The organism is Enterovibrio litoreus (assembly GCF_045679545.1).
GTDB lineage: Bacteria > Pseudomonadota > Gammaproteobacteria > Enterobacterales > Vibrionaceae > Enterovibrio.
The window spans coordinates 461,371-576,713 of record NZ_CP166194.1; the positions used below are offsets into that span (position 1 = coordinate 461,371).

General features: G+C 47.8%; 82 protein-coding genes, 3 rRNA genes, 1 pseudogene and 1 other annotated feature (2 of these 87 only partly in view). Of the genes and pseudogenes, 45 read left to right on the top strand and 41 right to left on the bottom strand.

Annotated features, from left to right (window positions below):
• The 4 genes from AB8599_RS02100 to AB8599_RS02115 form a co-directional block, all read left to right on the top strand.
• A 16S ribosomal RNA gene (locus tag AB8599_RS02100) occupies positions 1-745 on the top strand (it extends 800 nt beyond the left edge of the window).
• A 418-nt stretch (positions 746-1,163) separates the two neighbouring features.
• Positions 1,164-4,056 (top strand): 23S ribosomal RNA (locus AB8599_RS02105).
• Positions 4,057-4,178: 122 nt separating this feature from the next.
• Positions 4,179-4,294: ribosomal RNA gene (gene rrf, locus AB8599_RS02110) — 5S ribosomal RNA — on the top strand.
• Together the 16S, 23S and 5S rRNA genes form the textbook arrangement of a ribosomal RNA operon.
• A 327-nt stretch (positions 4,295-4,621) precedes the next feature.
• On the top strand, positions 4,622-4,912 hold the full coding sequence (locus AB8599_RS02115; RefSeq protein WP_407332168.1) for an MliC family protein: 291 nt from the start codon (positions 4,622-4,624) through the stop codon (positions 4,910-4,912).
• Between the two features lie 91 nt (positions 4,913-5,003).
• Here AB8599_RS02115 and AB8599_RS02120 read toward each other — a convergent pair whose 3' ends face one another.
• The 14 genes from AB8599_RS02120 to hemL form a co-directional block, all read right to left on the bottom strand.
• Entirely contained in the window at positions 5,004-6,416 is a 1,413-nt protein-coding gene (locus AB8599_RS02120; RefSeq protein WP_407332169.1) for a phosphoglucomutase/phosphomannomutase family protein, read from the bottom strand.
• 59 nt (positions 6,417-6,475) lie between these two features.
• Positions 6,476-8,881, bottom strand: coding sequence for a GH36-type glycosyl hydrolase domain-containing protein (locus AB8599_RS02125; RefSeq protein WP_407332170.1), 2,406 nt, complete (start codon positions 8,879-8,881; stop codon positions 6,476-6,478).
• 39 nt (positions 8,882-8,920) lie between these two features.
• Positions 8,921-10,837: a beta-N-acetylhexosaminidase gene (locus tag AB8599_RS02130; protein WP_407332171.1), complete on the bottom strand. Its 1,917-nt coding sequence runs from the start codon at positions 10,835-10,837 to the stop codon at positions 8,921-8,923.
• Positions 10,838-10,840: 3 nt separating this feature from the next.
• Entirely contained in the window at positions 10,841-11,719 is an 879-nt protein-coding gene (locus tag AB8599_RS02135) for a BadF/BadG/BcrA/BcrD ATPase family protein (protein WP_407332172.1), read from the bottom strand.
• A complete protein-coding gene (locus AB8599_RS02140; RefSeq protein WP_407332173.1) occupies positions 11,712-13,415 on the bottom strand; it encodes a glycoside hydrolase family 9 protein in 1,704 nt (567 codons plus the stop codon). The genes AB8599_RS02135 and AB8599_RS02140 overlap by 8 nt, the downstream gene beginning before the upstream one ends.
• Positions 13,416-13,443: 28 nt before the next feature.
• Entirely contained in the window at positions 13,444-14,433 is a 990-nt protein-coding gene (locus AB8599_RS02145) for an ABC transporter ATP-binding protein (RefSeq protein ID WP_407332174.1), read from the bottom strand.
• A gap of 30 nt (positions 14,434-14,463) precedes the next feature.
• Positions 14,464-15,429, bottom strand: coding sequence for an ABC transporter ATP-binding protein (locus AB8599_RS02150; RefSeq protein WP_407332175.1), 966 nt, complete (start codon positions 15,427-15,429; stop codon positions 14,464-14,466).
• Positions 15,429-16,457: an ABC transporter permease gene (locus AB8599_RS02155; RefSeq protein ID WP_407332176.1), complete on the bottom strand. Its 1,029-nt coding sequence runs from the start codon at positions 16,455-16,457 to the stop codon at positions 15,429-15,431. The genes AB8599_RS02150 and AB8599_RS02155 overlap by 1 nt, the downstream gene beginning before the upstream one ends.
• Before the next feature lie 2 nt (positions 16,458-16,459).
• The gene (locus AB8599_RS02160; protein ID WP_407332177.1) at positions 16,460-17,446 is read right to left on the bottom strand and encodes an ABC transporter permease; all 987 of its coding nucleotides are present in this window, start codon (positions 17,444-17,446) and stop codon (positions 16,460-16,462) included.
• 120 nt (positions 17,447-17,566) lie between these two features.
• Positions 17,567-19,249 carry an ABC transporter substrate-binding protein gene (locus AB8599_RS02165; RefSeq protein WP_407332178.1) on the bottom strand — a complete coding sequence of 561 codons (1,683 nt, stop codon included), beginning with the start codon at positions 19,247-19,249 and terminating at the stop codon, positions 17,567-17,569.
• 842 nt (positions 19,250-20,091) lie between these two features.
• Positions 20,092-23,469, bottom strand: a complete 3,378-nt coding sequence (locus tag AB8599_RS02170) for a response regulator (RefSeq protein WP_407332179.1) — start codon at positions 23,467-23,469, stop codon at positions 20,092-20,094.
• A gap of 213 nt (positions 23,470-23,682) precedes the next feature.
• Positions 23,683-24,708, bottom strand: coding sequence for a 16S rRNA (guanine(1207)-N(2))-methyltransferase RsmC (rsmC, locus tag AB8599_RS02175; protein WP_407332180.1), 1,026 nt, complete (start codon positions 24,706-24,708; stop codon positions 23,683-23,685).
• 85 nt (positions 24,709-24,793) lie between these two features.
• On the bottom strand, positions 24,794-25,879 hold the full coding sequence (locus tag AB8599_RS02180; protein ID WP_407332181.1) for an AI-2E family transporter: 1,086 nt from the start codon (positions 25,877-25,879) through the stop codon (positions 24,794-24,796).
• A gap of 352 nt (positions 25,880-26,231) precedes the next feature.
• Positions 26,232-27,521, bottom strand: coding sequence for a glutamate-1-semialdehyde 2,1-aminomutase (hemL, locus tag AB8599_RS02185; protein ID WP_407332182.1), 1,290 nt, complete (start codon positions 27,519-27,521; stop codon positions 26,232-26,234).
• Between the two features lie 217 nt (positions 27,522-27,738).
• On the opposite strand from hemL, the gene erpA reads away from it, so the two are divergent.
• From erpA to AB8599_RS02200, 3 genes are all read left to right on the top strand, one after another.
• Positions 27,739-28,080, top strand: coding sequence for an iron-sulfur cluster insertion protein ErpA (erpA, locus tag AB8599_RS02190; protein ID WP_407332183.1), 342 nt, complete (start codon positions 27,739-27,741; stop codon positions 28,078-28,080).
• A gap of 124 nt (positions 28,081-28,204) precedes the next feature.
• A complete protein-coding gene (locus AB8599_RS02195; RefSeq protein ID WP_407332184.1) occupies positions 28,205-29,296 on the top strand; it encodes an efflux RND transporter periplasmic adaptor subunit in 1,092 nt (363 codons plus the stop codon).
• Positions 29,297-29,308: 12 nt separating this feature from the next.
• Positions 29,309-32,494, top strand: coding sequence for an efflux RND transporter permease subunit (locus AB8599_RS02200; RefSeq protein WP_407332185.1), 3,186 nt, complete (start codon positions 29,309-29,311; stop codon positions 32,492-32,494).
• 72 nt (positions 32,495-32,566) lie between these two features.
• On the opposite strand, the gene AB8599_RS02205 is transcribed toward AB8599_RS02200, so the two are convergent.
• Positions 32,567-33,886: a peptidoglycan DD-metalloendopeptidase family protein gene (locus AB8599_RS02205; protein ID WP_407333159.1), complete on the bottom strand. Its 1,320-nt coding sequence runs from the start codon at positions 33,884-33,886 to the stop codon at positions 32,567-32,569.
• A 189-nt stretch (positions 33,887-34,075) separates the two neighbouring features.
• Here AB8599_RS02205 and tyrS point away from each other — a divergent pair, with 189 nt between their 5' ends.
• Positions 34,076-35,263 (top strand): tyrosine--tRNA ligase, encoded by a 1,188-nt coding sequence (gene tyrS, locus AB8599_RS02210; RefSeq protein ID WP_407332186.1) that lies wholly within the window; start codon positions 34,076-34,078, stop codon positions 35,261-35,263.
• Between the two features lie 42 nt (positions 35,264-35,305).
• On the opposite strand, the pseudogene AB8599_RS02215 reads toward tyrS, so the two are convergent.
• From AB8599_RS02215 to gltB (AB8599_RS02265), 11 genes and pseudogenes are all read right to left on the bottom strand, one after another.
• A pseudogene (locus AB8599_RS02215) lies at positions 35,306-35,863 on the bottom strand (flavodoxin family protein).
• Positions 35,863-36,846 carry a questin oxidase family protein gene (locus tag AB8599_RS02220; protein WP_407332187.1) on the bottom strand — a complete coding sequence of 328 codons (984 nt, stop codon included), beginning with the start codon at positions 36,844-36,846 and terminating at the stop codon, positions 35,863-35,865. The pseudogene AB8599_RS02215 and the gene AB8599_RS02220 overlap by 1 nt, the downstream one beginning before the upstream one ends.
• 54 nt (positions 36,847-36,900) lie before the next feature.
• Positions 36,901-37,317, bottom strand: a complete 417-nt coding sequence (locus tag AB8599_RS02225; RefSeq protein ID WP_407332188.1) for a VOC family protein — start codon at positions 37,315-37,317, stop codon at positions 36,901-36,903.
• A gap of 156 nt (positions 37,318-37,473) precedes the next feature.
• On the bottom strand, positions 37,474-38,085 hold the full coding sequence (locus AB8599_RS02230) for a TRIC cation channel family protein (protein WP_407332189.1): 612 nt from the start codon (positions 38,083-38,085) through the stop codon (positions 37,474-37,476).
• Positions 38,086-38,236: 151 nt separating this feature from the next.
• Positions 38,237-39,061, bottom strand: a complete 825-nt coding sequence (btuF, locus tag AB8599_RS02235) for a vitamin B12 ABC transporter substrate-binding protein BtuF (RefSeq protein WP_407332190.1) — start codon at positions 39,059-39,061, stop codon at positions 38,237-38,239.
• Entirely contained in the window at positions 39,058-40,023 is a 966-nt protein-coding gene (locus AB8599_RS02240; protein WP_407332191.1) for a cobalamin biosynthesis family protein, read from the bottom strand. The genes btuF and AB8599_RS02240 overlap by 4 nt, the downstream gene beginning before the upstream one ends.
• Positions 40,023-40,724 carry a 5'-methylthioadenosine/S-adenosylhomocysteine nucleosidase gene (mtnN, locus tag AB8599_RS02245; RefSeq protein WP_407332192.1) on the bottom strand — a complete coding sequence of 234 codons (702 nt, stop codon included), beginning with the start codon at positions 40,722-40,724 and terminating at the stop codon, positions 40,023-40,025. The genes AB8599_RS02240 and mtnN overlap by 1 nt, the downstream gene beginning before the upstream one ends.
• A gap of 119 nt (positions 40,725-40,843) precedes the next feature.
• Entirely contained in the window at positions 40,844-42,259 is a 1,416-nt protein-coding gene (locus AB8599_RS02250; RefSeq protein ID WP_407332193.1) for an FAD-dependent oxidoreductase, read from the bottom strand.
• A 10-nt stretch (positions 42,260-42,269) separates the two neighbouring features.
• On the bottom strand, positions 42,270-46,736 hold the full coding sequence (gene gltB, locus AB8599_RS02255; protein ID WP_407332194.1) for a glutamate synthase large subunit: 4,467 nt from the start codon (positions 46,734-46,736) through the stop codon (positions 42,270-42,272).
• 366 nt (positions 46,737-47,102) lie between these two features.
• Entirely contained in the window at positions 47,103-48,572 is a 1,470-nt protein-coding gene (locus tag AB8599_RS02260) for a glutamate synthase subunit beta (protein WP_407332195.1), read from the bottom strand.
• Complete coding sequence (gltB, locus tag AB8599_RS02265; RefSeq protein WP_407332196.1) at positions 48,565-53,112, bottom strand: glutamate synthase large subunit; 4,548 nt, start codon at positions 53,110-53,112, stop codon at positions 48,565-48,567. Before gltB (AB8599_RS02265) ends, AB8599_RS02260 begins: the two co-directional genes overlap by 8 nt.
• A 586-nt stretch (positions 53,113-53,698) precedes the next feature.
• Here gltB (AB8599_RS02265) and AB8599_RS02270 point away from each other — a divergent pair.
• The 3 genes from AB8599_RS02270 to arcB all read left to right on the top strand — a co-directional run bounded on the left by AB8599_RS02270 (position 53,699) and on the right by arcB (position 59,008).
• Entirely contained in the window at positions 53,699-54,622 is a 924-nt protein-coding gene (locus tag AB8599_RS02270; RefSeq protein ID WP_407332197.1) for a TIGR01212 family radical SAM protein, read from the top strand.
• 153 nt (positions 54,623-54,775) lie between these two features.
• On the top strand, positions 54,776-56,527 hold the full coding sequence (locus AB8599_RS02275) for a diguanylate cyclase domain-containing protein (protein ID WP_407332198.1): 1,752 nt from the start codon (positions 54,776-54,778) through the stop codon (positions 56,525-56,527).
• 120 nt (positions 56,528-56,647) lie between these two features.
• Complete coding sequence (gene arcB, locus AB8599_RS02280; RefSeq protein WP_407332199.1) at positions 56,648-59,008, top strand: aerobic respiration two-component sensor histidine kinase ArcB; 2,361 nt, start codon at positions 56,648-56,650, stop codon at positions 59,006-59,008.
• 89 nt (positions 59,009-59,097) lie between these two features.
• Here arcB and arcA read toward each other — a convergent pair whose 3' ends face one another.
• Positions 59,098-59,817, bottom strand: a complete 720-nt coding sequence (gene arcA, locus AB8599_RS02285; RefSeq protein WP_407332200.1) for a two-component system response regulator ArcA — start codon at positions 59,815-59,817, stop codon at positions 59,098-59,100.
• 738 nt (positions 59,818-60,555) lie between these two features.
• Here arcA and AB8599_RS02290 point away from each other — a divergent pair.
• Complete coding sequence (locus tag AB8599_RS02290) at positions 60,556-61,053, top strand: putative 4-hydroxy-4-methyl-2-oxoglutarate aldolase (RefSeq protein WP_407332201.1); 498 nt, start codon at positions 60,556-60,558, stop codon at positions 61,051-61,053.
• 2 nt (positions 61,054-61,055) lie between these two features.
• Here AB8599_RS02290 and AB8599_RS02295 read toward each other — a convergent pair whose 3' ends face one another.
• Complete coding sequence (locus AB8599_RS02295) at positions 61,056-61,532, bottom strand: hypothetical protein (protein WP_407332202.1); 477 nt, start codon at positions 61,530-61,532, stop codon at positions 61,056-61,058.
• 222 nt (positions 61,533-61,754) lie between these two features.
• Entirely contained in the window at positions 61,755-63,470 is a 1,716-nt protein-coding gene (aceK, locus tag AB8599_RS02300; RefSeq protein ID WP_407332203.1) for a bifunctional isocitrate dehydrogenase kinase/phosphatase, read from the bottom strand.
• Positions 63,471-63,712: 242 nt separating this feature from the next.
• Positions 63,713-63,829, top strand: a sequence feature (Thr leader region).
• A gap of 49 nt (positions 63,830-63,878) precedes the next feature.
• On the opposite strand from aceK, the gene thrA reads away from it, so the two are divergent.
• From thrA to thrC, 3 genes are read left to right on the top strand one after another with little or no spacing between them, the layout of a single operon-like run.
• Entirely contained in the window at positions 63,879-66,338 is a 2,460-nt protein-coding gene (gene thrA, locus AB8599_RS02305) for a bifunctional aspartate kinase/homoserine dehydrogenase I (protein WP_407332204.1), read from the top strand.
• A gap of 2 nt (positions 66,339-66,340) precedes the next feature.
• Positions 66,341-67,300, top strand: coding sequence for a homoserine kinase (gene thrB / locus AB8599_RS02310; RefSeq protein ID WP_407332205.1), 960 nt, complete (start codon positions 66,341-66,343; stop codon positions 67,298-67,300).
• Entirely contained in the window at positions 67,297-68,580 is a 1,284-nt protein-coding gene (thrC, locus tag AB8599_RS02315; protein WP_407332206.1) for a threonine synthase, read from the top strand. The genes thrB and thrC overlap by 4 nt, the downstream gene beginning before the upstream one ends.
• A 79-nt stretch (positions 68,581-68,659) precedes the next feature.
• Here the strand turns inward: thrC and grcA are convergent, their stop codons facing one another.
• Positions 68,660-69,037, bottom strand: a complete 378-nt coding sequence (gene grcA / locus AB8599_RS02320; protein WP_407332207.1) for an autonomous glycyl radical cofactor GrcA — start codon at positions 69,035-69,037, stop codon at positions 68,660-68,662.
• A 366-nt stretch (positions 69,038-69,403) separates the two neighbouring features.
• Here grcA and nfo point away from each other — a divergent pair, with 366 nt between their 5' ends.
• From nfo to AB8599_RS02335, 3 genes are all read left to right on the top strand, one after another.
• Entirely contained in the window at positions 69,404-70,267 is an 864-nt protein-coding gene (nfo, locus tag AB8599_RS02325) for a deoxyribonuclease IV (protein ID WP_407332208.1), read from the top strand.
• Between the two features lie 84 nt (positions 70,268-70,351).
• Entirely contained in the window at positions 70,352-71,032 is a 681-nt protein-coding gene (gene ung, locus AB8599_RS02330; RefSeq protein ID WP_407332209.1) for a uracil-DNA glycosylase, read from the top strand.
• A 220-nt stretch (positions 71,033-71,252) separates the two neighbouring features.
• A complete protein-coding gene (locus tag AB8599_RS02335; RefSeq protein WP_407332210.1) occupies positions 71,253-71,780 on the top strand; it encodes a hemerythrin domain-containing protein in 528 nt (175 codons plus the stop codon).
• 122 nt (positions 71,781-71,902) lie between these two features.
• Here the strand turns inward: AB8599_RS02335 and AB8599_RS02340 are convergent, their stop codons facing one another.
• Complete coding sequence (locus tag AB8599_RS02340) at positions 71,903-72,085, bottom strand: DUF3545 family protein (protein WP_407332211.1); 183 nt, start codon at positions 72,083-72,085, stop codon at positions 71,903-71,905.
• A gap of 628 nt (positions 72,086-72,713) precedes the next feature.
• Between AB8599_RS02340 and AB8599_RS02345 the strand changes: the two genes are divergently transcribed.
• From AB8599_RS02345 to AB8599_RS02355, 3 genes are all read left to right on the top strand, one after another.
• Positions 72,714-74,183, top strand: coding sequence for an alanine/glycine:cation symporter family protein (locus tag AB8599_RS02345; protein ID WP_407332212.1), 1,470 nt, complete (start codon positions 72,714-72,716; stop codon positions 74,181-74,183).
• 112 nt (positions 74,184-74,295) lie between these two features.
• Entirely contained in the window at positions 74,296-75,069 is a 774-nt protein-coding gene (gene yaaA, locus AB8599_RS02350; protein WP_407332213.1) for a peroxide stress protein YaaA, read from the top strand.
• Between the two features lie 448 nt (positions 75,070-75,517).
• Positions 75,518-76,570: an acyltransferase family protein gene (locus AB8599_RS02355; RefSeq protein ID WP_407332214.1), complete on the top strand. Its 1,053-nt coding sequence runs from the start codon at positions 75,518-75,520 to the stop codon at positions 76,568-76,570.
• Positions 76,571-76,694: 124 nt separating this feature from the next.
• Here the strand turns inward: AB8599_RS02355 and AB8599_RS02360 are convergent, their stop codons facing one another.
• From AB8599_RS02360 to AB8599_RS02375, 4 genes are all read right to left on the bottom strand, one after another.
• Positions 76,695-76,835 (bottom strand): hypothetical protein, encoded by a 141-nt coding sequence (locus AB8599_RS02360; RefSeq protein WP_407333246.1) that lies wholly within the window; start codon positions 76,833-76,835, stop codon positions 76,695-76,697.
• A gap of 137 nt (positions 76,836-76,972) precedes the next feature.
• On the bottom strand, positions 76,973-78,511 hold the full coding sequence (locus AB8599_RS02365) for an alanine/glycine:cation symporter family protein (protein WP_407332215.1): 1,539 nt from the start codon (positions 78,509-78,511) through the stop codon (positions 76,973-76,975).
• 239 nt (positions 78,512-78,750) lie between these two features.
• Positions 78,751-80,019 (bottom strand): ATP-dependent RNA helicase SrmB, encoded by a 1,269-nt coding sequence (gene srmB / locus AB8599_RS02370; protein ID WP_407332216.1) that lies wholly within the window; start codon positions 80,017-80,019, stop codon positions 78,751-78,753.
• Between the two features lie 114 nt (positions 80,020-80,133).
• Positions 80,134-80,838 carry a tRNA1(Val) (adenine(37)-N6)-methyltransferase gene (locus AB8599_RS02375; RefSeq protein WP_407332217.1) on the bottom strand — a complete coding sequence of 235 codons (705 nt, stop codon included), beginning with the start codon at positions 80,836-80,838 and terminating at the stop codon, positions 80,134-80,136.
• A gap of 310 nt (positions 80,839-81,148) precedes the next feature.
• On the opposite strand from AB8599_RS02375, the gene brnQ reads away from it, so the two are divergent.
• The gene (brnQ, locus tag AB8599_RS02380; RefSeq protein WP_407332218.1) at positions 81,149-82,453 is read left to right on the top strand and encodes a branched-chain amino acid transport system II carrier protein; all 1,305 of its coding nucleotides are present in this window, start codon (positions 81,149-81,151) and stop codon (positions 82,451-82,453) included.
• A gap of 104 nt (positions 82,454-82,557) precedes the next feature.
• Here the strand turns inward: brnQ and fldB are convergent, their stop codons facing one another.
• A complete protein-coding gene (gene fldB, locus AB8599_RS02385) occupies positions 82,558-83,076 on the bottom strand; it encodes a flavodoxin FldB (RefSeq protein WP_407332219.1) in 519 nt (172 codons plus the stop codon).
• A 236-nt stretch (positions 83,077-83,312) separates the two neighbouring features.
• On the opposite strand from fldB, the gene xerD reads away from it, so the two are divergent.
• The 7 genes from xerD to AB8599_RS02420 all read left to right on the top strand — a co-directional run bounded on the left by xerD (position 83,313) and on the right by AB8599_RS02420 (position 93,210).
• Positions 83,313-84,167 (top strand): site-specific tyrosine recombinase XerD, encoded by an 855-nt coding sequence (gene xerD, locus AB8599_RS02390; protein WP_407333160.1) that lies wholly within the window; start codon positions 83,313-83,315, stop codon positions 84,165-84,167.
• A 167-nt stretch (positions 84,168-84,334) separates the two neighbouring features.
• A complete protein-coding gene (gene dsbC / locus AB8599_RS02395; RefSeq protein WP_407332220.1) occupies positions 84,335-85,069 on the top strand; it encodes a bifunctional protein-disulfide isomerase/oxidoreductase DsbC in 735 nt (244 codons plus the stop codon).
• A gap of 190 nt (positions 85,070-85,259) precedes the next feature.
• Positions 85,260-86,987: a single-stranded-DNA-specific exonuclease RecJ gene (recJ, locus tag AB8599_RS02400; RefSeq protein ID WP_407332221.1), complete on the top strand. Its 1,728-nt coding sequence runs from the start codon at positions 85,260-85,262 to the stop codon at positions 86,985-86,987.
• Between the two features lie 212 nt (positions 86,988-87,199).
• Positions 87,200-88,298 (top strand): peptide chain release factor 2 gene (gene prfB, locus AB8599_RS02405; RefSeq protein WP_407332222.1). Its coding sequence is split into 2 segments (ribosomal slippage): positions 87,200-87,274 and positions 87,276-88,298, totalling 1,098 coding nucleotides; the frame shifts between segments, so codons are not numbered across the junction.
• Positions 88,299-88,329: 31 nt separating this feature from the next.
• Positions 88,330-89,844, top strand: a complete 1,515-nt coding sequence (gene lysS, locus AB8599_RS02410; protein ID WP_407332223.1) for a lysine--tRNA ligase — start codon at positions 88,330-88,332, stop codon at positions 89,842-89,844.
• A 205-nt stretch (positions 89,845-90,049) separates the two neighbouring features.
• Entirely contained in the window at positions 90,050-91,459 is a 1,410-nt protein-coding gene (locus AB8599_RS02415; protein ID WP_407332224.1) for an amidohydrolase, read from the top strand.
• Between the two features lie 416 nt (positions 91,460-91,875).
• On the top strand, positions 91,876-93,210 hold the full coding sequence (locus AB8599_RS02420; protein ID WP_407332225.1) for a VpsR-related response regulator: 1,335 nt from the start codon (positions 91,876-91,878) through the stop codon (positions 93,208-93,210).
• Positions 93,211-93,297: 87 nt separating this feature from the next.
• Here AB8599_RS02420 and AB8599_RS02425 read toward each other — a convergent pair whose 3' ends face one another.
• Positions 93,298-93,726 carry a PACE efflux transporter gene (locus tag AB8599_RS02425; protein ID WP_407332226.1) on the bottom strand — a complete coding sequence of 143 codons (429 nt, stop codon included), beginning with the start codon at positions 93,724-93,726 and terminating at the stop codon, positions 93,298-93,300.
• Between the two features lie 602 nt (positions 93,727-94,328).
• On the opposite strand from AB8599_RS02425, the gene AB8599_RS02430 reads away from it, so the two are divergent.
• Positions 94,329-94,580 (top strand): hypothetical protein, encoded by a 252-nt coding sequence (locus AB8599_RS02430; RefSeq protein WP_407332227.1) that lies wholly within the window; start codon positions 94,329-94,331, stop codon positions 94,578-94,580.
• Between the two features lie 89 nt (positions 94,581-94,669).
• Here AB8599_RS02430 and AB8599_RS02435 read toward each other — a convergent pair whose 3' ends face one another.
• Complete coding sequence (locus AB8599_RS02435) at positions 94,670-95,704, bottom strand: NADP(H)-dependent aldo-keto reductase (protein WP_407332228.1); 1,035 nt, start codon at positions 95,702-95,704, stop codon at positions 94,670-94,672.
• A gap of 279 nt (positions 95,705-95,983) precedes the next feature.
• Here AB8599_RS02435 and AB8599_RS02440 point away from each other — a divergent pair, with 279 nt between their 5' ends.
• Positions 95,984-96,283, top strand: coding sequence for a DUF6482 family protein (locus tag AB8599_RS02440; RefSeq protein ID WP_394211088.1), 300 nt, complete (start codon positions 95,984-95,986; stop codon positions 96,281-96,283).
• A 45-nt stretch (positions 96,284-96,328) separates the two neighbouring features.
• On the opposite strand, the gene mutH is transcribed toward AB8599_RS02440, so the two are convergent.
• Positions 96,329-97,009, bottom strand: coding sequence for a DNA mismatch repair endonuclease MutH (gene mutH / locus AB8599_RS02445; protein WP_407332229.1), 681 nt, complete (start codon positions 97,007-97,009; stop codon positions 96,329-96,331).
• 629 nt (positions 97,010-97,638) lie between these two features.
• On the opposite strand from mutH, the gene rppH reads away from it, so the two are divergent.
• The 5 genes from rppH to AB8599_RS02470 all read left to right on the top strand — a co-directional run bounded on the left by rppH (position 97,639) and on the right by AB8599_RS02470 (position 103,009).
• Positions 97,639-98,166 carry an RNA pyrophosphohydrolase gene (gene rppH / locus AB8599_RS02450; protein WP_407332230.1) on the top strand — a complete coding sequence of 176 codons (528 nt, stop codon included), beginning with the start codon at positions 97,639-97,641 and terminating at the stop codon, positions 98,164-98,166.
• A 21-nt stretch (positions 98,167-98,187) separates the two neighbouring features.
• Positions 98,188-100,446, top strand: coding sequence for a phosphoenolpyruvate--protein phosphotransferase (gene ptsP / locus AB8599_RS02455; RefSeq protein ID WP_407332231.1), 2,259 nt, complete (start codon positions 98,188-98,190; stop codon positions 100,444-100,446).
• Positions 100,447-100,455: 9 nt separating this feature from the next.
• On the top strand, positions 100,456-101,262 hold the full coding sequence (locus tag AB8599_RS02460; RefSeq protein ID WP_407332232.1) for a sulfite exporter TauE/SafE family protein: 807 nt from the start codon (positions 100,456-100,458) through the stop codon (positions 101,260-101,262).
• Positions 101,263-101,275: 13 nt separating this feature from the next.
• On the top strand, positions 101,276-102,076 hold the full coding sequence (gene lgt / locus AB8599_RS02465) for a prolipoprotein diacylglyceryl transferase (protein ID WP_407332233.1): 801 nt from the start codon (positions 101,276-101,278) through the stop codon (positions 102,074-102,076).
• Positions 102,077-102,169: 93 nt separating this feature from the next.
• Positions 102,170-103,009, top strand: coding sequence for a thymidylate synthase (locus AB8599_RS02470; protein ID WP_407332234.1), 840 nt, complete (start codon positions 102,170-102,172; stop codon positions 103,007-103,009).
• Between the two features lie 193 nt (positions 103,010-103,202).
• On the opposite strand, the gene AB8599_RS02475 is transcribed toward AB8599_RS02470, so the two are convergent.
• Entirely contained in the window at positions 103,203-104,348 is a 1,146-nt protein-coding gene (locus tag AB8599_RS02475; protein ID WP_407332235.1) for a Na/Pi symporter, read from the bottom strand.
• Positions 104,349-104,771: 423 nt separating this feature from the next.
• On the opposite strand from AB8599_RS02475, the gene nhaA reads away from it, so the two are divergent.
• The 3 genes from nhaA (at position 104,772) to AB8599_RS02490 (ending at position 107,470) form a co-directional block, all read left to right on the top strand.
• Positions 104,772-105,959: a Na+/H+ antiporter NhaA gene (gene nhaA, locus AB8599_RS02480; RefSeq protein WP_407332236.1), complete on the top strand. Its 1,188-nt coding sequence runs from the start codon at positions 104,772-104,774 to the stop codon at positions 105,957-105,959.
• A 210-nt stretch (positions 105,960-106,169) separates the two neighbouring features.
• Positions 106,170-107,057 (top strand): transcriptional activator NhaR, encoded by an 888-nt coding sequence (nhaR, locus tag AB8599_RS02485; RefSeq protein ID WP_407332237.1) that lies wholly within the window; start codon positions 106,170-106,172, stop codon positions 107,055-107,057.
• A 113-nt stretch (positions 107,058-107,170) separates the two neighbouring features.
• Entirely contained in the window at positions 107,171-107,470 is a 300-nt protein-coding gene (locus AB8599_RS02490) for an ArsR/SmtB family transcription factor (RefSeq protein ID WP_407332238.1), read from the top strand.
• Between the two features lie 74 nt (positions 107,471-107,544).
• On the opposite strand, the gene rpsT is transcribed toward AB8599_RS02490, so the two are convergent.
• Complete coding sequence (gene rpsT / locus AB8599_RS02495; RefSeq protein WP_016961683.1) at positions 107,545-107,805, bottom strand: 30S ribosomal protein S20; 261 nt, start codon at positions 107,803-107,805, stop codon at positions 107,545-107,547.
• A 294-nt stretch (positions 107,806-108,099) separates the two neighbouring features.
• Between rpsT and murJ the strand changes: the two genes are divergently transcribed.
• The 6 genes from murJ to ispH form a co-directional block, all read left to right on the top strand.
• Entirely contained in the window at positions 108,100-109,659 is a 1,560-nt protein-coding gene (murJ, locus tag AB8599_RS02500) for a murein biosynthesis integral membrane protein MurJ (protein WP_407332239.1), read from the top strand.
• Positions 109,660-109,721: 62 nt separating this feature from the next.
• Positions 109,722-110,663: a bifunctional riboflavin kinase/FAD synthetase gene (ribF, locus tag AB8599_RS02505; protein WP_407332240.1), complete on the top strand. Its 942-nt coding sequence runs from the start codon at positions 109,722-109,724 to the stop codon at positions 110,661-110,663.
• 25 nt (positions 110,664-110,688) lie between these two features.
• Entirely contained in the window at positions 110,689-113,517 is a 2,829-nt protein-coding gene (ileS, locus tag AB8599_RS02510) for an isoleucine--tRNA ligase (protein ID WP_407332241.1), read from the top strand.
• A gap of 93 nt (positions 113,518-113,610) precedes the next feature.
• Positions 113,611-114,123, top strand: a complete 513-nt coding sequence (gene lspA / locus AB8599_RS02515; RefSeq protein ID WP_407332242.1) for a signal peptidase II — start codon at positions 113,611-113,613, stop codon at positions 114,121-114,123.
• Positions 114,124-114,278: 155 nt separating this feature from the next.
• Positions 114,279-114,710, top strand: a complete 432-nt coding sequence (gene fkpB / locus AB8599_RS02520; protein ID WP_407332243.1) for an FKBP-type peptidyl-prolyl cis-trans isomerase — start codon at positions 114,279-114,281, stop codon at positions 114,708-114,710.
• Between the two features lie 27 nt (positions 114,711-114,737).
• Positions 114,738-115,343, top strand: the 5' portion of a protein-coding gene (gene ispH / locus AB8599_RS02525; RefSeq protein ID WP_407332244.1) for a 4-hydroxy-3-methylbut-2-enyl diphosphate reductase. It continues 339 nt past the right edge of the window; only the first 606 of its 945 coding nucleotides appear in the window; it begins with the start codon at positions 114,738-114,740; the stop codon falls past the right edge of the window.

Here is a 115,343-nt window from a genome sequence, read left to right on the forward strand (position 1 = left end):
GGTAGTCCACGCTGTAAACGATGTCTACTTGGAGGTTGTGACCTAGAGTCGTGGCTTTCGGAGCTAACGCGTTAAGTAGACCGCCTGGGGAGTACGGTCGCAAGATTAAAACTCAAATGAATTGACGGGGGCCCGCACAAGCGGTGGAGCATGTGGTTTAATTCGATGCAACGCGAAGAACCTTACCTACTCTTGACATCCACAGAAGAGACCAGAGATGGACTTGTGCCTTCGGGAACTGTGAGACAGGTGCTGCATGGCTGTCGTCAGCTCGTGTTGTGAAATGTTGGGTTAAGTCCCGCAACGAGCGCAACCCTTATCCTTGTTTGCCAGCACGTCATGGTGGGAACTCCAGGGAGACTGCCGGTGATAAACCGGAGGAAGGTGGGGACGACGTCAAGTCATCATGGCCCTTACGAGTAGGGCTACACACGTGCTACAATGGCGTATACAGAGGGCAGCGAGGCCGCGAGGTGGAGCGAATCCCAGAAAGTACGTCGTAGTCCGGATCGGAGTCTGCAACTCGACTCCGTGAAGTCGGAATCGCTAGTAATCGTGGATCAGAATGCCACGGTGAATACGTTCCCGGGCCTTGTACACACCGCCCGTCACACCATGGGAGTGGGCTGCACCAGAAGTAGATAGCTTAACCTTCGGGAGGGCGTTTACCACGGTGTGGTTCATGACTGGGGTGAAGTCGTAACAAGGTAGCCCTAGGGGAACCTGGGGCTGGATCACCTCCTTAACGATACTATTGATGCAAGTGTCCACACAAATTGTATAGGTTGAAGAATAAAGACGGAAAAAGCCCTAATGAATGACAGTGTCATTGATTAGCGCTTTTTGCGCTGTTCTCGAAAGAGAAATGCTCTTTAAAAATCTGGAAAGCTGACTAGTAGATTTACTTCTTCTTTGAAAAAAGAAGGATTAAATTGAAATCTGTTTCTTATCTCTCTACCCGAGAGGTAACGAAACAAAAGTTCTCAAAACGTTAATTCTTCGGAATTAACACCAAACACATTCAAGTGTTCTTGGTTTCATTCTTCTCTTAGAGAGGAATGAACATATTTGAGTCCGGCGAAAAACCGTTCAACGTAAGTTGAGCATGTTCTTAGGAACAACCTTGGTTGTTTGCCATACATAAAGACCTCTTGGGGTTGTATGGTTAAGTGACTAAGCGTACACGGTGGATGCCTTGGCAGTCAGAGGCGATGAAGGACGTAGTAACTTGCGATAAGCGTAGATAAGGTAGTAACAGCCACTTGAGTCTACGATTTCCGAATGGGGAAACCCACGTGCATAAGCACGTATCATGCAGTGAATACATAGCTGTATGAGGCGAACTCGGGGAACTGAAACATCTAAGTACCCGAAGGAAAAGAAATCAATTGAGATTCCGGCAGTAGCGGCGAGCGACCCCGGATTAGCCCTTAAGCGGTTTAAGTGTTAGTGGAATACCCTGGAAAGGGTAGCGATACAGGGTGATAGCCCCGTACACGACAATGCTTTTATCGTGAAAACGAGTAGGACGGGACACGTGGTATCCTGTCTGAACATGGGGGGACCATCCTCCAAGGCTAAATACTCCTGACTGACCGATAGTGAACCAGTACCGTGAGGGAAAGGCGAAAAGAACCCCTGTGAGGGGAGTGAAATAGAACCTGAAACCGTGTACGTACAAGCAGTGGGAGCCTCTTCGTGGGGTGACTGCGTACCTTTTGTATAATGGGTCAGCGACTTACTTTTAGTAGCAAGGTTAACCGAATAGGGGAGCCGTAGGGAAACCGAGTCTTAACTGGGCGAATGAGTTGCTAGGAGTAGACCCGAAACCGAGTGATCTAGCCATGGGCAGGTTGAAGATTGAGTAACATCAATTGGAGGACCGAACCGACTAATGTTGAAAAATTAGCGGATGACTTGTGGCTAGGGGTGAAAGGCCAATCAAACTCGGAGATAGCTGGTTCTCCCCGAAAGCTATTTAGGTAGCGCCTCGGACGAATACTACTGGGGGTAGAGCACTGTTAAGGCTAGGGGGTCATCCCGACTTACCAACCCTTTGCAAACTCCGAATACCAGTAAGTACTATCCGGGAGACACACGGCGGGTGCTAACGTCCGTCGTGGAGAGGGAAACAACCCAGACCGCCAGCTAAGGTCCCAAAGTTATCGCTAAGTGGGAAACGATGTGGGAAGGCTCAGACAGCCAGGATGTTGGCTTAGAAGCAGCCATCATTTAAAGAAAGCGTAATAGCTCACTGGTCGAGTCGGCCTGCGCGGAAGATGTAACGGGGCTAAGCGATACACCGAAGCTGCGGCATCAACTCTTCGGAGTTGTTGGGTAGGGGAGCGTTCTGTAAGCCGTTGAAGGTGAACTGTAAGGTTTGCTGGAGGTATCAGAAGTGCGAATGCTGACATGAGTAACGATAAAGGGGGTGAAAAACCTCCTCGCCGGAAGACCAAGGGTTCCTGTCCAACGTTAATCGGGGCAGGGTAAGTCGACCCCTAAGGCGAGGCCGAAAGGCGTAGTCGATGGGAAACGGGTTAATATTCCCGTACTGCTTATAACTGCGATGGGGGGACGGAGAAGGCTAGGTGAGCTTGGCGACGGTTGTCCAAGTTCAAGTGCGTAGGTGGGTGTCTTAGGTAAATCCGGGACGCTGTTAACACTGAGACACGATGTCGAGTCACTACGGTGATGAAGTCATTGATGCCATGCTTCCGGGAAAAGCCTCTAAGCTTCAGGTTATAAGCAATCGTACCCCAAACCGACACAGGTGGTCGGGTAGAGAATACCAAGGCGCTTGAGAGAACTCGGGTGAAGGAACTAGGCAAAATGGTACCGTAACTTCGGGAGAAGGTACGCTGCCTCCGGTGAAGTCCCTTGCGGATGGAGCTAGAGGCAGTCGCAGATACCAGGTGGCTGCAACTGTTTATTAAAAACATAGCACTGTGCAAAATCGAAAGATGACGTATACGGTGTGACGCCTGCCCGGTGCCGGAAGGTTAATTGATGGGGTTATCTTCGGAGAAGCTCTTGATCGAAGCCCCGGTAAACGGCGGCCGTAACTATAACGGTCCTAAGGTAGCGAAATTCCTTGTCGGGTAAGTTCCGACCTGCACGAATGGCGTAATGATGGCCACGCTGTCTCCACCCGAGACTCAGTGAAATTGAAATCGCAGTGAAGATGCTGTGTACCCGCGGCTAGACGGAAAGACCCCGTGAACCTTTACTACAGCTTGGCACTGAACATTGACCCTACATGTGTAGGATAGGTGGGAGCCTTAGAAGCACGTACGCCAGTATGTGTGGAGGCAATCTTGAAATACCACCCTTGTATGCTTGATGTTCTAACGTTGGCCCCTAATCGGGGTTGCGGACAGTGCCTGGTGGGTAGTTTGACTGGGGCGGTCTCCTCCCAAAGAGTAACGGAGGAGCACGAAGGTGGGCTAATCACGGTCGGACATCGTGAGGTTAGTGCAATGGCATAAGCCCGCTTGACTGCGAGAATGACAATTCGAGCAGGTACGAAAGTAGGTCATAGTGATCCGGTGGTTCTGAATGGAAGGGCCATCGCTCAACGGATAAAAGGTACTCCGGGGATAACAGGCTGATACCGCCCAAGAGTTCATATCGACGGCGGTGTTTGGCACCTCGATGTCGGCTCATCACATCCTGGGGCTGAAGTCGGTCCCAAGGGTATGGCTGTTCGCCATTTAAAGTGGTACGCGAGCTGGGTTTAGAACGTCGTGAGACAGTTCGGTCCCTATCTGCCGTGGGCGTTGGATGATTGAGAGGGGCTGCTCCTAGTACGAGAGGACCGGAGTGGACGAACCTCTGGTGTTCGGGTTGTCACGCCAGTGGCATTGCCCGGTAGCTAAGTTCGGAATTGATAAGCGCTGAAAGCATCTAAGCGCGAAGCAAGCCTCGAGATGAGTCATCCCTGACACTATAAGTGTCCTAAAGGGTTGTTGGAGACTACGACGTAGATAGGTCAGGTGTGTAAGCGCTGCGAGGCGTTGAGCTAACTGATACTAATTGCCCGTGAGGCTTAACCATACAACACCCAAGGGGTTTTAGCGGACTCAGATAAGAACATTGAATGTGTATTGAGAGATAGGCTAGTCAGATTTTCTTCAGATTTTTGTTTTTCGCGCAAGCGGGGAATACAACAAAATTTGCTTGGCGACCATAGCATTATGGACCCACCTGATCCCATGCCGAACTCAGTAGTGAAACGTAATAGCGCCGATGGTAGTGTGGGGTCTCCCCATGTGAGAGTAGGACATCGCCAGGCTTCAAATTCGTTTTCATCTTTTTAAGATAAAGCTGAAGACAAAAAGTAAACGAAAAGGCCATCCGAAAGGATGGCCTTTTTGCGTTTAAGCAAAAAAATATGCCGATAGTTGTGTGTTCAACAGTGTAGATAGCTTGTATTTGTTTCTAGAGCGTAAAGATATAGCTGGTGTCTGAATGTAATCGGTCGGCTGTCAGCCTCTCGGTAAATGGCTTACTAATATTTCGAATTTATCACCGAATAAGATATTTACTCTGTGACATCGCAAACAGTCAGCACTTAAGTGAAATGAAATGATGTCTCTGAGTTCGCCAGTGAGGGGATTAAATGAATAAATTTTTTGGCGCTATAGGGTTTTCACTGCTTTTATCAGCATGCAGTTCTTCCTTACCGCATCAGTATACGTGTGAGAATAATCAAACGTTTGATGCGATGGTAATGTCTGATACGGCGATTGTGCAATTTAACGATGAAGAGCGATCATTACCTCGTATTCGCTCTGCATCAGGTGCTCAATGGGAGTCCGAAGATAAGAAGTTTGGGTTATATACCAAAGGTAAAGAAGCTATGTTGGTGTGGGGTGATAATACATTGCGAGATTGTGTGTTGGTGAGATAGCAAAAGGGGTAGCGACAGCTACCCCCTAATAGTGCCAGTATTAATGGCTTAAAAAGTCAGTCTTATTAAAGCTGAGACTGACTTTTTGGTTTTATACGTACAGGAACTCTTTGATTTGCTTAACCAGAGCTTCCGCAGACTCTTTATCTTCCCACTCGACGAAGATGCGAAGTAAAGGCTCAGTACCAGAGAATCGGGCTAGCGCCCAGCCACCGTTTTTGAAGTAAACTTTCAGGCCGTCGGCGTAGCTAACTTTTTCGATTTCATAAGCAAATTCGGGCAATGCTTTTTCAACATATATTTTGTTATAAAGCTCTTGGCGTTGAGATGCTTTAAAGGTGCAATCACCCTCTGCCGTATAGGCATAGCCATACTTATCGTAGATTTCATCAAGCATTTCAGACAGTTTTTTCCCTGTCACGCTTATCATTTCTACCAATAGGCTTGATGCGAATACGCCATCTTTACCCTTAATGTGCCCACGAATTGTGAGGCCACCAGAGCTTTCACCTCCAATCAAAGAGTCATCAGCTTCCATTTTTGAGCTGATGTGTTTGAAGCCAACAGGTACTTCAAAGCTCTTCTCATCATGGTCAGCTGCGACTCTGTCCAGCAGGTGTGTGGTTGCGATATTTCGTACTACAGAGCCTTTTAAACCTTTGTATTCAAGCATGTAGTAATAGAGAAGTAGCAATACTTCGTTCGGGTGAATGAAGTTACCTTTCTCATCAATAATGCCAAGACGGTCTGCGTCGCCATCTGTACCGATGCCTATGTCATAACCTTCATGAGCGACCATGTGCTTCAAGCGATAAAGTGTTGCCGCATTTGGTGATGGCATCACACCGCCAAATCCAGGGTTTTCGCCATCGTTGATCACATCAACGTCACAGCGACCTGAGATAAGCACAGTCTGAAGCGCGTTTTTGGCGACACCAAACATAGGATCGATCAACACGCGTAGGTTCGCTGCTTTAATCGCTTCGATATCAATGAAGTTAATGATCGAATCAACAAATTCGTTCATTGGATTGATGATCTTAACCAGCCCTTGCGCTTGCGCGTCTTCGAAATCCATCGATTTCACGTCACTCGCTTGTAGCGTGTTAACCTGCTCTTCGATCTTTGCAGTAATAATTTCATCAGCATCGCGACCGCCTTGAATGAAGACTTTGATACCGTTGTAATCAGCAGGGTTATGTGAGGCAGTGATACATGCAGAGTAATGTGTTTCCATTTCCTTCGCTTTAAACATCACGATAGGCGTTGGAACGTATTTGTTGATGAAACTAACGGTAATGCCATTGGCTGCAAGCACTTCTGCAAACCAGGCTGCTGCTTTATCTGATAGAAAGCGGCGATCGTAACCGATAACGAAGCCTGGCTCGCATGCGTTTTCAGTGATCATGATGTTTGCTAGAGACTGCGCAACCAAACGTACGTTGCCTTTGGTGAATTCTTCACCAATGAAGGCTCGCCATCCGCCGGTACCAAATTGAATCATGGTAGAACTCCTTTCTAAAACGGAATAAAAAGGAGGGCAAAATGCCCTCCTTTTTTTATTTAGCCCATGACAACGTTAACAACGTTCACAGAGCCTTCAGCTTGCGCTGGAATAGCACCTGTTACGAGTTCGCCATTCAGGGTGATAGTTTTTACCCCTTTGCTCACGCCGTTCGGGTTTTCTACCTTGATTTGGTAAGTTGCACCACGCCACTCACGGCTTACATCGAAGCCTGGCCATTCAGTTGGAATACAAGGGTTAACGGTCAATCCGTCGAAGCCCACTTGTACACCAAGAATGAAATTAGTGACGGCAAAATATGCCCAGCCCGAGGTGCCTGTCAGCCAAGGGTGGTTTGCTCGGCCATGATTTTCGTGGTCACGACCCATGATGAACTGAACGTATGAGTAAGGTTCAGCCACACGTTTTTCAATCATGTCATTTTGGTTGTATGGGTTAAGTGCATCGTAGAACTTCATTGCACGGTCTCCACGTCCCAACTTCGCTTCGGCAACCCAAGCCCATGGGTTAGGGTGTGAGAAGATCGCGCCATTCTCTTTTACACCTTGATAAACACGGGTGACAAAACCAATGTCATCGTTTGGCGTAGAGAAAGATGGAGAGTTTAGGTGCAGGCCATACTCACAGAATAGATTCTCATCGACGGCATCCATCGCTTGCTCGCCGCGATCTTGTGATGCCATGCCAGACAATACTGCAAGCGTGTTTGACTCTAGGTGGACTCGACCTTCGGTTTGCTGCGCAGTACCAATTTTGTCGCCATCTTTGGTTAGACCACGGATGTACCAGCCACCCTCTTCATCCCAAAGGTGTTTTTCACAGGCTTCGCGCACATTTGCTGCCATTTCAGTGTATTTCTGAACGTCAGCGTCTTGCGATTTGTATTTCGCCAGAGTGATGAACTCTTGCAGCGCCCAGAAGTGCAGGAATGACACCATAGATGACTCGCCACCGCCTAGGTTCAAGCAGTCATTCCAGTCAGCGCGTAGACCTTTACATATACCAGTTTGACCGACGTATTCTGCAGAGAAATCCAAGGCTGCTTTCATATGTTCGTAAACTGTCGCGTTGCCGCCATCTGCGTATGGAATAACTTCATCGAGGAAGCTTTCTTCGCCAGTTTCGGTTACATACTTGATGATCGTTGGTACGAGCCAAAGATGATCATCAGAGCAGGTATCTTCGATGCCATGGATCTTGTCTTCATCGCTTGGCGTGGGAACAACCGTTGGTGATTTAGAAGGTTTAACGTCTGCTTTTGCAGGATCGAACCAATCTGGATCGAATAAGTGCAGACCGTAACCTGCTTTCACTTGGCCGCGCAGAAGATCTACAAGTCGCTTACGAGTCATTGCTGGGTTTGAGTGCGGCACAGAGATCGCATCTTGTGCGGTATCTCGGTAACCAAGGCCGGTTCGGCCGCCAACTTCAATGAATGACGCAAAACGAGACCAAACCACACAAGTTTCTGCTTGGTAAAGTGTCCATGCGTTGATCATGGTATCCAGACCTTCGTTTGGTGAAGATACTTGGAATTTATTGCAGCGTGTTTCCCAGTGATCTTTGATGCCAGCAAATGCGGCATCTACATTGGCAAGGTCTTGGTATTTGGTACGTAGACGTTGGCCTTCACCTTTACCCACACCCAAGATGTAAACGAAGCGAACTTCTTCACCGGGTTGGATAACGAATTGCTTGTGTAGTGAACCACAATGGTTGTAACAAGTTTGAACGTGGTTAGAGCAACGACCTTTTTCAACTGCAATAGGGTTTGCTTCGTCACGGTACATGCCAAGGAAACTGTCACGCTGACCATCATAGCTGTCAGGGTCGAAGCTTGCTGCCATGTAGTAGAAACCATCGTAATCGTTGGTGTTGTAATACAGATCATATTCAATCACGCCATCTTCATAAGAGGTGCCTGCAGAGTACAAGCTCATCTGATGGTTTTGGTTGTCCGATTGGATATGACTAAATGAGAACTCAACGAAAGAGAAAGTACTGATCGTACGTGGCTTGTCGCCATCGTTCTTGATCGTGATATCCCAAAGTTGCGCGTCTTCACCTTTTGGTACAAACAGTGTTTTAGTCGCTGTAATGCCGTTGTATTCACATTTGAATTTTGAGTAAGACAAGCCGTGGCGAACTTCATACGAAGCTTCTTCAAGGCTTTTGGCTACAGGCTGCCAAGAGATTGACCAGTAATCTGCTGTTTCGTCATCGCGTAGGTAAACAAAATGTCCTGGGCGGTCAAACGTGCCGTTCGGACGGAACTTAGTGACACGGTTATGCTCAGGGCTTTGATAAAACGAATAACCACCTGCATTGTGTGAAATCACGGTACAGAATTTTTCAGTACCCAAATAGTTAGTCCACGGCGCCGGTACGTCAGGACGGGTAATGACATATTCTCGGTTATCGTTATCAAAGTAGCCGTATTTCATGGCGTGTATCCTTCTACAAATCTCAAAAAGTTGAAGTAATTACCGACGATAGTTAATACCTAGACGATCTAGGTACTGCAGTTGTCCGTTTAAGCGGGCTTGAAAGTCAGCCCAATCTCGTTGTTCCTTTGCGCTCCAGCACACCTCTGCGATTGCCAAAAGGCGAGGGTAGATCATGTACTCGAAGCGACTTTGGGTGTGGGTCATTTCGCACCAAAGTGCGCATTGAATGCCTTTGACTTGCTCAAACTCTTTTGACGTGACGTTTGAATTGGCAAAGGGTTCATAGTGATAGGCTTTTTCAAGCGGGATCTTGCAGGCCCAATCAGTTCCCGGCTCATCAGCAGAGAAGTCCTGAGCCATATCTAGATAGGTTTCTTGACCTGGTTGCAAAACAACGTGGTAGCCGTTGCGGATGCATTCGAGGCCCGATTCTTCGTTTAACCAAGAGAAGATAACGGTGTCTTTGCTGACTTTGTCGCCGAACACCGCCTCTTCCCAGCCAAACATTTGTTTGCCTTTGGTGCTTAGGAAGTTTTCTGCGTGGCGCAAAAGGTGGCCTTGCAGTTCTTTGCTGCTGCTATAACCATGGGTTTTCATCATCGCCTGGCAAGATGGGCTTTCTGTCCAGACATTATTGGGGACCTCATCAGCACCAATGTGAACGAATGCGCCAGGGAAAAGCTCACAGACTTCACTTAGTACGGTCTCGATAAAGGTGTAAGTACCTTTAAGGCCTGGGTTTAGCACATTGTCTGAATAGTTTTGGATGCTGCGATACGCTGAAGCATCGGCGTCTTCTACCAATAGATGTGGCAAAGATTTAATCGCGGCGCGAGAGTGGCCAGGGATATCTATTTCAGGGACAACCGTGATACCTCGTTGTGCGGCAAACGCAACCACATCACGGATTTCATCTTTGGTGTAGTAACCGCCATGGATTTTCGACAAAGAGGTGTATTGCGGCTCGAGTGTTTCGAAAGGTCCACGCCATGCACCAATTTCAGTGAGTTCAGGGAAGGCATCAATTTGAATACGCCAACCTTCGTCATCCGTCAGGTGCCAATGGAAATGGTTAAACTTGTAACGTGCCATTTGGTTAATGAGATCTTTGACGCGGTGCAATGGGTGGAAATGGCGCGCGCAGTCCAACATCATGCCGCGATAGGCAAAACGAGGATGATCTTCAATTTCAACGCAAGGTAGGTTGTAAGCTGAATAGTGACGATGCGATGCTTGACTTGGTACAAGTTGAAGCACGGTTGAAACGCCATGGGCGAACCCCGTTTCTTCTGATGCGGTAATCGTTACGCTCTGCGGTTTTACACTCACGCGGTAGTGCGAAACAGGCAAGCTCTTATCAAGTACTAGACGGATCTGGCCATCTTTTTTCACTGCAATATCAGAGCGAAGGTGTGTCGACAACTCTTGAGCGAGCCATAATGCAGCAGGTTTATTGGTGTCGCTGTCACTTGCGATGGCACAATCATCCGCAATAGCAAATTGGCCTGCCGTCAACACCAGCGCTTTAGGCTGAGGGATAAGATTGATGGCTTTTGGTTCTGGTAATGAAAGCGGTATGCGCTCGGCTGTTTGTGCACCCAAGTTGATCTTGGTGGTCTCAACAGGGCAAGCGGTAATGCCTTTGTCTGTCGTGATCATCAAGCATGCATCGCCAATACCCTCGTCGTGCATAGAGAATGGCTTTGTTGTGTGGCTAAACTCCAAATACAAATGTGCGTTTGCGTTGAGGGGTTCGCCTGTTTCAAATATACACAAACTGCCAATCTGCTTGAGTGTGCCATGCGACACACTGGCAGGTTGGACATAGCGACTGACGCTAAAAGTCAGTTGCCAATTTTCAATGTTTGTTTCAGATAAATTATGCAGCACCAACGCGAAGCGGCTTTCATTTGGCTGAACATCGATAACATTGAGGTCTAGGCGAAAATTCATGGCTTACCTCGGAAACGGATAAAGGTTGTGATCGCCGTGTGCCATTAAGATGGCGCCGGCCATGGCATCCGCCTTGGGTTGAACTAGCAAAGCTTGTGCAGCAGGCGATAACCAAGAAACAATGCGTTCACCAATGCTGCCCATTAGCGCGATCTGTGTGGCACCTTTTCGGTTTAAACCGAGTATTAAGCGCTCGACATCGTCGGCAGAGCCTTGCAGTAACTCCATGGCAAGTTCATCTCGTTGCACTGCTAACTCAAAGACTTTTGGGCTGAACTGCCCATAATCACGAGGCTTGGCAGTTTTTGACCAGCTAACGATGGCATCGAGATTGTGATCAAAGTGCGCAAGTACATATTCCGATAGGGCAGTGGTGGTACGTAAATCATCATGCGCTAACAAGGTTTGTTGAATCAGACGTAAGCCCATGACTGCACCGCCGCCTTGATCTGAGATAGGAAACTCTCGGCCACCGACAACGTGTTGGTTACCATTTTCTAGGTAAATGCCAACAGATCCTGTTCCCGCAATGACAATGGCACCATTTTCGCCGTTGAAGGCGCCCATACAAGCACCATAACCATCGGTATTTAGGGTCACGTGCTGATAAGGATGCGGCAGCGCCATAAAGGCTAGCCATGCATCCTTTTGTTCGGCGGCAGCAAGCGCCATGCCGACCGAAAGGTTAGAAAGATCGCTGATTCCGGCCTGTTCTGCAGCTTTAGAAATGGCTTGCTGAATGTTCTCCATGGCAAGCTCAACACCCAAGAGTATGTTGGCTGAACCTGTTGTCGCTTCACCAAGGATCTGGCCGCTTTTATCAACAATACGGGCGCGACAAGATGTCCCGCCACCATCGACACCACAGAAATATTTACGCATGGGCTACATCCTTCTTCTGCATGGCAATCGCAAGAAGATACCAAGCAGCATGAGGGATCCATTGCTCACCCCAGCGCCAGTTTTGCAGCATGTCATCTTTCTGGCCTTGAGGGTTGAAGGCAATATCTCGCTCATTATCAAAGCCCGCAGTGATGCCATTGCAAATTCCACCTTTGGCATTGATGAAGCCAAATTGAGGCAAGTAGTCAGGGTTATTGCGGCCATGACCGTCCAGCATGCACATGTCGTAAGGGTTGAGACCCACAATCCAGTTCAAAGCATGTTGACCGTATTGGCGTAGCTGCTTTTTCAGTTCAGAGTCAGATACGTAATTCGTCGCCATGTATGCCATGGCAGCTAATGAACCCAGTCGTGCATTCTCCCCTTGCCACCAATAGCCGGTTTCATTGCGTTGCGCGATGAAAAAGCTGGTGCGCTTCTCTGCATCAAGATTCCTGATGTATTGACGTGGGTAGCCAAACGGATTGTTGACCTCATTGGTAATATTCAATTCAAAATTGAGGGTGTTTACCAAGGTCATTTCAAATTTTTCTTTTCGCGCAGAGTCTGTTTCGATGGCGAGATATTGCATCAGTGCAATCGCAGGCAGCCCGGCTTCGGCAGCGTGGAAATAAGGACGAGATCCATCGCCGTTAGCTGACCAAAAATGTGAAACAAGGTCGTCACTTTGCTGTTGCTCTGCCAATCGAGAGGCCCAGTAGTATGCTTCTTCCAGATATGACGGACTGGCAGTCAATTTAAACAGTTCAGTTGTCGCCAACAATGCGCAGTAGAAATCGATGGTATTTTCACAGCCATCATCTAGGTAAGCCGCATTGTTTTCTTTTAGGTGCCAGTAACCGGTTTCAGCAACGTTCTGATATGTCGCGATGTCGTAGTCACCGTTTACACCTAAACGCGCCGCGGTCGCCAGTGCAGCAATCGCTACACCTGCGCCTTGACGAAAACCTGCTTGATAATCTTGTGTTTTTTTACCCAGCTGTGTTTCGTATGCACAAACTTCACGCTGTGCTGGGTCTTTGCTCCATTTGTCGAACACTGTCAGATAAAAATATCCGTCGGCGTCGTGCATGCGAACGAGAAAATCTGCGCCGAATAAGGCTTCGTCATGCAATCGTGTTTGAGAAAATGGGGCTAATTCAGAATTCAGTGTTTCAAGTGCATGCAACATATTCCAAACAACCATTGGAATTTGCTGTGGGTTTAAATAATTAGCATAAGATAGGTGGCTGAAGTATTTACTCACGTCACCTGACGCATCATACCAACCGCCACGAACATCAAGACGACGGTCTGAACCTAACAAAGGTGCAGTGCGATCGTGTTGATCAAAAGTGCCTGTACAACGCTGGGATTTGAAGTAGTGGATCACATCAGAAAAAGTGCGATCAAATAGAATGCCGTCAGCGATCGAAAAAGCAGGAGACATGATGTCTCCCACTTTTATGCAAAACTCACCGCTTTGATCCAGAGCGGTGAAGTCCAGCCGATAAACGTCGCCGGTATGCCATTGGTCTACAGAACCACAAGCACCAACAGGCAGCTGCATCACGGATTGACCAGTCTGACAATCCACAATATCGGCATGCGATGCAGACATAGTGTGCTTCGCAAGAATAAGCGCCGTTTTATTGCCTAAGCGCTCGTATCCGATATGGTTGGTCAACAGCTGCATTTTACCTCCTAAAACTCGTGCTCGAAGATTATTCGAACAGGTAGCAGCGAACGAAGTGGTTATCAGCCAGCTTGGTTACGCTTGGCAGTTTCTCACGACACTTGTCTGTCGCGTGTAGGCATCGACCTGCAAATGGGCAGCCCACTGAATCTGGCGTCCAAAGTGGGATTTCGCCTTTGTTTCCTTCCAGTTGCTGGTGGATAGACTTAGACGGATCCGGAACGGCTGACACAAGAAGCTTGGTGTACGGGTGTTGTGGCTGGTGAATGATTTCTTCACAGTCACCCCATTCCACCATGTGCCCCACATACATAACCGCGAGATCTTCTGCGATGTAGCGTGCAGTTGCGATATCGTGAGTGATGTAAAGCAGCGCCATCTCTTTCTCAAACTTCATTTCTTCCATCAGGTTCAAAACACCTGCGCGGATAGAAACGTCGAGCATTGAGGTAGGTTCGTCTGCTAAGACCACTTCAGCACCTACAGCGAGATTACGTGCCAGGTTGACACGTTGACGCTGACCACCAGAAAGCTGGTGAGGGTACTTCTGTGCTGTTTCTTTTGGTGGCGTTAATCCAACCTGATTCAGCAGGTCATACACTTGTTCTTCCAGCTCTTTCGGGTTGCTGCTTGCCTTTTTGTGGATTCGCAGTGGGCGTTCGATATGGTGAAAAATGTTATGCGTTGGGTTCAAAGAACCAAACGGGTCTTGCCATACCATCTGAATGCCTTCGCGATAGGTCATCAAATCGCGGCTTTTGGTTATGGTGCTAATGTCGCGGCCTTTGTATTCGATACTTCCAGACGTCGGCGCATACATCTTTGCAATCATTTTGGCGGTGGTCGATTTACCTGAACCGGATTCACCAACCACAGATAGACCGCGGCTTTTATATAGTTTGAATGACACATCATTCAGTGCGCGCATCAAAGGCTTATTCAGCGCGTTGCTGCTAATAGGGAAGTCCTTTACCAGGTTTTTCCCTTCAACAATTGGTTGGCCTAATTCTTTAGTCATGCTCACTCCTACAAGTCGCAAATAGCCGAATTACTTACCTGTAAACAGGTGGCAGTTGGTGGAACGGGTCGCCTCGATCTGAGTCAAGGTGTTTGCCACGTTGAAACACTTGTCCGTCGCTTTGTTACAGCGCGCTTGGAAGCGACAACCTTGTGGTATTTCGAGCAAGTTCAGTGGGTTGCCCGGAATACCTTTCAAGTGTGTTTTTGGACCGGTAAGTGCAGGGAAAGAGCTAGCCAAACCTTCGGTGTATGGATGGTATGGCGTTTTCAGGATTTCTTTTGACGGAGCAACTTCAATTAACTGACCCGCATACATAATGCCGATGCGGTCTGTGAACTCGACCATCAGGGATAGGTCATGAGTAATGAACAGAATTGAGAAACCAAACTCTTCTTTGAGCGCGTGGATCTTTTGAAGGATCTCTCGTTGTACCACCACGTCGAGTGCGGTTGTTGGCTCATCCATGATGATCATTTTTGGATTCAGAGCCAACGCAATCGCGATAACTAAACGCTGACGCATACCGCCAGAGAATTGGTGCGGGTAATCGCTTAAACGGCTTGGGTGGATATCAACGATTTCCAACAGACCTTCAGCACGATTTTTTGCCTGAGCGCGAGTCATGTTTGTGTGGCGCATGATGACGTCACAGAACTGCTCTTCCATTGTTAATACGGGGTTCAAGGCATTCATTGCTGACTGGAATACCATTGACACCTCTTTCCAGCGGAAGCTGCTCATGCGCTCGTCGCTGTACTTCATGATGTCGTTACCGTTAAACAACACTTGGCCGCCGCTGATATAGGCTGGTGGCTTATGGAGACGCATTAGCGAGAATGCGACGGTTGATTTACCGCAACCAGACTCTCCAGCCAGACCAAATACTTCGCCCTTACCAATATCGAAACTTACATCGTTTACCGCGCGGACATCGCCCGCATCGGTAATATAGTCAACACAAAGGTTGCGGATTGATAGTTGTGCTTCAGTCATTATTTTTCTCCGCTCAATACTGCAGTTTGTGGAACAACGTCAGCCTGTTCGCGGGCTTTCTTTTCTTCTTCTTGCACTTTCTTCCAGCGTTTCATGCCTTTTTGTGCACGTAGCTGAGGGTTGGCAATTTCATCAACGGCGAAGTTAACAAGAGCCAATGCCAATGAAAGTAGTGTCAGGGCTAAACAAGGCGCGAGAACTTCCCACCAGATGCCAAGTTGCATTGCTGATGAGGTACGAACGTTATAAAGCATGCTGCCCCAGCTGACAGTGCCCGCACTGCCCATACCGATGAACGAGAGTACAGATTCAGCTAGGATGGCGTACATCACCGAGCCGATGAAGCTAGCGCCTACCAGAGGGATCAGGTTTGGCAGAATCTCGACAAACAGGATGCGGAATTTTGATTCGCCGAGTACTTCTGCGGCTTTCACAAATTCTTTTTCACGAATAGCGAGTGTTTGGGAGCGGATTACCCTGGCGCCCCAAGCCCAGGAGGTAAATGCTATTACCAAGGCGATGGTTAGTGGGCCTGCTTGCCCCACAAATGCGGCAATAACCATGATAACGGGGAGCTGCGGAACAACCAGCATGACGTTCATGGCGCCGGACAAAACGTTATCGATTCGACCGCCAAAGTAACCAGCAGAAATACCCATAATAGTTGCGACGACACAGACGAAGATACCTGCGGTGAAACCAACCAATAGTGAAGTACGGGCACCATGTACAACTTGAGACCATATGTCGCGACCCAAACGTGTTGTACCTAGTACGTGATCGGCGTCTTTAGACATACGAAGACGTCGTGTGTTGTCAGTAAGGTTCTCTGCCACCCAGCCGTCCGGGCTTGCTTGTGCCACTTTCACAAGCACAGATGGATATTCGTGCGGGTTACCCGTACGTTTTTGCGGGTCGTACTGTGACAAGAAAGGTGCAAAAAGTGCCATCAATACGAATGTCATAATCAAGATGACACCAACGAGGGCTTTTGTGTTGCCGCGAAGAATCTTGAATAAGTCTTTCATGATTATTTGCCTCCCTTACGCAGACGTGGGTCAAGCAAAACAATAAGGATGTCAGCCAAGAAGTTAAAGAACAGCATGACAAGCGTCAGGATGATCAATAGCCCTTGAAGAACCTGGTAGTCACGTCCGTTAACGGCATTAAGCATGGTGGTGCCAAGGCCTGGATATTGGAAAATCATTTCTACAACTAACTGACCACCCACCGCCATACCGAGGGCCATGGAAAGGGCGGTAACGGTTGGAAGTAATGCGTTACGAGCTGCATAGTTGAAGACAACACGGTTTTCTGAGAGGCCTTTGCCTTTCGCCATGGTGATGTAATCTTCGCTGAGCAGGTTAATCATGTTGTTACGCATGTTGATCAGGAAGCCACCAATTTGAGCGACGGTGGCACAGATAAGAGGAAGAACAGCGTGGTAAAGAATACCTTTGTAAGTTTCCCAGCTTGTCCAGTCGAGTATTGCGCCTTCAGGCATACCGTATGACGTCGGGAACCACTTAAGACTGATACCGAATATGAACAACACCATCATGCCGATAACTACAGGGGGAACTGCTTGGAGTGCCATGAAACCCGGAGATACGAATGAATCGAATCGGCTGCCACGTCGCCATGCTGCAAAGATGCCCAGTACTGAGCCTATACAGAAAGCTAGAACGACAGAGCTACCCGCCAAAAAGAGTGTCCAACCAAGTGATTTGGCAATTAGCTCATTAACTGTCATGGGATAGAACAAGGTTGAAATACCCAGTTCCCATGTAAAGATGCTTTTTAAGTAAGTCAGGAACTGTACGTAAATTGGCCCGTCAACAAAGCCTAGTAGCTCGCGCATAGCGGCAATACGTTCTGGTGTTACTTGGACACTCGCATTAGCGAACATCATGGTAACCGGGTCGCCGGGCATGGCTCGCGGCAAAATAAAGTTTAGCGTGATTGCAATAAGCAACGCGCCAAAATAAAACATTAATCGATTAAGAAAAAATCCCATAACTCACACCTTAAGTGGCACGACGAAGCCGTGACCAGAGAATGAATGCTCTCAGGTCAAAAATACCAATTGTCTAACTTTGGAAAGAGGCGGCGCGGATGCGCCGCCAGATTTTAGAGATTAAGCTTTTGGTTTCAGGTCAAGAATGTGCAGAAGACGTTCTGGAGTGCCCTGCCAAATCATTGGACGGCCTTTCGCGTTTTCAGCATTCCACCAGCCAGTAAAGCGGCTTTCGTTGAACTGATACATTGACGCAGCAGAAAGAACAGGGATTACCACTTGATTGTCAGAAAGGATCTTTTCAATCTTGTGAGCAACTTCCATTTGCTCTGACTTGTCAGCAGTTGAGTAGAAGCTTTCAAGCAACTTATCAAGCTCTGCGCTTTGGAAACGGTGCATCGCGAAACGTGGGTTACCTTCTTTACCCATGAAACGTGAGTGGAAACCAGTATCCCAAGTCTGGTGTGGATCTGGACCAGTGAAGTAGTTCGTCAGAGCTACGTCAAAAGAACCACCAGCCATTTTCTCGTTGTACACAGAGAAGTCTGGAGTTACTGCTTTCACTTTGATGCCAGCGTCAGCCAAGTTCTCTGCTGCTAGTTGTGCGGTGTTGTTCCAGTCAGTCCAGCCAGATGGAGTTTGAACTTCAAGCTCAAAGCTCTTACCTGTTGGCGTTTCAACAAAACCATCGCCGTTGATGTCTTTAAAGCCAGCTTTTTTCAGCAGCGCTTTAGATTTTTCAACGTTGTAGGTGTTGTAAGCTTTTGCGCTGTTGAAGGTATCAGCGTCTGACCAGCTTTGATAAAGCGCTGCAATACCTGCCGCAGAATGGTTAGGCGTACCTGCACCATAAAACGCGATATCGATGATTGATTGACGGTCGATGGCAGTAGACATCGCGCGACGGAAATCAATGTTGGTCAATGCTTCGTTCTTCGCTGCTTCTGGGTGTTCAAAGTTAACTAGTAGGTTAACTGAACTACCTACTGGCGCAGGCCAGTATTTGTGGTTCTTGTTTACAGAAGCGTAAACCGCATCGATATCAGGAATGAACGAAGACGTCCAATCTAGCTCTGAAGCAACAATTTTAGACAGAAGACCGTCATTGTTGGTGATCAAAGGCATACGCAGACAGTCGATTTCTAGGTTCGCTGCATCCCAGTAGTTCGGGTTTTGACACTGAACGTAAAGGTTGCTGGTGAACGTATCAACTTCAGTGAAAGGACCAGTACCTACTGGATTTTCATTAGCAAATGCTTCTGGCTTGTCAATCTTGCTCCAGATGTGCTTAGCAACGATTGGTGTTTGAACCAGTTTGAACGGTGCTGATGAGTTAGCTTCTTTCAACGTAATTGCTACGCTGTTGCCTTTCACTGCAACGCCAGAGATTAGAGCTGCGTTACCTGCAAGGTCAATCGCTGCATTTTCGCGGATGAGGTTGTAAGTAAATGCAACATCTTCAGCTGTGAAAGGCGTGCCGTCAGACCATTTAACACCGTCACGGATTTCAAAGGTAACCGTTTTAAGGTCATCCGAAATGGTGTAGTCCTTCGCCAAACGCATAACGGGTGAGTTACCGTCCAATTGGTTAAAGATAACCAATGGCTCGTACACGAAATCCAAAGTTGTCTTCAAGTTGTTCTGTAGGAACGGGTTGAAGTTACGAGTAAGTTGTGGGTAGAAGTCAGGTACTACAGTCAGTTCCGTTCTGTCAGCAGCGCTAACAGTTGGTACTGTTAGTACAGATGCTGCGGCCGCGACGATGGCAACTGCTAGATGTTTTTTCTTTAGATTGGCAAGCATAGCTGTTCCTTACTAGTTGCTTTTTGTTTCACTTCAATCTGACCTTTTTTGCTCTGGTCAGGCCGTTACCTACTATGAATAACCGAACAAGTGAACTTGGTTACTCACATGGCCATGCAGGCTCAGTGCAACGTTAGGAAACTCCGGTTCCGGTTTTGGGTCAATTGACCTGCCCGTTAAAAACGTTAAAAGGGAGGAGGGTCGCGTCAAAAACGTTAAAATTGACGATTTTAACGAGGCGGTCATCTTATTGACGCAGGTCAATTATTGCACATTGGAGATGTCGAAATGGCCATTTTGATAGTGGTCACTAACCTTCTAGGCCTTTTTATTACTGGGATTTTTGTTGTTGATATATTGTCGTGATCTTGATCTCCATTTGTTCATGCAGTTAATTTTTTGCTGAAATTTTCGCTATTCACTTTGTTGTGATTATCTTCTCAGAAACGAAAATTGCACTGTTGAGTTTTTTGTCGTGAGTGAATATTAGCCAAGTTATTGTGCGTTCTAGATTAGCTGAAAGCGATTTGCCATCCCGTGTTTATATGTGTTTCGCAGCGTGAATTAAGTTTCAGGGGAGGCTCACCGCATCAGTTCATTGCGAACTACCTTTCATTCCGCAGGTGCCGATGTAGGAATACTAGGCTAGCTCTGATGCTCCCTTGTTTGGTTGTCTTGACGACTAAAACGCGTGGCTAGATGCTAGGTATCTGTCTCTATGTATGCGATTGAGAGCGTGGCAGGAGTACTGAGTGGATAGCTTTACTATGATGTAGGATCGTGGCTCTAGAATTAGCGTTGGGCAAAAAAAAAGCCCCTTTTCAGGGGCATTAGAGAAGAATCTAGCGAGTAATAAGGGACTGCAGTTTATCTCGTAACTGCACGACTTCTTGCCTTTCTTTGCTGTCGTCACTGCAGCGTTCGAGCACAAAGTCTATGGTATTGATGACAGTCCGCCAACGGGGTGATTTAGGTACGGTTTCCACATGTAGATATTTGTCGAGTGTCCGCGTTTGAAGGGTGCTTCTGTCAAGGTAGACTCGCCATAGGCCGCTCTCTTCTGCCAAGTCGAATTTAGACTTGCTAGTTGCGTGGTTCCAGTAATTCAATGTGGAGAGCATGACTTTCACCAAGGTTTCTCGCAACACATCTTCTTTGTCTGGCTTATCGCTGGAGAACTTGTCTGCCATGCGGGTGAACTCACCACCCAGCTCACGAAGTTGTTGTAATTGGTTCTGGTCGCCGTCAAATGCATACTCGGACAACGCTTCCACCGCGCTTTCAAGCAATTGAACACGATGTGATGAGGTTTTCTCACCGGTGTTCAATAGCAGCATCATTTGTAGGCCTGATGTTTCCGGTAGAGTAATCACATCTGTATCGATATTGACAATATCACCATCGATCTTGAAGCGAAGTTGGCCGCTATAATGCCCACGACTTGATTCAGTATCAGGTAGCGCCATGGCAAGGAAGTCATCAATATTGTGTCGCTCTAGTTGCTCGGCACTCAGTTTGAAAACCGAATTGCAAGCATCATTGGCGTAGCTGATCCTTCCGTTTTCCTGTACACATAAAATGGCCTCTGACGCAGAGTCTAACAGACCCAACAGGCGGTTTTGTACTTCACGAAGCCCTGCTTCAACTTGCTCTCTGAAGTGGATTTCCTTGATCAATTGACGGTTGTTTTCTCGCTCTTGTTCGGTCAGTGAAGCATTGATGTAAGCGCGGATACGTGCGCTTAACTCGTCCTTATTGAACGGTTTGGTCAGGTAGTCATTAGCACCAGCATCAAAGCCTTTCACTTTGTCTTGTACCTGCCCTAGGGCGGACAACATGATAATAGGGAGATCGGCACGGCTATAGCGTTCACGCAGGTGAGTACACACTTCGTAGCCGCTAAGCTCAGGCATCATGACATCGAGTAGCATGAGCATGGGTTTTTCTTGGGTCACAAACTCTATCGCCTGACGACCATTTTCGACGGCTTTGACACGATAACCCTCTAGGCGGAGAAAGTTATTCAGTATCTGCAAATTAACGGGTTCGTCATCAACAATAAGGATTAATGGTCCATTAGGATTTTCTGGGAGTTGGGCGAGTTCGTTATGTTCTAACTCTATTCTTGGTACGGCAAAGTGCACGTTGTTTGCAAGGCGTGTTTTTGCTTTGTCTTCTTCGGTGGCGATAGGCAGGGTAAAGCTAAACGTGGCACCAACCATTGGCTGGCTACTGACATAAAGTTGCCCACCCATGATTTCGATAAGCTGGCGACTAATGGATAGCCCTAACCCTGCGCCTTGGCGGTATACACTAGTACCAGATTTCGCCTGAGTGAGAGGCTCAAAGATATACTCCAATTGATCCGACGGAATCCCTTGTCCTGTGTCGACAACCTGAATACGCAATTGCCCTTCGAGTACGGTGGCGGAAATGATAATTTTGCCTTCGTCGGTGTATTTAATGGCATTGCCAATCAAGTTGTACAGCACTTGTTCTAAGCGCTGTTCATCAGCGCGAACCAGTGGTAAATCGATAGGTACCTGATTAATGATCCGCACAGGCTTGCCACCCAGTAAATGGCTTGAAAGCTCAATGACTAAGCGTACTGCGTTTGCGGTATCGACTGCTTGAGGAGAAATTTCAAGGCTACCGTAGCGCATCTTGTGATAATCCAGCAGATCATCGACCAAGTTTGATAAACGCTCACCACTGTTAATGATCATTTGTAACTGATGTTTTTGACGATCAGGCAGCGGCCCTTCGGCGCCCGCCAGCATGGATTCAGCAATACCAACCATGCCGTGAAGCGGTGTACGAAGTTCATGAGATGTCGTGGCCAGAAAATCATCTTTCATACGATCTGCTTGTTGAAGCTCTTCGTTCTTTTGTTTGATGATCTGAATGTTCTGTTCAAGCTCTTTATTTTGCTCTCTGATCAGCGCCAGTTTGTCACGCACAGAGCGTTGCATACGAGCAAAACTGACGGCCAGCCGGCCAATTTCATCTTCACGATCAGTACTGCTGATTTTCTGGTCAAGATCGCCTGCAGATACTTGCTCTGCCGCCCATGTCAGTCTAAGCAAAGGAGCCGTGATGGAATTTGAGAGTAAATGAGAGGCAAGCACCACTAAGAATATGGCAATGACCATGACGACGATGAATATCTTCTCCAGTTGATAGATGCGCGCGAAAGCCTCTTCTTCTGGTAACTCAAGAATGATAGCCCATACCTTGTCATTAATGAGTACAGGGGCATATGCACCCAACACACTCTGGCTTTCTGAACCTAAAAAGCTTCCGACACCCCGATCACCAGCGAGTGCGGCTTCGATGGCAATGCCATTGACGGCACTGAGTGGCTCTCTGGTTTCTATATTTCGGGGAATTTGGTCTGAGCCCACAACAAGAGTGCTGATGTATCCCTTTTCACTTGGCGCTTTATTTAGCAAGTCAACCAGCGCAGTGTTTGGTAGTTTCATCAGAACATAGCTGTGCAAATATCCTTGCTGAGTGATAGGTGCAGCAAACCATGCCACGATTTCACCGCTTGCTTCTTGGCTAAAATCGGTAAATACAATGGGATTACTTTCTGTATCGACAATGGGTGTACTGATTTTGTTTTTGATATTGGTAAATGTCTTGCCAACAGGTGTCGTTTGCCATTTTTCTTCAAGCAAATTGGCACCAAACTTTTCATCTTTTAGCGCTGAGTAGACGACATTTCCGTCAATATCGACGAGAAGAAGATCGGAAAAGTTAGACCCTTTGAGGTGCTCTTTGTAGGCCCAATCGTAGCGTTTATGTAGCAAGCGATAGCGCTCACTACCAATAAAATTACTGTCGTTGGAACCGGTAACTAACGGGTTGTCTGGGTCATCCACGTAGCGCAGTCGAGCTACTTTGCGAGCCTCTTCTTTGGTTTTCCCTAACTGGTGGAAGGCAGCAACGAGACCATAGAATCGGCCACCGCTCGCAGTTGCAAGTTCCGAGCGAGAGAAGGTATTGACCTCGGAGTAGCGTGCATCAAAGTAGCTGATGATTTGCTCTTTTTTGTTATCTCTGAGGAACGAAAGGTGAGTTGTGCTTTGCTGTTCTAAATCGCTGCTGTGTGACTCAAGAAAGAAAATCGCCAGCAGGGTGAGGGGAGTAATACTTAGCACAAGAAAAGCCAGCATCAGCTTATGCTGAAGTCGCTTGAACTTCTGTTTTTTTTGCATGTCTCTGCCTGACAAATAGAAAATCAAAAAGACGATATGACAGCTGATTTTGTCGAAATTGACGTTTAATCAGAAAGGTTCATATCAATAAGATCTATATGCAGCCCTTATACGGACTTAATATTTGTTGGCAAGTAAGTAATCAGTGAAGTTCGTGCGAAGACGCAAAATTAACGTTTTTGACGAGGGGCGATGAGGCAGCCCCTGACAGGATTAAGCGTTTTTGACGGCGTGATAAATGGCAAATTTGTTGTTTTTTGCGGGGGTATCACAGTGCCCGAAAGCCGCTTCAATGAAAGGCGGATAGCGTAGGAAGCTATTGGCCACAATCGTGAGTTGACCTTGGCGATTGAGAAACTCTGGTGCATGCTGCAAGAAGGTTTCCGTCGCTGCATAGTGGGTTTTAAGGCCCGCGTGGAACGGAGGGTTACTGACGATGTGGTCAAACTTAGTCGAGATTTCGCTGTAAACGTCCGACGCCAGCACTGTTGCTTCTAAATGATTAAAACGTAAAGTCTCTCTCGCTGAGGCGACGGCTAATGCACTGATATCCGCCATGGTGACGTTGGCATTAGGGTAACGCAGCTTGATTGCGGCACCAATGACACCCGCACCACAACCAAAATCAAACACATCGCCTTTCAATGTAGGTAGTGTATCGAGTAAAAGCTGACTTCCTGCATCCAATTCACCGTGGCTAAATACGCCGGGTAAAGAGCGGATAGTCAGTGTTTGCTCCCCAAGCATCAGTGGGTAACTCTCAAACCAATCCTCTAAGACAAACGGCGTAGGTTCGTTAATGCACTGACCCCAGTAGAAGCCGCAACGTCTTGCTGAATCAAACTTGGTGACCTTTCCGTAAGGGGTAAACATCTTTTCGATGCTTCGAACGCCACTGCGGTTTTCACCGACGACAACGATTTCAGTGTGTTGACCGAGTGCAGCCATCAACATCGACAACAAAAACTCTGCTTCTGCTTTGGCTTTTGGCCAATATAGGAGCACCATGTCAACGTTGGGTATTGCCTGATAGGTTTCACCAAATTGAACATTGAGTGAATCGTAACGGCGCATTTGATTGGCATAAGCGAGGTTTGTCGTGAAGATGCTGACGCTTTCTGCGTGACCGATCAGCTCTGTAGCAAAGGTGTCTTCCAGTTCACCGGCAAGCAGGACATGTTTGCCTTCAAAGTATTCAAGTTGACGAGCCACTACTTGGCTTGGGGTGCTGTATGACATGGACGCCTCAGGCGGTTACAAATGAGAGCGCGGATTCTCCCACAAACCTTGGCTTGTGAAAATAACCCGCGCTATGGTCTGGCGACTAACAGTTGTCTTGTTTTTCTAGGAAATTATGAAATTCAGTTTCATACATACGAAACAGCACTAACGTGACTGCAAAAATAATTGGGCCGTAAATGAGCCCCATCAGTCCATAAACCTGCAATCCACCGATGAGCGAAAAGAAGATCAGTAGTGTATTCATGCCGGAGTTACCCTGCATCAGCAATGGCCTTAGGATATTATCGACAGAGCCAACAACAATGACGCCCCAGCCAACCAAAAATGCAGCCCATTCCCATTGGCCGACAATGAGCAGGTAACCTGCAGCCGGCAACCAGATAAGTGCCGTGCCAACCACAGGAATGAATGAGGCAAAGCCCATCATGGTTCCCCAGAATAGACCAGGAAAGCCAGATAGCCACATGGCGAAGCCTCCAACAAAACCCTGGGCGAGCGCCGTAAGAAACGACCCTAATACCGCTGACTTAGCAACCGCTTCCACTTCATCTAGCAGTGTGTCTTCTTGGCTGCGAGATAGCGGGCTAACATGGCGCAACAATTGAATGATATTTTCATGGTCACGTAGCAAGAAAAACAGCACAAACAACATCAGCAAGAAGTTGACGAACATGCCGGTAACATCCCCCAAAATTTGGGAGCTCATGCCGATCATTTCAGAGCTTAAGGCTGAAACCGTTGATGCTACGCGAGAGATGAGCTCTTGAGGATCAATGGAATCGAAGGGCAAATATTTATTCAATGCCGTCAGCCCCGATTGCACCCAAGGCATAGACAGGATCTCTTTTGCCCCGCCTGTGCTAAGCCATTCATACGAACCCGTAAAAAAGGTGATGCCTTGTCGCAGTATCGCTATCGCCACAAAGATCATCGGGATGATAATCATCACGGTTAGCAGCGTGCAAGACAACGCCGCAGAGAGGTTGGGATGGGATTTAAGGCGACGGTCAATACGACTGTGCAGGGGGAGAAAGAGTAATGACACGATGAACGCGAGCACGATTGACCCCATATACGGAGCGATAAGGGCGTAACACGCGTAAGCAGACAGTGCTAGTGCACCGATAAGCGTCCAGTGTCTTGGTTCGATCTTGAAAGATGATGCCACTAGTAGGTTCCTTATTTCGCGCCAGTCTGTCTGGTGAACAGTGTAGTGTGAAGCGTATGATACGTTGTGACAAATTAAGGAAAAAGTGCAAATTCTCAATTTGTATTTATCGAGGTACTTTTGCGAGTCAGCGACGCTTGTGAGGTGACTGTATCTGCAAAGGTGTGGGTATCCAGTGAGTGAGGAGAGGTCAGTATGGGGTGTTGTGATGGGCAATGTGAAGCCAAAAAAAGACGAAAGCTTAATCTGCCGTTTGTCTGTTTAATGGTGTTTGCCGTTTTGGTACTGATTTACTGGCAATAAAAAGCGGAGCGCTTTTGGCTCCGCTTTTTGTTCAATTAACGTATTTCTATTACTCGCTAGCGAGCTTCGCAAATGCGCGGTCGGCTGCAGCTAAGGTCGCTGCAAGCTCTTTCTCACCGTGCGCCAATGAGGTAAAGCCCGCTTCAAACGCTGATGGTGCCAGATAAACACCCTCGTCCAACATTAGGTGGAAGAAGCGTTTGAACTTTTCAATATCGCACTGCTGCACGTCGGCGAAGCAGGTGATGCTATCTTGATCGGTAAAAAAGAAGCCGAACATACCACCTACTTGGTTGGTTGCCAGCGCAATACCGTGTTTCTGTGCTGCTGTTTTGAGGCCTTCTGCCAGTCGTTTAGTCATATCAGCAAGTTGTGCTTCATTGCCTTCTTCGCGCAATGCCGACAGTGCTGCTTCACCTGCGGCCATCGCCACTGGGTTACCGGACAAGGTACCAGCTTGATAGACTGGGCCTGTTGGCGCGATGTATTCCATCACGTCACGACGACCACCGAATGCACCAACTGGCATACCGCCACCGATCACTTTGCCAAGCGTGGTCAGGTCCGGCTTAATATTGTAGTGCGCTTGTGCACCACCCAACGCGACACGGAACCCGGTCATCACTTCATCAAAAATCAACAATGCGCCAAATTCGTCACACAGTGCACGAAGACCTTCGAGAAAACCTGGTTGCGGCGGTATGCAGTTCATGTTGCCCGCTACGGGCTCAACAATAATGCTCGATATTTCATCAGGATATTGCTCGAAGGCAGCACGAACAGAGTCAAGATCGTTAAAGGTGCAAGTTAGGGTATGTTTGGCAAAATCAGCCGGAACGCCTGGTGAAGTCGGCTCGCCTAGGGTCAGGGCGCCAGATCCTGCTTTAACGAGCAAACAATCTGCATGGCCGTGATAGCAGCCTTCAAACTTGATAAATTTGTCACGACGAGTAAAGCCACGCGCCAGACGAATGGCACTCATGGTCGCTTCCGTGCCTGAGCTGACCATGCGAACCATTTCCATTGAAGGGACTAGCTGGCTTACGAGTTCAGCGAGGGTAATTTCACGGGCAGTTGGTGCACCAAAGCTCAGACCGTTTTGTGCAGCTTCAATCACAGCATCACGAATGGCTGGATGATTGTGGCCAAGGATCATCGGTCCCCAAGAGCCCACGTAATCGATGTAAGCTTTGCCATCGGCATCGTAAATGTATGCGCCATCAGCACGTTCAATGAAGATCGGGTCACCGCCAACGCCAGCGAAAGCGCGAACAGGTGAATTAACGCCACCAGGAATGGTTTTGCGTGCTTGTTGGAATAACTCGGCTGATTTGGTCATGGTTCTTTCCTAGGCCATATGATCGTTGAATTTCTATCGCTACGTATTGTACGAGATACGGTGTAGTGTGGCGAGATGGTTGATGCGTTAGCCGTCACATACATCCTAAACGTGGTGTATATTACGCGACATGTTTTCTAATCGTGACCAATACTTGAACGAATTAGTCAGGTATTAGATAATGCGTTCAATATAAAAGAAGTTATGTGAGGTCGAAATGAGCGATACCAATTTGCCGCTGCAATTTACTGACACTGCGGCGAACAAGGTAAAAACGCTGATCCAGGAAGAGGAAAACCCAAACCTGAAGCTGCGTGTCTATATTACGGGTGGCGGCTGTAGTGGTTTCCAATACGGTTTTACATTTGATGAAAACGTCAATGACGGCGACATGACCATTGAGAAGTGCGGCGTCACTTTGGTGGTTGATCCAATGAGTCTTCAGTACTTAATTGGCGGAGAAGTCGATTACACAGAAGGGTTAGAAGGTTCACGTTTCTTCATTAACAATCCAAATGCTACCACCACTTGTGGTTGTGGTGCGTCATTCAGTGTATAAACTATAAGACACTCATGGGGCTATTGATCGTGTCTAATTAAGTTGATCAGTAGTTCTAATAACGGGCCAGATGGATCAGCGCCCGTTCTCTTTTTCTGCAGTAACCACGTCAGGATGAATTGCTATGGCGAATGCAGGCGTAAAAGCGTCTTATTTATCTCAAAGACCTTGGATTATTTCCTTGGTTCTACTTCTTGCGTTGGTGTTTTGGGTGAGCAGTGGCACCAGCAATGCTACCCCCCCTTCTGAAAAAAATGCATCGCAGAGCGCACCACTCACCAAAGTCACTGTCGATACGTTTTTTGCCGAGCCTGTCACTCGCTCAATTTCACTTTATGGCCGCACAGCACCTGATAGAGATGCGACCATTTCAGCCGAAGCGGACGGGCGTGTTATCAAAGTCAGCGTGAAGAAAGGGGCGACCGTCAAGAAAGGCGACTTGCTCATATTTATCGACAAAGGTGATCGCGCTGCGCAGCTTGCGCGGTCAAAGGCATTATTGTCAGTTCGTCAAAAAGAATTCAACGCCGCAAAATCATTAAAGAAGAAAGGTTTGCAGGGCGAAGTCGCATACTCACTGGCTGAAGCCAACCTCGTTGAGGCAAACGCCAACGTAGAAAACATCGAATTGGCACTGTCGCACACAGAGGTTCGCGCGCCGTTTGATGGCATTGTCGATGATGTCATGGTTGAAGTCGGAGATTATCTCGGTGTGGGTGATCCAATGGCGACCTTGCTAGATCTTGACCCTCTGATTGTGACTGCAGACGTGTCTGAGCAACATATCAGCCAAATTGATGCCTCATTGCCTGCCCGTATATTGCTGGTCAATGGTGAGGTCAAAGAAGGGCGTTTGCGGTATCAATCTAGCATTGCCTCTCCAGCCACCAACACGTTTTCCATTGAGCTTGAAATTTCTAACCCTCAGCAGTTACTGCCTGCCGGTATCAGTGCCGAGGTGGATTTAGCGTTGGACATGCAGCGTGCCGTAAAACTGAGTCCGTCCGTGTTGGCATTGGATGAGCAGGGTAATCTTGGTGTTAAAACACTCAAGGAGAATAAAGTCGCGTTTGTCTCTGCCCGTGTAGTCAAAGCAGAGCAAAATGGCGTGTGGCTAACGGGTCTGGGTGAACAAGTGGACGTGATCACCAAAGGGCAAGGCTTCGTACGTGATGGTGATAGGGTTGATGCTATGCGTCAGTCGCAAGCACAATAAGGATATCTCCGCATGAGAACGTTGATTGACGCCTCGTTGGCACGCACCCGTACTATGGTGACCTTGCTACTTTTTTTGCTCGTAGCAGGGGTTTATACCTACCAAACTATTCCCAAAGAATCTGATCCCGATATCACTATCCCTGTCATCTATGTGTCTGTTAGTCACGAAGGCATTTCACCAGAGGATGCTGAACGACTGCTGGTTCGTCCGATAGAGCAAGAACTCCGTTCGATTGAAGGCATCAAAGAGATGACCGCCATCGCGTCAGAAGGTCATGCCTCTGTCACGCTGGAATTCAATGTGGGGGTTGATCTCGATCTGGCTATGACAGATGTGCGTGAAGCCGTTGACTTGGTTAAACCGCGCCTGCCGGATGACAGTGACGAGCCAACCGTCAATGAAGTCACGTTTGCCAATCAGCAACCTGTGTTGTCTGTTGCGCTATATGGTGACGTTTCTGAACGTGCAATTGTAAAAATTGCTCGTGAGTTGCAAGAAAAACTCGAAGGCTTTAAGCAAGTGCTCGAGGTAGATATTGCCGGTGATCGCGACGACGTGGTCGAGATAATCGTCGAGCCTCTGTTGCTCGAAAGCTATGACCTCGATCAGGCAGATATTTTCAATTTGGTGGCGCGCAGTAACCGAGTGGTTGCCGCAGGTTATGTTGATACGGGGTATGGGCGCTTCTCGGTCAAAGTGCCTTCCGTGTTTGAAACGGTACAAGATGTACTTCAGTTGCCAATTAAGATTGACGGTTCTCAAGTTGTCACAGTGGCTGATGTGGCGACAGTACGTCGTAGTTTTAAAGATCCAGAAAGCTTCGCGCGTCTGGATGGTAAGCCTGCTGTTGTACTAGATGTAAAAAAGCGCGCTGGCGAGAACATTATCGAAACGGTTGAACTTGTCAAAGCCGTTCTAGAGCAAGCTCAGTCCTCACCGCAATGGCCAGGGGCTTTGCAGGTCAAATATACCTGGGATGGATCTGAAGACGTTCGATCTATGCTGACGGATCTACAAAATAACATCCTGTCAGCGGTGCTACTGGTTGTGGTTGTGATCATCGCGATTCTCGGCGCACGCACCGCCTTCTTGGTGGGTATATCAATCCCCGGTTCGTTTCTTACAGGATTGGTCGTTCTTGCATTGAGTGGGCTCACGATCAACATCGTGGTGCTTTTTGCACTGATTATGGCAGTAGGTTTGCTAGTCGATGGTGCAATTGTTGTCACTGAATATGCCGATAGGCGTATGCGAGAGGGAATTGCTCGAAAACAAGCATATCGTGAAGCAGCACACCGCATGGCGTGGCCAATCATTGCATCAACGGCGACGACCTTGGCCGCGTTTGCGCCATTGCTATTTTGGCCAGGGATCACTGGCGAATTCATGAAATTCATGCCATTGACCTTGATTGCCACCTTGTCGGCGTCTCTCGTGATGGCCTTACTGTTTGTTCCCGTGCTCGGCAGCTTGGTTGGAAAACCTTTGCCTCTTAGCACCTCTCAGCAAGCTAGAATGCAAGCGCTTGAGAATGGCGATTTCACGCAAGCACGCGGGATCACGCGCGCCTATATCTCCACCCTGTCAGTCGCGATTAAACATCCGATCAAGATTCTGTGTGCGGCGTTTGTTGTCGCCTTTTTGGTTGGCTTTGCCTATAACAAGTCAGGATTAGGCACCGAATTCTTCCCGGATGTTGATCCTGCATTCTTTAATATTAAAGTGCGTTCATACGGCGATTTATCTATCCACGAACAAGATGCATTGATGAGAGAAGTCGAGCAACGCGTATTGGGTATGGATGAAATTGCCAGTGTATACACCCGCACTGGTGGCGGGGATGAGATTGGCATCATTCAGATGAAGCCAATTGAATGGCAAAACCGCCGTAAGGTAAAAGAAATCATTGAAGAGCTTCGGACTAAAACCGCAGATCTTTCCGGGCTAGAACTCGAGTTCAAAAAGCCTGACGCAGGGCCACCGAGCGAGCATGACCTCTCGATTGAAGTGACAGGCGGCAATAGTGCTGATATTGAAACCACGGCTAAGCAACTTCGAGATCTGTTGGCGCAAAACGTCGCCTTCACCAATTTTAGTGACACGTTAACAAAGCCTGGTATTGAATGGTCGATTGACATTAATCGTACCGACGCGGCACGTTTTGGTGCGGATGCGACTGTGGTTGGTAACACGGTTCAGTTTGTGACGAATGGCCTCAAAATTGGTGATTATCTGCCTGATGACACTAATGAAGAAGTCGATATTCTTGTGCGTTATCCAGAAGATAAACGTGATATTGGACGCTTTGACGAGTTACGGGTAAAAACGGCCTATGGGCTGGTGCCAATCACTAACTTCGCCAAAATCACACCGGAGCAAAAACAGGGCAACATTGACCGCGTTGATGGTAAACAGGTTATCAAGGTCATGGCCGATATGGCGGAAGGTTACAACCTCAGCTTGGAGCTTCCTGGTCTCAATGAACAAATTGAAGCTATGGTGCTACCTGATGGGGTGAATATTTCGCTGCGTGGTCAAAATGAAGAGCAAAACGAAAGTCAGGCCTTCTTGATGATGGCATTTCTCGCTGCGCTTGGCGCGATGGCAATCATCCTTATCACGCAGTTCAATAGTTTCTATCAGGCATTTTTGATTTTAAGTGCCGTGCTGTTCTCAACCGTGGGTGTTTTCCTTGGGTTGCTCATTTTTCAGCGACCTTTCGGCATTATCATGTCAGGGGTTGGTGTGATCACCTTGGCGGGAATTGTGGTGAACAACAATATCGTGTTGATTGACACATATAACGTCCTTCGTCGCAAAGGGTTGGCCAAAATCGATGCTATTTTACAAACTGGGGCTCAACGCCTGCGCCCTGTGTTGCTGACCACGGTAACTACCATTTTAGGCCTTATGCCGATGGTTTTAGAAATGAACGTTGATCTGGTTAACCGCGGTGTTGAATTTGGTGCGCCGAGCACGCAGTGGTGGTCTCAATTGGCAACCGCGGTGGCTGGTGGTCTTGCTTTCTCAACCGTACTGACATTGGTCCTGACGCCTTGTTTGCTTATGCTGGCGAGAGAGCCTAAAGTCTCACCAGATGCGTTTAGCTTTTCCCCTCAAGCCGTTGATGTGCAGCAAGAGGAGGGAAAATCCCCCCTCCCAAAGCCGCAACGTGATGTCGAGCCTCAACATTGAGGTTCTAAAATGAAACAGTAGAACGAAAAAAAGCAGCGCTAAGGCGCTGCTTTTTTGTTTATCATGAGGCACTTAGGAGTCGTTTCGCTCTAGCGTGCCAATGGAGGCAAGCAATTGACTGAATTTATTTAACTGAGCCAATCGGTCTTGAGCCAGAGAAATAAACGCGGTTTTTTCTTTTCCAGATAACGATTGTGCCTGCGGCAGTTTGACGGTACGCGGGTTTTTATGTACCCCATTCACCAAAAACTCATAATGTAAATGTGGGCCGGTCACGCGTCCAGTTCCACCCAAGGTACCAATAGTTTGGCCTTGTTTCACGCGCTGCCCCGTTTTTACCGAACGTTTGGTGAGGTGGAGATACTTGGTGATGTAGGTAGACGTGTGTCGGATGAATACATAATGACCGTTAAACTTATTATATGCTGATTTCATCACTACGCCGTCGCCCGCTGCCCAGATTGGTGTGCCTACCGGCGCAACATAATCTGTGCCTCGGTGGGATTTCACTTTTCCTGTTACAGGGTGCAATCGACGAGGGTTGAAGTTAGAGCTGACATAACGAAAGTTCACGGGGGAGCGCAAGAAAGCCTTGCGCATGGCTCGGCCTTGTTCGTCATAGTATTTGCCTGACTTAGCGCGAACCGCAGTAAATGTCTCACCTTGGTTGGTAAAGGTCGCGGCCAAAATATTACCCCGCCCGATCATTTCACCTTCCACCAACTGCTCTTCGTATAGCACGGAAAAATGATCGCCTTGGCGAATATCTAACGCAAAGTCGATATCCCAGCCGAAAAGCCCTGCAAGTTCCATGATCTGATTGGCGCTTAAACCGCCACTGATCCCCGCATTCCAAAAACTGGACGTGATGGTGGCAGACGCGTAATTAATCTGGGTATCAATTTCTTTCTCTTCAACCTTTGAAGCGAAGTCATTACCGATACGATTCACGATCAATGTTTCATTGGCATTCTTGGGCTGTACGAGTTGAGTAAACAGGCCGTTTTCATCAAAGCCTAAATGGATTTCATCGCCAACCTTAAGGGAGGCGAGGGATTTCGTGCCCTTGTCACTGTTAATAAGTCGATAAAGGGTGGTAGGGCTAATACCGACGCGATCAAAAATCACCGCTAGGCTGTCACCCGCCTGAACTTTGAACTTATGCCACTCTAAAGGCGCAAATGACAGGTTGGGTTGCGTTTCACCTTCCGGCGGCAATAAAGACGTTGTTTCAAGGGGAACCGGATACAGTTTTCCGACTTCAAACTTAGCATCAGGGTGTTGAGCCGGCGATTCAGTAGGAATTGCAACTAGCAGCACAACACATGCACTGAGAGCCATGATCAACACTTGGTGAAGCCGAGGTAGCGCAGCAATTTTATTAACAGGCATTAAGAAACAGTCATTAAGGAAGAAGAATTCATTCAAACGCGCAATGACCGTGACAGCGTCTTTTAAAAAACAAAGTGGCCAGTGCATCCATTTTAGCTTGCTTTAAGTCTAACTGGTTTCAAAAACCTTCGCTATTCAAGTAGTATGTCGGCTAACGAAAAAATGCCGATTCTGTGGGAGCGATAAAATATGGCGAGCATTGAAGCCGCGCTAGCCGAAATTAAGCGTGGTGTTGAGGAATTAATTCCTGAAGGGGAATTGATTGCAAAATTGAAAGAGAACCGTCCTCTTCGTATTAAGTTGGGTGCGGATCCGACGGCACCTGATATTCACTTGGGTCACACTGTGATCATGAATAAACTGCGTGCCTTTCAAGAGCTGGGCCATGAAGTTATCTTCCTGATCGGTGATTATACCGCGATGGTTGGTGATCCTAGTGGCAAGAACGCAACGCGTCCGCCGCTGACTCGTGAGCAAGTGCTGAGCAACGCAGAAACGTATAAAGAGCAGATTTTCAAAATTTTGGATCCTGCTAAGACGCGCATTGAATTTAACTCAAGCTGGCTGAGCCAGCTGGGCACTGACGGTATGATTCGCCTGGCTGCAAGTTCAACCGTTGCACGTATGCTAGAGCGTGATGATTTTAAAAAGCGTTACACCAACAACCAACCGATCGCGATCCATGAGTTCATTTACCCGCTTCTACAAGGTTATGACTCTGTTGCGCTAGAGGCGGATGTGGAGTTGGGTGGTACCGATCAGAAATTCAACCTGTTGATGGGTCGTGAGCTACAAAAGCAAAACGGTCAATCTCAGCAAGTTGTGATCACCATGCCTTTGCTGGTGGGTCTGGACGGCGTGAAGAAGATGTCCAAATCTGCGCACAACTACATCGGTATCAGTGATGTGCCTAACGAGATGTTCGGTAAAATCATGTCGATCTCTGACGATCTGATGTGGAGCTACTTCGAATTGCTGTCTTTCCGTCCATTGGAAGAAATTGCACAATTCAAAGCAGACATCGAAGGCGGCAAGAACCCACGTGATGTGAAGATCTTGCTGGCAAAAGAAATCATCGCGCGTTTCCACTCTGAAGCGGATGCAGAAGCCGCTGAAGCTGAATTCATCAATCGTTTCCAAAAAGGTGCGATGCCAGAAGAAATGGCTGAATTCTCTTTCGAGCAAGGCGTCGCGATTGCGAACCTTTTAAAAGACGCTGATTTGGTAGGTTCTACCTCAGATGCTATGCGTATGATCCGTCAAGGTGCGGTGAAAATTGACGGTGAAAAAGTTGAGGATACCAAACTGGTTCCTGCTGCTGGCACCTCAGTCTACCAAGTAGGTAAACGTAAGTTTGCACGTATTACCTTGGCTTAATTTAACGTTGAGCTATCGAAAAGGCGCTGAAAAGCGCCTTTTTTACGCTTTTTGAATCAGCTCTGTCACGCGCGCACCAAGGCGCATAGCCGTTGTTATATCGATACAATCTAACTGCCCTTTGTCATCCGCCATGCCAATGGCACCGAGCGATGCATTTAGGCGATTAAACGTTTTGGATGAGGTGCCTTCTGGTGCATCAATGCCTACCCAAAGCATACTGTGTTGCGTGGCGAGTATGTGAAAGCTCTCAATCGTACTTTGCACTTCTCCACACGGGCTGCCCCCGCTCGTAAATTAAGCAGCGAGTTTGTTATGCCACTGTTGCTTCGACCACGCCTCACTGCTTGCATCCGCAAAGGCTTTAAATTGTGCTGCTGGACCGCCCATGTATGTCGGCGAACCAAAGATAATGGCATCCATATTTGCGAGTTCTTCAAACAAAGCATCATTTTTAAAGCGCCCCTCAATGATTTCGTGGCCAGAAATTGCGTGAGTCACCACCTTGGCACCGAGCTGTTTAGCGCTTTCGGCGATGGCGAGTGCCATGCTCTCAGTGCTTCCTGTATGTGAAAAATAGACGATAGCGATCTTCTTCATTATTTCGTCTCCAATCGATACTTAATAGCGAATAAAGCCTCATCGAGGTGCAGGTGATCATAAAGGCGAGCGCAGCTGTAAGTCAGTTTGATGGTGTGGTCATCGTCTGTTTCGAGCGCGAGTTGAAACCAATGCGACACGTCAACGATGCCTTCTAAACACGGCTGGTGATCTTGATAGTGATAGGGCTCACGATAGACAGCGGTGCAAGATGCTGCCACGTAGGCTTGCCAGTAGTAATGAAGCGCAAGATTTTGATTTTCAATGAAAGGAAAAAGAGAGATAAGCGCTTGGAAACCCGTGACACCGTGTAGCAAGGTAAAATCGTTGCTTGCGGAATAATGGGATAGCACGATACGCGCGACCTCCTCTAGTGACAGCGAGTTAGGTTGGCTAGCAATGACCTGATAGGTTGGCAAGGTGATCAGTTCTTCGACATGATCGATGATAATCCCTTCTTGATAGGTTTGATCATGAAACAGCGAAAGTGCATGGTTTAAGTCATCTTCCGCGTTGAGGTTTTGTTGAAAAGAAAGAGCACCGAGCGGTGTGTAACCCGATGACCAGTAGGCAAGGGCATGGCTTAGCTCGTCAATATTGTCCAACTCAACGGCATAGGCTAGGCGGATAACGCCATGAAAAGCGCCTGCAGAAATTCCTGCCAGCAAAGTGGGGAGTATTGTCTTTAGGGTTTGCTCTGTGCCTATCTCGCCGAGCATGGCGCGGTAATATTTTACGAAATCAGCATTGTGCGCTTTTTTTCCTAACATTGGAGAACTTATTCCCAATGCATCTCCGAGTGGATCCAAATGACCGGATGCTCGCTGATACTCGGCGTTCAACTGTTCAGTGGACGCGCCCAGTCTTTGCATTGCTGAGAGAGCCATCGGTAGATGGTTAGACAAGCGCGCTCCAAAGGTCGGCCCGAAGCGATGACCTCTTTTTATCAGTTCAAGGCCTGTTAATGTGAGTGGTTGGTACATGGTGGCATTCCTTTGCATTTGATTTTATACACCGAGTTAATACAAATCGAGTGGTTACAACACGTAGTCGTTTCGGCTATCCATTGCATCAGTTAGATATTCAATGAATTCCCATTCAATGCCATCAGTATCGAAGAAATACGCGCGCTTTCGACTGGGATGACTTTCTTCAAATGATATCTCTTCAAAACCTGCCGCCTTTAACTTTTCCGCCACGAGAGTGACATCGTCGACGACGAATCCGATGTGATTAACCCCTAACTGACGGTAAGGCACGCGGTCTACGGGCTTATCAATGACGACCTCTTGCAACGCAATATATGAGGTGTCAGTGCCCAGATGGCACCAACCATAATGTTCATTTCTTCCTTCTCCACGCACCTTGAAATCAGGCATGGCGGTTTGTAAGAAAGCGATGGTGTTGGTGAGGTTATTGACGGTGATGTTGGCGTGTTCAACATAACTGTTCATGGCGGGCTCCTATGTCTTACTAAGTAAATCTATTTGTTTATATAATAGGTGGTGGATTTATTAAGTAAAGCTTTTTGCTTACTTAGTTTAAGGCGGCATAAAAAAACGCACGTTGAGTAACGTGCGTTTCTTTGTGATTGAGTGGACGCTAGAAGCTTACTTTCCGGTGGCAAAAGTGGGCAGTGATAGATGCCAGCGAATCGCAGCAAGACGGATCAACAGTGTGGTGATCATGCCCGAGACGGACGCGACTTCAAAGTCAGCGTTGGCAGCCAGCGCAAGAGTATGTATCACTCCTCCCGCAATACATGCGGTTGCGTACACTTCTGTTCGTAACACCATGGGCACTTCTCTTGCTAATACATCGCGGATAATGCCGCCGCCGCAGCCAGTGATCACGCCCATAATGACTGCAACCAAAGGTGAAGCACCGTAGCTCAGTGCTTTATCCACGCCAATGGCCACAAACACGGCGAGGCCGATGGCATCAGCAACGGGCAAGAAATACCAAGGGAGGCGCCTAGGATGGCGGATTAACAGCAAAGAGAGTATGCAGGTGATCAGAATAATCCATAGGTATTCTGGTTCATTGACCCAAAATACAGGCGTTGCACCTAGCGCCATATCTCGAATGGTACCACCGCCAATCGCGGTAACCATCGCGAGTACGACCACACCGAATGGGTCCATTCTCAGCTTACTGGCCAGTAAAACACCTGAAATCGCAAACACTGCAGTTCCAAACATGTCCAAGATATATAAAAGCATGGTGCGCAGTTCCATTCCCAAAGAGAGGCGTATCGCGTTTAGTGAGATACCTGAAATTTATTGCAATTTTCCATTAAAACGCGCGCGATTGTACGTGAAATACGTTGTCGAGCAATCCGATGTTTCGGCGGCTAGCGACCCAGAATTTGGATTAGTGATCGAGATCGCCTCTTACCTGATCAAACGCCGCGCAAATCTGTTTCACCGCCTTGAGCGCCCGGGGTGTTGGACGGTTTAGCCAGTCTCCGCTAATGGCAAACATGTCGTTATTTTTGACCGCGGGAATGAAATCTGCCCACTTCTCCCAATCACCCAATGGCATTGCTTTGGCTGAGGGGTAAAAAATGGCTTGCGGCTTTCTGACAATCACCTGCTCCATGCTCACTTGCGGATAGGGCGCTGCGCTATTGGCGAATACGTTTTCCCCGCCACACAATGAAAATAGTGGCTGAGGCCAATGTTCACCATTGTTTGTCATCAAAGGGGATTCGCTGAGCCGATAAAAGTACGGGATGTTAGGTTTGCCCTGCTGCGCGGCTTCGATAGTCGCCAATTCATGACGAACGGCATCCGCACGGGCTTTGGCTTTTGATGGGTCTGCGGACCATTGCCCGAGTTTTTCGATGTTGTCAGCGGCATCGTAAAGAGAGTGAGGGTTGGAATAGAACACCTCAATACCTAAGCGCTCTAGCTTTGCGAGTTCTCGATCGGGATTGCCGCCTTTCCATGCCAAAACAAGATCAGGCTTTAGTGTGACAACGCGCTCTATATTGATACCGCGAAAGTTGGCGACTTGCTCCAACGCCAGTGCTTGTGGCGGATAATCGCTATGTGCGCTGACCGCGATCAGATTATCTCCAAGGCCCGCTTCAAAGGCGAGTTCTGTGGTGTGCGGAGATAAACTGATCACGCGAAGTGGCGCTGCAAGCACCATATTGGGAATGCAAAGCAAAACTAGAAGGTGGAGATATTTCATAATAATCCGTGAGCGAACCACATCAGGAAGCTTTGAATAAGAATCCAAAGCAGGGCTTTTTGCCTTAACTGCTGATTGAGAAGTGCCAAATGCAACGGTGAAGGAGCGATATCGCCGCCGATACGCGGGCGCGAGATTTTTTCATCATCGTAAATGGCAGGGCCACCGAGTGCGAGCTGGAACTTGGCGCCTGATGCGGCCAGTATCCAGCCTGCTCCATTCACTGACCAGTTTCGGCCTTGTTCTCTAATGGCAAGAACAGCAGGTTCAAAGCGATAACCCATTGCAATGAGTAGGGCAAAGAGTCTTGATGGCACAGCATCGACAACACTGAGAAGTGCAGACGTCGGCAGACCAAAATGTGCGAAATCGCCACGTCGTGTTGGCCAGCAGCGGGCGAGCTGAATAATTAAGGTGTAAAGAAACGCGGCGACGCCCCCGCCTACGGCATACCAAAAAAGGATGCCAATCAAACCGCGAGAATACCCAATCAGTAATTGCTCACATCCGGCCTTGGCAATGCCCACAGGGGAGAGTGACTTAGTGTCACGATTGAGCGATGTAGACAGTAAGGTTCGTGCGGCAGGCTTGTCTTGACGCAGCAAGGTCGCTTCAAGTTTAAGCGTGGTATCGACGAGGGGCCTCCAACTCAGTGAGAACCACAGCAAAAGTAGGTCAAATAGCCAAGGTACCCAGACGATTTGCTGTAAGGCAATGAGCAGTATGGCGAGTGTTAGCCACATAATGGTAAGTGATAGGCCACCGGCTAAACGTTGCTGTGAAGGGGGATCTTCCGTGTGGTTCACTTTGTCGGCAATGGCTGTTGCCACCTGACGCCACAAAGAAAGTGGATTGAAATCGCTTGGCACGGGGAAAAACCAGTGCAATAGCAACGCTCCCCACATCGCGAGCAAGGTGGAATATCCCAGTAATGCTTCAAACGGGGTAGGGAGCTCGGTCATTATGCTTTCAGCAGATCGACCATTTTCTCTACCATGGCGCTTGAGCTTTGTGCTGCCAGTGGCAGGAACTCTTCAAACGTCATTGGTGATTCTTTGTCTGCCACGTCAGAGATTGCGCGTACTACCACAAACGGGACTTTGAACTGGTGACACGCCTGTGCGATGGCTGCCGCTTCCATTTCTACCGCAACAACGGAAGAGAAATGTTCACGAATGTAGTTTTGGCGATCTGCAGTACAAACAAAGGCATCACCTGTACAGATCAAACCGCGAACTGCATGTGGTGCAGGGTTCATGGCGGCCAGTGCTTGCTCAGCAATGTCCATAAGTTTGGCATCAGAGGTGAAAGTAGCAGGTTGACCTGCCATTTGCCCCATGGTGTAACCAAACGCGGTCACGTCCGCATCGTGGTATGCCACATCGGTAGAGATAACCACATCACCCAGGTTTAGGCTTGAGTCAAATCCACCTGCAGAGCCCGTGTTGATCACCAAGGTTGCTTTGAAGCGATCAAGAAGCACTGCCGTGCCCAGCGCAGCCGCGACTTTACCAATACCTGATTGCAGAAGAACGACTTCTACACCATTTATGTCACCGGTGTAGAATTTACAGCCAGCGATTTCTTGTAGTTGGCAGTTGCTAATTTTGTTTTTTAGCAGGGTAACTTCCTGCTCCATGGCACCGATAATACCGATTTTCATGTTAGCTCTCATACGATTTGCAGTAATGAAAATAAGTGTATCATGGCGGCAATTTCGGACGAAAAAAAAGTGCCCTTGCGGACACTTAATTTCTTGATGTTTGAAGTAGGCGAAGCGGTTTACACCTTGAGGTAATCCATAATGCCCTCAGCGGCTTTTCGGCCCTCATCAATGGCGGTTACCACTAAATCTGAGCCTCGAACCGCATCACCGCCCGCGAAGATTTTCTCGTTGGTGGTTTGATACGCGAACGCGCCGCGCTCTGGTGCTTGAATACGTCCCCATTGGTCTAAGTCAACGCCGAACGGTTCAAGCCATGCCATTTGATGCGGTTGGAAACCAAAAGCCATGATCACGGCATCCGCAGGCAAAACATGTTCACTGCCTTTGACGGGCTCAGGGCGACGACGACCCGCTTCATCAGGCTCGCCTAGCTGGGTTTTGACCACAGTGACGCCTGTGACGTTTCCGCTGCTATCTACTTCAAGGCCAAGAGGCTGAAGGTTAAACATGAAGTTCACGCCTTCTTCTTTGGCATTTTTCACTTCTCGGCGAGAGCCGGGCATATTGGCTTCGTCACGACGGTACGCACACACAACGTTTTTCGCGCCATGGCGAATAGAGGTGCGAACACAGTCCATCGCGGTATCACCACCGCCTAAGACCACAACGCGTTTGCCAGCCATGTCGATAAACTCAGGGGCGTCCCCTTCAAGCTTCATGACACGGTAAGTGTTGGCGATCAAAAATGGCAAGGCATCGTAAACACCCGGTGCATCTTCGTTCTCAAGGCCTGCACGCATAGACTTGTAAGTACCAACACCAAGGAAGACAGCGTCATAATCTTTCAGCAGGGCTTCCAACGTCACGTCTGATCCCACCTCGGTATTGAGCTGGAATTCCACGCCCATTTCGGTAAAGACGCGCTGTCGATTGCGCATGATGTCTTTTTCCAATTTGAAGGAAGGAATACCAAAAGTCAGCAAGCCACCAATTTCTGGGTAACGGTCAAACACAACGGGTTTTACGCCATTGCGAACCAGTACGTCAGCACAGGCAAGACCCGCAGGGCCTGCCCCAATGATCGCCACTTTCTTATCCGTCCATTCCACGCCAGACATGTCCGGCTTCCAGCCCATTTCGAAGGCTTTGTCAGTAATGTACTTTTCTACATTGCCAATGGTGACGGCTCCAAAATCATTGTTAAGGGTGCAAGACCCTTCACACAAACGATCTTGCGGGCAAACACGGCCACACACTTCAGGCAAGCTGTTGGTTTGGTGCGAAAGCTCTACTGCTTCAATAATGCGTCCTTCATTCGCCAGCTTTAGCCACTGGGGAATGTAGTTATGAACCGGGCATTTCCACTCACAATAGGGGTTACCACAATCCAAACAGCGATCGGATTGTGCTGATGCCTGCTTGCCGGTAAACGGCTCATAAATTTCAACAAACTGCGTTTTACGTGTTTTGATCGGCTTCTTGCGTGGATCAATACGTTGTACGTCGATAAATTGATAAACGTTCTGGCTCATAGGTCCTCCGTTACTGCGCCTGAATACGCAGCTCTGCTGCGCTTCGGCTTTGGTGACCCAGCAGTGAACGTACGTCCGCTGCTGTTGGTTTCACCAGATAGAATTTACTGATCCATTGTTCAAAGTCCGCGAGAATTTCTTGTGCGCGGCTCGAGCCTGTCAGCTCAAGGTGTTGATCAATCAGACCACGGAGGTGTTCCTGATGAATAGGCAGTTTGTCGAGTGACAAGGCTTCCACCAGCTCAGGGTTGACTCGCCCTGTGAAATCGCCTGTTTCATCCAGCACATACGCAAAGCCGCCTGTCATGCCCGCACCGAAGTTGACGCCGCAGTGGCCAAGGATAGCCACGATGCCGCCTGTCATGTATTCGCACGCATTGTCGCCAGCACCTTCTACAACCGCCAATGAGCCAGAGTTGCGCACAGCAAAACGTTCACCTGCTGTTCCTGCTGCAAATAATTTGCCGCCCGTCGCACCGTACAAACAGGTATTGCCTATGATGGTGGATTCGTGAGTACGGAATGCCGAACCAACCGGTGGTTTGATAACGATTTTTCCGCCAGCCATGCCCTTACCCACATAGTCGTTGGCATCACCAGTGAGCGTAATATTGACGCCACCAGCATTCCAAACACCGAGGGATTGCCCGGCTGTGCCTTGCAATTGGATATTGAGTGGCGTGGCCACCATACCTTGGTTGCCGTAACGCTTAGCGATCGCGCCTGATAAGGTCGCACCAATAGAACGGTCGGTATTTTTAACATTGAGATACGTGCTCGCAGGCTGACGTTTTTCAATGGAATCGGCAAAGGTGCCCATCAGTGTTTGGTTCAGCAATCCTTTGTCAAATGGAGGGTTCGGCTCTCTCCAATAAACATCTTTTCCTGCCACTGGGGTTGGGCTCTCAAGGATACCGCTCAGATCCAGCTTGAGCTGTTTGGCTGTGAATCCATCAACGGCTTCTAGCAAGTCGGTACGACCAATTAAATCCGTGAGTTTCTCTACGCCAAGCTCCGCCATGAGTTCGCGAACTTCTTCGGCAAGACCTTTGAAGAAATTCATGACCTGCTCAGGCAAGCCTTTGAAATAGTCGCGGCGCAATGTGTCATCTTGGGTTGCAACACCTGTAGCGCAGTTGTTCAAGTGACAAATACGTAAGTATTTACAGCCCAGCGCAACCATGGGGGCAGTACCAAAGCCGAAGCTTTCTGCCCCCAGAATGGTCGCTTTGATGATGTCTAAACCCGTTTTCAATCCGCCATCGACTTGAAGGCGAATCTTATGACGAAGGCCGTTAGCAACCAGTGCTTGTTGCGTTTCAGCAAGGCCAAGCTCCCAAGGGCTACCGGCATACTTCACCGAAGTCAGTGGACTTGCTCCTGTGCCGCCGTCATAACCCGAAATAGTGATGAGGTCTGCGTAGGCCTTCGCCACGCCGACGGCAATCGTACCCACGCCGGGCTCAGATACCAGTTTCACAGACACCAGTGCATCAGGATTCACTTGTTTGAGGTCGAAAATCAGCTGGGCTAAATCTTCGATTGAGTAAATATCATGATGTGGCGGCGGTGAAATCAATGTCACGCCTTGCACAGAGTGGCGCAGGCGCGCAATTTCTGCGGTGACTTTGTGTCCCGGTAGTTGTCCGCCTTCACCTGGTTTCGCGCCTTGTGCCACTTTGATTTGCAGCACGTCAGCGTTGGTCAGGTAGTGCGGTGTGACGCCAAATCGACCTGATGCAATTTGTTTGATGCGCGAGTTACGTTCAGAGTTGAAACGACGCGGGTCTTCGCCACCTTCGCCTGAGTTGGAATTACCGCCAAGTCGGTTCATGGCAATTGCGAGGGCTTCGTGCGCTTCAGGGCTCAAGGCACCGATCGACATGGCGGCCGAGTCGAAGCGTTTAAACAGTTCGCTGGCGGGTTCAACATGCTCAAGGGCGGTTGGTTTTTCAACGGGCTTGAGGCGCATTAAATCGCGAAGTGATGAAACGGGGCGACTGTTAACCGTGTCGGCATAGGTCTTGTAATCGACACTTTCACCAGATTTCACGGCAGATTGCAGCGTGTTCACAACATCTGGGTTATACGCGTGGTATTCGCCATCATGAACATACTTGAGCAAACCACCGAGTTCGAGCGGTTTACGCTTGAGCCATGCGCGACGTGATAGGTTGATCAAATCTTGTTGGAAATCATCGAAATCCGCACCTTGAATACGACTCGCCACTCCTTTGAAACAAAGGTTCACGACATTGTCGTTCAAACCTACGGCTTCAAATAGCTGAGAACAACGATACGAGGCGATCGTCGAAATGCCCATCTTCGACATGATCTTAAACAGGCCTTTTTGGATGCCATTTCGGAAGTTTAATGTCGCTTCCGCGATGGTTTTAGCGATGACCTTGTTGTCGACCATCTTGGCAATAGATTCATAAGCCAGGTACGGATAAACCGCTGTTGCGCCAAAGCCAAGCAAAACGGCAAATTGGTGTGGGTCACGGGCGGATGCGGTTTCGACCACAATGTTGGCGTCACAACGCAAATTCGCATTCACCAAACGTTGCTGCACAGCACCGACTGCCATGGCTGCAGGGATAGGGAGCTTATCTTTCGCGATGCCGCGATCTGACAAGACAATTAACACGGTGCCAGCTCGAACAACGCGCTCTACTTGGTCACAAATATCAACAATGGCTTGCTTGAGATCTTTTTCTTCTGGGTTGAAATTGATGTCGATGATGCTGTTTTGGTAATACTCATCGTCCAGTTCAAGCAATTGCACCATGTCCGAATAGAGCAGAACAGGGCTTTTAAAAGAGACGCGGTGCGCATGACCGTCGGTTTCAGAGAAAACGTTTTTCTCACGACCAATAGAGGTTGCCAGTGACATGACATGGTTTTCACGCAATGGATCGATCGGTGGGTTAGTCACCTGCGCGAATTTTTGACGGAAGTAATCCGCCACATTTCGGGCTTTAGATGAGAGCACGGCCATAGGGGTGTCATCACCCATTGAGCCTGTGGCTTCTTGGCCAATATCACCGAGCACGCGCAACACTTGGTCGAGTTCTTCACCAGACACGCCATACAGTTTTTGATAAGTCTGAAGCTCATCATCATCCATACTGCGTTGGCTGTCTCTTGTGCTCGGGTCCATGTCTTCAAACGGGGTAAGACGTCGAACGTTTTTATCGAGCCATGCTTTATACGGGTGGCGACTTTTCAGGTCGTTATCAATATCGGCGGAGTGCCATACTTCACCTTCAAAGGTATCGATAACCAGCAATTCGCCCGGTCCGACACGACCTTTCTCTGCGACTTCGTCAGGCGCGTAATCCCAGATGCCGACTTCAGACGCCAAGGTAATGAGCTTGTCTTTGGTGACAACATAGCGTGCAGGGCGCAGGCCATTTCGGTCAAGGTTACATGCTGCGTATCGACCGTCTGACATTACGATGCCGGCAGGGCCATCCCATGGCTCCATGTGCATGGAGTTAAAGTCATAAAATGCGCGTAAATCTTCATCCATATCTGGGTGGTTTTGCCACGCAGGTGGCACAAGCATGCGCATGGCGCGGAATAAATCCATGCCGCCAGCAAGAAAGACTTCAAGCATGTTATCAAGGCTTGAGCTGTCTGAGCCTGTTTCGTTTACAAACGGTGCAGCTTGCTCTAAATCGGGCAGCAACGGCGATTTGAATTTGTAAGCACGGGCCCGTGCCCATTGGCGGTTGCCTTCAATGGTGTTGATTTCGCCATTGTGCGCCAAATAGCGGAATGGCTGTGCAAGTGGCCATTTGGGTTTGGTGTTGGTGGAAAAGCGCTGGTGGAACAAACAAATCGAAGATTCGAGACGTAAGTCAGCGAGATCGAGATAAAAGCGCGGCAGATCCGCCGGCATACACAAGCCTTTGTAGACAATGGTTCGTGTGGAGAGGCTCGTGATATAAAAATCAGGGTCTTCTTGAAGGGCTTTTTCAGCGCGACGACGCGCAATATACAAACGGCGCTCAAGGTCACGAGCACGCCAGCCAGCAGGGCCATTGATGAAGACTTGTTCTATTGTCGGAACTGAGCTTAGGGCGATTTCACCTAACACATCAGCATTGGTTGGTACTTCGCGCCAACCGACAATTGACAGGGTTTCGGCTTCGATTTCACGTTCAAAGATCGCTTTTGCTTGTTTGGCTTTTTCGGGATCTTTGCTCAGGAAAATCATGCCGACGCCGTAGAGTTTACTGAGGGTCCAGTTATTCTCTTCAGCGATAACGCGAAAAAAGGAATCGGGCTTTTGAAGTAATAAGCCGCAACCATCGCCAGTTTTCCCATCGGCGTTAATCGCGCCGCGGTGGGTCATTCGGTCAAGTGCGGATATAGCGGTTCGGACAAGTTTGTGGCTTGCCTCGCCCTCAGTGTGGGCAATGAGGCCAAAGCCGCAGTTGTCTTTCTCCAGCATCGGATCATACAGCGACATTGCAATTCTCCCTTGCGACTGCTCCAAGCAGTGACTGCAGTTTGATGCCATCCTGGCATCTAGGCCGAGTTATTGAACTCGGCATTATTTATTCCGGCCGATCAACTTATCGGTTAATGAGGATTAGGTCAAATTTCGTCACATGACATTAACCTTGTTTGTAAACAGATATATATGTCGAATTCTAGGGGTGCAAGTAGCATTTTATGGTGGTTTTTTTAACTCTGTCGCAGAGATTAACTTGTTCGAGGGCGGAGAGTAATTAGCGGTTGTTGTCGGATTTTATTCATTGAAGGGAAAGGCGGGCTGAAATAAAAAAGCCAGCCGCAGGGGCTGGCAAAACTGGAAGATAACACTTACTTATAATTATGCGGAGAGCATCAAGGAGTCCGCTTTGGCCTCAAGATGCGTATCACCCATGAGATAAGTATCGATTGCACGGGCGCATTCGCGACCTTCGTTAATACAACGTACCACCAGAGACTGACCTGTACGCATATCACCAGCGGCAAATACACCTTTTTGGCTAGTCTGGTAACCGTTTGTTGCCACATTGCCACGATCGTCGATAGCAATATCAAGTTGCGCCAATACACCATGTGGTTCTGGGTGTAAGAAGCCCATTGCTAGAAATGCTTGGTCACAGGGGATCACTCGCTCAGAACCTGCGACTTCTTCAAAGCCTGGGCGTTCACCTGGCGCTGCATCTTTCCACACGATATCCGCGATTCGCAGGGCTTTTACATTGCCAGCATCATCACCGATAAACTCTTTGGTTAAGATGTTCCAATGACGATCACAACCTTCTTCGTGAGACGTCGAGGTACGCATGATCATTGGGTATTGTGGCCAAGGCATATTGGCAGGGCGCTTCTCTGGTGGGATCGGCATGATCTCAACCTGAGTGATGCTTTTCGCACCATGGCGGTTTGATGTGCCGACACAGTCAGAACCGGTATCACCCCCACCAATCACGACAACATGCTTGCCTTTGGCGTGGATTTCTTCGGTTTTCAGATCCATTCCGTTTGCACGGCGGTTGTTCTGACCGAGAAACTCCATCGCGAAGTGAACACCTTTGAGTTCGCGACCTGGAATAGGCAAGTCACGCGGGACAGTAGAGCCACCCGTTAGCAGTACCACGTCGAAATCTTGGCGAATTTGTTGTGCGTTAACAGTGACACCCACGTGCGCGTTAACCACGAACTCAACACCTGCTTCGGCCATTAGATCGATCTTACGATCAATGATGTCCATGCCCAATTTGAAATCAGGGATACCGAAACGAAGCAGACCACCAACTTTCTCGTCGCGCTCAAACACTGTCACGTTATGACCTGCGCTGTTCAACTGCTCTGCTGCAGACAAACCTGCAGGACCTGAACCTATGATGGCGATTTTTTTGCCGGTGCGAGATGTTGGGATCTTCGGCTTGGCATAGCCTTCTCGGTACGCGGTCTCAACGATGGTTTTTTCGATATTACAAATCGTAATCGGATCTTGGTTAATGCCCAACACACACGATGTTTCACAAGGCGCGGGGCATACCCGGCCTGTGAATTCAGGGAAGTTGTTGGTTGAGCTCAAGATGTTCCACGCTTCTTCCCAGCTGTCGCGGTACACCGCGTCATTGAACTCAGGAATGATGTTACCGATTGGGCAGCCGTTATGACAAAACGGAACACCACAATCCATACAGCGTGCTGATTGCTCATTAATTTTTTTACCAAACTCTTCGTTCAGGACAAATTCCTTATTGTCTTGAATACGAACAGCGGGGTCTTTCTTGGCCGGTAATTCACGGCCAAATTCCATAAAACCTGTTGGCTTACCCATTTACAGCCTCCACTTCTTCCTTGTTTTCGGCTTCCGCTTTACGTTGTTCCAGTACTGCTTTGTAATCACGAGGCATGACTTTAACAACGCGCTTGAGGTTTTCTTCAACGTTAGACAAGAAGGTCTCAGCGACTGAACTGCTGGTAAGTGCGTGGTGTTTACCAATCATCTTTTTAAGCAATTCAATGTCTTCAGCGTCAAGCGGATCTAAATCAACCAATTCAGGGTTGAGCTTGGACTCAAAGTTCTCAAACTGATCCCAGATATAAGCAACACCGCCACTCATACCTGCGGCAAAGTTACGACCGGTTTGACCCAGAATGACAGCAACACCGCCCGTCATGTATTCACAGCCGTGATCACCGATACCTTCGACAACCACTTTTGCGCCTGAGTTACGCACACAGAAACGTTCGCCCGCAACACCGCGAATGAATGATTCACCAGAGGTCGCGCCGTAGAAACAGACGTTACCCACGATGATGTTGTCTTCTGCGATGATGTCACTCTTCGCATCTGGGTATAGCACCAATGTGCCGCCTGATAGACCTTTACCCCAGTAGTCATTTGCATCACCTTCCACTTCGAACGCCACGCCTTTAGCAAGGAATGCGCCGAAGCTTTGGCCCGCTGAACCTTTGAACTTCACGTTCATTTGTTGCGGCAAGCCTTGGTCTTTGTAAATCTTCGAAATTTCGTTCGAGAGCATGGTGCCTGCGCTACGGTCTGTGTTGACGATAGCAAACTCTGTATCCACCTTACGCCCTTCATAAAGCGCGCTAGATGCGGCTTCAATCAAACGGCGGTCCAGAACGGCTTCCAAGCTGTGGTTTTGTTCACGTTGGCAGTACATGCCGTCGCCTTCGCGTGGCTCTTCTTTGTGAAGTACCACATTCAGATCAAGGTTCTTGTATTTCCAGTGACCTACATCGCTGCGCACTTTCAGGTGCTGAGACTGACCAACCATTTCGTTAATGGTGCGGTAGCCAAGCTCTGCCATCACTTCACGCAAGCCTTCGGCCATGTAAGTGAAGAAGGTCACGATGTCTTCTACGCGACCGTCAAAGCGCTCACGCAGCGTTTTGTCTTGGGTTGCAATACCAACAGGACAGGTGTTGAGGTGACACTTACGCATCATGATACAACCTTCAACCACCAGCGCTGCTGTTGCGACGCCCCATTCTTCAGCACCAAGCAAGGTTGCCACGGCAAGGTCGCGAGGTGTTTTCATCTGACCATCAGATTGCACGACGATACGGTTACGAAGACCATTCTTGAGCAGCGTTTGGTGCGTTTCCGCTAGACCCAGTTCCCACGGTAGACCTGCGTGTTTGATCGAAGACAGTGGTGATGCACCTGTACCGCCATCAAAACCTGCAATCAGTACGACGTCGGCTTTTGCTTTCGCAACGCCTGATGCAATGGTACCGACACCGGCTTCTGATACTAACTTGACGTTAATACGTGCTTCGCGGTTGGCGTTTTTCAGATCGTAGATCAGCTGCGCCAAGTCTTCTATGGAGTAAATGTCATGGTGTGGTGGTGGCGAAATCAAGCCAACCCCAGGGGTTGAGTGACGTGTGCGACCAATCCAATCATCAACTTTGTGCCCCGGTAGCTGACCACCTTCGCCAGGCTTCGCGCCTTGTGCCATTTTGATTTGTAGCTCAGCGGCGTTGGTGAGGTAGTACGACGTCACACCGAAGCGACCGGATGCTACTTGCTTAATGGCAGAACGTTCCCAGTCACCATTTTCTTTTTTCTCGAAACGGATTGGGTCTTCACCGCCTTCACCGGAGTTCGATTTCGCGCCGATGCGGTTCATCGCGACAGCCAACGTAGAGTGGGCTTCGTGGGAAATAGAACCAAAGCTCATAGCGCCAGTTGCAAAGCGTTTTAAGATGCTTTCAATCGGCTCGACTTCTTCCAGAGGAATGCTGCCCGCTGGATTTTTCACGAAGTCGAATTGGCTACGCAATGTTGCTGCGTTGTCGCCTTGGCTATCAACTGCGCGGCAGTATTCTTTAAACTGTTTGATGTCTTTGTTGCGCGTTGAATTTTGCAGCAAGTGGATGGTTTCAGGGTTAAACAGATGTTTTTCACCACGTTGTTTCCACTGATAAACACCCCCTACATCTAGCATTTGAACTGGGATTTCACGCGTTGGATAACCGACACGATGACGTACCAGTGTCTCTTTGGCGATGTCATCAATGCTTAGGCCTTGTATGCGAGAAACCGTACCGGTGAAGTACTTATCAACCACTGCTTTACTGATACCCAGCGCTTCGAAAATCTGAGCACCATGGTATGACTGTAGCGTCGAGATACCCATTTTCGAAAAGATTTTCAGCAAACCAGCGTTGATGGCCTTGCGGTAGTTCTCAAACAACACGTCCACATCAGCTTCAGGATCGAGCTTCTTCGTGCGCTGCAAATCGACCAAAGTTTCGTAGACCAGGTAGGGGTTAACAGCATTCGCGCCATAGCCAACGAGTGTGGCGAAGTGATGGGTTTCACGCGCGTCACCCGTTTCGATAACGATGTCGGCTTTTGCACGCAAGCCTTTTCGGATCAGGTGGTGGTGAACAGCACCAACTGCGAGCATCGCAGGGATGGCTGCATGGTTAGAGTTCACGGCACGGTCAGTCAGCAAAATGATCGAGTAACCGTCGTTGACAGCATCTTCAGCGTATTGGCAGATACGTTTCAATGCGCGTTCCAGCTTGCCCGGTTCACCGCTTGCGCGGAATACGATATCGAGCGTTTTTGCTTGGAGGTGATCGTTATCAATCGCACGAAGTTTTTCGAGTTCTGCATTGCTCAGTATTGGGGTTTCCAGTTCAACTTTGCGGCAGTGTTCAGGGGTTTCAATCAGCAGGTTTTGGTCTTTACCCAAGTAGGTTTTCAAAGACATAACCATGCGCTCGCGGATCGGATCGATCGGCGGGTTGGTGACCTGAGCAAACAACTGCTTAAAGTAGTTAGAGAGATGCTGAGATTGGTGTGAAAGAACTGCTAACGGCCAGTCAGCGCCCATGGCACCAAGCGGCTCTTTGCCATCTTTTGCCATTGGCAGAAGAATTTCATTCACTTCCTCTGATGTCACGCCGAACGCTTGTTGATGATGCAATAGGCGCTCAGGTGAAGGCTGGTGGTTCTTGGTGCCTGCTTCTGGAAGCTTGTCCAGATGCAGCAAGTTCTTCTCAACCCACTCTTGGTAAGGCTGAGCAGAAGCAATTTCATTCTTCACTTCTTCATCAGAGATGATGCGGCCTTGTTCTAAGTCAGCAACGAAGATGCGGCCTGGTTGTAGACGACCACGGAAGTGAATGTTTTCTGGTTCGATGTCTACCACACCTGACTCGGATGCCATGATGAGATAATCATCTTTTGTCACGGTGTAGCGACTTGGGCGCAGGCCATTACGGTCAAGTGTTGCACCGACTTTTACGCCATCAGTGAAACATAGTGAAGCTGGGCCATCCCAAGGTTCCATGATGTTGGCGTGGAATTGATAGAAAGCACGGAGTTTAGGGTCCATGTCTTTCTTCTCTTGCCATGCTTCTGGCACCATCATCATCAGGACGTGCGGCATGCTTCGACCTGAAAGCGTAAGCAGTTCTAGCGCCATGTCGAAGTTAGCAGAGTCTGATGCGCCTTCTTGGCAGATAGGCAGCAACATTTTTAGCTCTTGGTCACTGAACAGTTTTGATTCCAGCAGTGCTTCACGTGCTTTCATCCAGTTCAAGTTACCGCGAACGGTGTTAATTTCACCATTGTGAGCGATGTTACGGAAAGGCTGTGCCAGACGCCATCTTGGGAAGGTGTTGGTTGAAAAGCGTGAGTGAACCAACGCCAGTGCCGTGACCATAGACGGGTTTTGTAAGTCTAAGAAGTACTGTGGCACCTGCTCGGTGGTCAGCTGGCCTTTATAAACCAGTGTCTTGGCAGAGAAAGAGTTAATGTAGAAATCGTCGCCAATATTAGAGACGCTTTCCAAGCAAACGCGAACTGTGTAGTTACGCAGTACAAAGAGCTTACGTTCGAGCGCGTCGAGAGAAAGGTGGTCACCACCAGTAACAAATGCATGCTCGAAATGAGGCTCAGTGCTGAGCGGGTCTGCGCCAATCATGGAGTTATCAGTTGGCAATTCGCGGTAACCGATGACTTCTAAATCTAGACGTGCTGCGTTGCGCTCGAAGATTTCACGGCATTGCTGACGCTTGTTTTCGTCTCGTGGGAACAACATCACGCCTACACCGTATTTGTCAGCCGATGGCAATTGAACGCCAAGCTTACGGGTTTCTTCGAGTAAGAATTCGTGAGGTTTTTGTAAAAGAATACCGGCACCGTCACCACTACATGGGTCACAGCCTTGACCGCCACGGTGTTCCATGCGGGCGAGCATATCAAGTGCCTGAGTGACAATCCCGTGGGACTTTCTGTTTTTCAAGTGGGCTACGAAGCCAATACCACAGGCATCGTGTTCCATTTCGGGCACATAGAGCCCCTCTGTGCGTAGCACTGAATCTGTCATTTTTCGTCCTTCCAGTTGACACAAATGCAGCGGGAGCATTTGTCTTCCCTTGCCGTGCCTGTTGCGGGCACAGACTGAGCGGGTCCCAAGTTTGAACAGACAAAATGTGTCTGTTCGCGGCACCCAAGCCCGGTCACTGACTCAATAGTAGTAACCTTCTCCGTTCTGCAATCCTATGCAGTTGTGCTGCGTTTCATCTGAATTGCCAAATAAGTCACTGGATAAGTGCCATATTTCGCGAATTATATTGCTCACAATTTAGACGCAGCTGTAGCTATCCTACATATGTAGAAATTTAATTACCATAAAAAGTTGCCAATCAATTGCTCTGCAATTGCACCACTAAGACTAAAGCCTCGAAATATGTGAATAGAAAAGCGCTATTTGAGGGGTAATGTGAATATTGATATTTTTGGCAAAAAATGTCGCAATGCTAGGTGTAAATGAAATGTAATTAACTTTCACTGATGTGATAAAAGTTTGAGCTTACATTGATTTGATCGAGGTTTTGCTTGGAACAGAGGTGATAGGATCGCGCGCTTTTTTCCACTCCTCTTCATTTAACCCAATACACAGGCGGTCGACGATGGAACTTCATCATTTGGTGAATACCTTTGGTCAGGATTTACAGCGCAGGTATGGCGAGAAAGTTCACAAGCTGACGCTTCACGGCGGTTTTAGCTGTCCTAATCGTGATGGTACGATCGGTCGTGGCGGCTGCACCTTTTGTAATGTCGCTTCATTTGCCGATGAGAGCGCTCAGCAGTTGTCCGTGTCGGAGCAGCTTCTCCAGCGCGCGGCAGGCGTGGATCGTGCAAAACGCTACCTCGCCTATTTTCAGGCATATACCAGCACTTATGCTGAAGTCGAAAAGCTCAAAGTCATGTACGAAGAAGCGCTAAAGCATGCTGATATTGTGGGTCTTTGTGTGGGAACGCGACCAGATTGTGTGCCGGATGCAGTATTGGATCTTCTCGCCAGTTACAAAGATCAGGGTTATGAGATTTGGCTGGAACTGGGTTTGCAAACGGCGAATGATAAAACGCTTCAGCGCATTAATCGTGGTCATGATTTTGCTTGCTATGACAAGATCACTCGTCGTGCTAGAGCATTAGGCTTGAATGTGTGTACGCATCTGATTGTTGGCTTGCCTGGCGACGTGGTAAGCGATCACATTCACACTATTGATCGCGTTATTGAAACAGGTACTGATGGAATAAAGCTTCATCCTTTGCATATTGTTGAGGGCAGTATTATGGCTAAAGCGTGGCGTGCAGACCGTTTGCAGGCGATATCTTTGGAAGACTATGTAGAGAGTGCGTCTGAAATGATCCTGCGTACGCCCTCGAATGTGGTGTACCACCGTGTCTCCGCCAGCGCGAGAAAACCAACCTTACTCGCCCCTGTATGGTGTGAAAATCGCTGGTTGGCAATGACCGGCATCGCTCGAGCCCTGACTATTAAAGGTGCACAAGGTAGCCTGACGGGAGATGCATTCGACATCGTGTAATAAATTGTGACACGTGTTTAATTGTTCGCAAAATAGAGAAGCCCAGTTCGTGTTCTTGCGTATCCCTGTGGCAAGATGAAGCGTGATGTTAATTCAAAAAGTGATGTTGCTTCATGGATATTGCCTCAAGGATGATGGGCGAAGGACGAATAAATGAGTGAGTGGATGCCTGTAGCGTTGTTAATGCTATCGGTGATTTTTTTTATAGGCTCGTTCTGGGTTTCCCGTCGACGCGTGGTGTCGGCAAAAACGTGGCAAGCCTATTTGGCCAATCTTCACTCTCCTAAAGCGATGGTGAGCGAGAGTGACGGCAGCATTCTCTATGCAAACCGCAGTTTTGTGCGCCTGTTCAATATCTCTCAGCACAATCATTCATTCCGCATTGATGGCGATCGTGAACGAAAAACGATCGACACTCTGTTGGCCAATAGACGTTGGCCGCTTCCTTTCATCGAAGTGACACCTGACTTTCGTTCTTCTTCCGACAAGCATGTGCGAAGGAATGCTCGCTTTTCTGGGTTGCCTGTTTGGTGCAATGGCCAGCGTGCTTGGATTGTCTCGTTAGAACCTGAGTCTGATTCTGTTTACAGCGAACCGTTTGCTGATAATGACAGCCAAATATTTCGCAGCGTAATTAACTCACTGGCAGAGTTAGTGTGCTTCCAAGACCGTAAAGGTCATATTGTGGGTTCAAATGTCTCGTTTGATCGATTCTGGAAAGGCCGGGAAGAAGAAGGACTGTTCTTTAACTCCCGCGAAGAAATAGAGGGTCGTCGAACGCAACAAAGCTGGACCACAAACCCGAATGGGGACAGCTGCCTGCTTGAAACCAGTCAAACCGTACTGCGTGATGCGAACAATCGTATCTATGGTACGTTGAGCATCAGTCACGATGTTACCAACTGGCACATGATGCGGCAGGTGATGGAGCAAGAGATTGAAGCGCGTCAGGAAGTGGAGCAGCAGCTGAAAAAACACAGCAATGTGCTCACTTCTATTTTCAAAGCCAGTGTTGACCCGATTGGTATTTACAACAAAGACTATGAGTTTCTCGGTGGTAATGCGGCGTTTGCAGAAGCCATGGGTGCAATGCATGATGACCTTGAAGGTGAACGTGCTGCGGATTTGATGGATCCGGAGATCTTAGCTCAACACCAAAAAATTGATTATCCGGTGCTAGAAAATGGTGAAACCATCAAGTATGAAGACTTGGTGATGAAGCGTGATGGTTCTCAGGTCTGGTACGAGTTGACGAAAACACAGTTCCGAGATCCGACAGACGAGACGATTGGTGTATTGGTCATTGCTCGTGACGTCACCGCACGTAAAGCCACACAGCAAGAACTGGCTGACGCCATTATGGAGCTGGAAGAGCTGAGTTTTATTGATGGCTTAACCAAGGTGGCTAACCGACGCAGTTTTGATGAGCAACTCGTGAAAATGTGGCAGTCACACATTCGTGAGCAAGAACCATTGTCTCTGATCTTGTGTGATATCGACTTCTTCAAACCCTACAATGATAACTATGGCCACCAACAGGGCGATGAGGCATTAAGACGAGTAGCGGAAGTCTTCCAGTTTGTTATCCGTCGTCCTCTTGATGCAGTAGCCCGCTATGGTGGAGAAGAGTTTGCCATTTTACTTCCTAGCACGACAGAAGAAGGTGCGCGCGTCGTAGCGGAAAATATCGCAAAAGAGCTATCGCTGGCAGGCATACCCCATGCATTCTCCTTGGTGTCGGAAAACCTTACGTTGAGTCAAGGTGTGGCGACATTGCGACCTCAAGCGGGGCAAGACTATGGCGATCTGGTCTCAATGGCTGACAAAGCTTTATATCGAGCCAAAAACGCGGGGCGCGATCAGATAGCCTCTGCAACCAAGTCAGAGATAGAAACCGTTCAATAACGCATGTACAGCATGGCGCATTGCTGTGAGGCTCTGAAGAGCAGATCGACGCGCCTTTTCCTTTTTCTTCCTGACGCTCAAGGCTATCATGGCTGCAACTCACGTTGATCAGGAAGTTCAATGAAGCAAATAAAACTCTTAGCGCAATATTATGTCGACTTGTTGGTAAAACTCGGCATTGTTCGCTTCAGTATGTTGCTGGCACTCGCGCTGGTAGCACTTGCCGTTATCGTTCAAGTCGGGATCACCCTCGTTCTCCAAGGAACCGTTCACGACACCGATATCGTGCGCTCGGTTTTTTTCGGTCTGCTCATTACGCCTTGGGCGGTCTACTTCCTTTCGGTTGTTGTTGATCAGTTAGAAGAGTCGCGTCAACGCTTGACCAAGCTCGTGTCTAAACTCGAGGAAATGCGCTCTCGTGACATGGAGCTTAATCGCCAACTCACCGACAACATTACCCAGCTCAATCTTGAAATAGAAGAACGTAAACGTGCTGAAGAAGCCCGTGAAGAAGCGATGATTGATTTGGAAAATGAGGTTTACCAACGTGAGAAAGCACAGGTAGAACTTGCCGAACAGACGGCACTTCTGCGCTCCTTCATCGATGCCTCGCCAGATTTGATTTACTACCGAAACGAAAAAGGCACGTTCTCTGGCTGCAATAAGGCAATGGAAGAGCTGACTGGCAAGAGTGAGAGTGATCTGGTTGGGTTAACACCTTGGGACGTTTATAGCGAAGATGTGGCGAGCAAGGTCGTTGAAACCGATCAGCAAGTGTTCGATAACAATGTGCCACTGACTTATGAGCAGTGGTTGGAATACAAAGATGGTCGCAAAGCCTATTTCGAACTGCGTAAATTGCCTTTTTATGCCCGTGATGGTCGTCGTTTGGGGCTGGTAGGCTTTGGCCGAGAAATCACAGAGCGTAAGCGCTACCAAGATGCGCTTGAGAAAGCCAGCCAAGACAAAACCGCTTTTATTTCAACCATTAGCCATGAGCTCCGCACACCGCTAAACGGTATTGTTGGTTTAAGTCGTATGCTGCTGGACACTAAACTCTCTGAAGAGCAGTTGGGCTACTTGCGAACCATTCATGTCAGTGCGATCACGCTGGGTAACATTTTTAACGACATTATTGATTTAGATAAATCGGATCGTAGCCGCCTTTCGCTGATGCCGGAGCCGGTCGACTTGCCTGATTTTGTCTCGGAAATTGATAACATCAGTGCTTTGATGGCCGAGCAAAAAGGGCTGAGATTTAGCCTTGATAGACTCACGCCATTACCAGCTTCGGTCAAAGTAGATGCCACGCGATTACGCCAAATTCTATGGAATTTGGTGGGTAATGCGGTGAAATTCACCAAGCAAGGCGCCGTGAATGTCACTGTGAGTTGCGATGTGGAAGATGACACCGCCTATCTTCAGTTTGATATTGAAGATAGCGGGATAGGGATCCCTGAAGAGGAAGTCTCCAAGATTTTCGCCATGTACTATCAAGTGCAGCAAGGTGAAGACAACTTGCATGCTGTCGGCACAGGCATTGGGCTGGCCGTGTCACGTAAATTGGCGCGTTTGATGGGCGGAGATATCACGGTTGATAGTGAGGTTGGCGAGGGCAGCACATTTACTGTTTCCTTAGCAGTGCCTATTTGCGAATCAGCGGTGAATACGGATGTCGTGATTGCTGAGCAAACGCCACTGCAAATTTTGTTGGTTGAAGATATTGAGCTTAATATCACGGTGGCAGTGAACTTGCTGGAAAGCTTGGGCCATACGGTGACTGTCGCTAGGAGTGGTCATGAGGCGCTGTCTACCTTCCCAACGGCCGACTTTGATCTTTTGCTATTGGATATCCAACTCCCAGATATGACAGGCTTTGACATTGCCAAACAGCTTCGAGAAAGTGGTGTTGAGTTGCCACCGTTGGTCGCGCTAACAGCTAACGTGATCAAAGACAAAACAGAATACATTCGCAAAGGCATGGATGATGCGATCAGTAAGCCTATCAGTGTGGCTGCGGTCATTGGCGTGATTGAGCGTTTGGCGCTGCAGAATCACTCAGTAGAGCAAAACGTGGTTATAGAGCCACGTCAGAAAGCACGGGGCAATGACCTGTTTGAAACGTTGTTGGACATCGACATGTTGACCTCATATGTCGACATTGTGGGTGCGGACCCTGTCTATCAAAGTATCGAGATGTTCGAGCAGGTGATGCCAGATTACTTGAAGATCCTCGACAGCAACATGATGGCGAAAGATCAGGACGGTATTGCCAGTGAGGCGCACAAAATAAAAGGAGCGGCTGGCTCTATTGGGTTGAAGCATATCCAAAAAGTGGCGCAGAAAGCGCAATCACCCGAGCTGCCAGCGTGGTGGGAGAACATCGGTGATTGGGTTGATGAAATTAAAGCGGGGTATGGTCACGATCTGAAGGTGCTCAAGGAGTGGTTAGATGGATACCAAGCGAAACGTGTGAAATAGTCCAATGAATTGAAAAATAAAATAAAAAAAGAAAAGGCCTGCAATGCAGGCCTTTTTCATGTGTATCAGTAACGCTCGATGCGAGGGAGTTAGATATCTTCTAACTCGCCACAGAAGCGGTAGCCTTCGCCGTGAATCGTCGCAATGATTTCTGGCGTGTCACCAAATGATTCGAAGTGCTTGCGAATACGACGGATTGTCACGTCAACAGTACGGTCGTGTGGCTTCAGCTCACGGCCGGTCATTTTCTTCAGCAGATCTGCGCGAGTTTGAATTTTGCCCGGATTTTCGCAGAAGTGCAGCAGAGCACGGAACTCAGAGCGAGGCAGTTTAAACTGCTCGTTGTCTGGGCTGATCAATGAACGGCTGTTGATGTCCAATGTCCAACCATTAAACACGTAGCTTTCAACTGAACGCTTGTCTTCTGGCAGTGCGCCTTGGCTCATTGCACGTGTCAGAAGGTTGCGAGCACGAATAGTCAGTTCGCGTGGGTTGAATGGTTTGGTGATGTAATCATCCGCACCAATTTCCAGGCCTAGGATCTTGTCGACTTCGTTGTCACGGCCAGTTAGGAACATCAGTGCCATGTCGCCGAGTTCACGCAGTTCACGTGCCAGCAGCAAGCCGTTCTTGCCTGGAAGGTTAATATCCATGATGACCAAGTGAACCTGATTGTTCGACAGCACTTGATGCATTTCTTCGCCATCATTGGCTTCTAGAACCGTGTAACCTTCCGCTTCAAAGATACTTTTCAGCGTGTTACGAGTGACGTGTTCGTCTTCAACAATCAGAATGTGAGGGGTTTGCATTGGCGTTACCTAATTTCTTTAAGGAATCTGGTATTTACACTCACAGAGTACTCAGACTCTATGAAGAAAAGTTACAAACAGAGAAAGTATATCAAAAGTATTCTACTTGCCTATTCGGCATACTCCCCTGATACAAACGCCATCCTTAGAGAAGGTGATTACAGATGCGTTTAATCGCGCTGCATACTACTAGTCAAATCATTTTGGCTAGCAAATCCATTGGATAGGGCTGATTGTATTCATTTAACAGCGTGCTAACAATATTTAGTAATAAATCAACGCAACTTTTTTTAATTTTTATTGATATACGTCAATCTCAGCCTTTGTGGTCACAAATAATGGAATTTTGTGCCAAAAAACGTTTCAAATATTACCAACGAGTTTAATCCATTTCGTACTATTACAACAGGTGTGAAAATTGTGTAACAACTCAGGGCTATCAGAGCATTTTGTTCATAGTGGGTCAACCATTTCGCAGTGAGAGCGTTGGCAGATCTAGCGATATTTCATAAAAAACGTGTATTGCCCCGCAGAGGAATGTGAACATGAAAAATCAATGGATTGGCTTTTGATTTTGAACAAAGTTTTGCGTTAGTTGGTGATGTTAGGTCGAAAATAAGACGTTTCGACGAATAGCTAACGGGATAAGAAATATTCATTTTGAGGCGGATGACCTTACAGAGTCCCACGAGATTGCTACCTTTAGTGGAGTATGGATTGCCACGAGAGGGAAAAAGCATGGAAGATTTATTGCCAGATATTAGCGATGCGCATGGTGACGATGTTCATTGGATACCTGTGCAGTGGCGTGACTTTGGTGGGCGCTCTGCGTTCTCGGGTCGCGTGGAAACATTGCGCTGCTTTGAAGACAATTCAAAAGTGAGAGACATACTGGGCAAGCCTGGAGAGGGGCGAGTGCTGGTAATTGATGGCCATGGCAATTTGAACAAGGCACTGCTAGGCGATCTATTGGCGGAGCGAGCGGTTGAAAATGGCTGGGAAGGCATTGTGGTGTTTGGTGCAGTGCGGGATGCAAGTGCGCTGAGCAAAATGCCGTTGGGCGTTAAGGCACTCGGCGTTTGCCCAATAAAAACTGAAAAGCGTGGCGCGGGCGATGAAGACGTCCCTTTGCGTATTCACGATGTGCCAATTTCGCCCGGCGATTATCTGTTTGCAGATCTAAACGGGGTCATGGTAAGTCAACACCCCGTCGAATTCGGCGAAGAGCAGAGATAACGTTAGAAGCGGTATCCGACACCAAATTGGTAGTTAGCGGATGCCGCCGGTTGTTGGTTCACACTGTAATCAAATTTGGCTTCAAGGTTTAGCTTGTCGGTGAGTCTGTATTGACTGCTCATACCGACAGTGCCTATCGTCTCTTCGTTTACCCGCTCTGCCTGCACGCTACTGCCAAAGCTTAGTGCGTCGTTAAAATTGTACTGAAGACCGCTAAGTACACCTTTGGCGCCTGCATTGTAATCAGACTCTGTTGTCATTTCTGTTGCCAGATAGACATTGATATTTTTGAAGACGGGGTAGTGATAGCCGGAACTGATTGTCCAGCTGTCAAAACTTTGTCCGCCAGTTGATATTGAATGAGAAAACCAAGGGTCTCGGTTATCTTCCTCAATGTATTCATACAGCGGTAACGAACCCTGCGCGAATGTGAAAAAAGCCACTGATTGCAGGGTAATGGCAAGTAAGATTTTCTTCATTAACTCCCCTCCCTGATTCGTTTTTATTAGACGGCGTAATTATTCTAGTTCACTTGTCTCGCTTTTGTTGCCGGACTGTCATGAATTTTTCACCGCTGTTAACTCACTCCCGTCACGGTAATGGTTTTGCATTGCCGCCATCTCGGGGTGGTTAAAAATAAAGCAATTGTTATGCCTGTATTGATGCCAATTTTCTGTCAGTGGCGGTTTTGAATCACACTTTTACAGATTGGAAAAACGTGACTCCTCGCGGTAAGGAAACACATCGTTGAACTGACCTTGTTGAATGTTGGTCTGCAGGCCTTTCCAATATTCCGCATCAAAAAGATCAGAGTGCAGTTCATCAAACAAGGCGCGGATCTTGGGGTTGATCAACAAAAAGGTGCGAAACTCTTCGGGGAACACATCGTATTCTCCCACGCTGTACCAAGGCTCTGCAGCCATTTCATCTTCTGGAAAGCGTGGCGGTGGAATATGGCGGAAGTTCACTTCGGTCAAATAAGAGATCTCGTCATAGTCATAGAAGATAACGCGACCGTGACGTGATACCCCGAAGTTTTTAAACAACATGTCGCCGGCAAAAATGTTCGCTGCCGCCAATTGCTTAATGGCATCCCCATAGCCTTGCACTGCCTCACGAAGCTCATCATCATCCGCCTGTTCGAGATAAATATTGAGAGGGATCATTCGTCGTTCCATGTACAGGTGGCGAATGTGAACTTCTTTGCTGGTTAGCTTGATATTGGATTCTGCAACGTCGAGTAACTCTTCGATGAGCTCGTCGCTAAATCGATCTCTTGGAAAGATAAAGTTTCTATAGTCAAGGGTATCTGCCATTCGGCCTACGCGATCGTGCTCTTTAACTAACTGATACTTTTCTTTTACGATGGCATGAGTCACATCTTTTTGCGGGGCGAACTTGTCTTTAATGATCTTGAACACGAAACCGTAAGAGGGAAGGGTGAAAACGGACATCACCATCCCTTTAATGCCTGGCGCAACAACGAACTGATCATCCGAGTTTTCGATGTGTTGCAAAAACTCGCGGTAGAGTTCTGTTTTGCCGTGTTTTTGACAACCTATTGCTGTGTAAAGTTGTGCTGGCGTTTTGTGTGGCATGAGTTGGTTAAGAAAATCAACCAATGCAGCCGGAGCCGGCGCGTACACCATAAAATAAGAACGAGCGAAGCCGAATATGACACTGACATCATCAGAGTCTGTGATACAGGCGTCGACATACAGTTCACCGTGTGAGTTAACCAAAATGGGTAAAACCAGAGGACGAGTTTGATTCGCCATGTCGATGCGACCAATTAAGTACGCCGCTTTATTTCGAAAAAATGGCTCCCGAATCATGTCTATCGTGACTTCATTCGTCAGCTGTGGCCCTAGTCGATGCTGCATGGCTTCGACAATGCGATGCACATCTCTCGCTTTATTGACCCAAGGTAGAGTAAACGGCGTGTCATCCAGAATGCGCTCGACGGTTTGGATCAAGTTGTGTTGTGAGGGGTAGCGCTTTAGTAATGGCGTTGGGTACTTGGGAATTCGTCCGCCCTGAGAGCTATTTACAAATAGTTTGTCACGGCGGATGTTTCTATGGTCGAACATACGGCAGTACACAGAGTTAAAGAAACTCTCTGCGATGTCGTAGCGCGGATAGTCATCCAGCAAGTGGCTATAGGAGTTTTTGACGGCCATAAGAAAGGAGCGAGTGGCGTGTTGCTTGTCCAGCATGGTTTTTAATTGCTGGCTAACCAGTGCCACATGATGATCGTAAAAATTGATGCGGGTTTTTAATGCACTTTGTACGCTTTTCCAGTCGCGTTGCTCGAAGCGTTCTTGTGCGCCTGCCGTCACATCTAAAAATCGGCCATACATGGCGTCTGAGCCTTGTAATATGGTTTGTGCAACCAACTCTTCCATTTCAACCGCCATGGTTCCCTCCTTCGCTGTTGTTGGTTTTCTGTTCAATTCAATTCACTATGTCGCGCTCTTTTCACAATCGCAAGCGTCAAGACTTGGAATACTGCGCTCTCTCATCTTTTAATTGTGTTAATTTGATCTTGCGAATTGTGGCGTTTTTTTGATAGATAACTTAAATTTTTGTTGACCTGATACCCTGCATTGGGTAAAGGTTATAAAAACGCAGCATGGAAGGTCCAAAGCGATGCTTCATACAGTCGGTACCACAACCATTATCACCATTATTACCATCACTATGGGTGAAGGTGCGGGCTGACATGCACAGAATTTTAAAAAAAAGCCCGCACTAAAAAGATGCGGGCTTTTTTTTCGCTTATTTGTTATTGAATCTTCGGATTCGGGAAGGAGTTGGAGGTAAGGATGCGAGTTTTAAAGTTTGGTGGCACATCGCTAGCCAATGCGGAACGTTTTAGCCGCGCAGCAGAGATCATCACGAGCAACACTTGTCAGAGTGACGTGTCAGCGGTTTTGTCCGCACCGGCAAAAATCACCAATGCACTTGTTGATGTGATTGATAACACAGTTAAACATGGCGAGGCTGACAGCCAAGTTGCCCTGATAGAGACCATTTTCTCTGATCTGTTTGACGGTTTGGCCGAGATGGAAGCGGCGTTTGATAAAGCAGCGCTCTATGTTGAGCTAGAACGTTCCATTGGCCAGTTAAAGCAATATATTCATGGTATTGCGCTGTTAGGACTGTGTCCTGATAACATCTATGCGCGCATCATTAGTAAAGGTGAGCGCCTCTCCATTGCCACCATGTCTGCGTTGCTAAAGGCTCGTGGCTACAACACCTTTGTGATCGACCCTGTTCACTACCTTCATGCAAAAGGTGACTACCTTGAAGCCATGGTAGATATTGAAATCTCCTCCGAAAAATTCGTCAAAGATCCGATCCCTGCGAAACACATTGGCTTGATGCCAGGCTTTACCGCCGCCAATGAGCAAGGTGAATTGGTGACACTTGGGCGGAACGGCTCGGATTACTCAGCAGCTGTTTTGGCTGCGTGTGTGCGCGCTGAGTGCTGCGAGATTTGGACTGACGTAGACGGTGTTTACAGCTGTGACCCCCGTTTGGTACCTGACGCAAAACTGCTGAAATCACTGAGCTACCAAGAAGCCATGGAGCTGTCCTACTTCGGTGCGAAAGTCCTCCACCCGAAAACCATTCTTCCTATTGCCCGCTTCCATATCCCATGTCTGATTAAAAACACGGCAAACCCTCAGGGTGCTGGCACCTTGATTGGTTTTGACAATGGTGAAGACAATCTTGCAGTTAAAGGTATTACGACCTTGAGCGAGCTGACCATGGTTAACGTGTCTGGCCCTGGCATGAAAGGCATGGTCGGCATGGCTGCGCGTGTATTTGGCGCAATGTCAGCGGCGGGTGTTTCTGTCGTGCTAATCACTCAGTCATCGTCGGAATACAGCATCAGCTTCTGTATTGAAGCGCAAGACAAGCCACTGGCACAGCGTGCACTGCAAGAGAACTTTGAGCTTGAGCTAAAAGACGGTCTGCTTGAGCCTGTTGATTTCGTCGATAACGTCGCCATTGTGTCACTGGTCGGCGATGCAATGCGCACAGCGAAAGGCGTAGCATCTCAGTTCTTTACTTCTTTGGCAGAAGTGAACGTTAACATCGTCGCGATTGCTCAGGGCTCATCTGAGCGCTCAATTTCAGCCGTTATTCCAGACAATCGCGTATCTGAAGCGGTGAAAGCGTGTCACGAAAACCTCTTTAACAGCAACCACTACCTTGATGTGTTTATTGTCGGTGTGGGTGGCGTGGGTGGCGAATTGGTTGAACAGGTGAAACGCCAACAAGCGAAACTCGCGGGTCAAGGCATCGTTATTCGCGTTTGTGGACTGGCAAATAGCCGTGGCATGTTGCTGGACAGCAAAGGGATTGACCTAAATAGCTGGCGTGACGAACTGACCAAGGTTGATGAGCCGTTTAGCCTGCAACGCATGGTGCATTTGGTTGAGCAAAACCACGTTATTAACCCTGTGTTCATTGACTGTACTTCGGATCAGACAATTGCTGATCAGTATGCAGATTTCCTATCGGCTGGCTTCCATGTGATCACGCCGAACAAAAAGGCCAATACGGCAAGCATGGCGTATTACCAACAATTGCGTAAGTCAGCGCGCGCAACGCGTCGTAAGTTTATGTACGACACCACAGTGGGTGCGGGTCTGCCTGTTATTGAAAACCTGCAAAACCTGATTGCCGCCGGCGATGAACTTGAGAAATTCACAGGCATTCTGTCGGGTTCGCTGTCTCACATCTTCGGTAAACTCGATGAAGGTCAAAGCTTTAGTGAAGCCACCTCTGTTGCCCGAGACAACGGCTTTACTGAGCCTGATCCACGCGACGATCTTTCTGGTATGGATGTGGCACGTAAGCTCCTGATCCTTGCGCGAGAAGCGGGTATGAACCTTGAGCTTGAAGACGTTAATGTTGAGCCAGCATTACCGCCAGGCTTTGATTCTTCTGGCGATGTTGATGCCTTTATGGCGAAACTGCCTGAAGCCGACGTTTACTTTAATCAGATCGCAGCACAAGCACGTGCGGAAGGGAAAGTATTGCGCTATATCGGTTGCATTGATAAAGGCCAGTGCTCAGTAAAAATTCAAGCCGTTGATGCTGATGATCCAATGTTTAGGATCAAAGAAGGCGAAAATGCCTTGGCATTCTACAGTCGCTATTACCAGCCAATTCCATTGGTGTTGCGTGGCTATGGCGCAGGTACGCAGGTCACTGCGGCAGGTGTGTTCGCTGATTTGATGCGTACACTTGGCTGGAAGTTGGGAGTGTAATAATGAGTGTTGTTGTATATGCGCCAGCATCTATTGGCAACGTGAGTGTTGGGTTTGATGTTTTAGGGGCAGCAGTATCACCGATCGATGGCACTTTGCTGGGCGACCGTGTGATGGTTACGGATGGCGGCAATGTACCATTCACCCTACATTGCGTTGGCAGTTTCGTTGATAAATTGCCAGCGGATCAAGAAGAAAACATTGTTTACCAAAGCTACCTCGTTTTCTGTCGAGAAATGGAAAAGCTGGGTGAGCCTGTTCGCAATATCGCCATGACGCTGGAAAAGAACATGCCAATCGGCTCCGGCCTGGGGTCGAGCGCTTGTTCTATTGTTGCGGCATTGGATGCGCTGAATAAATTCCACGATGATGTGCTGGATGAAACCACGCTTCTTGCCCTGATGGGTGAGATGGAAGCGGCGATTTCAGGCAGCTTGCACTACGACAATGTTGCGCCTTGCTATTTAGGTGGCTTGCAATTGATGGTCGAGCAAATGGGGATCATCAGTCAGCAAGTGCCTTGCTTTGATGAGTGGTATTGGGTGATGGCGTATCCGGGCATTAAAGTATCAACTGCCGAAGCACGTGCCATTTTACCTGCACAATACCGCCGCCAAGATGTGATTAATCACGGCCGTCATCTGGCAGGCTTTATCCATGGCTGTTACTCTGGTCAACCGCAACTGGCGGCGAGTATGATCAAAGATGTGGTTGCTGAACCATATCGAGAGAAACTGCTGCCCGGATTTGCGGATGCAAGACGCTATGCACAAGAGGCGGGGGCGCTAGCAACTGGGATTTCTGGTTCTGGCCCGACGCTGTTCAGTGTGACTGATGACAAAGAGGTTGCTGAGCGCGTCGCCAAGTGGTTGCAAGACCACTATGTTCAAAATGAAGAAGGATTTGTCCACATCTGTCGATTAGATGTGAAGGGATCGGCAGTGACAGGAAGTGAACTATGAAGCTTTACAATATCAAGGAAAATGACGAGCAGGTCTCATTCGGACAAGCTGTAAAACAAGGGCTAGGCCGCAATCAAGGCTTGTTCTTCCCAAGTAAATTACCAAAATTCGATGACATTGATGCGTTACTAGACAAAGACTTTGTCACGCGCAGCAGTGAAATCTTGTCAGCGTTTATCGGCGATGAACTAACGCCAGACACTGTGCGCAGTATGGTTGAAAACGCGTTTCAGTTCCCAGCACCGGTTGAAAAAGTCACGGATACTGTGAGCGCCTTGGAACTGTTCCATGGCCCTACGCTAGCGTTTAAAGACTTTGGTGGCCGTTTTATGGCGCAATCACTCGCGGCTGTTTCTGATGGTGGCAAAGTGACTATCCTAACCGCCACATCTGGTGACACTGGCGCGGCAGTTGCCCATGCGTTTTTCGGCATGGAAAACATCAAAGTGGTTATCTTGTACCCGAAAGGCAAGATCAGCCCGCTGCAGGAAAAACTGTTCTGTACCCTAGGTGGTAATATCCACACAGTGGCAATTAACGGCACGTTTGATGATTGTCAGGCCATGGTAAAAGATGCGTTTGACGATGCAGAGCTTCGCGCTGCTATTGGCCTTAACTCAGCGAACTCCATCAATATCAGCCGCTTGATGGCACAGATTTGTTACTACTTCGAAGCGGCATCACAGCTGTCGAAAGCGCAGCGCGAGAACCTCGTGGTTGCCGTACCAAGTGGTAACTTCGGTAACCTCACTGCAGGTTTATTGGCGAAAGCGATTGGCTTGCCAATTAAACGCTTTATTGCCGCGACCAACGTAAATGATACCGTGCCACGTTACCTAAAAACGGGTGAATGGACGCCAACACCAACTATCGCTACCTTGTCTAACGCTATGGACGTGAGCCAGCCAAACAACTGGCCGCGTATCGAAGAGCTATGTCAGCTTCAGGGCTGGGGCTTGAATGAGTTGGGTTCAGCGGCAGTAACCGATGAAGAAACGGCAGAAACGTTAAAAGCGATGTTTGATGCAGGTTATCTATGCGAGCCACATGGCGCTATCGCATACCGTGCGTTGAACGAGCAACTCCAAGATGGTGAGCATGGCTTGTTCCTTTGTACGGCGCACCCTGCGAAGTTTAAAGAGTCAGTGGATGAGATCTTGGGTCAAGATATTCCGCTGCCAGGTCCTTTGGCGAAACATGCCGTGATGGATTTGCTATCTGTGGAGCAAGATGCAGAATTTGCACAACTTCGCGCATACCTGATGAAGGTAGCTGGCTGATAAGCCTTTGCTGAAAAATAAAAAACCGACCAATTGGCCGGTTTTTTTCATTCTAGCGGTTTGTATATAGAAGTATCTATTACAGAGAGCTAGTGAAAGTACGTGCGATAACGTCGCGTTGCTGCTCAGTGGTCAGCGAGTTAAAGCGAACAGCATAACCTGATACACGAATCGTCAACTGTGGGTACTTTTCTGGGTGCTTAGCAGCATCTTCCAGTGTTTCACGCTTCAGGACGTTAACGTTCAGGTGTTGTCCACCTTCAATTTTCGCTGGTACTTCAATCGCGATATCGCGGCTTTCGTACTCACCCAGATCGGCGGTTGGGATAACTTGGTCTGCTTCGAAGCCTGCTTTAGCAGCGATGCAGCGCGCTTCATTGGTCTCGCTGTTCAGCAGCCAGATAGAATTCAGCAGGTCGTCGTTAGCGGCTTTCGTGATTTGAATACCAGTGATCATATTCTTTCCCCTTGATAGGCTTGGTGGTTTTAATTTTCCATCATTTGATGAGCTGGGTACTTGTATACCTTACTATTCGTAAGGTTATTTTGATTTTAGTCAAAATACAATCAAAATATGCCCAATTGTCGCCTTTGATTTCTTGCGCTTAATCAATAAAAACTTAACTATCTGTATTTAAACAATTCGATAACAAGCTAAAGATTGGCCGAAAGTTACATTTGTAATTTTATTACTACATTTCAAGGGGCGGTTTGCGGTAAATATTCTGCTTTTATCTTGGATTAAGTAACTTAAACTGTTGTCAGTTACTATACCCAGCAACCTCAAGATGCTTGTTTGGCTATAAACAAAGTGAGAAACGTTATGAAATTTATTGGAGCGCATGTTTCGGCCGCTGGTGGTGTGGATAAAGCACCTGTTAATGCTGCTGAAATTGGCGCCAACGCCTTCGCAGTGTTTACCAAGAATCAACGTCAATGGCAGGCAAAACCATTGGAAGCTGCGACCGTCGCATCGTTTAAGGCGAAATGCCAAGCGCTGGGCTTTGCCCCCGAGGCAATTCTTCCCCATGATTCGTACTTGATTAACCTTGGCGCACCAGAAGAAGACAAGCTGATCAAATCTCGCGATGCCTTTATCGACGAAATGGAACGCTGCCAAACCCTAGGTTTACCTTTGCTGAACTTCCATCCGGGTAGTCATCTGAAAAAAATCAGTGAAGAAGCGTGCCTATCGTTGATTGCAGAATCCATTAACCTTGCCCATGACGCGGTGCCAAATGTGGTTGCTGTGATTGAAAACACCGCAGGGCAGGGAACCAACATGGGTTGGTCGTTTGAGCAACTCGCTTCGATCATCTCGCAGGTGAGTGACAAATCTCGCGTGGGTGTCTGCATTGATACCTGTCATGCTTTCGCCGCAGGGTATGATCTGCGAACACATAGTGCCGCCGAGGCAACGTTCGCAGAGTTCGATCGTTTAGTGGGGTTTGATTTTCTGCGTGCAATGCATTTGAACGATTCGAAAACGCCGCTTGGTGGTCGCGTGGATCGTCATCAGGCGCTGGGTGAAGGTGAAATTGGCTTACCGTGTTTCGAAGTGATCATGCAAGATCAACGCTTCAACGGGATCCCCCTTATTTTGGAAACCATAAAGCCAGAGCGCTGGGCAGATGAAATACGCTTGTTACGCCAGTTTGAGGCCGCGGAAACAGTCTCAGTTGCCTGATAGCGACGATGACGGTTCAGGTTCGATGACGGTATAGGTTCGATTACGGTATAGGTTCGTAAATTCATAGAGAGCGAGGACAGCATGACGCAGTCAGTCACTTGGGATGACGTAATTAGTCAGGAGCAAGAGCAGGATTACTTAAAGCAGACATTGGATTCGGTCGAAGAAGCCCGAGCACAAGGAAAAGTGATTTATCCCCCGCAAGAAGATGTCTTTAATGCTTTTCGTTTTACTGAACTTGCTGATGTGAAGGTGGTTATCTTAGGACAAGACCCTTATCACGGGCCTAATCAAGCGCATGGCTTGTGCTTTTCTGTCCTTCCAGGCATCAAAACACCGCCGTCTTTGGTGAATATGTACAAAGAGCTGGAACAAGACATTGATGACTTTGTGATACCTGACCACGGCTATTTAAAAAGCTGGGCCAATCAAGGAGTACTCCTCCTGAATACCGTACTCACGGTGGAGCAAGGTAATGCGAATTCGCACGCGCACTTGGGATGGGAGACCTTCACGGATCGCATCATTGATGCTGTGAATCAGTATCGAGAGGGGGTGGTCTTTTTGCTGTGGGGTGCGCATGCACGTAAAAAAGGGAGAGCGATTGATCGCAATCGTCACCATGTGCTTGAAGGGCCTCACCCGTCGCCATTATCGGCTTATCGTGGCTTTTTTGGCTGTAAGCATTTTTCTACCACCAACACCTTGCTAGAAAAGATGGGCAAACGGCCTATTGACTGGCAGCCTTCTCTTGATAGCTGATAGCTGATAGCTGATAGCTGATAGCTGATAGCTGATAGCTGATAGCTGATAGCTGATAGATCGAGCAGACACATATCGCCCGCATTCGTGAAACGGATCGCGGGTTTTTTTTGCTCCATTCATGCTACACACTAACTGAACAAAAAATGACCACGCGCAAGTTCTCATTACACGGGAGGTTTAGACTGAAATAGCCTAAGGAATGAAGAAAGGAGGCGCTATGTTAGTAGCAAGCATTCATAGAGATCACCGCAACATAAGCCGACTGCTTAAGTTACTCAACCAAAAGTTGGCCGCTATTCGTGATGAAAAGCCAGTGAACTATGGCCTGATCCGAGACACGGTGCTGTACTTGCAGGAGTATGCGGAAAAATTCCATCATCCGAAAGAAGATCTGATCTATCACTACTATATCTCCCATTATCAGGATCACGAAGGCGTCGCTAAGCTGGATGCAGAACACGAAGCGTTGTCAGCCCTCACGTCGGAATTTGCCGAATCGGTTGAAATGATATTGATGGACGCTGTTGTCCCACTCGATGTCTTCGCAGACAAACTCACAGGGTTTGTTGAGCACCAGCGCAATCACTTGGAGCTCGAAGAAAGAGCGGTGTTGCCCGCCATTGAGAAAACCCTTACTGCTGACGACTGGAACTACTTGCAATCGCAATGGGAAGAAGAGGAATTGGATCCCTTATTTGGTGAACAAGTGGCGGTACGCTTTAAAGAGTTGGCTGCTGCGCTATAAATATCTCATCAACACCGTTATTCAAACGACAATAAAAAGGCACCGAGCGGGTGCCTTTTTCACGATTCCGTCTGGCGCACAATCCTGTGCGTGGGAGGGCTATAACCTAATGGGTATTCAGCTTAGAGTTCATATTCACTGCTGCTGAAGTCGCCGAGCATATCAATATCTTGAAGCTCTCTACGCAGGCGCTGTTGGTCTTTCAGCGCTTCAATCTCTCTCCATTTCCGTTTTGCTTGTTTGGCACGCCCACCACGTTGAGGACGTTCTTGTTCGAAAATGTTGTCAAAGGCAAAGCTATCCATAAATTCACCTCGTTATACCTAGCGGTTGCTAATTAAGTATCAAACCTTTCATAAAATAAAATTGAAGTGTTTCTCATTTGTTACACCTCAGTGAAGTTTTTATGAGAGATCAATCACTATTATAAGTGAGTTGGTCAAAATGCGCGCAGTTGCAGTGCGTTAATATGCCTTGGTGCAGGTCATTGCAAACGGTTGCGAGGAATGCGCAAAAAGCCCTGTCATAGCAACAGACTTACATCACGAACAAAACAGTCACAGCGCGTGAACATAAGTGAGCAGAGACCTGATCTCCCGAATAAGATGTTTCGTCTATGTTGATGGAATGCATATTTATTGACTTCTCAACACCTTGTGATGCCATAAATAGTGCATCCATATGAATCAGTTGTCATATTGATTTTTAGATTGGCAACCTTCATCATCTCGCCTCAAATAGCGGGAACCCTCCGCAATACCAAGACAAAAACAACACATTTTGGGAGTTTTGAACCCTTTTGGGGGGCAAACGTTCCTCATCTATTTCGACCAAGGTGAACATGTTCTAGTGTTTGTTGGTTGTTTCAAGTCGCACGCTCCGAAATGGAGACTTAGTCGCTGCGAGAATGTTTATGCGTAAAGAGAGGTAGGCGTGGTAAGTCTGATTAACTTTTTGAACGATCTCATCTGGGGATCGGTGCTCATCTATCTACTTATCGGTGGCGGGATCTTTTTTACATTGCGTCTTGGTTTCATCCAGATCCGTCATTTTGGCCACATGTTTAAGGTGATGAAAAACAGCCGTAAGTCGGACAGTGAAGGTATTTCCTCTTTTCAGGCACTGTGTACCAGCCTCGCAGCCCGTGTGGGTACGGGGAACATGGCCGGTGTGGCTGTTGCACTGACACTAGGCGGCCCCGGCGCTATTTTCTGGATGTGGTTAATTGCCATATTGGGCATGGCCACGGCGTTTGCAGAGAGCACTTTGGCGCAGCTTTACAAAACCCGTGATGATGACGGGAATTTCCGGGGCGGCCCCGCTTACTACATGGAAAAAGGCCTGGGTATGCGCTGGATGGGCGTTGTGTTCTCCATCTTGCTTATCGTGGCTTTCGGGCTGGTGTTTAACTCTGTTCAAGCTAACTCAATCACGCAAGCCGCTTACGTTGCCTTTGGTTTCGACCCACTTTATGTAGGGATTGCACTGGTTCTGATGTCTGCGTTTGTCATCTTTGGGGGTATTCGCAAAATTGCCCGCACGGCAGAATTGATCGTGCCCGTGATGGCGACACTCTACTTGCTGTTGGCCTTCTACATCATGCTGACCAACCTAGAGAAAGTACCAGACGTGTTCGCACTGATTTTCCGCAGCGCATTTGGGTTGGAAGAAGCGGCATCAGGTGCATTGGGCTACACCATTGCGCAAGGCATGGTACAGGGCATTAAGCGTGGTCTGTTCTCAAACGAAGCGGGCATGGGCTCAGCGCCGAATGCTGCGGCGAGTGCCACACCGTATCCACCGCACCCTGCGTCACAGGGCTATGTTCAGATGCTGGGCGTGTTTGTCGATACCATCGTGATTTGTACCGCGACAGTCGCCATTATTCTAATGTCAGGCGAATACATGCCGGGCAGTGAGATCACGGGTATTGAATTGACTCAGCGTGCACTGTCGAGTGAAGTGGGTGCGTGGGGCGAGATTTTTGTGGCAGTCGCCATTTTCTTCTTCGCGTTTACCTCGATTATTGCCAATTATTCTTACGCAGAAACGAACCTGATTTTTCTCGAACACAATCACAAGGTGGGATTGAATATCTTCCGCATGATTGTGCTTGGCATGGTGATGTTTGGTGCGATGGCTGAATTGCCTGTGGTGTGGATCATGGCCGACACCTCTATGGGATTAATGGCGATTGTCAACATGGTGGCGATTTTGCTGCTGTCTGGCACGGTCGTGAAATTGGCTAAGGACTATAATCAGCAACTCGATAGTGGAAAGGTGCCTACCTTCAAAAGCCGTCACCACCCAGAATTGATCACTCAAATTGAGCCTGGTGTTTGGGGTAAACCTCCGCAGGTCGTATCTGATGCTTCAGTTGACGAGAAGCCGCGCGCAATGTGATCAATTTGGTTTCATCGATGACAACGATTGGAAAAAGCCATGCCGCCCAGCGTGGCTTTTTTTGTGCCTAATGGTACTCTTTCGTTAATAACAGATTGAAGGGAATAACATTATGTTGATTGTGGTCTCTCCAGCCAAAACCTTGGATTACCAATCACCGCTGGCGACAGAGCGTTTCACACAGCCGACGTTGACCGAGCATTCACAACAATTGATTGAAGTGTGCCGTAAGCTTACGCCGGCTGATATCGGCAGTTTGATGAAGGTGAGCGATAAAATTGCAGGCCTCAATGCCGCGCGTTTTTCTGAATGGTCACCCACGTTCACCCAAGACAATTCACGCCCTGCTATTCTGGCATTTAAAGGGGATGTGTATACCGGCCTTGAAGCCGAAACCCTGAGTGACGACCAGTTTACGTGGGCGCAAGATCACTTGCGTATGCTCTCTGGTTTGTATGGTTTGCTAAGACCATTGGACCTAATGCAGCCGTATCGCCTTGAAATGGGCACTAAGCTTGAAAACGATCGTGGGAGTAACCTCTATCAGTTCTGGGGTGACATCATCACAGGTGAGCTGAACGACGCGCTAGACGCGCAAGGGGACAACGTCTTAGTTAACTTGGCGTCGAACGAATACTTCAAGTCGGTAAAACCCGCCAAATTAAAAGGGCAGATCATTACGCCTGTATTCAAAGACTGCAAAAAGGGTCAATACAAGGTGATCAGCTTCTACGCTAAGAAAGCGCGCGGCATGATGGCACGCTATATCATCGATAACCGAATTGACTCTGTCGAAGGCCTGAAAGCATTTGATACAGCGGGTTACTGGTTTAGTGCAGAAGAGTCGAATGATAAGGAGTTGGTGTTTAAACGCGAAGAGCAATAAAAGCACTCGCAACGAGTGCACTTCCCGCATGGTGCACTTTCAGGTTGCTTGCGCATGATGATTGATAGTTAAAGAGAGCCAATTGCACATTTCGGTTGGCTTTTTCCACACGTAACGTAATGCCATTCACTCTAATTTTACTTTGAATTGACTCGCATTTGGTTTTTCATGATCTGTTTGATATTCAAAGAGCAAGTATCTTATCGCTAAGGTAAGCGTGTTATTAAGTTTACCCGTTTGGCGTTCCTTTAAATACCCATATTAATGGCAGTTCTCTCTGGCATTCGACACTGATATTAGATAGGAAATTTAATTTCGGTGTAATTGGCTATTTGGGGATACAAGACATAATTGCATTCTCACGAATCATTTCAGTAGATAAAAGCAGGGTTGTTATTTCCTTTCTTTCATTTGGCTATTCCCCGTGAGAAAAAGGAATAATGATAGAGTGTTTTTACAATCGATTAACAATTATCGAGCAGTTGCTATATTGATGATAGTGTCAGTACATGTGTTTCCCTATGGATTGGAAAATACCACTGGATACCTATCGGTCATAAAGAATTTACTAAGTAATTCAACAGCACTTTTTGTTTTCATTTCAGGTTTCATGTTTCACCATATATTCATGGTGAAGTATGATTATAAGAAATTTATTCAGTCAAAATTTGAACGTGTGATATCTCCTTATTTACTACTCTCTACATTAGCGATTGTATTGTTAATGATTTCAAAGGGTGGGTATTTTGATAGTGAGTTTTACACGTTGGATACTCGCTTTTTTTCTTCTGATGACTCATCACTAGTAACCGTTATAAAGTACTATCTAACAGGGCGTATGTTGACGGCATATTGGTATATTCCATTTGCGGTTATCTTGTTTATGTGTGCCCCGCTTCACCGCCAATACGCATTGATGTCAGGAAAGAAACAAATTGCACTATTTTCTTTGTTGTCTTTACTGTCTTTGTTTGTACATCGATCTCTTGATAACATTAACCCATTCCAGATGCTCATTTACTTTACCCCTTTCTACTTGTTAGGGATCATGGTTTCAAAGCACCGTGAAAGAATTACAGTAAATTGTCAGTCTCGCGGTTTAATGTTGTTTTTGGTAACGCTCCTCATATCTGCGTATCAGTACAGTCTTGGGCATCAGGGAAACTACATAAAACCCCTGTTTGAGTATGGTGGGATTGATATTATATTTATTCAAAAAGTATTCATGTCATTGTCTTTATACTACCTTCTTGAAGGGTTTAAGTTCAGGAGTAAATATATTGATCATCTTGCCAATGCCAGTTTCGCCATTTACTTTTTGCATCCTTGGGTATTGACTGTGTTGAAGAGGTTGCCAGTTGAGTTGCAGATTCCATCTGTTGATCTTTTAAGGTTTTTGGTTGTATTTATATTTGTTGTTCTAGCCAGTCATTTTATTTCTATCGCGGTTCGTATGATGGTTCAACCTGCAATGAAAACTAAATATATTATCGGATATTAGTCATTTTGTTTTTCGCTAAATATTAAAAAGGAGGCTTTCGCCTCCTTCAGAATGCCGTCTGTTCTTATATTCGCAGTGCTACGGTGCTACGGTGCTACGGTGCTTTGGGGCGACAAACGCCGATTTAACTCGGAATGCTCTCGATTTCATCGTGGATAGATTCAAAATCGATATCGATTTGACGAACGAGGTGGCTCTTGGTAACCCATTGTTCGAGTGTCACCATCTCGAGTTCATATTGCTGAGGGCCAGGGGCTTTAAGCATGCCACCCAATCCATGATTGATTTGCTTACCCCTTATTAGATCAAAGCCCCGGCCAAATGGCTAGGGCTTTGTCAGTAGTCTGAAAGGTTAGCTTTCGCTAACCTTTTTTCGTTTTGTCTGCTGTCTTTACGTCTAGATTACGCCGTGGGATTTACAGGTTTACCTGCAACAATTTCCACTTCGCTTTCTTGGGTTCGACGTGCCAGACGCTGTTCCCAGTAGTCGGCATTTTTGATGCCCAACTTCACAGGATCGAAGGTGTACTCTTCCACTCCGTCTTTTTGCTGACGCTCGTAATCGCGCAGTGCGACCAAAGCAGGTCTGCCAAGGAAGAAGATGATTAACAGACCCGTGATGTTCAGCCATGCCATCAAGCCTACGCCAACGTCACCCATTGCCCAAGCAAGGTTTGCTGTTTTGACCGTGCCATAGAACACAGCAGTCATCAGAACCACTTTAAGAACGAACATCATGCCTGATACTTTAAAAGTACGGCGGATGTAAGCAATGTTGGTTTCGGCAATGTAGTAGTACGCCAAAATAGTGGTGAAGGCGAAGAAGAACAGAGCAACAGCAATAAACGGCTTGCCCCAACCTGGCATGGTGCTTTCAATCGCCATCTGGGTGAACACTGGGCCGTTCGCAGCGATATCAGCGGCAATATTTTGAACAATGAAGGCGTCGCCTGCACCGTGAATATTGTACGCACCAGTGATCAAAATCATAAACGCGGTTGCTGAACACACCAGTAGGGTATCGATGTAAATCGAGAACGATTGCACCAAACCTTGCTGTGCAGGGTGCTGTACGTTAGCCGCCGCTGCCGCGTGAGGACCAGTACCTTGACCTGCTTCGTTTGAGTAAACACCACGCTTAACACCCCAACCAATCGCTGCGCCGAAGCCTGCCATTGGTGTGAAGGCATCACTCACGATCATCGCAATGATGCCCGGGATTTCAGTGATGTTGAGCAAAATGATGACGAACGCGATGATGATGTAGGCTAGCGCCATGAAGGGCACAACCACTTGGGTAAAGTTTGCAATACGCTTAACACCACCAAAAATGATGAAGCCAAGCAGAATAGAGATGAGTGCACCCGTGATAATTTTGGCTGTGCTAAATGTGCCGAGTGCCGTTTCAATCATCTCCCCAGAACCAAATGACGCTTCTATGGCATTACCGATACTGTTTGATTGAACGCCCGGCAGTAATACACCACATGCAAAAATCGTCGCAATGGCAAAAATCCACGCATACCATTTCTGACCCATGGCTTTCTCTATGTAATAAGCCGGACCACCACGAAACTCGCCGTTGTCTTCTTCTTTGTAGATTTGCGCCAGTGTTGATTCGGTATACGCCGTTGCAGCGCCAAGAAACGCCACCACCCACATCCAGAATATGGCACCTGGACCGCCGAAACCGATGGCAGCGGCGACACCTGCAATGTTACCGGTACCGACTCGACCAGACAGAGAAACGGCCAGTGCTTGGAATGATGAAATGCCTTTCTCTGAACTCTTGCCAGAGAACAGCAGCCGGGTCATTTCTTTGAACTGACGGACTTGCACGAAGCGTGTTGCGATGGAGTAGAACAAGCCAGCACCTAAGCATAGGTATATAAGCACTGGACTCCAGATGATACTGTTTAAAAAATCAACAACAGATTGCATTATAAGATCCCTCTAATAAAAAACATTGGACAGGCTATTTGTTATCCAGCCGCAGGATAATCTCAAACTGACACAAATTGTTAATATTTTGTGTTAATTGTGTGGCGGTTTGTGAGCCCGATCTTCAGCCTTATTCCTTTGACTGAGTAGCATTTTTTGCTGCGAGTGATCGCAAGAAACAAAAAAAGGAGGCTTTCAGCCTCCTTTTTTAACGTTATTGGGATGTAAAATCTATATATTTACGATTTTTCCGTTTTTTCTGTTTTCTTGGCCGATTTTTTCGCCACTTTCTTTGCTACTTTCTTGGCTTTGGCTTTTAACACCTTCTTCGGTGCTTTGACCTTTTTCTTCTTGAAAGCAGGTTTTTTGTGCGACGGCTTCAAACCTTCGATATGGCGCTCTTTGACGTCTTCATCCATGTAGCGGCAAATACGGTCCATCATGGCTTGATCGTGTGCTTCGACAAGTGAAATTGCGTTGCCTTTCTTACCTGCGCGCGCAGTACGACCAATACGGTGCAAGTAAACATCGGCTTTACGTGGTAAATCGAAGTTAATGACGTGGCTGATGTTTGGCACATCGATACCACGTGCAGCAACATCAGTGGCGAGAAGAATGTTGATTTCGCCTTTCGTGAATCGCTCAATCGCGTTGGTGCGCTTAGCTTGTGCCATTTCACCTTGGATCCACGCACAGCTTACCTTCTGCTTGGTCAACTCTTCACGAAGGGCAGCCAAACGCTCACGCGTTTTAACAAAGATGATTGCGCGATTCGCTTGATCAGCAAGAATCGATTTCAGCAGCGCATATTTATGTTTCATGTCATCACAGCGGTAATACCACTGAGTGATCTTTTTACGTTCACGACGCGGCGGCTCTGCGGTGACTTCAACAGGATCGGTCAACAGTGTTTCTTTGAAACCTTGAATACCTTTGCCTTCCAGCGTTGCTGAGAAAAGCATACTTTGCTTACGCCAGCGACATTCGTGTGACAGACGCTCTACCGCGGGGCCAAAGCCCATGTCTAGCATACGGTCAGCTTCATCCAGCACCAAGCTTTCGATGGCGCGGCAATCAAAGCGCTCGCCTTCCACGTATTCCATCAAGCGTCCTGGTGTTGCCACCACGATGTCTTGTGTCTTACCAAGAATCTCAGCGTGTTCTTGGTAAGAAATACCACCCGTAATGGTGATAATTTTTAAGTCTGTGTATTTTGCCAATGCACGCGCTTGGTCAGCAACTTGGATCGCTAACTCACGGGTTGGGGTCAGGATCAGTGCACGAGCAGGGCCTGGGTTCTGGCGTGGGAAGTCCAGAAGGTGCTGCAATAAAGGCAGCACAAAGGCGGCAGTTTTACCTGTTCCCGTTGGTGCTGACGCCAGTACATCACGGCCATCCATACCATGAGGGATCACGTCAGCTTGGATTGCGGTTGGTCGCTCAAAGCCAATGTCATCCAGTGCCATTAGAAGTTGAGGATCCAGTTCTAGTTCTGCAAAAGTTCGCACGCGTTGTTTCTCCACTCAAAGTTAGGGGCGGATTATATACCCAAACTTCCCTAAGATGCATCGTCCAACGAGATAAACTGACATAGATAGTTGAGATAATTTCAAGTGTGGTCATCACATCTTGAGGTAAAAATCTTTTGTTAGTGCCACAAAGTCGTCGGAATAGGCGCCGTTCTCTTGGATCACTAAGGCGTTTTGCAGGCACTTTTCGTGTTCGACAGGGGAAAGGGTGATGAGTTTTCGGCTCACGGGCTTGTTTGGTGTCGGTTTCACCGTGGTTAGTCGATGACAGTATAAACCGTGAGAGATCGCTTTAGTGATCAATTGTTCAGCTTCTACTGAAGGTAAGATCAAGTGGGCGTGTCCGTTTTGGGAAAGGCGCGATTTTATTGCTTTTAATAGGCCGTCATGTGACAGCGTATCGGTATGACGTGCCATCGCACGTTTTACGTCTGCCGCGTGCTCACCTGAGTTGAAGTAGGGGGGGTTACAAATGATGGTGTCGAATTTTTTTGAATCTGGCCACTGCGTAATGTCTTGTTGCATGACATGAATACGGTGACCCCAAGTAGATTGTTCTGCATTGAGGCGCGCGGTTGCCACAGCTTGTTGATCAATATCAATGGCAGTGATGTGAGCATGAGGAAATCGTTGCGCCATCATCAAAGACAGTAAGCCCGTTCCCGTTCCTATATCCAATACAGCATCGTGCTTATTTGCGTTAGCCCACGCGCCAAGTAGTACGCCATCTGTGCTCACCGGCATGCCGCAATCGCTATTCTCAATCGAAAACTGCTTGAATTGAAAGCCTTTACTCACTTTTTCTCCGTCACGTGATTTTCTTAAATTGCTCAAAAAATAGATGATAATGTTGCTTTGTTGTTACCATCTTTGCGTGTCATTTTCTTTTGATAGTTTCATATAAATGTCAATTGTTGGAATTTAATTCTTATATTTGCATTAAAGTTGAATTTATAATCTGAATTCTGTTGCGCTATTGTCTGTATAGTGAAACTTCGTCATTATCCTGTCTATTCGGTAAAGCTCAGTAAAAAAAACCAAAAAGCTAACCGATTGATTACACGTATAAGCAAATACACATCTGCAAACAGAAAATAGGTAATAAATAGTGAAAGAGAGTTTAAAGGTTAGCGACATACTCGCGCTAGGTTTTATGACCTTTGCGTTCTTCCTCGGGGCTGGCAATATCATTTTCCCACCACAAGCAGGCTTCCTTGCGGGTGATCATACTTTTTCTGCCATGCTGGGTTTTTTGACCACGGCGGTAGGTTTGCCTCTCATCGGAATTATTGCCGTTGCTGTTGCGGGTGGCGGTTGGAAAGGCTTAACCCGTGATTTGCCAGCGTCCGTGGCAACTGTGATGGCGGTGTTGATTTTTATCATAATCGGCCCAGCATTTGCCGCCCCTCGTGCTGGTCTCGTGGCTTATGAAATGGGCTTTAAGCCATTTTTGACGGATGCAGGCCAGTGGGAACTTTCCATGTTTTCTGTGGTGTTCTTTGCGGTCGCCATGTTCTTCTCTCTGTCTCAAGGGAAGCTGATTGATACCATCGGTAAACTGCTAACACCGGCGTTGTTTGCGGCATTGGTTGTGCTCGCTATTGCTGTCGTGGTGAATCCACAAGGTGATATCGCCGCAGCGCAAGGCGCGTATGTAGATCAAGCATTCGCAACAGGCTTCCTCGAAGGTTACAACACCATGGACACCTTCGCAGCGCTGATGTTCGGCATGCTGATTGTGGATGTGATCCGTAAAAAAGGCATCAACTCTGACGCAAAAACCTGCAAATACCTGATTTGTGCTGGCGTGATTGCAGCAACGGGCTTGGCGTTTGTTTACGTCTCTTTGTTCTACCTCGGCGCAACCGCAACCGGTGTGGCTGCAGGGGCAGCAAACGGTGGTGCAATTTTGTCGGCATATGTGATGGCATTGTTTGGCCCCGCGGGTCAGATTATTTTGTCTGCCATTATCGTTCTGGCGTGTTTAACGACGGTGATTGGCTTGGTATCTGCCTGTGCGGATTACTTCAGCACCTTGGTGAAAATATCGTATCGTCAGTGGGTTGTGATTCTGTCTGTGGCCTGTGCCATTGTGGCGAACGTGGGTTTAACCCAGCTAATCGCTATTTCAGTGCCGGTACTGTTTGCCCTGTACCCGGTGGCAATTGCATTGATTGCGTTGACCTTCCTGCGTCGTTTCATGCCTAACCCAGCACTGGCTTACCGTGTGGTTTTGGGCGTGTCGCTGGTATTTGCATTGTTGGACGCGGCGAAAGTGGCTGGCATGGATGTATCGGTACTTAACGCGCTACCATTGTTCAACTTTGGTATGGCATGGCTGTTGCCAACCGTAATTGCGACAGTGGCTGTTCGTTTTGCACCCGCACCGAAAGGCGAGTCGTCTCACGCCTAAGTGATGTGATGTATGCGTTGAAGCGCCAATTTTCATCGTCAAAAAAACCACCGCGTGCGGTGGTTTTTTTATGCCGAAAAGAAGGCTGTGCTCGAGAGTTAAGGTTAAAGCAATGCTTGGTATTCGGTCAGCACTTGTTCGCACCATGTGGCGATGCGCTCGTCGCTCAACTCATATTGGCTGTCTTCATCTAGTGCGAGCCCGACAAAGTGTTTTCCATTTTCGGTTAATGCTTTGGAGGCGTCGAAGGTGTAACCCTCAACAGGCCAGTAGCCAACGAAGTTAAGCCCGGTTGGTCGCAATTGGTCGTGCAACAACCCCATGGCATCGAGATACCATTCGGCATAGCCTTCCTGGTCGCCCAGTCCAAACAGTGCCGCGGTTTTTCCTTGCAGTTTAAGTCCATCAAGCTGATCCCAAACCGCTTCCCAATCTTCTTGAAGCTCACCAAAATCCCATGTGGAAATGCCCAGTAACAGAAGATCGTACTGATTCATGTTGCTCACGGGGACGTCTTTGATGTTGTGAACGTCCACTAACTCGTCACCTAGAATATCGCGGATCTTTTCCGCTGCCATTTCGGTGTAACACGTCGTTGAACCGTAGAACAAACCTATCTTCATGCCTATTTCCTGCTGTTGCGCTTGGCGCGATTTTACCTGTCACGAGTCGGCTTCTCTACCCTTGAGTTTGCCTATTGCGCTAACTTTGCTGAACAAATACTCGGGAAACACCTTAAAACACTGGCTACGCTTGCATTCAGAGCAAAGTGAGGTAGTTTGAAGAAAGTGAAATAGTGTCGGTAAGTGAGTGAATCGTGGAACAAAACACCAGTTTGGTTGAACAGTTTTTAGATGCAATGTGGATGGAGCGAGGGTTATCAGAGAATACCTTGGTTTCTTATCGCAATGATTTAATGAAGCTGTGCCATTGGTTATCCCAAGATAACGTGCAGTTAACGACGGTCACCACGTCAACGTTGCAGGATTATCAGCACTGGCTGTTTGATCAAGATTTTAAGCAGACCAGTCGTGCCCGTATGCTGTCTGCTATGCGTCGTCTTTTTCAATATCTCTATCGAGAAAAGCAACGAGAAGATGATCCCAGCGCGACCTTGATTAGTCCCAAATTGCCAAAGCGCTTGCCGAAGGATCTCTCTGAAGAACAAGTAGAAGCCCTGCTGGATGCGCCCGATGCGGATGACATGCTCGAACTGCGCGATAAAGCCATGATGGAATTGCTTTATGCGACAGGATTACGTGTGACTGAGTTGATCAGTCTAACCACGGAAAACGTCAGCTTGCGCCAAGGCGTTGTGCGGGTGATTGGTAAAGGGGGCAAAGAGCGCTTGGTGCCTATGGGGGAATCGGCCGTTGTTTGGCTAGAGCGTTATCTTGCGCATGGCCGACAAGGATTGCTGGGCGAAAAGACGTCTGATGTATTTTTCCCCAGTCGTCGCGGACGAATGATGACTCGACAGACCTTCTGGCATCGTATTAAGTTCTATGCGGCATTGGCCAACATTGATAGCGAGTTATTATCGCCACACGTATTGCGCCATGCTTTTGCTACCCATTTGCTCAATCATGGCGCGGATTTGCGTGTGGTGCAGATGTTGCTCGGGCATAGCGATTTGTCGACCACGCAAATTTACACACACGTCGCCACCGAGCGACTAAAACAATTGCACCAAGAGCACCATCCTCGGGCATAATAGCGCTCTTTACTAACGCCCTGAAAAAGCGATTAGGTAAGTTAGCTCAACGGCTGACAGAAAATTATTTTTGCATATGTAGGGATTTTTTCGCTGTTTTCCGGTCTGAAAGAGTGATGGTATGCCTGCGTCTTGTGGGCCTTAGTTGAATAAGTAGGATAAATACAATGAATTTCAAACGACTGCTTGCGGGTGTCATGCTCTCTTCAGCCATGTTTTCTTTTGGCGCTCAGGCGGCAGAAGGCGCTGACAAAGCAGCAATTGCTGATGTGTTAACGCAATATCGACTGAACATTGAAAGCATTGAAGCATCACCTGTTGAGGGGCTTTTTGAAGTGGTCACGAATGGTGGCGTGATTTACGCCAATAAAGACGGTTCTTACTTTATCTATGGCCAACTTTTTCACACCAACGAGAAAGAATCCGTTAACTTGACCGAACTGACGCAAGCCAAACGTAACAAAAAGCTGTTCGATGCTGCCGGTGTCGAGAAAGAGTTGATTGTGTACCCAGCCAAAGATGAAAAATATGTGGTTAACGTGTACACCGATACCACATGCGGCTATTGCATGAAGCTGCACCGCGAGATGCAAGACTATAACGACTTGGGGATCACTGTTCGTTACTTGGCTTTTCCTCGCTCAGGTGAGCGCTCACCAAACATGAAGCAAATGAGTGCGATTTGGTGTGAGGCTGATAAATCTGCAGCGATGAATGCAGCCAAAGCGGGTAGATTCGAAGAAGAATCCGATGCATGTGTCGACCTGGTTCGCCGTCATATGGCGCTTGGTACTTCAATGGGTGTGAGTGGCACGCCAGCCATCATGCTGCAAGATGGCACTATCCTTTCCGGTTATTTGCCTGCCCCTAAACTGCTAGAAGTGCTTCAGCAGAAAGGCTAAGAAACAGTATGTGATAAAAAGCGCAGGCGACCGTCTGCGCTTTTTTGCGTTCTAATACCCATTTTGGTTTTAACTGCATGCAAACGGTGCATGAGGGTTTCGCTTTATCTCCATCTCGTTACAATGAATTCCTCAATCCGCATTCTTACAGTCGTCGGTGTAAGCACCGCCACAGACAGGTCTTGTTCTCATGATTGAAATTAAACGCCGCCAATCAGCCCCTGACGCTGTGTTTCCTGCTTCAATGCCGCCTTTGCTTCAACGCATTTATGCTAACCGTGGTATCACCAACGAAGGTGAACTAGAGCGCGGCGCAAAAGGGCTTCATCGTTATAGCGAGCTACACGGTATAGAGAAAGCCGTAAAACTGCTGGCCAATGCTATGACACAAGGGCAACGTATTATCGTGGTGGGGGATTTCGATGCTGATGGTGCGACGAGTTCCGCACTGTCCGTCACTGCATTTCGCATGATGGGCTGCCACAACGTGGATTACTTGGTGCCAAACCGTTTTGATGATGGTTATGGCTTAAGCCCAGACGTGGTGACGCAAGCGGCGGCAAAAGGCGCGGAACTTATCATGACCGTAGATAACGGAGTGTCATCGATTGAAGGCGTGGCTGCAGCAAAAGAGCGTGGCATTCAGGTGGTGGTGACTGATCACCACTTGCCGGGCAACGTGCTGCCTGACGCCGATGCCATGGTGAACCCGAATCTCGATGAGTGCGGGTTTCCGTCCAAATCGTTGGCAGGTGTTGGTGTGGCGTTTTACCTTATGCTGGCACTTCGTGCCCACCTTCGAGAAACGGGTTGGTTTGGTGAACGGAATATTCCTGAGCCCAACTTGGCCGACCTGCTGGATTTGGTTGCCCTGGGCACGGTGGCGGATGTGGTCGCGCTGGATACCAACAACCGGATTTTGGTGCACCAAGGGTTAATGCGTATTCGCGCGGGCAAATGCCGACCGGGTATACAAGCACTGATTGAAGTGGCAAACCGCAACATGGCAACGCTGGTGGCCAGTGATTTTGGTTTCGCATTGGGGCCACGCATCAACGCCGCGGGGCGTTTGGATGATATGTCTTTCGGTATTGAACTTTTGTTGAGTGAAAGTTTACCTGCTGCCCGTCAAATGGCGAGTGAATTGGATGCGCTCAACCAAAGCCGAAAAGATATTGAGCAAGGCATGAAAGAAGAAGCCATGGCCATTTGCGAGCGCCTGCAATTTGGCGAAGATACCCGTCTGCCTAGTGGTTTGGCGCTTTTTCAGCGGGAATGGCATCAAGGGGTGATCGGCATTGTCGCTTCTCGTATTAAAGACAAATTTCATCGCCCAGTGATCGCGTTTGCAGCAGGGGATGAGGGTGAAATAAAGGGCTCTGCACGATCAATTCAAGGCCTACATATGCGCGATACCTTGGATTTAATTGATACACAAAATCCCGGTTTGATTAAGAAATTTGGTGGGCATGCCATGGCAGCAGGCTTAACCATTGCCGAAGCCGACTACGAGCGTTTCTCGCGTTTGTTTGATGAGGCGGTTCAGAGCATTATTAGCGAAGACGAGCTCAAGGGTGTATTGCTGTCTGATGGTGAACTGATGCCAACAGAGATCAGCATGGATGTGGCAGAAACGCTGCGCGCTGGCGGTCCTTGGGGGCAAGGTTTCCCTGAACCACTGTTTGACGGCAAGTTTAAACTGCTGCACCAAAAGCTGGTGGGCGGAAAGCACCTAAAAATGATGCTAGAACCTGCATTAGGTGGGCAAATGGTCGATGCCATTGCGTTTAACGTGGATCTACGCCGCTGGCCGGATCCGTCGGTGCAGGTGGTTGAACTTGCCTATCGCCTTGATGTGAATGAGTTTCGCGGTAACCGCACGGTGCAGTTGATGGTGGAGCACATGGTGGCGGTGTAAGTTCGATAAGATCCAAGATCCAAGATCCAAGATCCGAGGAAGAGCAGGGCTGAGTGCCCCACTCTTCTTGCTAACTTCGGATTGTCGCTTTTTTCTCTTTATCGCTTTTTCTTTAAAATATCTCCTTTGATCCCCATCACACTCTGTTTATTCCTCCCGCAATTCTGTAGAATTCTGCGGTTAAAACTCATTCTGAACTTAGATAAGTGACCATGTTTGAAATCAATCCAATCAAAAACCGCCTAGCGGACATTGCCGAGCGTGCAACTGTCCTTAGGGGGTATCTTTGACTACGACGCCAAGAAAGAGCGTCTAGAAGAAGTCAATGCAGAACTCGAACAACCTGATGTGTGGAACGATCCTGAGCGTGCACAAACGCTTGGCCGTGAACGCGCTTCGCTGGAAGCGGTTGTCGAAACAATCGACCAGCTTGGCCAAGGTGGCGAGTACATCACCGATTTGTTGGAGCTGGCCGTTGAAGAAAGCGACCAAGATACCTTTGACGAAATCGAGCCAGAACTGTCGGAGTTGGAAGGCAAGCTAGAAAAGCTTGAATTTCGTCGTATGTTCTCTGGCGATCACGATAGTTCTGATTGCTATATTGACCTGCAAGCAGGCTCAGGCGGGACAGAAGCGCAAGACTGGACATCCATGATGTTGCGTATGTACCTGCGCTGGGCTGACGCGAAAGGCTTCAAGACTGAAGTCATTGAAGTGTCTGCTGGTGATGTGGCTGGATTGAAATCAGCGACGGTTCGCATCAGCGGCGAATATGCTTATGGCTGGTTGCGCACCGAGACAGGCGTTCACCGCTTGGTGCGTAAATCTCCGTTTGATTCAGGCGGTCGTCGTCATACCTCTTTTGCTTCTGCGTTTATTTATCCAGAAGTGGACGAGAATATTGATATCGACATTAACCCGTCGGATCTACGCATTGACGTTTACCGTGCCTCTGGCGCGGGCGGTCAGCACGTTAACACCACCGAATCTGCGGTTCGTATTACCCACGTACCGACGAATACCGTGGTGCAGTGCCAGAATGACCGAAGCCAACACAAAAACAAAGATCAGGCGATGAAACAACTTCGCGCAAAACTGTTTGAACTGGAACTGCAAAAGCAGAACGCAGAGAAGCAAGCGAACGAAGATTCTAAATCTGATATCGGTTGGGGCAGCCAAATCCGTTCTTACGTACTGGATGACTCACGCATTAAAGATCTGCGTACCGGCATCGAAAACCGAAATACCCAAGCGGTACTGGACGGTGATCTCGACAAGTTTATTGAAGCCAGCCTGAAATCTGGTTTGTGATTTTTTACGTTAATTCAAAGGTTCACTCACTATGACTGACCAGTTACAAGACGAAAACAAGCTGATTGCTGAACGTCGTGCAAAACTGAACCACATTCGTCAAAGCTGCAAAGCGAACGGCCATCCAAATGATTTCCGCCGTGAGCACAAAGCGGCAGATCTTCAGGCTGAGTTTGGCGAAAAAACCAAGGAAGAGTTAGAAGCACTGGACCATAAGGTTAGCGTTGCTGGCCGTGTTATGGCGAAGCGTGGTCCATTCCTTGCGTTACAAGACGTAAGCGGTCGCATTCAGGCGTATGCAGCGAAAGATGTTCAAAATGAGCTGAAAGAGAAATACCAAGGTCTCGATATCGGTGACATCATTGGTGTCAAAGGCGCATTGCATAAATCAGGCAAAGGTGACCTTTACGTCAACATGGAAGAGTTCCAACTGCTGACGAAGGCACTGCGTCCGCTTCCGGAAAAATTCCACGGTTTGACTGACCAAGAGACGCGTTACCGTCAGCGTTACGTTGACTTGATCGTGAACGAAGAGTCTCGTAACGCATTTAAAGTGCGTTCAAAGCTTATTTCAGCGATTCGCCGCTACATGGAGTCGAAAGACTTTATGGAAGTAGAAACGCCAATGATGCAAGTGATCCCGGGTGGTGCGTCTGCACGTCCATTTATCACGCACCATAACGCGCTTGATCAGGAAATGTACCTGCGTATTGCCCCTGAGCTTTATCTAAAGCGTCTGGTTGTGGGCGGTTTTGAGCGTGTGTTCGAAATCAACCGTAACTTCCGTAACGAAGGTTTGTCTCCGCGTCATAACCCAGAATTCACCATGATCGAATTCTATATGGCGTATGCGGATTACAACGATCTGATTGACCTGACCGAAGACATGCTGCGTACCGTTGCTATCGAGGTTCTGGGCAATTCTGCGATGCCATACGGTGAGCATATTGTTGAGTTCGGTGGTAAGTATGCCCGTATGACCATGCTGGATGCCATCAAGCAATACAATCCTGATCACGCAGACATCCAAGCATTGGATGAAGACGGTGTTCAGAATCGCGATCTGATGGTGTCTATCGCGAAGTCATTGGACATCTACGTAGAGAAGTTTTGGACTTGTGGTCAGCTACTTGAAGAAATCTTCGGTGAAACCGCAGAGCCTAAGCTGATCCAACCAACCTTTATTACGGGTTACCCAGCAGACATTTCTCCGTTGGCGCGTCGTAGCGATGACAACCCGTTCTTCACCGACCGCTTTGAGTTCTTCATTGGTGGTCGTGAAGTGGCGAATGGCTTCTCGGAGCTGAACGACGCAGAAGATCAAGATGCGCGCTTTAAAGCGCAGGTGAATGCGAAAGAGTCGGGTGATGACGAAGCGATGTTTTACGACGCTGACTACATTACTGCACTAGAACATGGCTTGCCACCAACGGCAGGTCAAGGTATTGGTATCGACCGTTTGGCGATGCTGTTTACCAACACGCACACTATCCGTGACGTGATTTTGTTCCCTGCGATGCGTCCACAGAACCAAAATAAAGCGTAATTGCCTTGGTTGTGAGACGAATTTAAGACGTCTGTGAGACATAAAAACACCGGATTTATCCGGTGTTTTTTTATGCGCTAAATGCCATAAGCAATCGTTTGGCGTAGCTCACACTTTTTGCGATACAAATAACGTTTTTGTTCCGCTTTTGTCCCTTGCCCCCCATGATGCTCGCGTTTTCCCTTACCGCTGAATGATGATGAAAATGAAGCTTAAAAAAACGCTACTTTCTGCTAGTGTCGCATTGGCGACCATGATGTCGACAACAGCCTTTGCCGCTGAAAATGTTGATTTGCTGATCACTGATGCGACTGTGCTGACAATGAATGCCGATAAAACGGTTTATCAGCAAGGTGTTGTTGCTGTGAAGGGGAATAAGATCGTTGCAGTGGGGGAGGCCTCTCTTGCCGGTGATTACAAAGCGAAACGTGTATTAGATGTCGACGGTGACATCGTGATGCCCGGTCTAATCAATACTCATACCCATGCGTCGATGACGGTGTTTCGCTCGCTCGGCGACGATGTGCCTGATCGCTTGCACCGTTATATCTTCCCATTAGAGAAGAAGCTGGTGAGTCGCGATATGGTACGTATTGGTGCGCAACTGGGTAACGTTGAGATGCTCAAAGGGGGCGTGACCACTTACGCTGACATGTACTATTTCGAAGATGAAGTGGCAAAAACCGTTGATCAAATCGGTATGCGTGCTGTGTTAGGTGAAACCGTGATTAAGTATCCGGTTGCTGACGCTGCGAATGCAGAAGAAGGGATCCAATATGCGCTTAACTTTATCAAACAATATAAAGACCACCCACGTATAACGCCGGCTTTTGCTCCTCATGCGCCATACACAAACACCACAGAAGTGCTGCAGAAAATCACCAAGCTATCGCTAGAGCACGATGTGCCTGTGATGATCCACCTGGCTGAATCAGAGCGTGAGAACGAAGTGATTGCTGAGCGCAGTGGTGGTAAATCGCCGGTTGCCTACATGGCCGAGATTGGCGCACTTACCCCGAATTTGGTCGGTGCTCATGTTATCAATGTAGATGACGCTGATATTGCGTTGCTGCAAAAGCATGACGTGGGTATTGCGCACAACATGAGTGCCAACATCAAATCAGCCAAAGGTGTCTCTCCTGCACTGAAGATGTTTGATGACGGCCTTCGCATTGGCTTGGGAACCGATGGCCCAATGTCAGGCAATACTTTGAGTACGATCGATGAATTCAATCAGGTCGCGAAAGTACATAAGCTGGTGAATCAAGACCGCGCAGCCATGCCGCCAGTAAAAGTGATTGAGATGGCCACAATAGGTGCTGCACGCGCTCTGCACATGGAAGACACCATTGGTTCACTGGAAGTGGGCAAACTGGCTGATATCATCGTTATTGATACCCAAGCGCCAAATATGGTGCCAATGTACAACCCTTACTCCGCATTGGTTTATTCGGCCTATGCGACAAATGTAAAACACGCCATTGTCGATGGTAAGGTTTTAATGCAGAACCGAGACATACTGACCGTAGACGAAGATTCCGTTCGTGAAGAAGCGTTGCAGTTTGCAGATAAAGTCCGTGAAACTGTCATCGCGAGTGGTGAACAGGTTCGCTAGGCTTAAAATTTTCTACTTTCCTGCCTTAACTAAAAGACCGTGTCTCGTCGAGGCACGGTTTTGATTTCTCTATGAATAGATACCCTCACGAAAGCGGGTCATCGTCTATGATTTAAGAAAAATAAAAGAGAAATTATTTTTTCTTGAAAATGAGACTTCAAAGAAAAGCATGTGTGTGATGGTGTCATTATTATTTCCTGTGGAACCATAATTAACTGAATTATAAATAGTTATCTTATGGTGTTTGGTATCTGCGCGTCTGGCTTAACTACAACAAGAGTGTCTCTTTTTGGATGCGGGCTGAATTGAGAGCCATGTTGTATCTATACTGAGACAGACTAAGTTGTCTTACAAAATATAATGAACTCACAACATTTTGAACACATGTCGTTAATGGATGACTAAAGGCAGGCGTTATGGGTATGCAATTCAGATCTGAGGCAGTTCCAAGTTCTCTCGTTGTGGTTGGAGGAACTTACGAACCATGGTTAGCTACGCTGGAACAAGCGGGATGGCGTTGTCACCGTTGTTATGACCTTAGAGCTGCTCAATCTCTTCTTCAAGATATCGGTCCTTGTATCGGTATTGTTGATATCAGTCACGATGACTTTAGTCTCAATGGTGTGGCGTCTCTCGTCAACCGCAATAAGCAAGTGCGTTGGCTGGCACTGATCCGCGAAGACCAACTCAACAATGATGCAATTTGTCAGTTCATTGTGAGCTTCTGTATTGACTACTTCACCTCTCCAATTCCAGATAGCCAACTGATGAGCACCATTGGTCACCAGTTGGGTATGTTGAAGCTTGAGCGCCATGTATGGCCACAGTTGGGCGATCACAGTGACATGGGTCTGCTGGGTAAAACGTCGGTAATGAAAAAGCTTCGTGACCAAGTACGTCGTGTCGCACCCACCGATGTCTCTGTGCTTATTCACGGTGAAAGCGGTACCGGTAAAGAGCTGGTAGGCATGGCGATTCATAATGCCTCGACCCGCGCGAAAGGCCCGTTTGTTTCAGTGAAATGCAGTGCATTGCCAGAAAAGCTGATCTCATCAGAGCTATTTGGTGATGGCACGAACGAAGGAAAGGTGCAGCAAGCACACCAAGGAACGTTATTCCTTGATGAAATTGGCGACTTACCGCTTAACCTTCAAGCGAACTTGCTTCATTTGTTGCAAGACGGCACCGTGGAATCCCACGATGATAAGTACGCGAAAGAAATTGATGTTCGTGTGATCGCGGCAACACATATGGATTTGGAGAAAGCGGTTGCTGAAGGTCTTTTCCGTGAAGACTTGTTCTATCGTCTGAACGTACTGCGTATTTCAGTACCATCGCTCAGAGAGCGTAGCGCTGATATCCCAGATCTTGCGGAACACTTCCTGTTGAAATTTGCTCGCCAGTACAATACACAGGCGCGTACTTTCTCAGAAGAAGGCAATAAAATCCTGAGCAACTACAGCTGGCCGGGTAACGTACGCGAACTGATCAATCAGGTGAAACGTGCAGTGTTGCTGGCAGATAATCTGGTGATTGAAGCTGAACATTTAGACCTGCCGCGTCAGGGCGACTACAAACAGAGCCTGCGTAAAATCCGCGAAGAATCTGAGCGTGATGCACTGTTGGCGGTTTTGGAAAGCAATAATGGTCAAGTGTCTGCGGCTGCAAAAGAGCTGGGTGTGTCCCGTGCGACTATGTACCGTCTATTGAATAAACACAGCCTGATCCCTGCACCTCGTAGCTTTCGATAAGTCGCTTTGAGCAATTAGGGTATGTTTCAGTCAAAAAACCGCCGTTAGGCGGTTTTTTTATTTCGTCGTTTAGCATAGAGCTCACTGTTAGTGAGCTGCGACTGTCTCTGAATGCACCGGGAATAGCTTGTCATAGGCAATGTTAAACACATAAGCGTAAACCAGATAGAAAGCCACAAGGCCAATATCCATCAGAAATGCTTGCCACAAGCTAATGTTTAGCCACCAAGCCATTGCAGGCAGCGTTATCCATAGCAAACCCAACTCAAATAACACAGCATGTAAGATACGGTGTTTTTGTGCTTTCTTGGTTGTTCCTGTTCGCTTCATCATCGCTTTATCAAACCACACGTTGTAGATGTAGTTCCATCCTGTCGCGATGACTGAAAACGCAATACCCATCACACCTGTGTGGGCAGCATCAAAACCAAACTGGGACAGGATGCTGACGATGAGAATCAGGCCAATCACTTCAAATGCGATGGCATGTCGAATACGGTCAGTCATTGTTCTCATTGAGCGTTCCTCCTAAAAGATGGTGTCATCGTATCCAATATTTAGATTGGTAAAAGTTATTAACCATCCGTAAAAGGGATAGATTGATGGGTTTATGATTGATTGATCAAAAGCGTGATGTTTTCACACGTGACAATGAGTTTTTTTGCAGGGAAATGGTGGCAAAGATGAGAAAAAAAAGATAACCAGACATAAAAAAACACAGGCAGTGAAATGTACCAATTAATGGGCAATATAGAGTGAATGGCATGGCGAAATTTTGAGCGGGGTGCTGAATGGAGGCAATGACTTCAAATTGGTCGATGTATGAAATAACTTGTTGATATATTGACCTGCGACATTAAAATTAACAGTGAATTTACAAATGCAGTTTTGACTCAACATTAACGAAACCAAGGAGGCAATAAATGAAAAATCATACGTTTAACACTGTGATGACCTGCGTCTCCCGTTCGTGCGCAGATGTTCGAAAACCTGTACAGTAAATTCCGTACCCCTCGAAAGTGGGCCGCGGATATCTCTGCGGCCAATGTGAAAAAGCGTTAACTCTCCTTTTCCCCGTAGATTATCCAAGGCCTCCAAAACACAATATGGAGTCCACAATGAATCAATCACTTTATCTTCGTCTAGCCGTATTATTTGTTCGTTTAGATATTAAGCATGAAGAAGCACAATGGCGAAAAGCCCATCGACGTATCCGTTACGTCGGAGAGCCCATGTCTGAGCATTTACTGCGAGACATCGGTTTTGAGAAAGACGGCTTTTCTATCGGTCACACGGTAGCACCTCAATTTAAAGCACAACGCGAAGTGGCACGTATGCGTCGACGGTTGAGGTTGAACCCCACCACGTAACGAAAGGGGCTTTCTTGATGTTAGCCCCGATAAATACTCCCCAAAAAAAGCGCCTATCTAGGCGCTTTTTTTGATCGTTACAGCATGGGTTATGGGCAAGGGTTTGAGTATTTCGCACCCACTTCGTCAATGCGAACCAACAACTCTTCAGGTAATTGCAGATCAATCGATGCAATGTTGGTTTTCAATTGTTCAAGAGTGGTGGCACCAATGATGTTACTGGCGACGAAAGAGCGGCTGTTCACAAACGCCAATGCCATTTTTGCGGGGTCGAGTGAAAACTCATTGGCAAGATCGATATAGGCTTTCGTCGCCGCTTGTCCTTGTTCATTAAAGTATCGAGCAAAGCGCTCCCAACGTGTGCAACGCGCACCTTCGGGGCGAGCACCATTGAGATACTTGCCAGTTAGCACACCGAATGCCAACGGCGAATAAGCCAACAATTCAACACCTTCTTGGTGGCTGATCTCTGACAGGCCGACTTCAAAGCTTCGGTTAAGCAAGTTGTAAGGGTTTTGGATAGACACAATTCGGCTCAGGCTGTGTTTTTCCGCCAATCGCAGGTAGCTCATCACTCCCCAGGGCGTTTCATTCGAGACACCGATATAGCGAATCTTCCCTTCACGAACGAGCTCAGATAAAGCATCCAAGGTATCGAGTAAGGTAACGCCTGATTTTTCATCTTGATGCTGATAATTCAATTGGCCAAAGCTGTTCACATGGCGTTGTGGCCAGTGAACTTGATACAAGTCGATGTAGTCAGTTTGTAGGCGAGCAAGGCTGTCATCAACGGCCTGACGGACGTTACGGCGATCGAGCGACATGTTATCTCGAATGTAAGGAACGCCACGTGGGCCTGCCACTTTGGTGGCGATGATCACTTTGTCGCGCTTGCCTGATTTCTTCAGCCAGCTACCGATGTATTTTTCCGTTAAACCTTGGGTTTCTTGTGTGGGGGGAACGGCATACATTTCTGCCGTATCAATAAAGTTCACGCCAAGATCCAATGCTAATGACAGTTGCTCATGCGCATCAGCTTCTGAGTTTTGCTGACCAAACGTCATGGTACCGAGGCATATTTTACTGACGTCTAGGCTGGTATGAGGAAGAGTATGATATTGCATCCGTTCTCCTTGGATTGCGCTTATCGCTCAATGAGGAAAATTTGGCTCATTGTCGAGAGAAGAGGTTTGAACTTCCATCTTAGGAGATTTTGCCTCCGGTACAAGCCTCAAAATTGTGGGAAGGGTGTGTTACTTCAACTCGCAGAGCAAAAGGCAGCGAGTAAGGCGTGTCATGAGTGGAAATCACACCGTATAAACAGACATTTCATCAAGATAATTTGTCAGTCACTCCCATTTTTATACTAAAGTTAACATTTGGTTAACATGGTGGGAGGCGTGATGAAACTCAAGCAATTAAAGAATTGGATACAGGCTCACCCTGATAATGTGCCGCATTGCTATGTGGTGGCACATGCTGGTGGAGCACAACACATCGTGGAAGTGGAAGTTAGGCATCAACTAGAACCTTTGAGAGATGATAAAACCGATGAAGTGATGCACTTTGACAACATGGAGCAAGTCAGTGCCAAGCTGAAAAAGCTTGGTATTAGCAAGGTAACGATGCGTTTACTTGATCCTTATGATGAATTTGGTCCTGCCGATGCCTCGTGCAAAGAAGACATGGAGATCTCGCTCTAGCGGAAAAACGAATACGCCAACTGCAATAGACTCTGAATCTTTCAGTTACTCGCTGTCTGGCAATAAGAAATGTCGGGCGAGTATCTTTGCTGTGAATTGAGTTCTCAAATAGAAACCGCGAGGCAAGGTTTTGATGGGTTGTCCTTTTGCGCCATAAGCCTCTGTTTTGATTTTACTGTGTGCCGCCTTTGGGCGTAACTGTAGAAACTCACCGTGTTTTGCAGAAATCTCATGTACTTTTCCGAGTACAATGAATTCCATCAGTTCTTCCCAGTCAGCCTTTAATTGCTGCTCTTCTTTTTCTGAAGGTTGCCAAATAAGCGGCATCCCAACGCGACGCTCTGCTAAAGGTATTTCGCGTTCACCTTCAACGGGTACCCATAATACTTTGGATAACTTATTGCGGATGTGGCTATTTTCCCATGTCAGCCCGTGAACACCCGTTAGCGGCGCAACGCAGACGAAGGTGGTTTCTAGCGGTTTACCGCTATGACTGATCGGGATCGATTTCAGCTCAATACCAAGATCCTGAAAATCTTGCTCTGGCTTGCTTCCTGCTGTTGCCCCTAAGCAAGTTTCCAACAACATACCGACCCAACCTTTTTCGCGACGAAGATCCACAGGGCAGGTAATGCCTCGCTGTGCGGCAAGTTCGCCGAGTGGAAAGCCTGCCAATGCGTAAGCACGTTCGAGCAATTCGTGTTCGGTGTTTGGAGCAAGGATCATGCGGTCTACCATTCAGTCATCAACGCCAGAACGCTATCAGCCTCGCGTTCAAAACGCCAGTGTTGTATAGGGCAGACAATGCGATCATTGTAACCAGAAGCATGTTTAAAGGTTATCCACAAGGATCTGGCGAGAAACATGATTTTTTCGTTCATGGATGCATGTACAGTGCTTTTATCACCTTGATTACATAAGAATCGTACAGTATTGATGGTGAAACGTACGAATGGTGTGGGTAACTCTTCGTTTGGTGGATCTTTGAGCACTTAAAGATCTTCGCGATATTCTGATATCAAAACTTATGAGATTCATTATTCTTACTGTTTTAACTTGATGATATTTATTGATTTATCTTGGTTTTTCGATTTTTGATTCTCATGGTAGAGCACCAATCCATGAAGGTTGTTGTCGGTTTAAAAGATGTTCTTCACAAATCTATCCACAGAAAGCGTGAATAAATGTGCGTTTGGTCTCATCACCTTGTTTATAACTTAGGAGGAGTGTGTGTTTTATCCCTAAAGGCGGTTGGACTCCCCAAAAAATGCGTTTCATACACAATGTTTGTTTACCACTGTGTACATAGTGTGAAAAAATCACTGTTAATAGAGATTTATATTTGAGGTCGTCCAGTGATAGATGGCGATGGCTACCGTCCCAATGTTGGGATAGTAATATGCAACAGCCACGGTCAGGTTCTCTGGGCTCGTCGATATGGACAACATTCCTGGCAATTTCCCCAAGGTGGTATTGATGATGGTGAAACGCCAGAACAAGCCATGTATAGAGAGTTATACGAGGAAGTAGGGCTCTCGAAAAAAGACGTAAAGATCTTGGCGACAAGTCGCCATTGGTTGCGATACAAGTTGCCAAAACGTCTGGTTCGATGGGATTCAAAGCCAGTATGTATCGGGCAAAAACAAAAATGGTTTTTGCTCAAGCTGGAATGTGACGAGTCAAAAGTGAACATGCAACGGAGTGGTACGCCAGAATTTGATGGTTGGCGTTGGGTCAGTTACTGGTATCCGGTTAGGCAGGTGGTGTCGTTTAAACGCGATGTTTACCGACGCGCAATGAAAGAATTTGCGGCGATTGCGATGCCTTTTCGTGAGCGAAAAGTGAAGCGCACTAAAGGTAAACGAGGTTCAACTAAAAACTAAAGGAAGGCTTAGAGGGCGCCGATGCTAACGAAACTGCGAGATATCGTAAATAACGTGGCGTCATCCAGTGACGTTAAGCAAGCGCTCAATACTTTAGTGAGTGAAACCTGTTCAGCGATGGACACAGAGTGTTGCTCTGTTTACATCGCTGATCATGATCGTCAGGTCTATGAATTGATGGCCACCCAAGGCCTCAATGCTCAATCACGCCGTGTCGCGTTGTCTTTCAATGAAGGTCTCATTGGTCTTGTTGGCCGTCGCGCCGAACCTATCAATCTTGCCCATGCTAGCGGGCATATCGATTTCAAACACTTTCCTGATATCGGCGAAGACGTTTTCAATGCGTTTCTTGGTACTCCTATCATTTATCGACGCCAAGTGCTCGGTGTGTTGGTTGTGCAGCAAAGAGACTCCCGTCAGTTTAATGAAAGCGAAGAGTCATTTCTTGTCACGCTTGCCGCACAGTTAGCGGTTGTTTTTGCTCACGCCAAAGCGCAAGGTTTGTGGCCAAGTGATGTCAAAGGCTCGCTGCTTTTAGAGGGTGCTGCGGCATCTCCTGGTGTGGCGATCGCCAAAGCATGGTGCGATGTGTCGCAGCCAAGACTTGACTTGGTATTGCCTGCCTCTTGTTTGGATAACCAGAAAGAGCGTGATCGTCTCGAAGGGGCAATTAGTGCTGCCATTGCTGATTTTCGTCGTTTACGAAAACGATTAGATAACGAACTCAATCAGGACACGCTGGCGATCTTTGACCTCTTTATCCACTTGTTGAATGATCCCGTGCTGCGGAAATCCATGAACGAGCATATTGAGCAGGGCGATCTCGCAGAGTGGGCAGTCAAACAAACCATTGACGCGTTTGCTGAGCGTTTCCAAAACATGTCAGATCCGTATCTTCGCGAGCGATCGAATGACGTTAAAGAGCTTGGTCAGCGTTTATTGTATTTCCTCGAAAATCAGGAATCAAAACAGTGGAACCTTGATGAGCCCGTCATTTTGTTTGCCCGAGAACTAACCGCAGCGATGTTAGCGGCCATTCCTCGCGATTGCTTGGCGGGTGTGGTGGCAGAAGAGGGCGCGGTGAATGCGCATGCTGCCATTTTGGCTCGGGCATTGGGCATTCCTGCCGTGATGGGGGTGGAATTTAACCCCAAGCTGATTCATCAGAAAAAAGTGGTGCTGGACGGCTTTAAAGGTCGCGTGCTGGTTGAGCCCTCTGCGCACATTCTGAAAGAGTACAAACGCCTTCGCGATGAAGAGCTCGAACTGCAACAGGAAGTGGATAGTGCATTTACTCGTCGCACAGAAACCGCCGATGGAGTGCGGGTTGAGATCCACCTTAATGCGGGATTGAGTGCTGACACGAGTATTGCCATTAATCGCGGTGTCGACGGCGTGGGCTTGTACCGGACAGAAGTTCCTTTCTTGATGCAGCGAAGCTTTCCATCAGAAGACGATCAGGTGAAGCAGTATCGTTCAATTCTTGATTGTTACCCTAAGCAATCAGTCGTGATGCGCACTCTCGACATTGGCGGAGACAAACCGTTACCTTATCTGAAAATTGAAGAAGACAATCCGTTTTTGGGTTGGCGCGGCATTCGTTTCACGCTCGATCACCCCGATATTTTCCTGATCCAAGTCAGGGCCATGCTGCGTGCCAGTATTGGGCGAGGCAATCTTGCGATTCTGCTACCAATGATCTCCGGGCTTTCTGAGCTGCTAGAAGCGAAGACCTTGGTAAATAGGGCATTTAACGATGTATCCGAAATGGCGTTGTCACAAGGAAAAACACTCAACAAGCCGCGCCTTGGGATCATGGTGGAAGTGCCGTCTGTGCTTTATCAGTTTGATGCCATTGCCCCGCATATCGATTTTCTGTCTGTCGGTACGAATGATTTAACGCAGTATCTATTAGCGGTAGATCGAAACAATGCTCGCGTCGCGGACGTCTATGATACATTTCATCCCTCAGTTTTGGCGGTATTGCACCAGATATTAGTGAACAGCCAGCGCTTGAAGCTACCTGTCAGTGTGTGTGGTGAATTTGCCGGTGATCCTATCGGTGCTGCATTGCTGGTGGGGATGGGGTATCGACAGCTGAGTATGAATACGCGTAGCGTTGCCAAAATCAAGTATGTATTACGCCATATCCCGTCAGACGCGCTTCAAAAGCATGTTCTCGCGATGCAGCAGTTGTCATTAACTGGCGAGATACGCAAAGCCTCCGAAGACTTTTTAGAACGCTATAGCTTGGGTGGACTCATCCGAGTCGGCAAATAGGAACATTTTATGGTTGATGCCACCTTATGGCTGTTCGGGGCATGCCTTGTACTCGGCAGTTGCGTGGGTTTGCTAGCAGGCTTACTCGGCATTGGTGGTGGTTTGGTTGTCGTACCTGCGTTATCGGTGCTGCTGCCTTGGGCAGGAATAACCCCCTCATTGGTGATGCCAATAGCGCTTGCCACGTCGCTCGCCAGTATTGTGATTACGTCTTCTTCCTCCGCCTATACCCATTATCGTTTAGGCAATGTGCTGCCTGCCGTTGTGCGCAGTCTGTTGCCAGGTATATTGTTGGGTGGTGTGTTAGGAAGCGCGATTGCCGATCGGATGCCCACCGAATATCTGCCACGTGTGTTTGGCGTCATCGTGCTTTTGCTGGCACTTCAAATGGTGTTATCGCTGCGGGTTAAGCCAGCAAAACCCTTCCCTTCGCCGGCAAGAAATGTATTCAGCGGCGGTCTGATAGGCATGGTTGCTAGCCTTGCGGGTATCGGAGGTGGTTCATTGACTGTGCCTTACCTCAATTACTATGGCGTTGAAATGCGCCAAGCGATCGGCAGTGCCTCTTTGTGTGGTGTTTTTCTCGCGTTGGCAGGTATGGCTGGTTTTATCTTTTTTGGGCTGACTCAAACTGAAACCTTACCAAGCTTCAGTGTCGGATATGTTTACTTACCCGCATTGATTGGTATTGTAGTCACCTCTGTTTTTACCACGCGATACGGCGCGAGGCTGACTTCACGATTGCCAACGCCGATTATCAAGCGTGTTTTTGCCGTGTTCTTGCTCTTGGTTGGGGCAAGTATGTTTTTAAGCTAAGGAAGACAACGCTATGTCTCTGACATTCCCCCAAATAGATCCCATCCTGATTGAAATTGGCCCGCTGGCGGTACGCTGGTATGGCTTAATGTATCTTGCCGGCTTTGCATTCGCCCTTTGGTTAGCCAACCGTCTTGCTGACAAGCCTGGTAGTGGCTGGACTCGCGATGAGGTCAGTGACTTACTGTTTGCAGGGTTCTTGGGCGTTGTGCTGGGCGGGCGTATTGGCTATGTGCTCTTCTATCAATTTGACGCGTTCCTTGCTGACCCGATCTTTTTGTTCAAAGTATGGACGGGGGGAATGTCTTTCCATGGTGGCTTGCTGGGTGTTATCGCCGCTATGTTCTGGTTTGCACGCAAAACCAAGCGCACCTTCTTCACTGTGTCTGATTTCATTGCGCCGCTGGTACCATTTGGGTTGGGTGCAGGACGATTGGGTAACTTTATCAATGGTGAACTGTGGGGGAGAGCGACAGATGCGCCTTGGGGCGTGATTTTCCCTACAGGTGGGCCGATTGCCCGTCATCCTTCACAGCTTTATGAATTTGCCCTTGAAGGTGTGGTGCTGTTCCTTATCCTTAACTGGTTTGCTCGCAATCCACGCCCTGCGGGCGCGATTTCAGGCTTATTCTTGATTGGGTATGGTTCGTTCCGCTTTATCGTCGAATTCTTCCGTGAGCCTGATGCACACCTCGGCCTATTCGGCGATTGGATAAGCATGGGACAAATTTTGTCGACACCGATGATTATTGGTGGGGCACTCATGATGGTTTGGGCATATCGTCGCGCACAAAACGCGACGCGTTCGGCCTAATTTGCATTCTAAAACCGCAGCCTGTCTGCGGTTTTCTTTGTCATTAATCTGACATCTGGCTTGCTGCTTGGATGGGTAACGTAAGGAAAAATCATGAAGCAATATCTTGATTTGATGCAGGATATCATTGATAACGGCAGCGATCGCGGCGATCGCACCGGGGTGGGTACGCGTTCTGTCTTTGGTCGACAACTGCGCTTTGATCTCAGTGAAGGTTTCCCGATGCTGACGACCAAGAAACTCTATACACGTGCCATTATTCAAGAGTTGCTTTGGTTCTTAAATGGCGACACAAACATCAAATATCTGCAAGATAACAACGTCAGTATTTGGGACGAGTGGGCGACAGAAAGCGGTGACCTTGGCCCTGTATATGGTGCCCAATGGCGTTCATGGGCATGCCCTGATGGCTCTACTGTTGATCAAATCGCCGATCTTATTGAGCAAATCAAAACCAAACCTAACTCGCGTCGTCATATCATCACCGCATGGAATCCAGCCGATTTACCGGATGAGAGCATCAGCCCTCAGGCTAACGTTGAGCAAGGTAAAATGGCGTTGGCACCTTGCCACTGTTTATTTCAGTTCTATGTTGCTGATGGCAAATTGTCATGCCAGCTTTATCAGCGCAGTGCAGATTACTTCCTTGGTGTACCGTTCAATATTGCCAGCTATGCCTTGTTCACGCATATGATTGCGCAGCAATGTGATTTGGAAGTCGGGGACTTTGTCCATACTTTTGGTGATGTGCACCTTTATCATAATCACCTAACGGATGACATCGTTTTCGAGCAACTTAGACGAGCTCCTGGTAAAAAGCCGACACTGACCATTGCACGTAAGCCAGATTCTATTTTTGATTACACGTTGGAAGACTTTGTTATCGAAGGGTATGACGCGCAGCCTAGCATTAAGGCGCCTATCGCGATTTAAGCATTCAGTTTGAAGAGCTGGTTTTGAAGGGTTGGTTTTGAGAAGCCGGGGGATTCCCCGGCTTTTTTGTGGTCAATCAAGAGCCGAGCCTAGGAACAGAAGGACCTAGTTACCAGGAAGGGTGCAACGCCAGCGCTATTTTCCCAAAACAAAAACGCCCGCATAAGCGGGCGTTTATCGAATGCGTGTCGACTTACTGTGTTGCTAACATCACTAGTGATGGAATTGCAACAAACACCAGACCAAGGTAAGCAACCACAGCCAACTTGCTCTTAGCTGCAGCATCACCCAGCTTCTCTGCACACTTCAATGGGATTTCGCGCAAGAATGGCGTACCAAAGATAAGCAGCGTAGCGAGCACGTTGAACACAAGGTGTACCAGCGCGATTTGCAAGGCAAATACCGCATTAGGGCCAGTGACTGCCGTCGCTGCCAGTAGCGCAGTGATACAAGTGCCAATGTTTGCACCTAGGGTAAACGGATAGACATCGCGAACCTTAAGGACGTTTGTGCCAACCAATGGAACCATCAAGCTCGTTGTCGTTGAAGAAGACTGAACCAGAATTGTCACCAGGGTACCAGATGCAATGCCGTGCATAGGACCACGACCGATTGCATTGTGAAGAAGCTCTTTAGCGCGACCAACCATCAGTTTGCGCATCAATTTGCCCATCATAGTGATAGCAGCAAAGATAAGCGCGATACCAAGAATAATCAGTGCAACGCCGCCCCAGTCACCAGGTAGTGAAGAGAAAAGACCTTTGGTGCCGTTAACCAAGGGCTTAGTCAATGGACCCATAAAGTCCAGACCTTTCATGCTCAGGCTGCCATCAAACATTAGGGGTGCAACCAACCAGCTCGAAATTTTGTCTAGCAGGCCAAACATCATTTCTAAAGGAAGGAAAATGGAGACTGCCATTAAGTTAAAGAAGTCATGAACCGTTGCACAGGTGAATGCACGGCGGAATTCTTCTTTACAGCGTGCGTGGCCGAGGCTCACCAAGGTATTGGTTACAGTTGTGCCAACGTTGGCACCCATAATCATAGGAATCGCTGTTTCGACTGGTAAGCCACCGGCAACCAGACCAACAATAATCGATGTGACTGTGCTTGAAGATTGGATCAGTGCAGTTGCCACGATACCGATCATCAAACCTGCTACAGGGTGAGAGGCGAATTCAAACAGGGTTCTTGCTTCGTCACCTGCCGCCCATTTAAAACCACTACCAACCATGGAAACTGCAACAAGCAGAAGATAAAGCATCAGTGCCAGGTTGGCCCAACGTACCCAATTCTTAGAGCTGTTAATTGGAGCAGCAGTAGAAGCTTGGGATGTCATAAGGAAATCTCCGAGACAGTTGTATGTCAGATTTGTGTCAATGAATTAATCTGAGCGAATAGTAGGTAGGAAATATTTCACTAATATTACAGTTTTAATCTAGAGCACTGACCAATGGTAAGAATAGGTGTAAAGCCACATGCCAACCTTTGGTTTTTATGAATTAAAACAATAATTTACATGTGGTTGTTTGACGAAGTCTAAATGGTCAAAAAGCGTCCAAACAGGCTTTGTTTTTCATCACGGATGTCATGTTTGATGGGCATTTATGACAGAGTTATGTTTAACACCACGAAAAAAGTGTCATTTTCTGGTGGAAACTTCGGATATTCCGAGGTTTAATCTCCAAACAACCGATTTTTCTTTAATGATGATTGGTGACTAGACTAATAGGGATTACTTAATGTTAACGGAGTGCTTTGAATGACTGATGCGATTCGTCAGTTTATGAAGATGGAGTCAGCAGGTGGTTTAGTGCTGATTGTTGCTGCAATTTTGGCGATTGTGATTGCCAACTCACCTTTGCAGCCGCTGTATGATGGCGCTCTTCATAGCTATATAGCTGGTTTATCGGTCGCACATTGGATTAATGATGGCCTGATGGCTATCTTCTTTATGCTGATCGGACTAGAAGTGAAAAGGGAGCTCATTGAGGGCGCTCTCAATACAAAAGAGAAAGCAATTTTCCCTGCCATTGCCGCTGTAGGTGGTATGTTGGCTCCCGCGTTGGTTTATCTAGCGTTTAACTATTCTGATCCGGTGACCATAAACGGTTGGGCGATTCCGGCTGCTACAGACATTGCGTTCGCACTTGGCGTAATGGCATTGCTCGGAAAGCGCGTTCCTTTGTCACTGAAAGTGTTCTTGCTCGCGTTGGCAATTATTGATGACTTAGGTGTTATCGTTGTCATTGCTCTGTTTTATAGCAGTGATCTGTCAGTTACTGCGCTGGCGGTTGCCTTTATTTCTACAGCGGTATTGTTCCTAATGAACAGTAAGAACGTCACGGGTGTGAAATGGTACTTACTGGTTGGTGCAATTCTTTGGTTCAGCGTATTGAAATCTGGCGTACATGCGACGTTGGCAGGCGTAGTGCTTGGTTTTGCAATACCATTGGCGGGTGGCAAAGACGGCAAGTCCCCGCTGAAAACGCTGGAGCATGCTATTCACCCATATGCTGCGTTTCTGATTCTACCCTTGTTTGCATTTGCTAATGCAGGCGTCTCGTTGGAAGGCGTGTCACTGGCAAGCCTGACTAACATGCTGCCGCTAGGTATTGCGTTGGGTCTGCTGATTGGTAAGCCGTTAGGTATTTTCACCTTCAGCTGGATTGCCGTAAAAACAGGTGTGGCGCGATTGCCTGAAAACGTCAACTTTAAGCAAATCTTTGCCGTATCACTGCTGTGTGGTATTGGCTTTACGATGTCGATATTTATCTCTTCGCTCGCGTTTGTGGGCGTAGACCAAAGCTACATTACCTTCTCGAGATTAGGTATTTTGATTGGCTCTACCGTTTCAGCAATAGCAGGTTATGCGCTGTTGGCTGTCGTATTGCCTAAATCTCCTGTGGAAGAAGGTGGCGATGGTAAAAAAGTGAGTATTGATTATTAAGGGTGTGATGTATTGCACTATCGGTATGACAACAGGTTGTGCAGATTCAAACCATCGTTGTTAAAAGCAGCGAGTAGGGATGAGTGCTGGAGCAGAAGGTGGTATCTCTATTGTGTGTATCACCTTCACTGAAAAATACTGGATAACGACCGAATAAAAAAGCGTCATCACTACGTAACCGTGGTGTGACGCTTTTTACGTTGAGAAGCTATGTCACATTTAAATTACAACCACCTCTATTATTTTTGGATGGTTTGCAAGAAAGGCTCGGTTTCGAAAGCGGCTGAGGCTTTGTTTCTCACACCCCAGACAGTAACGGGTCAAATACGCACCCTAGAAGACCGCCTGAGCGGCAAACTGACGAAACGCTCTGGTCGGCACGTTGAACCGACAGAACTCGGTCAGTTGGTTTTCAAGTACGCTGACAAGATGTTTGGGATTAGCTACGAGATGCTAGATATCATCAATTACAGTCAGAGAGAGAATGAATTGTTTGATGTCGGGGTTGCCGATGCATTGTCAAAAAGCTTAGTGAGCCGTGTCTTACTCAAAGCTATCCCCGAAGATGACGGCATTCATCTTCGTTGCTTTGAATCAACCCATGAACTGCTTCTTGAGCAACTGAGGCAGCATAAGCTGGATATGATTTTGTCTGACTGTCCAGTGGACTCAAGCCAAAGTCCTGGTTTGTTTAGTGTGAAGATAGGGGAAAGCATGATGAGTTTTTTCTGTTCTGGCCCTGTTTCAAAAAAGAGATTCCCTGCCATAATTGAAGAGCATAGGTTGCTGATTCCTGGTAGTCGAACAGCGATGGGGCGAAAGTTGATGCATTGGTTTGATAGTCAAGGCATCACGCCAACGATTTTAGGCGAATTTGATGATGCCGCCCTCATGAAGGCATTTGGAGCAAATCACAACGCGATGTTTGTTGCACCAACCTTTTACTCAGCAGATGTGCTCGACTTGCCGGACATACAAGAAGTCGCGAAAGTTGAGGAGCTAAAGGAAGAGTATTACGCCATCTTTGCTGAAAGAATGATCCAGCATCCTGCCGTAAAACGTATATGCGAGGCTGATTTTAGTAAGCTCTTTCATTAGCCTTTTCTTATGAAATGACTTTCTTAAACGCAAGGCAATTTTGCACATTTGCTAAGTGTTACACTTAAGCCAATGTGAACAACCCTTTAGATGTAGGTGAATAGGCAGTAAGTATGGAATTAAAACAAATGCAGGAAACTGGGCCCAAAGCAGTGCAATTGCTCAAAGCAATGGCAAATGAGCGCAGGTTATTCATACTTTGTTATTTGCTGGAAGGGGAAATGTCGGTTGGAACGCTTAGTGAAAAGCTAGAGCTAAGCCAGTCAGCACTGTCACAACATTTGGCATGGTTACGACGTGATGGCTTGGTGGCGACGCGTAAAGAGGCACAAACCGTATACTACTCACTGAAGAGCATCGAGGTGCAGACTATTATGATGACCTTGCATCAGCTCTACTGCAAAGACAATTGAGACAAACAAAAAACAGCAGAAATAAAAAAAACCGGCTTTAGGCCGGTTTTTTTTATTTCAAATCTTAGCGCTTATTACAGAGCTTTGATTTGAGCAACTAGGCTAGCTTTATGACGAGCGGCCTTGTTCTTGTGGATAAGGCCTTTAGTAGCCATACGGTCAAGAATAGGTTGTGCTTCAGCAAATGCTTTAGTAGCTGCTTCTTTATCACCAGCAGCAATAGCGGTGATGGTTTTTTTCAGATAAGTGCGCATCATTGAGCGACGGCTTGCATTGTGCTGACGGCGCTTCTCAGATTGGATTGCACGCTTCTTAGCAGATTTGATATTCGCCAAGGGTCTAACTCCCAAATCTTATATTCGGTGACAATTTAAGGCCGAGGAATATGCCCCGTTTTACCCTAGTTGTCAATTCATTTGTGCAATAATCCGCCGCATTGCCATTGCAATGGCATGTGACGAACATCGCGGTTAATATGGCGGCAGATTCTACCAGCATTCTTGGTATGAAGTAAGCCTTTTATCTGTCTTTTCGCAGTTGTCACAACGTCTCGGATTGAATAAGAAAAGACGTGTTACCATCAGCGGTCGAGTGCATCTTACTTTATTTTTCGTTTTAAGGGGTTACAGGTGTCAAAGCGATTGCTCCGCTCGGGGCTGATTGTCAGTTTTATGACCATGGTTTCGCGCGTCATGGGTTTGGTGCGTGATGTTGTTATTGCGAACCTGATGGGCGCTGGCGCCGCCGCAGATGTGTTCTTTTTTGCCAATAAGATCCCGAATTTCTTGCGTCGACTGTTCGCTGAGGGGGCATTCTCACAGGCATTTGTTCCCGTACTGGCTGAGTATCAAGCTAGCGATGACAAAACAAAAACTCGCGAACTAATCGCTTATGTATCAGGCACTTTAGGTGTTCTGGTGACCATTGTCACTTTGGTTGGTGTGATTGCATCACCAGTAATTACCGCACTTTTTGGTATGGGGTGGTTTGTTGATTGGTGGAATGATGGCCCATCGGCATACAAATTCGAATTGGCATCGTTGATACTGAAAATCACGTTCCCCTATCTGTGGTTTATCAGCTTTGTGGCGTTAGCGGGTTCTATTTTGAACACACTTGGTCGTTTTGCTGTTTCGTCTTTTACGCCTGTATTTCTCAATATTGCGATGATTTCTGCCGCGATTTGGATAGCTCCCGGCATGGATCAACCTGAAATTGGCTTGGGTATCGGTGTTTTTCTGGGTGGTTTGATTCAATTTGCGTTTCAAATCCCGTTTCTTTATCGCGAAGGCATGCTTGTCCGCCCTAAATGGGGCTGGAAACATCCCGGTGTGGTGAAAATTCGCACCTTGATGATCCCTGCGCTCTTTGGTGTGTCGGTAAGTCAGATCAATTTGTTGCTGGATACATTTATTGCCAGCTTCTTAGCGACAGGCTCCATCAGTTGGCTGTATTACTCAGACCGTTTGTTGGAGTTTCCTCTGGGTTTGTTCGGCATAGCGATCGCAACGGTGATCTTGCCAGCGTTATCCAAAAAGCACGTTGAACAAACATCGGGGCAGTTTGCTAGCACCATGGACTGGGGCATTCGTATGGTGCTGCTTTTAGGTGCTCCTGCGATGATTGGCATGATGATGTTGGCCAAACCCATGCTGATGGTGCTATTCATGCGTGGTGAATTTGGTGTGGATGATGTCAATGCCGCGTCATTGTCGCTGATTGCCTACTCATCAGGTTTGTTGAATTTCATGCTCATCAAGGTACTCGCGCCCGGGTACTACGCACGTCAAGATACCAAAACGCCCGTTCGATACGGCATCATTGCTATGGTTAGTAATATGGTATTTAACCTCATTTTTGCGTACTTCTATGGTTATGTGGGCTTGGCGATGGCGACGGCACTCTCGGCACTGGTGAATGCCGCTTTGCTGTATCGTGGACTGCACAAGCAGGGTGTTTATTGCATCAGTAAAGAAACAGCGATCTTCGCATTGCGCTTGGTGATCGCCGTGGTGCTGATGGGGGCGCTTATTTTTGGATTGATGCCGGAAAATGACCGCTGGTTGGCAATGGATTTATGGCAGCGAATTTATATGCTGTCAGGATTAATTGGCGCTGGCGCAGCCACTTACATTGTATCGTTGGTGGTTTTAGGCTTACGACCCCATCAACTTCGCACTGAAGGCTGATTGATTGGGGCGATTAGTATATAATCCGTCGGTTTTTTTGAGGGGAAAGCAGTTTTAGCACTATGGAATTGATCCGGGGTATTCATAACATCCGAGACAGCCACCGTGGGTGTGTGCTGACTATCGGCAACTTTGATGGTGTGCATTTGGGGCATCAAAAAGTGCTAAAACGCGTGGTTGAAAAAGCACATGAATTAGGGCTGCCATCAACAGTGATGGTTTTTGAGCCTCAGCCTAGAGAGCTATTTTCCCGAGAACGAGCACCGGCTAGACTGACGCGTCTGCGTGACAAGTACACCCAACTAGAAAAATTGGGTGTTGAGCGTCTCTTGGTTGTTAATTTCAATACGAAATTCGCCTCAGTGACGGCGCATGACTTTGTTCATCGCTTGTTGGCTGAACAATTGGGTGTTAAGTTTCTGGTGGTCGGCGATGACTTTCGCTTTGGCGCTGAGCGTCAGGGCGATTTTTGTTATCTGCAAAATGAAGCAAGGGATGTGGGCTTTGAAGTGGTCAGCACCCAGAGTTTTACCGTTTCTACACAGCGTGTGAGCAGTACAGCGATCCGCAATGAATTGGCAATAGGCAATCAGCTTGCTGCTGAGGAAATGCTTGGCAGGCCTTACAGCATAAGCGGTCGAGTCTCACACGGTAAAAAATTGGGGAGGACAATTGGCTTCCCGACTGCCAATGTGCCATTGAAACGTCGCGTATCACCAGTTTCGGGGGTTTACGTGGTTAAAGTTGGCGGCATCAAACAAAACCAATGGTTAGGCGGTGTGGCAAATGTCGGCACTCGGCCAACAGTTGACGGTGTGCGTCAACAACTTGAAGTACACCTTTTCGACCTAGAGGAAGATCTCTATGGTCGACATATCGAAGTCCAGCTTCTGCATAAGCTGCGTGACGAGATGAAATTCGGTTCGCTTGACGAGCTGAAAGCCCAAATTGAACTTGATGCTCAGACAGCGCGTGCGTGGTTGTCTGAGCTATCTAATAAATAATGTCCATATACGGAATGAACAATCAATGAGTGACTTTAAAGATACCTTAAACCTGCCGGAAACCGCGTTTCCGATGCGAGGTAATCTTGCTCAGCGCGAGCCACAAATGCTTAAGCGTTGGTATGAGGAAGATCTTTACGGCGAGATCCGTAAAGCGAAGAAGGGTAAGAAATCCTTCATTTTGCATGACGGCCCTCCGTATGCGAATGGCAATATTCACATTGGTCACTCAGTAAACAAAATTCTTAAAGACATTATTGTTAAGTCTAAAACACTGTCTGATTTCGATGCGCCTTACATTCCTGGCTGGGATTGTCATGGTTTGCCAATCGAGCTGATGGTTGAGAAGAAAGTCGGTAAACCAGGCCAGAAAGTGTCTGCTGCTGAGTTTCGTCAGAAATGTCGTGAGTATGCAGCCAAGCAAGTCGAAGGCCAGAAAGCGGACTTCAAACGTCTAGGCGTATTGGGCGAGTGGGACAAACCTTACTTGACCATGGATTTTAATACTGAAGCAAACATCATTCGTGCGCTAGGTAAAATCGCCGATAACGGCCACCTGCACAAAGGGTTTAAACCGGTTCATTGGTGTACCGATTGTGGGTCTGCACTAGCAGAAGCGGAAGTGGAATATGAGAACAAGGTTTCTCCATCTATTGACGTGATGTTCCGTGCCACAGACGAAGCGGCGGTGTTGTCTAAATTCGGCCTAGCTGAAGGTCACGAAGGCCATGGTGACGTGTCTATCGTTATCTGGACGACTACGCCTTGGACTCTGCCTGCCAACCGCGCTGTGGCTGTGTCTGATGCACTTGAATATGTAATGGTTCAGGTGGAAGGTGAAACGCCTCGCCGTTTGATCATGGCCTCTGAACTGGCGAAATCAGTCATGGAGCGTGCTGGCATCGAGCACTTCCATAACTTGGGTTTCTGTAAAGGTGATGCACTGGAGCTATTGCGTTTCAATCACCCGTTCTATGGTTTCAATGTGCCAGTGATTTGTGGTGACCATGTGACCACTGAATCGGGTACGGGGGTGGTTCACACCGCACCCGGTCACGGTCAAGAAGATTTCGTTGTCGGTCAAAAATACGGACTTGAAGTGGCAAACCCGGTTGGTAGTAACGGCGTTTACCTGCCAGATACTGAACTGTTTGCAGGCCAGCACGTATTGAAAGCCAATGACAACGTGATCGAAGTGCTGAAAGAACATGGTTCTTTGTTGCACCACCATGCGTATGAGCACAGCTACCCACATTGCTGGCGCCACAAGACGCCGATCATCTTCCGCGCAACGCCACAATGGTTTATCTCTATGGAGAAAGCTGGCTTACGTGCAAAGGCGCTGGAAGAGATCAAAAACGTACAATGGATCCCTGAATGGGGTCAAAACCGTATTGAGTCTATGGTCGAAGGCCGTCCAGACTGGTGTATCTCTCGTCAACGTACTTGGGGTGTGCCGATTGCCCTGTTCGTTCACAAAGAAACCTCTGAACTGCATCCAAATACGGTTGAATTGATTGAGCAAGTGGCTCAAAAAGTTGAGCAATCAGGCATTCAAGCTTGGTGGGATCTCAACATTGAAGAATTGTTGGGTGACGATGCGGCACAGTACGAAAAAGTGCTGGATACGCTAGACGTATGGTTTGACTCAGGCGCAACGCACTATGCGGTTGTTAACCAACGCGCTGAATTCAACGGCCACGAAGCGGACATGTATTTGGAAGGCTCGGATCAACACCGTGGCTGGTTCCAGTCGTCACTTATGACGTCGGTTGCGATCAAAAATAAAGCACCTTATAAGCAAGTGTTGACCCACGGTTTCACCGTTGATGGTCAAGGCCGTAAGATGTCGAAGTCGATCGGCAACGTGGTTTCGCCACAAGAAGTGATGAATAAGTTGGGTGGCGACATCCTGCGTTTATGGGTGGCATCAACGGATTATACCGGCGAGATGACCGTCTCTGATCAAATCCTGAATCGCAGTGCTGACGCGTATCGCCGTATCCGCAACACCGCGCGCTTCTTGCTAGCAAACTTGAACGGTTTCAACCCAGAAACCGACATGGTTGCGGTACAAGACATGGTGGTTGCTGACCGCTGGGCAGTGGGTAAGGCACTCGAAGCACAAGAAGAAATTCTGAAGGCGTTCGAAGAGTGTAACTTCCATGCTGTGACACAACGTCTGATGCAATTCTGTTCAGTAGAGATGGGCTCATTCTACTTAGATATCATCAAAGATCGTCAATACACCGCGAAAGCGGGTGGCCATGCACATCGTAGTTGTCAAACGGCACTGTTCCACATCGTGGAAGCATTGGTTCGCTGGATGGCACCGATCATGTCGTTCACCGCAGATGAAATCTGGAACGAAATGCCAGGTAATCGTGCTAAGTACGTATTTACTGAAGTGTGGTACGACGGCTTGTTTGGTCTGAACGATGATGAGCAACTGAACAATGCATTCTGGTCTGAACTGCTGCGCGTACGCGGCGCAGTCAACAAAGTGCTTGAACAAGCACGTAACGACAAGAAGATTGGCGGCTCACTTGAAGCGGAAGTGACCTTGTTTGCTAACCCTACGTTCGCTGCAAAACTGCAAGCGATGGGCGACGAACTGCGTTTCGTTCTGTTGACGTCGAAAGCCGATGTGGTTGCAACGGATGCGGCACCAGAATCAGCGGTTGTCACTGACTTTGATGGATTGGCTGTTGTGGTTGAGAAATCAGAAGCGGCGAAGTGTGAGCGTTGTTGGCACCATGTACCTGATGTGGGCACGATTGCAGGGCACGAAGAACTTTGTGGTCGTTGCGTGAGTAACATCGATGGTGAAGGCGAAAACCGCCAATTCGCTTAATTGCCACTTCGTTTAATTGCATAGTAGCAACACACAAAAAGCGGGCTTGATTTGGTCAAGCCGCTTTTTGCTCAACGATAGTAGGAAGGTTGGATGAAAGATCTGACAACGAAACAATCAGGTGTACGTTGGCTTTGGCTAGCGCTGCTGGTGTTCGTTCTCGATATTGGCACCAAGTTGTTAGTCATGGATACCATGGGGTATGGTTGGGCCAATCGCATTGAGATTTTGCCTTTCTTTAACCTGCTATATGTTCATAACTATGGCGCAGCGTTCAGCTTTTTGAGTGATGCGGGCGGTTGGCAACGCTGGTTCTTTGCAGCGATTGCACTTGGCGTGTCGGGACTATTGATTTACTGGATGCGTTGTACGCCAGCCAGTAACAGAATTCTAAACGTAGCCTATGCCCTCGTGATCGGTGGGGCTATTGGTAATTTGTTTGATCGTGTAGTGCATGGTTATGTTGTCGATTTTCTTGATTTCTATATCGGCAATAGCCATTGGCCAGCATTCAATCTGGCCGATGCAGCAATCTGTGTAGGTGCCGGCTTGATTGTGTTGGACAGCGTGAAAGCATCAAAAAAGCCGCACGCTGAGGCTGAATAATCACTGTGGTTTTCGGTAGTTGATACATTGATGGCGCTGCTCGTAACGACGAGCGGCGCTTTCTTCTATTTAGGGTTTTAAACCCCATGTTATTTTGTGGTTTCTAAGTGTCACTTTCTTTATAGGGCACTTTTCTAATTCAAGGATGTGAGTGAATGACGCAAATTATCGCCAACAGTGAAGTGATCATGCATTTCACCATTAAGATGGAAGATGGCTCTGTCGCTGACAGCACTAAAACATCAGGTAAGCCAGCCAAGCTGGTGATGGGTGATGGCAGCCTGACTGAGAATTTCGAAAAATGCTTACTCGGTTTGACGGAAGGCGAAGCGGCAAGTTTTACGTTAGAGCCCAATGATGCGTTTGGCATGCCAAACCCAGATAATGTCCAGCACATGGATCGCACGCTATTTGTGGGTGACGCACCCGCAGAAGAAGGTACTATCATTGCATTTGCAGGCCCTGGTGGCCAAGAGATCCCTGGTGTGATCACCGAAGTGGCGGGCGAGTCAGTGACGGTGGATTTCAACCACCCATTAGCGGGGCACCGTGTTATCTTTGACGTTGAAATTGTCAGTGTCAGTTAAAGTAAAAGTTGGTTAAAAGGCAATCCAATGAAAATCATGCTTGCGAATCCTAGAGGGTTTTGTGCTGGTGTAGATCGTGCTATCAGCATTGTTGAGCGCGCACTCGAATTATATCAACCGCCAATTTATGTTCGTCATGAAGTGGTTCATAACCGCTTTGTGGTCGAAGGGTTAAAATCTCGCGGCGCAGTGTTTGTTGAAGAGCTAAGTGAAGTTCCCGATGACAGCATCGTAATTTTCTCTGCCCACGGTGTTTCTCAAGCGGTTCGTCAGGAAGCAAAATCACGTAGCCTGACCGTGTTTGATGCTACTTGCCCCTTGGTGACCAAAGTGCATATGGAAGTCGCACGTGCAAGCCGCCGTGATATGGAAGTGGTTCTGATTGGTCACGCGGGTCATCCTGAAGTGGAAGGCACTATGGGTCAGTACGCAAGCGATACTGGCGGTATGTATTTGGTCGAGCGACCAGAAGATGTCTATAAGCTCGTCGTCAAAGACCCAACCAATCTTCATTATGTTAGCCAAACGACGTTATCTGTCGATGAAACTGCGGATGTCATTGATACCTTGCGTCAGGTGTTTCCTGAGATCCAAGGCCCGCGTAAAGATGACATTTGTTATGCGACGCAAAAC

What these genes read in the sequence shown, in the direction of transcription:
- AB8599_RS02115 (WP_407332168.1), top strand. Translation starts at nt 4,622, where the DNA reads ATGAATAAATTTTTTGGCGCTATAGGGTTTTCACTGCTTTTATCAGCA.
- AB8599_RS02120 (WP_407332169.1), bottom strand. Translation starts at nt 6,416, where the DNA reads ATGATTCAATTTGGTACCGGCGGATGGCGAGCCTTCATTGGTGAAGAA.
- AB8599_RS02125 (WP_407332170.1), bottom strand. Translation starts at nt 8,881, where the DNA reads ATGAAATACGGCTACTTTGATAACGATAACCGAGAATATGTCATTACC.
- AB8599_RS02130 (WP_407332171.1), bottom strand. Translation starts at nt 10,837, where the DNA reads ATGAATTTTCGCCTAGACCTCAATGTTATCGATGTTCAGCCAAATGAA.
- AB8599_RS02135 (WP_407332172.1), bottom strand. Translation starts at nt 11,719, where the DNA reads ATGCGTAAATATTTCTGTGGTGTCGATGGTGGCGGGACATCTTGTCGC.
- AB8599_RS02140 (WP_407332173.1), bottom strand. Translation starts at nt 13,415, where the DNA reads ATGCAGCTGTTGACCAACCATATCGGATACGAGCGCTTAGGCAATAAA.
- AB8599_RS02145 (WP_407332174.1), bottom strand. Translation starts at nt 14,433, where the DNA reads ATGACTAAAGAATTAGGCCAACCAATTGTTGAAGGGAAAAACCTGGTA.
- AB8599_RS02150 (WP_407332175.1), bottom strand. Translation starts at nt 15,429, where the DNA reads ATGACTGAAGCACAACTATCAATCCGCAACCTTTGTGTTGACTATATT.
- AB8599_RS02155 (WP_407332176.1), bottom strand. Translation starts at nt 16,457, where the DNA reads ATGAAAGACTTATTCAAGATTCTTCGCGGCAACACAAAAGCCCTCGTT.
- AB8599_RS02160 (WP_407332177.1), bottom strand. Translation starts at nt 17,446, where the DNA reads ATGGGATTTTTTCTTAATCGATTAATGTTTTATTTTGGCGCGTTGCTT.
- AB8599_RS02165 (WP_407332178.1), bottom strand. Translation starts at nt 19,249, where the DNA reads ATGCTTGCCAATCTAAAGAAAAAACATCTAGCAGTTGCCATCGTCGCG.
- AB8599_RS02170 (WP_407332179.1), bottom strand. Translation starts at nt 23,469, where the DNA reads ATGCAAAAAAAACAGAAGTTCAAGCGACTTCAGCATAAGCTGATGCTG.
- rsmC (WP_407332180.1), bottom strand. Translation starts at nt 24,708, where the DNA reads ATGTCATACAGCACCCCAAGCCAAGTAGTGGCTCGTCAACTTGAATAC.
- hemL (WP_407332182.1), bottom strand. Translation starts at nt 27,521, where the DNA reads ATGACCAAATCAGCCGAGTTATTCCAACAAGCACGCAAAACCATTCCT.
- erpA (WP_407332183.1), top strand. Translation starts at nt 27,739, where the DNA reads ATGAGCGATACCAATTTGCCGCTGCAATTTACTGACACTGCGGCGAAC.
- AB8599_RS02195 (WP_407332184.1), top strand. Translation starts at nt 28,205, where the DNA reads ATGGCGAATGCAGGCGTAAAAGCGTCTTATTTATCTCAAAGACCTTGG.
- AB8599_RS02200 (WP_407332185.1), top strand. Translation starts at nt 29,309, where the DNA reads ATGAGAACGTTGATTGACGCCTCGTTGGCACGCACCCGTACTATGGTG.
- AB8599_RS02205 (WP_407333159.1), bottom strand. Translation starts at nt 33,886, where the DNA reads ATGCCTGTTAATAAAATTGCTGCGCTACCTCGGCTTCACCAAGTGTTG.
- tyrS (WP_407332186.1), top strand. Translation starts at nt 34,076, where the DNA reads ATGGCGAGCATTGAAGCCGCGCTAGCCGAAATTAAGCGTGGTGTTGAG.
- AB8599_RS02220 (WP_407332187.1), bottom strand. Translation starts at nt 36,846, where the DNA reads ATGTACCAACCACTCACATTAACAGGCCTTGAACTGATAAAAAGAGGT.
- AB8599_RS02225 (WP_407332188.1), bottom strand. Translation starts at nt 37,317, where the DNA reads ATGAACAGTTATGTTGAACACGCCAACATCACCGTCAATAACCTCACC.
- AB8599_RS02230 (WP_407332189.1), bottom strand. Translation starts at nt 38,085, where the DNA reads ATGCTTTTATATATCTTGGACATGTTTGGAACTGCAGTGTTTGCGATT.
- btuF (WP_407332190.1), bottom strand. Translation starts at nt 39,061, where the DNA reads ATGAAATATCTCCACCTTCTAGTTTTGCTTTGCATTCCCAATATGGTG.
- AB8599_RS02240 (WP_407332191.1), bottom strand. Translation starts at nt 40,023, where the DNA reads ATGACCGAGCTCCCTACCCCGTTTGAAGCATTACTGGGATATTCCACC.
- mtnN (WP_407332192.1), bottom strand. Translation starts at nt 40,724, where the DNA reads ATGAAAATCGGTATTATCGGTGCCATGGAGCAGGAAGTTACCCTGCTA.
- AB8599_RS02250 (WP_407332193.1), bottom strand. Translation starts at nt 42,259, where the DNA reads ATGAGCCAGAACGTTTATCAATTTATCGACGTACAACGTATTGATCCA.
- gltB (WP_407332194.1), bottom strand. Translation starts at nt 46,736, where the DNA reads ATGTCGCTGTATGATCCGATGCTGGAGAAAGACAACTGCGGCTTTGGC.
- AB8599_RS02260 (WP_407332195.1), bottom strand. Translation starts at nt 48,572, where the DNA reads ATGGGTAAGCCAACAGGTTTTATGGAATTTGGCCGTGAATTACCGGCC.
- gltB (WP_407332196.1), bottom strand. Translation starts at nt 53,112, where the DNA reads ATGACAGATTCAGTGCTACGCACAGAGGGGCTCTATGTGCCCGAAATG.
- AB8599_RS02270 (WP_407332197.1), top strand. Translation starts at nt 53,699, where the DNA reads ATGGAACTTCATCATTTGGTGAATACCTTTGGTCAGGATTTACAGCGC.
- AB8599_RS02275 (WP_407332198.1), top strand. Translation starts at nt 54,776, where the DNA reads ATGAGTGAGTGGATGCCTGTAGCGTTGTTAATGCTATCGGTGATTTTT.
- arcB (WP_407332199.1), top strand. Translation starts at nt 56,648, where the DNA reads ATGAAGCAAATAAAACTCTTAGCGCAATATTATGTCGACTTGTTGGTA.
- arcA (WP_407332200.1), bottom strand. Translation starts at nt 59,817, where the DNA reads ATGCAAACCCCTCACATTCTGATTGTTGAAGACGAACACGTCACTCGT.
- AB8599_RS02290 (WP_407332201.1), top strand. Translation starts at nt 60,556, where the DNA reads ATGGAAGATTTATTGCCAGATATTAGCGATGCGCATGGTGACGATGTT.
- AB8599_RS02295 (WP_407332202.1), bottom strand. Translation starts at nt 61,532, where the DNA reads ATGAAGAAAATCTTACTTGCCATTACCCTGCAATCAGTGGCTTTTTTC.
- aceK (WP_407332203.1), bottom strand. Translation starts at nt 63,470, where the DNA reads ATGGCGGTTGAAATGGAAGAGTTGGTTGCACAAACCATATTACAAGGC.
- thrA (WP_407332204.1), top strand. Translation starts at nt 63,879, where the DNA reads ATGCGAGTTTTAAAGTTTGGTGGCACATCGCTAGCCAATGCGGAACGT.
- thrB (WP_407332205.1), top strand. Translation starts at nt 66,341, where the DNA reads ATGAGTGTTGTTGTATATGCGCCAGCATCTATTGGCAACGTGAGTGTT.
- thrC (WP_407332206.1), top strand. Translation starts at nt 67,297, where the DNA reads ATGAAGCTTTACAATATCAAGGAAAATGACGAGCAGGTCTCATTCGGA.
- grcA (WP_407332207.1), bottom strand. Translation starts at nt 69,037, where the DNA reads ATGATCACTGGTATTCAAATCACGAAAGCCGCTAACGACGACCTGCTG.
- nfo (WP_407332208.1), top strand. Translation starts at nt 69,404, where the DNA reads ATGAAATTTATTGGAGCGCATGTTTCGGCCGCTGGTGGTGTGGATAAA.
- ung (WP_407332209.1), top strand. Translation starts at nt 70,352, where the DNA reads ATGACGCAGTCAGTCACTTGGGATGACGTAATTAGTCAGGAGCAAGAG.
- AB8599_RS02335 (WP_407332210.1), top strand. Translation starts at nt 71,253, where the DNA reads ATGTTAGTAGCAAGCATTCATAGAGATCACCGCAACATAAGCCGACTG.
- AB8599_RS02340 (WP_407332211.1), bottom strand. Translation starts at nt 72,085, where the DNA reads ATGGATAGCTTTGCCTTTGACAACATTTTCGAACAAGAACGTCCTCAA.
- yaaA (WP_407332213.1), top strand. Translation starts at nt 74,296, where the DNA reads ATGTTGATTGTGGTCTCTCCAGCCAAAACCTTGGATTACCAATCACCG.
- AB8599_RS02360 (WP_407333246.1), bottom strand. Translation starts at nt 76,835, where the DNA reads ATGCTTAAAGCCCCTGGCCCTCAGCAATATGAACTCGAGATGGTGACA.
- AB8599_RS02365 (WP_407332215.1), bottom strand. Translation starts at nt 78,511, where the DNA reads ATGCAATCTGTTGTTGATTTTTTAAACAGTATCATCTGGAGTCCAGTG.
- fldB (WP_407332219.1), bottom strand. Translation starts at nt 83,076, where the DNA reads ATGAAGATAGGTTTGTTCTACGGTTCAACGACGTGTTACACCGAAATG.
- xerD (WP_407333160.1), top strand. Translation starts at nt 83,313, where the DNA reads ATGTGGATGGAGCGAGGGTTATCAGAGAATACCTTGGTTTCTTATCGC.
- dsbC (WP_407332220.1), top strand. Translation starts at nt 84,335, where the DNA reads ATGAATTTCAAACGACTGCTTGCGGGTGTCATGCTCTCTTCAGCCATG.
- recJ (WP_407332221.1), top strand. Translation starts at nt 85,260, where the DNA reads ATGATTGAAATTAAACGCCGCCAATCAGCCCCTGACGCTGTGTTTCCT.
- lysS (WP_407332223.1), top strand. Translation starts at nt 88,330, where the DNA reads ATGACTGACCAGTTACAAGACGAAAACAAGCTGATTGCTGAACGTCGT.
- AB8599_RS02415 (WP_407332224.1), top strand. Translation starts at nt 90,050, where the DNA reads ATGAAGCTTAAAAAAACGCTACTTTCTGCTAGTGTCGCATTGGCGACC.
- AB8599_RS02420 (WP_407332225.1), top strand. Translation starts at nt 91,876, where the DNA reads ATGGGTATGCAATTCAGATCTGAGGCAGTTCCAAGTTCTCTCGTTGTG.
- AB8599_RS02425 (WP_407332226.1), bottom strand. Translation starts at nt 93,726, where the DNA reads ATGAGAACAATGACTGACCGTATTCGACATGCCATCGCATTTGAAGTG.
- AB8599_RS02430 (WP_407332227.1), top strand. Translation starts at nt 94,329, where the DNA reads ATGAATCAATCACTTTATCTTCGTCTAGCCGTATTATTTGTTCGTTTA.
- AB8599_RS02435 (WP_407332228.1), bottom strand. Translation starts at nt 95,704, where the DNA reads ATGCAATATCATACTCTTCCTCATACCAGCCTAGACGTCAGTAAAATA.
- AB8599_RS02440 (WP_394211088.1), top strand. Translation starts at nt 95,984, where the DNA reads ATGAAACTCAAGCAATTAAAGAATTGGATACAGGCTCACCCTGATAAT.
- mutH (WP_407332229.1), bottom strand. Translation starts at nt 97,009, where the DNA reads ATGATCCTTGCTCCAAACACCGAACACGAATTGCTCGAACGTGCTTAC.
- ptsP (WP_407332231.1), top strand. Translation starts at nt 98,188, where the DNA reads ATGCTAACGAAACTGCGAGATATCGTAAATAACGTGGCGTCATCCAGT.
- AB8599_RS02460 (WP_407332232.1), top strand. Translation starts at nt 100,456, where the DNA reads ATGGTTGATGCCACCTTATGGCTGTTCGGGGCATGCCTTGTACTCGGC.
- lgt (WP_407332233.1), top strand. Translation starts at nt 101,276, where the DNA reads ATGTCTCTGACATTCCCCCAAATAGATCCCATCCTGATTGAAATTGGC.
- AB8599_RS02470 (WP_407332234.1), top strand. Translation starts at nt 102,170, where the DNA reads ATGAAGCAATATCTTGATTTGATGCAGGATATCATTGATAACGGCAGC.
- AB8599_RS02475 (WP_407332235.1), bottom strand. Translation starts at nt 104,348, where the DNA reads ATGACATCCCAAGCTTCTACTGCTGCTCCAATTAACAGCTCTAAGAAT.
- nhaA (WP_407332236.1), top strand. Translation starts at nt 104,772, where the DNA reads ATGACTGATGCGATTCGTCAGTTTATGAAGATGGAGTCAGCAGGTGGT.
- nhaR (WP_407332237.1), top strand. Translation starts at nt 106,170, where the DNA reads ATGTCACATTTAAATTACAACCACCTCTATTATTTTTGGATGGTTTGC.
- AB8599_RS02490 (WP_407332238.1), top strand. Translation starts at nt 107,171, where the DNA reads ATGGAATTAAAACAAATGCAGGAAACTGGGCCCAAAGCAGTGCAATTG.
- ribF (WP_407332240.1), top strand. Translation starts at nt 109,722, where the DNA reads ATGGAATTGATCCGGGGTATTCATAACATCCGAGACAGCCACCGTGGG.
- ileS (WP_407332241.1), top strand. Translation starts at nt 110,689, where the DNA reads ATGAGTGACTTTAAAGATACCTTAAACCTGCCGGAAACCGCGTTTCCG.
- lspA (WP_407332242.1), top strand. Translation starts at nt 113,611, where the DNA reads ATGAAAGATCTGACAACGAAACAATCAGGTGTACGTTGGCTTTGGCTA.
- fkpB (WP_407332243.1), top strand. Translation starts at nt 114,279, where the DNA reads ATGACGCAAATTATCGCCAACAGTGAAGTGATCATGCATTTCACCATT.